This window comes from Pseudomonas petroselini, assembly GCF_045037875.1.
Taxonomy (GTDB): domain Bacteria; phylum Pseudomonadota; class Gammaproteobacteria; order Pseudomonadales; family Pseudomonadaceae; genus Aquipseudomonas; species Aquipseudomonas petroselini.
On record NZ_CP173614.1, the window covers coordinates 5,463,767 to 5,575,701 of the forward strand.

General features: G+C 59.8%; 109 protein-coding genes, 8 tRNA genes, 4 pseudogenes and 1 riboswitch (1 of these 122 cut by a window edge). Of the genes and pseudogenes, 51 read left to right on the top strand and 70 right to left on the bottom strand.

The features are described from left to right. From ACI512_RS25085 to ACI512_RS25105, 5 genes are all read left to right on the top strand, one after another. Positions 1–341 carry the final stretch of an alpha/beta fold hydrolase gene (locus tag ACI512_RS25085; protein ID WP_236380083.1) on the top strand. It extends 442 nt beyond the left edge of the window, so 341 of the gene's 783 nt are visible here — the last part of the coding sequence; its start codon lies beyond the left edge, outside the window; it ends in the stop codon at positions 339–341. A 114-nt stretch (positions 342–455) separates the two neighbouring features. Continuing rightward, entirely contained in the window at positions 456–701 is a 246-nt protein-coding gene (locus ACI512_RS25090; RefSeq protein WP_231809066.1) for a DUF2790 domain-containing protein, read from the top strand. Between the two features lie 42 nt (positions 702–743). Continuing rightward, entirely contained in the window at positions 744–1,415 is a 672-nt protein-coding gene (locus ACI512_RS25095; RefSeq protein ID WP_015884955.1) for a heavy metal response regulator transcription factor, read from the top strand. Next, positions 1,412–2,818: a heavy metal sensor histidine kinase gene (locus tag ACI512_RS25100; protein ID WP_015884956.1), complete on the top strand. Its 1,407-nt coding sequence runs from the start codon at positions 1,412–1,414 to the stop codon at positions 2,816–2,818. The genes ACI512_RS25095 and ACI512_RS25100 overlap by 4 nt, the downstream gene beginning before the upstream one ends. A 123-nt stretch (positions 2,819–2,941) precedes the next feature. Beyond that, positions 2,942–3,166: a hypothetical protein gene (locus ACI512_RS25105; RefSeq protein WP_064055135.1), complete on the top strand. Its 225-nt coding sequence runs from the start codon at positions 2,942–2,944 to the stop codon at positions 3,164–3,166. A 15-nt stretch (positions 3,167–3,181) separates the two neighbouring features. Here the strand turns inward: ACI512_RS25105 and pcp are convergent, their stop codons facing one another. From pcp to ACI512_RS25120, 3 genes are read right to left on the bottom strand one after another with little or no spacing between them, the layout of a single operon-like run. After that, on the bottom strand, positions 3,182–3,823 hold the full coding sequence (gene pcp / locus ACI512_RS25110; RefSeq protein ID WP_231809065.1) for a pyroglutamyl-peptidase I: 642 nt from the start codon (positions 3,821–3,823) through the stop codon (positions 3,182–3,184). Positions 3,824–3,830: 7 nt separating this feature from the next. Then, the gene (locus tag ACI512_RS25115) at positions 3,831–4,781 is read right to left on the bottom strand and encodes a DUF979 domain-containing protein (RefSeq protein ID WP_015884959.1); all 951 of its coding nucleotides are present in this window, start codon (positions 4,779–4,781) and stop codon (positions 3,831–3,833) included. Then, the gene (locus ACI512_RS25120; RefSeq protein WP_015884960.1) at positions 4,778–5,494 is read right to left on the bottom strand and encodes a DUF969 domain-containing protein; all 717 of its coding nucleotides are present in this window, start codon (positions 5,492–5,494) and stop codon (positions 4,778–4,780) included. Before ACI512_RS25120 ends, ACI512_RS25115 begins: the two co-directional genes overlap by 4 nt. A 340-nt stretch (positions 5,495–5,834) precedes the next feature. On the opposite strand from ACI512_RS25120, the gene ACI512_RS25125 reads away from it, so the two are divergent. Both ACI512_RS25125 and ACI512_RS25130 read left to right on the top strand, forming a co-directional pair. Beyond that, positions 5,835–6,380: a DUF4410 domain-containing protein gene (locus tag ACI512_RS25125; RefSeq protein ID WP_122810211.1), complete on the top strand. Its 546-nt coding sequence runs from the start codon at positions 5,835–5,837 to the stop codon at positions 6,378–6,380. Between the two features lie 184 nt (positions 6,381–6,564). Next, positions 6,565–7,995: an MFS transporter gene (locus tag ACI512_RS25130; protein ID WP_405121404.1), complete on the top strand. Its 1,431-nt coding sequence runs from the start codon at positions 6,565–6,567 to the stop codon at positions 7,993–7,995. A 30-nt stretch (positions 7,996–8,025) separates the two neighbouring features. Here ACI512_RS25130 and ACI512_RS25135 read toward each other — a convergent pair whose 3' ends face one another. Together ACI512_RS25135 and ACI512_RS25140 are read right to left on the bottom strand one after the other, a co-directional pair. After that, positions 8,026–8,220 (bottom strand): hypothetical protein, encoded by a 195-nt coding sequence (locus tag ACI512_RS25135; protein ID WP_236380081.1) that lies wholly within the window; start codon positions 8,218–8,220, stop codon positions 8,026–8,028. Positions 8,221–8,333: 113 nt separating this feature from the next. Continuing rightward, positions 8,334–8,410, bottom strand: a tRNA-Val gene (locus ACI512_RS25140). Positions 8,411–8,594: 184 nt separating this feature from the next. On the opposite strand from ACI512_RS25140, the gene ACI512_RS25145 reads away from it, so the two are divergent. After that, a complete protein-coding gene (locus ACI512_RS25145; RefSeq protein WP_064055137.1) occupies positions 8,595–9,878 on the top strand; it encodes an FAD-binding oxidoreductase in 1,284 nt (427 codons plus the stop codon). A 173-nt stretch (positions 9,879–10,051) separates the two neighbouring features. On the opposite strand, the gene ACI512_RS25150 is transcribed toward ACI512_RS25145, so the two are convergent. The 19 genes from ACI512_RS25150 to leuC all read right to left on the bottom strand — a co-directional run bounded on the left by ACI512_RS25150 (position 10,052) and on the right by leuC (position 29,159). After that, positions 10,052–10,128, bottom strand: a tRNA-Asp gene (locus ACI512_RS25150). Between the two features lie 105 nt (positions 10,129–10,233). Next, positions 10,234–10,310, bottom strand: a tRNA-Asp gene (locus ACI512_RS25155). A 55-nt stretch (positions 10,311–10,365) separates the two neighbouring features. Continuing rightward, positions 10,366–10,441 (bottom strand) — tRNA-Val (locus ACI512_RS25160). 107 nt (positions 10,442–10,548) lie between these two features. Continuing rightward, on the bottom strand, positions 10,549–11,313 hold the full coding sequence (locus ACI512_RS25165; protein ID WP_043205657.1) for an SDR family oxidoreductase: 765 nt from the start codon (positions 11,311–11,313) through the stop codon (positions 10,549–10,551). A gap of 11 nt (positions 11,314–11,324) precedes the next feature. Further along, positions 11,325–12,536, bottom strand: coding sequence for an O-succinylhomoserine sulfhydrylase (locus tag ACI512_RS25170; RefSeq protein ID WP_014719150.1), 1,212 nt, complete (start codon positions 12,534–12,536; stop codon positions 11,325–11,327). A 65-nt stretch (positions 12,537–12,601) separates the two neighbouring features. Beyond that, positions 12,602–14,107: an amidophosphoribosyltransferase gene (purF, locus tag ACI512_RS25175; RefSeq protein ID WP_015884965.1), complete on the bottom strand. Its 1,506-nt coding sequence runs from the start codon at positions 14,105–14,107 to the stop codon at positions 12,602–12,604. Between the two features lie 41 nt (positions 14,108–14,148). Next, positions 14,149–14,706 (bottom strand): CvpA family protein, encoded by a 558-nt coding sequence (locus tag ACI512_RS25180; RefSeq protein ID WP_015884966.1) that lies wholly within the window; start codon positions 14,704–14,706, stop codon positions 14,149–14,151. 257 nt (positions 14,707–14,963) lie between these two features. After that, the gene (locus ACI512_RS25185) at positions 14,964–15,626 is read right to left on the bottom strand and encodes an SPOR domain-containing protein (protein ID WP_025856445.1); all 663 of its coding nucleotides are present in this window, start codon (positions 15,624–15,626) and stop codon (positions 14,964–14,966) included. Continuing rightward, positions 15,610–16,917 carry a bifunctional tetrahydrofolate synthase/dihydrofolate synthase gene (gene folC / locus ACI512_RS25190; protein WP_236383396.1) on the bottom strand — a complete coding sequence of 436 codons (1,308 nt, stop codon included), beginning with the start codon at positions 16,915–16,917 and terminating at the stop codon, positions 15,610–15,612. Before folC ends, ACI512_RS25185 begins: the two co-directional genes overlap by 17 nt. Then, a complete protein-coding gene (gene accD / locus ACI512_RS25195; protein WP_015884968.1) occupies positions 16,914–17,834 on the bottom strand; it encodes an acetyl-CoA carboxylase, carboxyltransferase subunit beta in 921 nt (306 codons plus the stop codon). The genes folC and accD overlap by 4 nt, the downstream gene beginning before the upstream one ends. 244 nt (positions 17,835–18,078) lie before the next feature. Beyond that, a complete protein-coding gene (locus tag ACI512_RS25200) occupies positions 18,079–18,711 on the bottom strand; it encodes a phosphoribosylanthranilate isomerase (RefSeq protein WP_236383394.1) in 633 nt (210 codons plus the stop codon). 64 nt (positions 18,712–18,775) lie between these two features. Next, positions 18,776–19,600 carry a tRNA pseudouridine(38-40) synthase TruA gene (gene truA / locus ACI512_RS25205; RefSeq protein ID WP_028617116.1) on the bottom strand — a complete coding sequence of 275 codons (825 nt, stop codon included), beginning with the start codon at positions 19,598–19,600 and terminating at the stop codon, positions 18,776–18,778. A 301-nt stretch (positions 19,601–19,901) separates the two neighbouring features. Continuing rightward, entirely contained in the window at positions 19,902–22,463 is a 2,562-nt protein-coding gene (locus ACI512_RS25210; protein ID WP_405121405.1) for a FimV/HubP family polar landmark protein, read from the bottom strand. A gap of 160 nt (positions 22,464–22,623) precedes the next feature. Further along, on the bottom strand, positions 22,624–23,634 hold the full coding sequence (locus tag ACI512_RS25215; RefSeq protein ID WP_046035318.1) for an aspartate-semialdehyde dehydrogenase: 1,011 nt from the start codon (positions 23,632–23,634) through the stop codon (positions 22,624–22,626). 238 nt (positions 23,635–23,872) lie between these two features. Continuing rightward, the gene (asd, locus tag ACI512_RS25220) at positions 23,873–24,985 is read right to left on the bottom strand and encodes an aspartate-semialdehyde dehydrogenase (RefSeq protein ID WP_015884973.1); all 1,113 of its coding nucleotides are present in this window, start codon (positions 24,983–24,985) and stop codon (positions 23,873–23,875) included. A 64-nt stretch (positions 24,986–25,049) separates the two neighbouring features. After that, the gene (gene leuB, locus ACI512_RS25225; protein WP_049712330.1) at positions 25,050–26,132 is read right to left on the bottom strand and encodes a 3-isopropylmalate dehydrogenase; all 1,083 of its coding nucleotides are present in this window, start codon (positions 26,130–26,132) and stop codon (positions 25,050–25,052) included. A 53-nt stretch (positions 26,133–26,185) separates the two neighbouring features. After that, positions 26,186–26,950, bottom strand: coding sequence for a class I SAM-dependent methyltransferase (locus ACI512_RS25230; RefSeq protein WP_064055143.1), 765 nt, complete (start codon positions 26,948–26,950; stop codon positions 26,186–26,188). Between the two features lie 138 nt (positions 26,951–27,088). Then, positions 27,089–27,730 (bottom strand): 3-isopropylmalate dehydratase small subunit, encoded by a 642-nt coding sequence (leuD, locus tag ACI512_RS25235; protein ID WP_064055144.1) that lies wholly within the window; start codon positions 27,728–27,730, stop codon positions 27,089–27,091. A gap of 10 nt (positions 27,731–27,740) precedes the next feature. Continuing rightward, positions 27,741–29,159 carry a 3-isopropylmalate dehydratase large subunit gene (gene leuC, locus ACI512_RS25240; protein ID WP_015884977.1) on the bottom strand — a complete coding sequence of 473 codons (1,419 nt, stop codon included), beginning with the start codon at positions 29,157–29,159 and terminating at the stop codon, positions 27,741–27,743. Positions 29,160–29,299: 140 nt separating this feature from the next. Between leuC and ACI512_RS25245 the strand changes: the two genes are divergently transcribed. Both ACI512_RS25245 and ACI512_RS25250 read left to right on the top strand, forming a co-directional pair. Further along, positions 29,300–30,190, top strand: coding sequence for a LysR family transcriptional regulator (locus tag ACI512_RS25245; protein ID WP_236383663.1), 891 nt, complete (start codon positions 29,300–29,302; stop codon positions 30,188–30,190). Between the two features lie 65 nt (positions 30,191–30,255). Next, on the top strand, positions 30,256–33,552 hold the full coding sequence (locus tag ACI512_RS25250) for an EAL domain-containing protein (RefSeq protein ID WP_043205663.1): 3,297 nt from the start codon (positions 30,256–30,258) through the stop codon (positions 33,550–33,552). On the opposite strand, the gene ACI512_RS25255 is transcribed toward ACI512_RS25250, so the two are convergent. From ACI512_RS25255 to uvrB, 13 genes are all read right to left on the bottom strand, one after another. Continuing rightward, the gene (locus ACI512_RS25255) at positions 33,549–35,483 is read right to left on the bottom strand and encodes a hypothetical protein (protein WP_236382298.1); all 1,935 of its coding nucleotides are present in this window, start codon (positions 35,481–35,483) and stop codon (positions 33,549–33,551) included. The two genes, ACI512_RS25250 and ACI512_RS25255, sit on opposite strands and share 4 nt — an antisense overlap. 69 nt (positions 35,484–35,552) lie before the next feature. Beyond that, complete coding sequence (locus tag ACI512_RS25260) at positions 35,553–36,314, bottom strand: hypothetical protein (protein WP_329616646.1); 762 nt, start codon at positions 36,312–36,314, stop codon at positions 35,553–35,555. A 269-nt stretch (positions 36,315–36,583) separates the two neighbouring features. Next, positions 36,584–37,993 carry a hypothetical protein gene (locus tag ACI512_RS25265; RefSeq protein ID WP_405121406.1) on the bottom strand — a complete coding sequence of 470 codons (1,410 nt, stop codon included), beginning with the start codon at positions 37,991–37,993 and terminating at the stop codon, positions 36,584–36,586. A gap of 564 nt (positions 37,994–38,557) precedes the next feature. Further along, entirely contained in the window at positions 38,558–39,535 is a 978-nt protein-coding gene (locus ACI512_RS25270; RefSeq protein ID WP_236382309.1) for a tRNA-dihydrouridine synthase, read from the bottom strand. A gap of 55 nt (positions 39,536–39,590) precedes the next feature. Next, the gene (locus ACI512_RS25275; RefSeq protein WP_015884984.1) at positions 39,591–40,025 is read right to left on the bottom strand and encodes a thioesterase family protein; all 435 of its coding nucleotides are present in this window, start codon (positions 40,023–40,025) and stop codon (positions 39,591–39,593) included. 40 nt (positions 40,026–40,065) lie between these two features. Further along, positions 40,066–40,899 carry an alpha/beta hydrolase gene (locus tag ACI512_RS25280; protein WP_043206304.1) on the bottom strand — a complete coding sequence of 278 codons (834 nt, stop codon included), beginning with the start codon at positions 40,897–40,899 and terminating at the stop codon, positions 40,066–40,068. A 14-nt stretch (positions 40,900–40,913) separates the two neighbouring features. Next, complete coding sequence (locus ACI512_RS25285) at positions 40,914–41,453, bottom strand: TetR/AcrR family transcriptional regulator (protein ID WP_046035309.1); 540 nt, start codon at positions 41,451–41,453, stop codon at positions 40,914–40,916. A 182-nt stretch (positions 41,454–41,635) separates the two neighbouring features. Then, a tRNA-Glu gene (locus ACI512_RS25290) sits at positions 41,636–41,711 on the bottom strand. A gap of 77 nt (positions 41,712–41,788) precedes the next feature. Then, positions 41,789–41,864: transfer RNA gene (locus ACI512_RS25295), tRNA-Ala, on the bottom strand. Between the two features lie 50 nt (positions 41,865–41,914). After that, positions 41,915–41,990, bottom strand: a tRNA-Glu gene (locus ACI512_RS25300). A 78-nt stretch (positions 41,991–42,068) separates the two neighbouring features. After that, positions 42,069–42,144: transfer RNA gene (locus ACI512_RS25305), tRNA-Ala, on the bottom strand. Positions 42,145–42,291: 147 nt separating this feature from the next. After that, positions 42,292–43,773 (bottom strand): glutamate--tRNA ligase, encoded by a 1,482-nt coding sequence (gene gltX / locus ACI512_RS25310; protein WP_015884987.1) that lies wholly within the window; start codon positions 43,771–43,773, stop codon positions 42,292–42,294. 196 nt (positions 43,774–43,969) lie between these two features. Next, positions 43,970–45,985, bottom strand: a complete 2,016-nt coding sequence (uvrB, locus tag ACI512_RS25315; protein ID WP_010209048.1) for an excinuclease ABC subunit UvrB — start codon at positions 45,983–45,985, stop codon at positions 43,970–43,972. A gap of 343 nt (positions 45,986–46,328) precedes the next feature. Between uvrB and ACI512_RS25320 the strand changes: the two genes are divergently transcribed. Further along, entirely contained in the window at positions 46,329–47,525 is a 1,197-nt protein-coding gene (locus ACI512_RS25320) for an amino acid aminotransferase (protein ID WP_015884988.1), read from the top strand. A 306-nt stretch (positions 47,526–47,831) separates the two neighbouring features. Beyond that, positions 47,832–48,041, top strand: a complete 210-nt coding sequence (locus tag ACI512_RS25325; protein ID WP_017847720.1) for a hypothetical protein — start codon at positions 47,832–47,834, stop codon at positions 48,039–48,041. A 75-nt stretch (positions 48,042–48,116) separates the two neighbouring features. Here the strand turns inward: ACI512_RS25325 and ACI512_RS25330 are convergent, their stop codons facing one another. Continuing rightward, positions 48,117–49,004 (bottom strand): putrescine utilization regulator PtrR, encoded by an 888-nt coding sequence (locus tag ACI512_RS25330; protein ID WP_064055152.1) that lies wholly within the window; start codon positions 49,002–49,004, stop codon positions 48,117–48,119. Between the two features lie 103 nt (positions 49,005–49,107). On the opposite strand from ACI512_RS25330, the gene ACI512_RS25335 reads away from it, so the two are divergent. Beyond that, positions 49,108–50,499, top strand: a complete 1,392-nt coding sequence (locus ACI512_RS25335; RefSeq protein ID WP_236383685.1) for an aldehyde dehydrogenase family protein — start codon at positions 49,108–49,110, stop codon at positions 50,497–50,499. 57 nt (positions 50,500–50,556) lie between these two features. Here the strand turns inward: ACI512_RS25335 and ACI512_RS25340 are convergent, their stop codons facing one another. After that, positions 50,557–51,465 (bottom strand): LysR family transcriptional regulator, encoded by a 909-nt coding sequence (locus ACI512_RS25340; RefSeq protein WP_236383684.1) that lies wholly within the window; start codon positions 51,463–51,465, stop codon positions 50,557–50,559. 112 nt (positions 51,466–51,577) lie between these two features. On the opposite strand from ACI512_RS25340, the gene ACI512_RS25345 reads away from it, so the two are divergent. After that, on the top strand, positions 51,578–52,777 hold the full coding sequence (locus ACI512_RS25345) for an MFS transporter (RefSeq protein ID WP_236383683.1): 1,200 nt from the start codon (positions 51,578–51,580) through the stop codon (positions 52,775–52,777). A gap of 3 nt (positions 52,778–52,780) precedes the next feature. Here ACI512_RS25345 and ACI512_RS25350 read toward each other — a convergent pair whose 3' ends face one another. Together ACI512_RS25350 and ACI512_RS25355 are read right to left on the bottom strand one after the other, a co-directional pair. Continuing rightward, a complete protein-coding gene (locus ACI512_RS25350) occupies positions 52,781–53,086 on the bottom strand; it encodes a protealysin inhibitor emfourin (protein ID WP_236383682.1) in 306 nt (101 codons plus the stop codon). A 14-nt stretch (positions 53,087–53,100) separates the two neighbouring features. Beyond that, positions 53,101–54,162: a M4 family metallopeptidase gene (locus tag ACI512_RS25355; protein ID WP_236383681.1), complete on the bottom strand. Its 1,062-nt coding sequence runs from the start codon at positions 54,160–54,162 to the stop codon at positions 53,101–53,103. 128 nt (positions 54,163–54,290) lie between these two features. On the opposite strand from ACI512_RS25355, the gene ACI512_RS25360 reads away from it, so the two are divergent. Further along, positions 54,291–55,220 carry a DNA/RNA non-specific endonuclease gene (locus ACI512_RS25360; RefSeq protein ID WP_236383680.1) on the top strand — a complete coding sequence of 310 codons (930 nt, stop codon included), beginning with the start codon at positions 54,291–54,293 and terminating at the stop codon, positions 55,218–55,220. A 423-nt stretch (positions 55,221–55,643) separates the two neighbouring features. Further along, positions 55,644–56,945, top strand: a complete 1,302-nt coding sequence (locus ACI512_RS25365) for an IS4 family transposase (RefSeq protein ID WP_082893840.1) — start codon at positions 55,644–55,646, stop codon at positions 56,943–56,945. Positions 56,946–57,112: 167 nt separating this feature from the next. On the opposite strand, the gene ACI512_RS25370 is transcribed toward ACI512_RS25365, so the two are convergent. Next, entirely contained in the window at positions 57,113–57,556 is a 444-nt protein-coding gene (locus tag ACI512_RS25370; RefSeq protein ID WP_015884996.1) for a hypothetical protein, read from the bottom strand. A 103-nt stretch (positions 57,557–57,659) separates the two neighbouring features. Continuing rightward, positions 57,660–57,855: riboswitch (cobalamin riboswitch) on the top strand. A 115-nt stretch (positions 57,856–57,970) separates the two neighbouring features. Here ACI512_RS25370 and ACI512_RS25375 point away from each other — a divergent pair. The 3 genes from ACI512_RS25375 to ACI512_RS25385 are packed head-to-tail and all read left to right on the top strand — an operon-like array spanning position 57,971 to position 60,743. Next, positions 57,971–58,981: an ABC transporter substrate-binding protein gene (locus ACI512_RS25375; RefSeq protein WP_236383541.1), complete on the top strand. Its 1,011-nt coding sequence runs from the start codon at positions 57,971–57,973 to the stop codon at positions 58,979–58,981. Continuing rightward, entirely contained in the window at positions 58,978–59,982 is a 1,005-nt protein-coding gene (locus tag ACI512_RS25380) for an iron ABC transporter permease (protein WP_015884998.1), read from the top strand. Before ACI512_RS25375 ends, ACI512_RS25380 begins: the two co-directional genes overlap by 4 nt. Then, positions 59,979–60,743 carry an ABC transporter ATP-binding protein gene (locus ACI512_RS25385; RefSeq protein WP_236383540.1) on the top strand — a complete coding sequence of 255 codons (765 nt, stop codon included), beginning with the start codon at positions 59,979–59,981 and terminating at the stop codon, positions 60,741–60,743. Before ACI512_RS25380 ends, ACI512_RS25385 begins: the two co-directional genes overlap by 4 nt. 179 nt (positions 60,744–60,922) lie before the next feature. Here the strand turns inward: ACI512_RS25385 and ACI512_RS25390 are convergent, their stop codons facing one another. Further along, the gene (locus ACI512_RS25390; RefSeq protein WP_405121407.1) at positions 60,923–61,408 is read right to left on the bottom strand and encodes a GNAT family N-acetyltransferase; all 486 of its coding nucleotides are present in this window, start codon (positions 61,406–61,408) and stop codon (positions 60,923–60,925) included. Continuing rightward, on the bottom strand, positions 61,405–61,944 hold the full coding sequence (locus tag ACI512_RS25395) for a hypothetical protein (RefSeq protein WP_236383538.1): 540 nt from the start codon (positions 61,942–61,944) through the stop codon (positions 61,405–61,407). Before ACI512_RS25395 ends, ACI512_RS25390 begins: the two co-directional genes overlap by 4 nt. Positions 61,945–62,497: 553 nt before the next feature. Here ACI512_RS25395 and ACI512_RS25400 point away from each other — a divergent pair. From ACI512_RS25400 to ACI512_RS25410, 3 genes are read left to right on the top strand one after another with little or no spacing between them, the layout of a single operon-like run. Continuing rightward, positions 62,498–62,689, top strand: coding sequence for a hypothetical protein (locus ACI512_RS25400; protein ID WP_236383536.1), 192 nt, complete (start codon positions 62,498–62,500; stop codon positions 62,687–62,689). Continuing rightward, positions 62,686–62,907: a hypothetical protein gene (locus ACI512_RS25405; protein ID WP_236383534.1), complete on the top strand. Its 222-nt coding sequence runs from the start codon at positions 62,686–62,688 to the stop codon at positions 62,905–62,907. The genes ACI512_RS25400 and ACI512_RS25405 overlap by 4 nt, the downstream gene beginning before the upstream one ends. A gap of 17 nt (positions 62,908–62,924) precedes the next feature. Continuing rightward, entirely contained in the window at positions 62,925–63,344 is a 420-nt protein-coding gene (locus ACI512_RS25410; RefSeq protein ID WP_236383532.1) for a DUF6678 family protein, read from the top strand. Between the two features lie 188 nt (positions 63,345–63,532). Here the strand turns inward: ACI512_RS25410 and ACI512_RS25415 are convergent, their stop codons facing one another. From ACI512_RS25415 to ACI512_RS25435, 5 genes are all read right to left on the bottom strand, one after another. Beyond that, positions 63,533–64,459 (bottom strand): alpha/beta hydrolase fold domain-containing protein, encoded by a 927-nt coding sequence (locus ACI512_RS25415; RefSeq protein WP_236383530.1) that lies wholly within the window; start codon positions 64,457–64,459, stop codon positions 63,533–63,535. Next, a complete protein-coding gene (locus ACI512_RS25420) occupies positions 64,459–64,899 on the bottom strand; it encodes a TspO/MBR family protein (protein WP_405121408.1) in 441 nt (146 codons plus the stop codon). The genes ACI512_RS25415 and ACI512_RS25420 overlap by 1 nt, the downstream gene beginning before the upstream one ends. A gap of 65 nt (positions 64,900–64,964) precedes the next feature. Further along, positions 64,965–65,525, bottom strand: coding sequence for a nucleotidyltransferase family protein (locus ACI512_RS25425; RefSeq protein WP_093541156.1), 561 nt, complete (start codon positions 65,523–65,525; stop codon positions 64,965–64,967). Positions 65,526–65,709: 184 nt separating this feature from the next. Then, positions 65,710–65,943 (bottom strand): hypothetical protein, encoded by a 234-nt coding sequence (locus ACI512_RS25430; RefSeq protein WP_046036616.1) that lies wholly within the window; start codon positions 65,941–65,943, stop codon positions 65,710–65,712. A gap of 106 nt (positions 65,944–66,049) precedes the next feature. After that, the gene (locus ACI512_RS25435) at positions 66,050–66,991 is read right to left on the bottom strand and encodes a hypothetical protein (RefSeq protein WP_405121409.1); all 942 of its coding nucleotides are present in this window, start codon (positions 66,989–66,991) and stop codon (positions 66,050–66,052) included. A 128-nt stretch (positions 66,992–67,119) separates the two neighbouring features. Here ACI512_RS25435 and ACI512_RS25440 point away from each other — a divergent pair, with 128 nt between their 5' ends. The 5 genes from ACI512_RS25440 (at position 67,120) to ACI512_RS25460 (ending at position 71,528) form a co-directional block, all read left to right on the top strand. Continuing rightward, positions 67,120–67,551, top strand: coding sequence for a YeeE/YedE family protein (locus ACI512_RS25440; protein ID WP_236383604.1), 432 nt, complete (start codon positions 67,120–67,122; stop codon positions 67,549–67,551). 2 nt (positions 67,552–67,553) lie between these two features. Then, the gene (locus ACI512_RS25445; RefSeq protein WP_236383602.1) at positions 67,554–67,979 is read left to right on the top strand and encodes a DUF6691 family protein; all 426 of its coding nucleotides are present in this window, start codon (positions 67,554–67,556) and stop codon (positions 67,977–67,979) included. A gap of 85 nt (positions 67,980–68,064) precedes the next feature. Continuing rightward, positions 68,065–69,054 carry a zinc-dependent alcohol dehydrogenase family protein gene (locus ACI512_RS25450; protein WP_236383600.1) on the top strand — a complete coding sequence of 330 codons (990 nt, stop codon included), beginning with the start codon at positions 68,065–68,067 and terminating at the stop codon, positions 69,052–69,054. 340 nt (positions 69,055–69,394) lie between these two features. Further along, positions 69,395–69,640: a DUF6124 family protein gene (locus ACI512_RS25455; RefSeq protein WP_236383598.1), complete on the top strand. Its 246-nt coding sequence runs from the start codon at positions 69,395–69,397 to the stop codon at positions 69,638–69,640. A gap of 136 nt (positions 69,641–69,776) precedes the next feature. Next, entirely contained in the window at positions 69,777–71,528 is a 1,752-nt protein-coding gene (locus ACI512_RS25460; RefSeq protein ID WP_405121410.1) for a DUF6119 family protein, read from the top strand. A 301-nt stretch (positions 71,529–71,829) separates the two neighbouring features. On the opposite strand, the gene ACI512_RS25465 is transcribed toward ACI512_RS25460, so the two are convergent. Both ACI512_RS25465 and merR read right to left on the bottom strand, forming a co-directional pair. Continuing rightward, positions 71,830–72,069, bottom strand: coding sequence for a hypothetical protein (locus tag ACI512_RS25465; RefSeq protein WP_236383593.1), 240 nt, complete (start codon positions 72,067–72,069; stop codon positions 71,830–71,832). Positions 72,070–72,551: 482 nt separating this feature from the next. Then, positions 72,552–72,983 (bottom strand): Hg(II)-responsive transcriptional regulator, encoded by a 432-nt coding sequence (gene merR, locus ACI512_RS25470; protein ID WP_003425050.1) that lies wholly within the window; start codon positions 72,981–72,983, stop codon positions 72,552–72,554. Between the two features lie 71 nt (positions 72,984–73,054). Between merR and merT the strand changes: the two genes are divergently transcribed. Genes merT through merB form a run of 5 tightly spaced genes read left to right on the top strand, consistent with a single transcriptional unit; the run spans position 73,055 to position 76,514 of the window. Beyond that, complete coding sequence (gene merT / locus ACI512_RS25475) at positions 73,055–73,405, top strand: mercuric ion transporter MerT (protein ID WP_003425049.1); 351 nt, start codon at positions 73,055–73,057, stop codon at positions 73,403–73,405. 17 nt (positions 73,406–73,422) lie between these two features. After that, entirely contained in the window at positions 73,423–73,698 is a 276-nt protein-coding gene (gene merP / locus ACI512_RS25480) for a mercury resistance system periplasmic binding protein MerP (RefSeq protein WP_405121411.1), read from the top strand. 12 nt (positions 73,699–73,710) lie between these two features. Beyond that, positions 73,711–74,145, top strand: a complete 435-nt coding sequence (gene merC, locus ACI512_RS25485) for an organomercurial transporter MerC (protein WP_003425046.1) — start codon at positions 73,711–73,713, stop codon at positions 74,143–74,145. 35 nt (positions 74,146–74,180) lie between these two features. Beyond that, on the top strand, positions 74,181–75,863 hold the full coding sequence (gene merA / locus ACI512_RS25490; RefSeq protein ID WP_003425044.1) for a mercury(II) reductase: 1,683 nt from the start codon (positions 74,181–74,183) through the stop codon (positions 75,861–75,863). 12 nt (positions 75,864–75,875) lie between these two features. Then, entirely contained in the window at positions 75,876–76,514 is a 639-nt protein-coding gene (gene merB / locus ACI512_RS25495) for an organomercurial lyase MerB (RefSeq protein ID WP_003425042.1), read from the top strand. Positions 76,515–76,606: 92 nt separating this feature from the next. Here merB and ACI512_RS25500 read toward each other — a convergent pair whose 3' ends face one another. From ACI512_RS25500 to ACI512_RS25515, 4 genes and pseudogenes are all read right to left on the bottom strand, one after another. Beyond that, complete coding sequence (locus tag ACI512_RS25500) at positions 76,607–76,906, bottom strand: plasmid pRiA4b ORF-3 family protein (protein WP_003425039.1); 300 nt, start codon at positions 76,904–76,906, stop codon at positions 76,607–76,609. Between the two features lie 3 nt (positions 76,907–76,909). After that, entirely contained in the window at positions 76,910–78,415 is a 1,506-nt protein-coding gene (gene tnpC, locus ACI512_RS25505) for an IS66 family transposase (RefSeq protein ID WP_003425038.1), read from the bottom strand. A 37-nt stretch (positions 78,416–78,452) separates the two neighbouring features. Continuing rightward, positions 78,453–78,797, bottom strand: a complete 345-nt coding sequence (gene tnpB, locus ACI512_RS25510; protein ID WP_003425037.1) for an IS66 family insertion sequence element accessory protein TnpB — start codon at positions 78,795–78,797, stop codon at positions 78,453–78,455. Continuing rightward, a pseudogene (locus ACI512_RS25515) lies at positions 78,794–79,090 on the bottom strand (transposase); the annotation flags it as partial. The pseudogene ACI512_RS25515 and the gene tnpB, both read right to left, overlap by 4 nt. A gap of 220 nt (positions 79,091–79,310) precedes the next feature. Here ACI512_RS25515 and ACI512_RS25520 point away from each other — a divergent pair. The 5 genes from ACI512_RS25520 to ACI512_RS25540 all read left to right on the top strand — a co-directional run bounded on the left by ACI512_RS25520 (position 79,311) and on the right by ACI512_RS25540 (position 84,004). Then, positions 79,311–79,592: a hypothetical protein gene (locus tag ACI512_RS25520; protein ID WP_130910228.1), complete on the top strand. Its 282-nt coding sequence runs from the start codon at positions 79,311–79,313 to the stop codon at positions 79,590–79,592. 577 nt (positions 79,593–80,169) lie between these two features. Next, positions 80,170–80,763: a hypothetical protein gene (locus tag ACI512_RS25525; protein ID WP_405121412.1), complete on the top strand. Its 594-nt coding sequence runs from the start codon at positions 80,170–80,172 to the stop codon at positions 80,761–80,763. Between the two features lie 373 nt (positions 80,764–81,136). Then, positions 81,137–82,036 carry an alpha/beta fold hydrolase gene (locus ACI512_RS25530; RefSeq protein ID WP_236383846.1) on the top strand — a complete coding sequence of 300 codons (900 nt, stop codon included), beginning with the start codon at positions 81,137–81,139 and terminating at the stop codon, positions 82,034–82,036. A gap of 291 nt (positions 82,037–82,327) precedes the next feature. Further along, positions 82,328–82,717, top strand: coding sequence for a hypothetical protein (locus ACI512_RS25535; protein ID WP_064052831.1), 390 nt, complete (start codon positions 82,328–82,330; stop codon positions 82,715–82,717). Positions 82,718–83,644: 927 nt separating this feature from the next. Then, complete coding sequence (locus ACI512_RS25540) at positions 83,645–84,004, top strand: hypothetical protein (protein WP_405121413.1); 360 nt, start codon at positions 83,645–83,647, stop codon at positions 84,002–84,004. A 498-nt stretch (positions 84,005–84,502) separates the two neighbouring features. Here the strand turns inward: ACI512_RS25540 and ACI512_RS25545 are convergent, their stop codons facing one another. Next, positions 84,503–85,303, bottom strand: coding sequence for a GNAT family N-acetyltransferase (locus ACI512_RS25545; protein ID WP_236383821.1), 801 nt, complete (start codon positions 85,301–85,303; stop codon positions 84,503–84,505). Positions 85,304–85,538: 235 nt separating this feature from the next. Between ACI512_RS25545 and ACI512_RS25550 the strand changes: the two genes are divergently transcribed. The 5 genes and pseudogenes from ACI512_RS25550 (at position 85,539) to ACI512_RS25570 (ending at position 88,153) form a co-directional block, all read left to right on the top strand. After that, the gene (locus ACI512_RS25550; RefSeq protein ID WP_231810101.1) at positions 85,539–86,009 is read left to right on the top strand and encodes a hypothetical protein; all 471 of its coding nucleotides are present in this window, start codon (positions 85,539–85,541) and stop codon (positions 86,007–86,009) included. A 183-nt stretch (positions 86,010–86,192) separates the two neighbouring features. After that, a pseudogene (locus tag ACI512_RS25555) lies at positions 86,193–86,304 on the top strand (transposase domain-containing protein); the annotation flags it as partial. 30 nt (positions 86,305–86,334) lie between these two features. Continuing rightward, the gene (locus ACI512_RS25560; RefSeq protein ID WP_102062106.1) at positions 86,335–86,973 is read left to right on the top strand and encodes a DUF2625 domain-containing protein; all 639 of its coding nucleotides are present in this window, start codon (positions 86,335–86,337) and stop codon (positions 86,971–86,973) included. A gap of 362 nt (positions 86,974–87,335) precedes the next feature. After that, entirely contained in the window at positions 87,336–87,578 is a 243-nt protein-coding gene (locus ACI512_RS25565) for a hypothetical protein (protein ID WP_236383992.1), read from the top strand. Between the two features lie 38 nt (positions 87,579–87,616). Continuing rightward, on the top strand, positions 87,617–88,153 hold the full coding sequence (locus ACI512_RS25570) for a hypothetical protein (RefSeq protein ID WP_244159495.1): 537 nt from the start codon (positions 87,617–87,619) through the stop codon (positions 88,151–88,153). A 14-nt stretch (positions 88,154–88,167) separates the two neighbouring features. Here ACI512_RS25570 and ACI512_RS25575 read toward each other — a convergent pair whose 3' ends face one another. After that, complete coding sequence (locus ACI512_RS25575; protein ID WP_236383844.1) at positions 88,168–88,776, bottom strand: LysE family translocator; 609 nt, start codon at positions 88,774–88,776, stop codon at positions 88,168–88,170. Positions 88,777–88,888: 112 nt separating this feature from the next. Here ACI512_RS25575 and ACI512_RS25580 point away from each other — a divergent pair, with 112 nt between their 5' ends. The 3 genes from ACI512_RS25580 (at position 88,889) to ACI512_RS25590 (ending at position 90,964) form a co-directional block, all read left to right on the top strand. Continuing rightward, positions 88,889–89,752 (top strand): LysR family transcriptional regulator, encoded by an 864-nt coding sequence (locus ACI512_RS25580; protein ID WP_093541130.1) that lies wholly within the window; start codon positions 88,889–88,891, stop codon positions 89,750–89,752. Between the two features lie 41 nt (positions 89,753–89,793). Next, positions 89,794–90,489: a DUF1963 domain-containing protein gene (locus ACI512_RS25585; RefSeq protein WP_236383843.1), complete on the top strand. Its 696-nt coding sequence runs from the start codon at positions 89,794–89,796 to the stop codon at positions 90,487–90,489. Between the two features lie 94 nt (positions 90,490–90,583). Beyond that, the gene (locus ACI512_RS25590) at positions 90,584–90,964 is read left to right on the top strand and encodes a hypothetical protein (protein WP_231810087.1); all 381 of its coding nucleotides are present in this window, start codon (positions 90,584–90,586) and stop codon (positions 90,962–90,964) included. Here ACI512_RS25590 and ACI512_RS25595 read toward each other — a convergent pair. Beyond that, positions 90,948–91,667 carry a hypothetical protein gene (locus ACI512_RS25595; protein WP_405121414.1) on the bottom strand — a complete coding sequence of 240 codons (720 nt, stop codon included), beginning with the start codon at positions 91,665–91,667 and terminating at the stop codon, positions 90,948–90,950. The genes ACI512_RS25590 and ACI512_RS25595 overlap by 17 nt on opposite strands. 147 nt (positions 91,668–91,814) lie before the next feature. Here ACI512_RS25595 and ACI512_RS25600 point away from each other — a divergent pair, with 147 nt between their 5' ends. Further along, positions 91,815–93,062, top strand: coding sequence for a hypothetical protein (locus ACI512_RS25600; RefSeq protein ID WP_236383041.1), 1,248 nt, complete (start codon positions 91,815–91,817; stop codon positions 93,060–93,062). A gap of 278 nt (positions 93,063–93,340) precedes the next feature. Here the strand turns inward: ACI512_RS25600 and ACI512_RS25605 are convergent, their stop codons facing one another. The 4 genes from ACI512_RS25605 to ACI512_RS25620 form a co-directional block, all read right to left on the bottom strand. After that, a complete protein-coding gene (locus tag ACI512_RS25605) occupies positions 93,341–94,066 on the bottom strand; it encodes a BPL-N domain-containing protein (protein ID WP_236383042.1) in 726 nt (241 codons plus the stop codon). A 127-nt stretch (positions 94,067–94,193) separates the two neighbouring features. After that, positions 94,194–94,820 carry a glutathione S-transferase family protein gene (locus ACI512_RS25610; RefSeq protein ID WP_236383044.1) on the bottom strand — a complete coding sequence of 209 codons (627 nt, stop codon included), beginning with the start codon at positions 94,818–94,820 and terminating at the stop codon, positions 94,194–94,196. A gap of 135 nt (positions 94,821–94,955) precedes the next feature. Further along, positions 94,956–96,698, bottom strand: a complete 1,743-nt coding sequence (locus tag ACI512_RS25615) for an OPT family oligopeptide transporter (protein ID WP_236383046.1) — start codon at positions 96,696–96,698, stop codon at positions 94,956–94,958. Between the two features lie 628 nt (positions 96,699–97,326). Further along, positions 97,327–97,728, bottom strand: a complete 402-nt coding sequence (locus ACI512_RS25620) for an REP-associated tyrosine transposase (protein ID WP_236383047.1) — start codon at positions 97,726–97,728, stop codon at positions 97,327–97,329. 247 nt (positions 97,729–97,975) lie between these two features. Here ACI512_RS25620 and ACI512_RS25625 point away from each other — a divergent pair, with 247 nt between their 5' ends. Beyond that, positions 97,976–99,097 (top strand): lactonase family protein, encoded by a 1,122-nt coding sequence (locus tag ACI512_RS25625; protein ID WP_236383048.1) that lies wholly within the window; start codon positions 97,976–97,978, stop codon positions 99,095–99,097. A 3-nt stretch (positions 99,098–99,100) separates the two neighbouring features. Here the strand turns inward: ACI512_RS25625 and ACI512_RS25630 are convergent, their stop codons facing one another. From ACI512_RS25630 to ACI512_RS25640, 3 genes are all read right to left on the bottom strand, one after another. Beyond that, the gene (locus tag ACI512_RS25630; protein WP_236383049.1) at positions 99,101–101,158 is read right to left on the bottom strand and encodes a methyl-accepting chemotaxis protein; all 2,058 of its coding nucleotides are present in this window, start codon (positions 101,156–101,158) and stop codon (positions 99,101–99,103) included. 402 nt (positions 101,159–101,560) lie between these two features. Then, positions 101,561–102,256, bottom strand: coding sequence for a tRNA (adenine(22)-N(1))-methyltransferase TrmK (locus ACI512_RS25635; RefSeq protein WP_093541116.1), 696 nt, complete (start codon positions 102,254–102,256; stop codon positions 101,561–101,563). Further along, positions 102,253–102,972 carry a FadR/GntR family transcriptional regulator gene (locus ACI512_RS25640; RefSeq protein WP_405121415.1) on the bottom strand — a complete coding sequence of 240 codons (720 nt, stop codon included), beginning with the start codon at positions 102,970–102,972 and terminating at the stop codon, positions 102,253–102,255. The genes ACI512_RS25635 and ACI512_RS25640 overlap by 4 nt, the downstream gene beginning before the upstream one ends. A 325-nt stretch (positions 102,973–103,297) precedes the next feature. Here ACI512_RS25640 and ACI512_RS25645 point away from each other — a divergent pair, with 325 nt between their 5' ends. Both ACI512_RS25645 and gudD read left to right on the top strand, forming a co-directional pair. Continuing rightward, on the top strand, positions 103,298–104,656 hold the full coding sequence (locus ACI512_RS25645; protein ID WP_015885037.1) for an MFS transporter: 1,359 nt from the start codon (positions 103,298–103,300) through the stop codon (positions 104,654–104,656). Positions 104,657–104,675: 19 nt separating this feature from the next. After that, positions 104,676–106,001, top strand: a complete 1,326-nt coding sequence (gene gudD, locus ACI512_RS25650) for a glucarate dehydratase (protein WP_405121416.1) — start codon at positions 104,676–104,678, stop codon at positions 105,999–106,001. Between the two features lie 110 nt (positions 106,002–106,111). Here gudD and ACI512_RS25655 read toward each other — a convergent pair. The 3 genes and pseudogenes from ACI512_RS25655 to ACI512_RS25665 all read right to left on the bottom strand — a co-directional run. Beyond that, positions 106,112–106,333 (bottom strand): annotated as a pseudogene (locus tag ACI512_RS25655) (DNA-binding protein); the annotation flags it as partial. A 1-nt stretch (position 106,334) separates the two neighbouring features. Beyond that, positions 106,335–106,409 (bottom strand): annotated as a pseudogene (locus tag ACI512_RS25660) (type II toxin-antitoxin system RelE/ParE family toxin); the annotation flags it as partial. 134 nt (positions 106,410–106,543) lie between these two features. Next, positions 106,544–107,470 (bottom strand): ABC transporter substrate-binding protein, encoded by a 927-nt coding sequence (locus ACI512_RS25665; protein WP_236383658.1) that lies wholly within the window; start codon positions 107,468–107,470, stop codon positions 106,544–106,546. A 241-nt stretch (positions 107,471–107,711) separates the two neighbouring features. Between ACI512_RS25665 and ACI512_RS25670 the strand changes: the two genes are divergently transcribed. After that, positions 107,712–108,959 (top strand): acyl-CoA dehydrogenase family protein, encoded by a 1,248-nt coding sequence (locus ACI512_RS25670; RefSeq protein ID WP_236383659.1) that lies wholly within the window; start codon positions 107,712–107,714, stop codon positions 108,957–108,959. Positions 108,960–109,551: 592 nt separating this feature from the next. Further along, positions 109,552–109,878, top strand: coding sequence for a DUF6124 family protein (locus tag ACI512_RS25675; RefSeq protein WP_236383660.1), 327 nt, complete (start codon positions 109,552–109,554; stop codon positions 109,876–109,878). Between the two features lie 142 nt (positions 109,879–110,020). On the opposite strand, the gene ACI512_RS25680 is transcribed toward ACI512_RS25675, so the two are convergent. Beyond that, positions 110,021–110,629 (bottom strand): hypothetical protein, encoded by a 609-nt coding sequence (locus ACI512_RS25680; RefSeq protein WP_236383661.1) that lies wholly within the window; start codon positions 110,627–110,629, stop codon positions 110,021–110,023. 105 nt (positions 110,630–110,734) lie between these two features. After that, positions 110,735–111,733 (bottom strand): DUF2806 domain-containing protein, encoded by a 999-nt coding sequence (locus ACI512_RS25685; RefSeq protein WP_405121417.1) that lies wholly within the window; start codon positions 111,731–111,733, stop codon positions 110,735–110,737. Positions 111,734–111,935 lie beyond the last annotated feature (202 nt).

Consider the following 111,935-nt stretch of genomic DNA (forward strand, 5'->3'; position numbering starts at 1 on the left):
ACGGCTACCTCACCTTGAGCCAGGACGCCTTCCTCAAGTACTTCGCCGCCGATGTACCGCAGGCCAAGGCCCTGGCGTTGTACGCCGTGCAGCAACCCATCACCAAGACCCTGTTCAGCGGCCGTACCGTCAATGCCGCCTGGCACACCAAGCCGTCCTGGTATGCGGTGTCGGCGAATGACAAGACGATCAACCCGGACCTTGAGCGCTTCCTCGCCAAGCGCATGAACGCCACGACCATCGAGTTGCCGTCGAGCCACTTGTCGCTGGTGTCCCACGCCAAGGAAATCACCGACCTGATTCTCGAAGCCTCTGGCCGCCCGCCCGAAGCCCTGCATTAAAAAACACTGCATTACAAACTTGTCATCCTCCTGTTGGTTGGCTGTTCGGGGCGCCTGGTTACTGTGAATTCACCGCCACGAACCGGCGGCCACCCCTTTAAAAGAGAGACCACCATGAAACTGTTTATCCTCGGCTTTGCCGCGTTACTCGCTACCGGCTCCGTACTGGCTTCTGAACCGGTGATCCACGACAAAACCGGCTTCTTCGTACACCTGGACGTGACCAAAGTGCTGTCGAGCACCGACACCTACGGCCAATGCGGCATCGTCCCGGCGCGACTCGACTATCTGGACAGCCAGGGCCGCGAGCACGTGCTGGATTACCAGCTCCAAGGCATCGGTTGCGCCAGTGACAATTGATCGCGCTACACTTGCGCCACGCACTGAGACAGGGCACTTCCCATGAACATTCTCGTCGTCGAAGACGAACCCAAGGCCGGCAATTACCTGCTCAACGGCCTGCAGGAACTCGGCTACTCCGTCAGCCTCGCCCGCGACGGTGTGGACGGCTTGCACCAAGCCCTGGAAACGCCGTTCGACGTCATCGTGCTGGATGTGATGATGCCGAAAATGGACGGCTGGGAAGTGCTGCGCCGTCTGCGCAAGGAAGCCGACACGCCGGTACTTTTTCTGACGGCCCGCGACGACATCGCGGACCGTATCAAGGGCCTGGAACTGGGCGCCGATGACTACTTGATCAAGCCCTTTTCCTTCGCTGAACTGGTAGCACGCTTACGCACCCTGACCCGCCGCGGGCCAAGCCGCGAAGAGGAGCAGTTGCAGATCGCCGACCTGCAAATCGACGTGCTGAAGCGTCGCGTCACCCGCGCCGGCACGCGCATCACCTTGACCAACAAAGAGTTCGCCTTGCTGCACCTGTTCGCGACCCACCAGGACCAGGTGCTCTCCCGCTCACTGATCGCATCGCGGGTGTGGGACATGAATTTCGACAGCGACACCAACGTGGTAGACGTGGCCGTGCGGCGCCTGCGCTTGAAAATCGACGACCCTTTCCAGCTCAAGCTGATCCACAGCGTGCGTGGCATCGGCTACCGTTTCGATACCCAACCATGAATAAGCGCCGTCACTACTCCCTGACCCTGCGCTTGGCGTTAATCTTCGCCCTGCTCGCCTTCGCGCTGCTGGCGACCTTGGGCGTGGCGCTGTACCGCGAGCTGGAGCGGGAGTTGATCATGCGTGACGACGCGGCCTTGATCAACCGCATCGATCAATTGCGCAACCTGCTCAATGACAGCAATACCCTGGACCTGATCAAAACCAAGCCGGAACTGTTCCAGAACATGCTGGGCAACCGCGAGTCGGTACTGAGGATTGTCGCACCGGGGCAAAAGCCGCTGCTGACGGTCAACCCTGGCAATATCGAACTGCCATCCGTGCCTCCGGTCCCCAAGAACCACGCACTGACGTTCGCCGACGTGCACCATTTTCCCAGCATCAATGGCGTGCCCTTCGCCACCGTCGCGGCCTCCATCGACTCCGGCGACCTGGGCAGCCTGCAAGTCACTACGGGGCGCCTGATGACCGAGCGCACCGCCGTGCTCGCCAGCTATCGCTTGAGCGTTTATATCCTGGCGAGCATGGCCGCAATCATCCTGGCCGTGGTGGGTTACCTGCTGGTTCATCGCGGGCTTTTGCCATTGCGTCGTCTGGCCCGACACGCCCAAGGCATTGGCGTCGGTAATCTCGCCGAACGCCTCGACAGCCACGGCGCACCGAAAGAACTGCTGCCGATGATCGACTCGTTCAACACCATGCTCGAGCGCCTGGCCAAGGGGTTTGTTCAACTGGGCCAGGTGTCCACCGACATGGCCCACGAACTGCGCACGCCCATCAACAATCTGCTGGGAGAAACCCAGGTCGCGCTGCAACAGAGCCGTAGCATCGAGAGCTATCAGCAACTGCTGGCATCTAATGTCGAAGAACTTGAACGCCTGGCGCGGATGCTCGACAACATGCTGTTCCTGGCCAGGACCGACCCGGCCAGCGCGCTGCGCCAGCGTCAGGAGCTGAGTGCAGCGGATGAGGTAGAACGCATCGCCGACTACTTTGAAGGTTTGGCGGGTGATGTGCAGATCAGCATTCACGCCGAAGGTGAAGGGGTGATCTGGGCGGAGCCGATGCTGCTGCGCAGGGCCCTGGCAAACCTGTGCGCCAACGCCATTAAATATGGTGCGCCGTGTACTGAACTGGTGATCCAGGCGGTGCCCAATGCCGAAGGCATTCACCTGAGGGTCAGCAATCGAGGCGAAACCATTGCAGCCGAGCACCTGCCGCGACTGTTCGAACGGTTTTACCGAGTAGATGAGTCACGGGAACGCTCGGCTCAGTCCAACGGATTGGGCTTGTCGATTGTGGCGACCATCATGCAGCTGCATAACGGACGGTACAGTGTGAGCAGTGAAGCGGGGGTCACGTGCTTTGAGCTGTTCTTTCCACGGCGGGAGGACTCGCCGTAGAAGGCTGGTGTTATTTTGCAAAGGTTTGCCTCTTAACGTTGGACTCACGCCACACTACGCTCGCGTCTCAAGCACATTCTGGCTCAAGGCTGAGCCTGCAACAGCGAACATGGAGATTCAGGAATGGAAATACGATTGGGTGTACTGGAAAAGGGGCTGGCTGAGATGAAAGAGAAGCTGATCACCGTTTCGGGCCGGGCAGACTCCATGGATAAGCACTTCGCTTCCAAGGCAGACCTGGCAACCACTGAACTGAACCTTATCAAGTGGTACGTGGCAACCGCATTCGCAATGACAGGCCTGGCTTGCGCCATCACCTTCGGGCTCACCCGACTGTTTGCCGGTTGAGACGCGTCGGGCCGGTCAACTGACCTGCCCGCCCGCTTCTTTCGCATCCACCGGTGTTTGCCACGCTGTCAGTACGGCGGCGTGCAATCCGGCGACCATTGTCTCCAGCGCCATCGAGGGCCGCTGCGAACCCATCACCTGCTCCGGCAGATACGGTACATGGATAAACCCACTGCGTACGGCCGTCGCGGCCAAAGCATGCTGCAATAAATAAAACACCTGATTACACACAAACGTGCCGGCCGTCTGCGATACCGAGGCGGCAATCCCCGCCCCGCGCACGGCCCTGACCATCGCCTTGATCGGCAGGGTCGTGAAATAGGCCGCCGGGCCGTCAGGCGCCACCGCCGTATCAATCGGTTGCTCGCCCAGGTTATCGGGAATGCGTGCATCGTTGACATTGATCGCCACCCGTTCGATGGAAATATCGCTCCGCCCCGGCCCCAGGCCGGTAGCGATCACCATCTCCGGATGCAATTCGTCGATCAACTGGGCCAGGCGCGCGCCCGCCGTGGCAAATGCGCAGGGCAGTCGACGCGCAATAATTTGCACATCATCAGCCAGTTGCACCCCCTCCAATTGGCGCACCGCCTCCCAGGACGGATTCACCGGGTCTTGATCAAAGGGCTCGAAACCCGTCAGCAGTACAATTCGCATCTCGGCCTCACATCAACAGATAAAGCAGCACAATATTGACCACCAGCATCATCAGCGCGGTCGGCAGTTGGGCCTTGATCACCGCGTTCTTGTCGGGCAGTTCGAGCAACGCCGCCGGAACGATATTGAAGTTGGCAGCCATAGGGGTCATCAGGGTACCGCAGTAGCCGGAGAACATGCCGATGGCTGCCATCACTGCTGGATTGCCGCCGTAGATACCCACCAGCACCGGCACGCCGACACCGCCGGTCATCACCGGGAAAGCCGCGAAACCATTACCCATGATCACTGTAAACAACGCCATGCCCAGCACGTAGACCATCACCGCCACTAACTTGAAATCCAGGTTGATATAGGTCGTGGTCACATGCGCGACAGCCGTACCAACGCCGGCCTCGTTAAACAGCAAGCCAAGCATCGCTAACATTTGCGGAAGCACCATGGCCCAGCCCAGGGCTTCTGTCAGGCGCCGGGATTCGCGCAAGGCTTGCACCGGCGTATCGCGGGTCAGCCAGCAGGCCAGGCCAAGGGCGATCAGGCAGCCGATACCGAGGGAGACGAAGGTGGTGTTTTTCGGGTCCAACAGCGGTACGCCACCGATCTCGGTGTGCTTGAGCACTACCGAGCCGATCACCGTGGTCAGCGGAATGGCCAGCGCCGGGATAAACAGCTTGTGACCCAGCCGACCGGCACTGGCACGGGACGCCTTGTCATGCAGCTCGACATGCGTGCCACGGCCGACACCGCCTAAACCTGCGATCAACGCCATCACCACTACGCCAGCGCCAATTACCACCGACGGCAGGCGCTCCCCCACCAGGAATGGAATGGCGAACAACAGCCAGAACAAAGCAGTGGACCAGCGTTTAGGGTGGGTCCTGTCCAACAGGATCATACCCGCCGTGATCAGCAGCAGAACCCCGGCCAGCCAGTACAGGTATTGAATGGAAATGATCATTGCGCGGCCTCCACAGCCGTGGCGGCCGGCGTCATCTCACGGGTCAACCGTCGGTCGAACCGATGCAGGCGAATGGCATGGATGATGAAAGCGCAGATCGCCGTAGGAATACCCCACACCGCAATATGCAGCGGCTCCACATCAATTCCCGAACCGAGCAGGAAGGTGTGCATCAACGCGATCGCACCAAAGGCGACAAAAATATCTTCACCAAAAAACAGGCCGACGTTGTCCGTCGCGGCGCACATGGCCAACACCTTATGACGCAGTTTATCCGGCAGTTTGCCGTAGCGCTTTTCCGCCGCGCCCTCAGCCATCGGTGCCAGCAGCGGGCGCACCATCTGCGGGTGCCCGCCCAGGCTGGTCAAGCCCATGGCCGCCGTGGATTCACGCACAAACAGATAGATAATCAACAAGCGCCCCACGGTGGCGCGCTCGAACCGTGCAATCCAGTTCTGCGCATGCAGGCGCAACCCATGGCGCTCCAACAGGCCGATGACCGCCAGGGGCAATAACAGAATCAATTGCAGGGCACGGGTCTGAAGGAAGCCATCGCCCATGGTGGCGAGGATTTTTTCCAGCGGGAAATGGGCGGCAAGCCCGGTGGCGATAGCGGCGGCGGTGACCACCAACAGCGGGTTGAAGCGCAAAACGAAGCCAACCACGATCACAAGTACGCCGATCAACGGCCATAAGTTCACAACAGTTTGCATGGCGGTGAGGTCCTTAAGTGCGCGCTGCGGCGCCATTACAGCAGGATGTGAACAAAGGGTTCACAGCAGGAAGTGGCGTGCAGTCGGCTCGGTTTTTTATTGTTGACCCGAAAGGGTGAGCGTCAGTGGCGGCAACTTTGCTGCCTGAGAGCGGGAGGTGTCCAACAAGAAAAGTTGTTGCTGCGAACCAATAAATTTTGTGGGTGATTGAAGCGCGCGCATGTAACGAGATGTGGACAGACCAGCAGGGATTCGCGCATCTTAGCGCCGCCTGTTTTATGAGGCGTGCGCCTCAAATCAGCACACGCCTCCCCATTACTGTTGTGGATATGGAAATTCTATGAAAACCCAAAAGGTCCTGATCGCTCTCTCCTGCGCTGTGGCGTTGTCCATGCTGGGCGGATGTGCCGCCAAGGTCAAAAGCGGCGGCAGCGTCGCACTGGCCATCCCGGAAGCCGCCAAGCAAAACCTGGTGGTCAGCATCAAAGGCGACAGCCAGGTCGAGCAAAACCCGGACTGGAACCTGCTGACCCGTGACTGGAACAACGCACTCCAGGTGGAAGCCCGCCAGGCAGGTTTCAACGTCACGCCAAGTGCCTCGGTGACGCCGAGTGGCGAAGACGGTGTCGGCATCAGCATCAATGTGAGCAAGTTCCGTTACATCGAACCGGGCTCGCGGTACGTCGCAGGAGCGCTGGTCGGCAACGCCTGGGTGTTCTCCCGCGCCGACTACTCAGACCTGAAGACCGGCGCGCCCATTGGCTCGCGTACCTACGACACGTCATCGTCCGCCTGGGAAGGGATTGCCTCGGCCATGACACAGAAGCAAGTACAGGCCATTGCCAAACAGATGATCAGCGACATCAAGAACGCCAAGGCCAAGTAAACCGTCACCGAGCGCGCATGTCTCGAATGTATCGGGAAGCACATCGGTTTGGCGTACAGGCGGCTTGAAGGGGTGGTGGTCGTTGAACCGGTGTTGCTGCAGATTTTCCTCGGAGATAGCGGCTGAGACGGCCACCCGGTATTGTCAGGCCCAAGCGACCTTCACTGAACAAGGGCCTGCATCGGTGACTACACCCCCTTCAGATACCCGCGCCGACACCGGCCTCAGCGTACAAACCCGCCTGATTGCCTTGGTGGTCGCCGTGACCTTCTTCATGGAAAACCTCGATGCCACGGTGATAGCTACCGCCCTGCCGACCATGGCATCGGCCTTCGGCGTGACGCCGGTCGACATGAACATCGGCATCACCGCCTACCTACTCGCCGTGGCGATCTTCATACCGCTGTCCAGCTGGATCGCCGACCGATTTGGGGCGCGCCGGGTATTTGCCGGTGCGATCATCGTCTTCACCCTCGCGTCACTGCTTTGCGGCCTGAGCCAGAACCTTGAGATGTTCGTGTTTGCCCGCGTCCTGCAAGGCATCGGTGGCGCGCTGATGGTGCCTGTGGGGCGTTTGGCGGTGCTGCGCAATACCGACAAAAAAGACTTGGTAAAAATGATCGCGATCATCACCTGGCCAGGGCTGGTCGCACCGATTCTGGGTCCATTGGCAGGTGGGTTGATCGTCACCCATGCCTCGTGGCCGTGGATCTTCTACGTGAACCTGCCGTTAGGCGCATTGGCATTGATCGCCGCGCTGTGGTTGGTGCCTGAAGGCCGCGAGGCCAGCGTACGCAAGTTCGACGCCAAGGGCTTTGTGCTGCTGGCAGGCGCCTGCGTGGCGCTGCTCGGCGGGCTGGAATGGCTGGGCAGCCAAGCTGGCGAAATGCTCATCCTTGGTGCCGGGCTGGTGGCGGCAGGCCTGCTGCTGTCGGTGTGGGCAGTGCACCATTGCCAACATTACCCCGATTCGTTGTTGCCGCTGGAAACCCTCTCCATCAATACCTTCCGCGTCAGCATCTACGGCGGCTCACTGTTCCGCCTGGCCATCAGTGCCCTGCCCTTCCTGCTGCCGTTGCTGTTCCAGGTCGCCTTCGGCTTATCGCCAGTGGACGCGGGTCTATTGGTGCTGGCGGTATTCGCCGGTAACCTGGCGATGAAACCCTTTACCACGACCCTCATGCAGCGCTTCGGGTTTCGCAAGGTGCTGATGCTCAATGGGGTGATCGGGGTGGTGTCAATTGCTGCCTGCGCCTTGTTCACGGCGCAGACGCCATTGGCAGTGATTGCAGCGGTGTTGTTCGTCGGCGGCCTGTCACGCTCGATGCAGTTCACCTGCTACAACTCGATTGGCTTCGCCGACGTGCCGAAAGCGCGGATGAGCGAAGCGTCGGCGTTGTTCAGCATGTCGTTCCAACTGGCCATGGGCATGGGCGTAACGGTGGCGGCCTTGTTGTTGCGCGCATCCATGAGCGTGCAGGGGCATGACGTTCAAGCCCAGGTCACGGATTTTCGGGTAGCGTTTGTCGGGGTCGCCGTGTTGGGGATGTTGGCGCTGGTGGACGTGTATCGGTTACCGGCGCAGGCGGGGGAAAGCGTGTTGACGCGACGTTGAGTGAGCCAACTCGGTGGGTGGCGCTGTGCTTCAACGTTTATCCTGAACCTCAGGCGGCCAGGCGCTGAAGAAAAAAATCACCGCTGGAATCATCACGTAGAGCCAGCGGTTGCTTGGATACGCAACCAGTCCGATGATCCACATAATCAATAAAGCACCGCCTGCTCCTCGACGGCGATTCGGCGTAAACCACGCCCGGAACGATTCAAGTTTTTTACTCGCCATGACCATCTTCCTTTTTGATTGGCGCTTGCAAACGTTTTTCAAATCACAAGCAACAAAAAAGGGCCCACCTTTCGGTGAGCCCTTCTAGACCGCCCAGCAGAGCGGATTTTGTTTGGTAGGCGCGATTGGACTCGAACCAACGACCCCCACCATGTCAAGGTGGTGCTCTAACCAACTGAGCTACGTGCCTGCTGTGAGGCGGCATTCTACGGAATTTCGGAGGGGTGTCAACATCTTTTTTGCAGCTAACCCTATGAATATGCGAATTTTTTATTTGCGTGGAGCACACCTGCGGATTTCGGGTGGCTGGCAGGCAATTTTCAACTCAGGTAGGATCGGCGCACTCGTAAAAAATATAAAACAGAGGTTGCAGGATGGCGAACACCCCCTACCCCCAGTCGTATTACGCCGCTTCCGCGAATGCCGTTCCACCTCGCCCCGTGCTGCAAGGCGAAGTCGAAACAGATGTGTGCGTGATTGGCGCCGGTTACACCGGTCTTTCCAGTGCGTTGTTCCTGCTGGAGAACGGTTTTCGCGTAACGGTGCTGGAAGCCGCCAAGGTGGGTTTTGGCGCCTCGGGGCGCAACGGCGGGCAGATCGTCAACAGCTACAGCCGTGATATCGATGTGATCGAACGCAGCGTCGGGCCCAAACAGGCACAACTGCTGGGGGAGATGGCGTTTGAGGGCGGCAGGATCATCCGCGAGCGGGTGGCCAAGTATCAGATCCAATGCGACCTGAAGGACGGCGGTGTGTTCGCCGCGCTCAACAGCAAGCACATGGGCCACCTGGAGTCACAGAAGCGCCTGTGGGAGCGCTACGGCCACACGCAACTGGAGTTGCTGGACGAGCGCCGTATCCGCGAAGTAGTGGCGTGTGACAACTATGTGGGCGGTTTGCTGGACATGAGTGGCGGGCACATCCATCCCCTCAACCTGGCACTCGGCGAAGCGGCAGCCGTGGAGTCTCTGGGCGGTACGATCTACGAGCAATCGGCAGCGGTGCGAATCGAGCGCGGCGCCAACCCGGTGGTGCACACCGCCGAAGGCAAGGTCAGGGCCAAGTTCATCATCGTCGCAGGCAATGCCTACCTGGGCAATCTCGTGCCAGAGCTGGCGGCCAAGTCGATGCCGTGCGGCACACAAGTGATCACCACCGCCCCCCTGGGCGACGAACTGGCAAAAACGCTGCTGCCGCAGGACTACTGCGTCGAAGACTGCAACTACCTGCTCGACTACTACCGCCTCACCAACGATAAGCGCCTGATCTTCGGCGGTGGCGTGGTGTATGGCGCGCGCGACCCGGCGAACATCGAGGCGATCATCCGGCCGAAGATGCTCAAGGCGTTTCCGCAGCTCAAGGACGTAAAGATTGACTACGCCTGGACCGGCAACTTCCTGCTGACCCTGTCGCGCTTGCCGCAGGTGGGTCGCCTGGGCGACAACATCTACTATTCACAGGGCTGCAGTGGTCATGGCGTAACGTATACGCACCTGGCGGGCAAGGTACTGGCGGAGGCACTCAGAGGCCAGGCAGAGCGCTTTGATGCGTTTGCCGACCTGCCGCACTATCCGTTCCCGGGCGGGCAACTGCTGCGCACCCCGTTCGCGGCGCTGGGTGCCTGGTATTACGGGCTGCGAGATAAACTGGGGTTTTGAGCCAACTCAATCGTGGGAGCGCACTTGCTCCCACCGTTTGATGGAGGCGCACCCCGAGCCAAATCGCAGACACAAAAAACCCCGGTCTTTCGACCAGGGTCTTTGCTATCGGATCAAAGTAGCCAACGGCTTTCTTTGTGCTTCAAGGCGTTCAGTGGGCCTTGAGGCAGATATGGCGCAGCGGACGGGACTCGAACCCGCGACCCCCGGCGTGACAGGCCGGTATTCTAACCGACTGAACTACCGCTGCGTATCGCTTGACCAGTTGAGCTCAAAGCCTCAACCGTCTTTAAACATCTGACCGATCAGCCTTGGCTGTTCAATCTCAAGCCCGATGAATCGAACCTGGAAAATATGGCGCAGCGGACGGGACTCGAACCCGCGACCCCCGGCGTGACAGGCCGGTATTCTAACCGACTGAACTACCGCTGCGCGTCGGTGCAACCTTTAACGTTGCGTCTTGCCCTGGGGCAAAACTCTCAAGAAGTGGTGGGTGATGACGGGATCGAACCGCCGACCCTCTGCTTGTAAGGCAGATGCTCTCCCAGCTGAGCTAATCACCCTTTGCTTCGTTGAGGCCGCGAAATTTACGCAGGTAGCGGACCTAAGTCAATAGCCCGCTTGAAGTTTTTCTGAAAAAGCCAAAATGGCTTCAAGACGGCCATCCGCTCTACTCGCTGTAAATCATCTTCTTGCTCATGCCACCGTCCACCACGAACTCTTGCCCGGTGACAAACCCTGCCTGACGCGACAGCAGCCACGCCACCATCGCCGCCACGTCCTCTACGGTACCCACCCTGCCCGCCGGATGCTGGGCATGATCGGCATCACTCAACGGCTCGGCACGACGCGCTGCAGGATCACGCGCATCGATCCAGCCAGGGCTGACCGCATTGACCCGCACTTCCGGCCCCAGGCTCATCGCCAAGGCATGCGTGAGGGCCAACAGGCCACCCTTGCTCGCCGCGTAGGCCTCGGTGTCCGGCTCAGACTGGCGAGCCCGGGTCGACGCCAAGTTGACGATGGCGCCACCATGGGCCCGCAGATACGGCGCACAGTGCTTGGCCAATAGCATCGGCCCACTGAGGTTCACGGCCAGCACACGATTCCAGTAGGCCAGGTCCAGGCTTTCCAGGGTCATATTGCGCGGGTCCGCCACCGCTGCGTTGCAGACCAAGGCGTCCAGGCGCCCAAACTGCCCCAATACCTCGGCGACACCTTGGGCGACTTGCTTCTCGTCAGCCACGTCCATGCTGATAAACCAAGCGTTCTCACCCAGCACCTTGGACACCTTGGAACCGCGCTCGCGGTCCAGGTCGGTCAACACCACTTGCCAGCCTTCGCTGATCAGCCACGCGGCAATCCCGAGGCCTATGCCCCGCGCCGCGCCCGTGACCAGCGCAACACGCCCGTTACTGGCGGCCGCAGCTTCCATGGACCACTCGATCACAAGGCAGCCAGCCCGCGAGCCAGGTCAGCTTGCAAGTCAGCCACGTCTTCGAGGCCGACCGCGATGCGAATCAGACTGTCACGGATACCCGCCGCCTCACGCTCCTGTGGCGCCAGGCGACCGTGGGACGTGGTGCTCGGGTGGGTAATGGTGGTCTTGCTATCCCCCAGATTGGCGGTGATAGAGATCAGGCGGGTCGCATCGATAAAGCGCCAGGCCCCGTCTTTGCCACCCTTCACTTCGAAGCTCACCACGGCGCCGAAACCTCGTTGCTGGCGCTGGGCCAACGCGTGTTGCGGGTGGCTCTTGAGGCCGGCGTAGTGCACCTTCTCGATACCGTCCTGCTGCTCCAGCCACTCGGCCAGCGCCTGGGCGTTGGCGCAATGGGCCTTCATGCGCAGGCTGAGGGTTTCCAGGCCTTTGAGGAAGATCCAGGCGTTGAACGGGCTCAAGGTCGGACCGGCCGTGCGCAGGAAGCCGACGACTTCTTTCATCTGCTCGCTGCGACCCGCAACCACACCGCCCATGCAACGACCCTGGCCGTCGATGAACTTGGTGGCCGAGTGCACGACGATGTCCGCGCCCAGCTTCAACGGCTGTTGCAGCGCCGGCGTGCAGAAGCAGTTGTCGACCACCAGCATGGCGCCCTTGGCGTGCGCCACTTCGGACAACGCCGCGATATCCACCAGCTCCGCCAATGGGTTGGAGGGCGACTCGACGAACAGCAGCTTGGTGTTGGCCTTGATTGCCGCCTCCCAGCCGGACAGGTCCGCCAGGGGCACGTAGTCCACTTCGATGCCGAAGCGCTTGAAATACTTCTCGAACAGGCTGATGGTCGAGCCGAACACGCTGCGCGACACCAGCACGTGGTCGCCGGCACTGCACAGGCTCATCACCACCGCCAGGATCGCCGCCATGCCAGTGGCCGTGGCCACTGCCTGCTCAGCACCTTCCAACGCCGCGATACGCTCTTCGAACGCGCGCACAGTCGGGTTGGTATAACGCGAATACACGTTGCCCGGTACTTCGCCAGCAAAGCGCGCAGCCGCATCGGCCGCCGTACGGAACACATAGCTGGAGGTGAAGAACATCGGGTCACCGTGCTCACCTTCCGGTGTGCGGTGCTGGCCGGCGCGCACAGCCAGGGTATCGAAAGCTACGCCATCGAGGTCGCTGTCCAACCGACCGGCATCCCATTCCTGACTCATGCTGCGACTCCTTACTCAATTCTTTATTTAAGATACAAAACCGGCCCCTCAGGGCCGGTGGTCACTCAGTTGTTGTACAGATCGATGATCGCACTGACCGCCTGGGTCTTGATCTTCGACGAGTCGTTACGCGCCTGCTCGATCTTGTTCAGGTAGGCCTCGTCGACGTCACCGGTCACGTACTTGCCGTCGAACACGGCGCAGTCGAACTGGTCGATCTTGATCTTGCCACCGCCGACCGCTTCGATCAGGTCCGGCAGGTCCTGGTAGATCAGCCAATCCGCGCCGATCAGGTCGGCAACGTCCTGGGTCGAACGGTTGTGAGCGATCAGTTCGTGGGCGCTCGGCATGTCGATACCGTACACGTTCGGGTAACGCACGGCAGGCGCAGCGGAACAGAAGTACACGTTCTTCGCACCGGCTTCGCGGGCCATCTGGATGATCTGCTTGCAGGTGGTGCCACGCACGATGGAGTCATCCACCAGCATCACGTTCTTACCGCGAAACTCCAGCTCGATGGCGTTGAGCTTCTGGCGCACCGACTTCTTGCGCGCAGCCTGGCCCGGCATGATGAATGTCCGGCCGATATAGCGGTTCTTAACGAAGCCTTCGCGGAACTTGACGCCCAGGTGGTTGGCCAGCTCCAGCGCAGCGGTGCGGCTGGTGTCCGGGATTGGGATCACCACGTCGATGTCGTGCTCTGGACGCTCGCGCAGGATCTTCTCGGCCAGCTTCTCGCCCATGCGCAGACGTGCCTTGTACACCGAAACACCGTCGATGATCGAATCCGGACGCGCCAGGTAGACGTGTTCGAAGATGCACGGGGTGAGTTTCGGCGCCACGGCGCACTGGCGGGTGTGCAGCTTGCCATCTTCGGTGATGTACACCGCTTCACCCGGCGCGAGGTCGCGGATCAGGGTGAAGCCCAGCACGTCCAGGGACACGCTTTCGGAAGCGATCATGTACTCGACGCCTTCGTCGGTGTGACGCTGGCCGAACACGATCGGACGAATGCCGTGCGGGTCACGGAAGCCGACGATGCCATAACCGGTGACCATGGCCACTACGGCGTAGCCACCGACGCAACGGTTGTGCACGTCGGTGACGGCGGCGAACACGTCTTCTTCGGTCGGCTGCAGCTTGCCGCGCTGGGCCAGCTCGTGGGCGAACACGTTGAGCAGCACTTCCGAGTCTGAACTGGTGTTGACGTGGCGCAGGTCAGATTCGTAAATCTCCTTGGCCAGTTGTTCAACGTTGGTCAGGTTACCGTTGTGCGCCAAGGTGATGCCGTACGGCGAGTTGACGTAAAACGGTTGAGCTTCGGCCGATGTCGAGCTACCGGCAGTCGGGTAACGCACATGACCAATGCCCATGTGCCCGACCAGGCGCTGCATGTGACGCTGGTGGAACACGTCACGTACCAGACCATTATCCTTGCGCAGGAATAACCGGCCGTCGTGGCTGGTCACAATACCGGCAGCGTCCTGGCCGCGGTGCTGGAGGACGGTTAGCGCGTCATACAGCGCCTGATTGACGTTCGACTTACCGACGATACCGACGATGCCACACATGCGACGCAACCCCTACTTAATGAATCTTGACTGAACACAGCTTACTGAGGCGTTTTGGCCGGCAAGAGGTGTTCCTTGAACGGAAGATCAGCGGGTACGCTGATTCCGCTGGCCAGCCACTGACTGCTCCACCCCAGAATGAGGTTCTTGGACCAGTCTGCAACCAATAGAAATTTTGGCACGAGTACCGACTCCTGCCACCACGAATCCTGCTGTACCGGCCCCAGGCTCAACAGCCCGACCGCCACAACCACCAGCAACGCGCCACGCGCAGCGCCGAAGGCCATGCCGAGAAATCGATCGGTCCCGGAGAGGCCGGTGACACGTATCAACTCGCCAATAAGATAATTGACCATTGCTCCCACCAGCAGCGTGGCGATGAACATGATGGCGCAGCCCGCGATGACGCGAGCCGAAGGTGTCTCGATGTATCCGGCCAGGTAGACCGACAATGAACCGCCGAACATCCAGGCTACGACTCCTGCGATGATCCAGGTCAGCAACGACAATGCTTCTTTTACGAAGCCGCGGCTTAGACTGATCAAAGCGGAGATGGCGACGACTGCAACAATCGCCCAATCAACCCAGGTAAATGGCACGTTTGAGCCTACGGACGGATGAGGCGGCGCATTTTAGCAGAGCGCTGGGCTGTCGGTAAGCTGTGATTGCGGCTGCTTTGCAAATCAATAGTTTGTGGCGAGTGAATCCAATTTCAAGCACACCCTAAAACAACTGTGGGAGGAGACTTACCCCCGATAGCGGACTGCCAGCCAATACACACATGACTGATCCATCGCCATCGGGGGCAAGCCCCCTCCCACACTTGACTGCATTCCAAGCTCAAACCGCTGCGAAATCAGCCGCGCTCAGGCTGGAAACGGGTCACAAAACCCTTCAGGTTCTGCTGGCGATCCAGCAAGTCCCGCAGGCGATCCGCTTCGGCACGCTCGATCAGCGGCCCGATAAACACGCGGTTCTTGCCATCGGCGCTGCGGATATAGGCGTTATAGCCCTGGCTACGCAGCTTCTTCTGCAACGCGTCGGCGCCTTCGCGATTGCCCAGGCTGGCCACCTGAATCGACCAACTGATCGGCAAACCATTCGGATCGATACGGCTCTGCCCCACATCCGGCTTGCCCGGTGCGGCAGGTTGCGGCGCTACCGGCTTAGGTGCAGGCGCGGGCGCAGCGGGCTTGGCGGCGGCAACCGGCGCGGCGGGCGCCGGCTTGACCACTGGCACGCTGGGTTGCACCGGCATCGACGGCGCCTGCTGCGCGGCCACTTCATCATCGGTCGGCACGGGTTCTTCTTCCGGCAACGCCTGAGGCTCAGGCACCACCACCGGCTCAACCTGAACCTGCGGCACCGCCGGGGCTTGTGGCGCGGCCGGAGCCTCAACCACCACCTGACGCTCTTCGTCCTGGCGAGAAAACAGCATCGGCAGGAAAATCACCGCCAGCGCCACCAGAACCAAGGCTCCGACCATTCGCTGCTTGTATGCGCTATCCAGTAATGCCATGTGCAGCTTCCTCCGTGGAGCGCCGGGCCAACCACTCAAGCGCCTCGGCAACACAATAAAATGACCCGAACAACAGAATCTCATCATCGGGCGTGGCAATGGCGCACTGTGCTTCAAGGGCATCGGTCACGCTTGCATACGACGCCACCGCTGCACCAAGGTTCTGCAAGGCCACTTCCAGTTCAGCGGCCGGACGGCTGCGAGGGGTATCCAGCGGCGCCACGGCCCAGGCCTGGACATTGCCCAGCAAGGGCGCAACCACACCTTCCAGATCCTTATCAGCCAGCAGACCAAAGACCGCAAGGCGACGACCGACCGGCGGCGTGCGGGACAGCCGCTGCGCCAGGTACTCGGCCGCATGGGGGTTATGCCCCACATCCAGCAGCAGGTTCAGGCGCTTGCCTTGCCATTCGAACTCACGGCGATCCAACCGCCCGACCACGCGCGTGGCCAACAAGGTAGCGGCAATCTGCTCGGCGTTCCACGGCAGGTCCAGCAACAGATAGGCCTGCAGCGCGAGTGCGGCGTTTTCCATCGGCAGGTTCAGCAACGGCAGATCGTGCAACGCTACAGCCTGGCCACGGGCATCGCGCCCACACCATTGCCAGTGCTGCTCACCGATCTCGAGGTTGAATTCGCGGCCGCGCAGGAAAAACGGGCAATCCAGCTCACGCACCTTATCCAGCAGGGTATGCGGCGGCTCCACGTCACCGCACAGCGCAGGCTTGCCCTGGCGGAAGATCCCGGCTTTTTCATAGGCCACGGATTCACGGGTATTGCCCAAGTAGTCGGCGTGGTCCACACCAATGCTGGTGACCAACGCCAGATCGGCATCCACCACGTTGACCGTGTCCAGACGCCCACCCAGGCCGACCTCCAGCACCACCACATCCAGTTGCGCACGCTCAAACAGCCAGAACGCCGCCAGGGTGCCCATCTCGAAGTAAGTCAGGGAAATCTCGCCCCGGCCCGCATCGAGTGCGGCGAAGGCTTCGCAGAGTTGCTCATCCGTGGCTTCGACGCCATTGAGCTGCACTCGCTCGTTGTAACGCAGCAGGTGCGGGGAATTGTAGACGCCGACTTTCAGCCCTTGGGCCTGCAGCAGCGCCGCGACAAAGGCACAGGTAGAGCCTTTGCCGTTGGTACCGGTCACCGTGATCACGCGCGGTGCCGGGCGGCCTAACCCGAGGCGGGCCGCTACCTGTTGCGAGCGCTCCAGGCCCATGTCGATGGCGGACGGATGCAACTGCTCAAGGTAGGCGAGCCACTCGCCCAGGGTACGCTGGGTCATAGGTTCGCAGGCACCGGCGGCACAACGATCGGCTCAACTTTAGGCGCGACGTAGACGGGCGTCGGCAGGCCCATCATCTGTGCCAGCAGGTTGCCCAGGCGTGGACGCAGTTCACCGCGCGGGATGATCAGGTCGATCGCGCCGTGCTCCAGCAGGAACTCGCTGCGCTGGAAACCTTCCGGCAGTTTTTCACGTACGGTCTGCTCGATCACACGCGGGCCGGCAAAGCCGATCAGCGCCTTCGGCTCGCCGACGATCACGTCACCCAGCATCGCCAGGCTGGCGGAAACGCCGCCGTAGACCGGGTCGGTCAGCACGGAGATAAACGGGATGCCTTCTTCACGCAGACGCGCCAGTACCGCGGAGGTCTTGGCCATTTGCATCAGCGAGATCAGGGCTTCCTGCATACGCGCGCCACCGGAGGCGGCGAAGCAGATCATCGGGCAACGGTTTTCCAGGGCGTAGTTGGCGGCGCGCACAAAGCGCTCACCGACGATGGCACCCATGGAACCGCCCATGAACGAGAACTCAAACGCCGACACCACGACAGGCATGCCCAGCAGCTTGCCGCTGACGGAAATCAGCGCGTCTTTCTCACCGGTCTGCTTCTGCGCAGCGGTCAGGCGGTCCTTGTACTTCTTGCCGTCGCGGAACTTGAGACGGTCAACCGGCTCCAGGTCCGCGCCCAGCTCGCTACGGCCTTCGGCATCGAGGAAAATGTCGATGCGGGCGCGGGCGCCGATACGCATGTGGTGGTTGCACTTGGGGCAAACGTCCAGGGTCTTTTCCAGCTCCGGGCGGTACAGCACCGCGTCGCAGGATGGGCACTTGTGCCACAGACCTTCAGGAACCGAGCTTTTCTTCACCTCGGAACGCATGATCGAAGGGATCAGTTTGTCTACTAACCAGTTGCTCATGCTTTCTTTCTCCAGTACCGGTGACTTGAACACAGCCCCGCGTATGCCCTTGAGCTAAATTCATATGTGGCGATGACACATGCTGGACGGGGTCAGACGTTCGACCGGCCTGTTCCCGCATGTATCCTCAGCCTTCCAGACAACCTGCCAGCGCAGGGTTGCCACTTCATTTCCGGGCCACCCACAGGCGGCGCCGGGCTGTTTTACACAGTGGTAGTTATGGACGGCGGCAGACTGCCAGCCGTCACATCGCACCGCTGCTGTTGCGCACGGCCTCTATGAACGCGCGAATCTTGCTGTGATCCTTGATGCCCTTGCCCTGCTCTACTCCACCGCTGACATCCACGGCATACGGTTGTACCTGCTCGATCGCCGCCCCGACATTCGTGGGGTTGAGCCCACCGGCCAGGATGATCGGCTTGCTCAACCCCGGGGGAATCAGCGACCAATCGAACGCCTCGCCGGTACCGCCGGGCACGCCTTCGACGTAGGTGTCCAGCAGGATCCCGCGAGCGCCACCGTAGGCGGTACACGCTGCCGCGATATCGTCCCCGGACTTGACGCGCAGTGCCTTGATATACGGGCGCTGATAGCTTTCACATTCGTCGGGTGTTTCGTCACCGTGGAACTGCAGCATATCCAGGGGCACGGCATCCAGGGTTTCGTTGAGTTCGCAGCGGCTAGCGTTGACGAACAAACCCACAGTGGTCACGAACGGCGGCAATGCGGCGATGATCGCCCGCGCCTGCAACACATTCACCGACCGCGGGCTCTTGGCGTAAAACACCAAACCAATGGCGTCCGCCCCCGCCTCGACTGCCGCCAGCGCGTCTTCTATGCGGGTAATCCCGCAAATCTTGCTGCGAACGGCTGACATGTCGTGGAAACCTCAGGGGTTGGGCCGAGAAAGTCCCGGATGGTAACAAAAGCTTTTCCGGGCGTCAGCCGCCAAGTTCGCTGAAACCTGTGAGGAAGTGTGGCCCGATGAAACGCTCCGGCAATTCGAACTCGTCGCGGTACTCCACATCCACCAGGTACAGGCCGAACGGATGCGCCGTGACCCCGCCGGTACGGCGAACCCGGCTTTCCAGCACTTCCTTGGCCCACTCCACCGGGCGCTCGCCGGTGCCGATGGTCATCAGCACCCCGGCAATGTTGCGCACCATGTGATGCAAGAAGGCCCCGGCGCGGATATCCAGCACGATCATCTTGCCGTGGCGGGTCACGCGCAGGTGGTGGACTTCCTTGATCGGCGACTTCGCCTGGCACTGGCCGGCACGGAAGGCACTGAAATCATGCACGCCCACCAGGTGCTGCGCGGCTTCGGCCATGCGCTCGGCGTCCAGTGGGCGGTGGTTCCAGGTGATTTCTTCGTTGAGGTGCGCCGGGCGGATCTGGTCGTTGTAGATCACATAGCGATAACGCCGGGCAATGGCCTTGAAGCGCGCATGAAAATGCGCAGGCATGACCTTGGCCCAGCTGACGCTGACATCATGGGGCAAATTGATATTAGCCCCCATCACCCAGGCTTTCATTGAGCGCTCAGCCTGGGTGTCGAAGTGCACCACCTGGCCGCAGGCATGCACGCCAGCATCGGTACGCCCGGCGCACATCAGCGACACTGGCGAGTCGGCAACTTTGGACAGGGCCTTCTCCAGGGTTTCCTGCACTGTCAACACGCCGGATGCCTGACGCTGCCAGCCGCGATAACGCGAGCCCTTGTATTCCACGCCCAGCGCGATGCGGTAAAAGCCTGCGGCCGCCATTTCGGCGGCCGGATTATCTATATTTGCCAAGAACTGAGAGCCTGATGAGTTGCGCGAAGGCGGCCATTATAAAGGCGACTACACAGTGGCGGGCGCTTTTGTAATGGATTGGCTTGAGCCAATGAGGGAGGGGGGCTTGCGGTGGTGGGTGGGGTTATTCCTCCAGATCTAGTGGGGCTGCTTCGCAGCCCAGCGCGGGGCAAGCCCGCTCACCACAGGAAGCCCGATTACCACAGGAAGCCTGATTACCACAGCGAGCCCGATCACCATGGCAAGCCCCACACTGGATTTGCATCGCCCGTTAAATACGGCCGAGCATTTCCTTGGCCTCGCCACGCTGCGCCTCGTCACCCTCGGTCAGCACTTCGGAGAGGATGTCCCGTGCGCCGTCCGCATCACCCATGTCGATATAGGCCTGGGCCAGGTCGAGCTTGGTTGCCACTTCGTCTGTGCCGGAAAGGAAGTCGAACTCCGGCTCGTCATCGCCCATTGCCGCGTCTTCCGCGGTGAACGATGGTTCGATGGACGGGTGCTCCAAGCTCTGGGACAGACGGTCCAGCTCGGCGTTGACATCATCCAGCTCCGACGCGAACGCATCAGGCTTGGCGCCCGCTTCCGGCTCATCGGCCAGGGACAGGTCGAAATCTTCCGGCAGGTCGAAGTCGTCCAGTGCCGCAGGCGTCAAGGTCGGCGGCTCGACGGCCGGCACGTCCTTCATCTGGTCTTCCAGGCCTGAGAGGAAGTCGTCATCGGATTGCGCCGAAGCCGGCGCATCCAGTTGCAGGTCCAGGTCGAAGTCCGACAAGTCATCAGGGCTGGCGTTAGCTTCGGTCTGCTGCTTCAGAAGCGACTCGAAGGTCTGCTGATCGTCCTTGACCTCCGCTGGGGAGGCTTCTTCCAGGTCGTCCAGGCTCAGATCGAAATCGGTGTCGAAAGCCTCCGGTTGCGCAGGCGCCGGCTTGTCTTCGAGCAAATCCTTAACATATTGAGCATCCAGGGCAGCGGCGGCCACCGCCGCGCTGACACCCGCCGCCAACACGGCCATGGCCGGGAAGCGACTCTTGAGCTGCTCGACCTGGGCATGGTTTTCACCATTGGCCACCAGTTGACGCTCCTGGCTCACGAAGCCGTCCTTGTCGTTTTGCAAACCGTAGACTTCCATCAGCTTCAAACGCAGATCGCTGCGCTTGGGCTCATGCTTGATCGCCTGCTGCAACACATCGGCGGCCTGGTTCAGGTGGCCACGATCGATATGGGATTGAGCTTGGGCCAACGCATCGTTGGCGTTTACCGGGGCGACAGCAACGGCCAGCGGCGCCAGCACGGAAGCAACGGTCGGCACAACGACAGCCGGCTCGGCCACCGGGGCCGGTGCTGGCGCAGCGGCCAGCTTGACGTTTGGCGGCGGCACTTCCAGGCCTTCGAAGCTGTCCGGCGGCAGGTCGTGGTCAATGTTCGAGGTGAACACCGGCTCTTCAGCCAGGGCCCGCGCCATGCGCAGGTGCTTTTCCTCTTCGAGGCGTGCGTTGCGATGACGCGCCCACAACAGCAGGAGCAACAGCACCAGCAGGCCTGCCGCACCGCCGACCACGCCGAGTACGATCGGGTTGGTCAGCACGTCATTGAATTTACCTTCGGTGCTGTCAGGCGCTGCATCCGCCTTGACGGGCTCAGGCGCGGGCGCGGCGGGCGCAGGGGTCGCGGTGGCGGCATCCGGCGCGGCAGGGGCAGACGGGGCAGCCGCCGGCTCGCCGGCCAACTGCGCGGGCATCGCCGCCGTGGCCGAAGCGGCCGGGACACCCTTTTCAGCCTGTAGACGCGCGAGTTGATCGTTTTTCAGTTGAATCAGCTTTTGCAGCTTGTCCAACTGGCTTTGCAGGTCGGCAGCGCGGCTTTTCAGCTCTTCGTTGTCGCGACGGGTGGTGTCCAGTTGCTCCTGGGTCATCGCCAGTTTGTCGCTCAGCGCCGCGCTATCGCCCGCCTTGCCCTTGGTGCCCTTCTTGGCCGCCTCGGCCGACACCAGGCTCAAGTTGTCCTTGGCGTTGGTGCTCGCAGGCGCATTGCCAGCCTGGGTGCGCTTGGTAGCGTCCAGCTGCTGCTTGCCCGCCGCAGGATTGGTTGCGGCACGTCGCCCCTGGCGCCAGGCGGCGTTCTGCGCGCTCACTTCGGCAATCGCCTCGGGTTGCGGCAGTGCGGTGCTTTGTACGGTATCCGGCAGGCGCAGGACGTGACCGGTTTTAAGGCGGTTGATATTGCCGTCGATAAACGCGTCCGGGTTCAGCGCCTGGATCGCCAGCATGGTCTGCTGAACCGAGCCGCCGTTACGGTTCTTCGCGGCAATTTCCCACAAGGTGTCGCGCGGCGTGGTGGTGTGCTGTGCGGGTTTGCTCACGGCCGGCGCTGTGCTGGACGGCGCTGCCAGGCGCGGTGCCGGCGCGGCGGTCGTCGGTGCGGGCTGATCGAACTTGGCCGGGTCGAGCAAAACGCTGTAGTCGCGCATCAAACGGCCATTAGGCCATTGCACCTGCAGCAGGAAACGTACGTAGGCGTCCGGCAACGGCTTGCTGGAGGTGACACGCACCACGCTGCGGCCGTTGGGATTGACCACCGGAGTGAACGTCAAGTCATTGAGAAATGCCTGGCGATCAACACCGGCATCCACAAACGCCTGGGACGAGGCCAGGCTCGGCGTTATCTCGGAAGCCGTGAGGCCACCGACATCGAGCAATTCGATTTCCACCGCCAACGGCTGGTTCAACTTCGACTTGAGGGTCATCTCCCCCAGCTGCAGCGCCTGCGCCATACCGGAGGACAGCGCCGAGGCGGCCGCTATTGCTAACACCAGTTTGCGAACTTGAACCATAGCCTCATCCTTTTTGAACACTCCCCGGCCTGCGAGAAGGTTGGTAACCGCTGCCATAAGGCATGGCGAGCCGATAGGTCACCGACGCGCAACTTTTCCTACCTGGGGCCAAGCATAGCGCCTGGCTAGAATCAATCTACAAATTGCCGCCAAGTATCTTTTACGCAAGGCCTTTTATCAACAACTGCGCCAGCTGTACGGCATTCAGCGCGGCGGCTTTGCGTACGTTATCTGACGTCAGCCACAGATTTAGTTCCGCCGGGTCATCCACGCCCGCACGAACCCGCCCTACATAGATCACATCCTGGCCCACGGCGTCACCCACCGCCGTAGGGTAGTCGCCCTCGTCCACCAGCTCTATACCTGGGGCTGCGTCGAGTAGGCGGTTCACGGCAGCGAGGTCCACTGGTGCACCCAGTTGCAGAGACACAGTCAGGCTATCGCCAAAAAACACCGGGGCTTGAACGCAAGTTGCGGAAATCTTTAGCAAAGGTAATTCCAGCACTGCGCGCAGTTCGTGTACCAGGCGCTTTTCCAAGGCGGTATGACCTTGGGCGTCCGGCGTGCCGACTTGTGCCAACACATTGAAGGCGACCTGGCGATCAAAGAATTTCGGCTCCAGCGGGCGCATATTCAGCAGCTCGGCGGTTTGCCGGGCCAGCTCGCTGACGGCCTCACGGCCCTGGGACGACATCGCCAGGCTGGCGGTGACGCTCACGCGCTGGATATCCAGCACGCCACGCAAGGGGGCGAGGACGACTGCCAAGTTGGTCGCCGACGGGCTTGGGCTGCCGAGCTGGAACGGCTTACTCAGGCCGTCCAGCACATGGGCATTGGCTTCCGGCACCACTTGCGGCGCCTGCTCGGCCGGCAATGCGCCAGACAGATCAATCAAGGAGCAGCCCGCCGCCGTGGCGCGCGGCGCAAAACTCGAGGTGACCGCCGGCCCCGCCGCAAAGAACGCCAGCTGGACTTTACTGAAGTCGAACTCGTCAACCTCCCTCACCCGCACGTTCTTGCCGCGAAACGGCACCGATGCACCGGCGGAGTTGCTGCCCGCCAGCAGATGCAGGGTGCCGACCGGGAAGTCCAGCTCTTCGAGGATCTGCACCAGGGTTTCACCTACGGTGCCGGTGGCGCCGATCACGGCGATATCAAAGGTCGGGTTCATGGGGACTGCCTCGGGCATTGCGGGGGGAGCGGCACTTTACCGGGTGGTGGGGGGCGAGGCAATTAAGCTGGGATTTGTGGCGTGGCTGATGGCCATATCGGGGGCAAGCCCCCTCCCACATTTGGGCGCGTTCGCCAATCAAGGGTGGGAGGGGGCTTGCCCCCGATGAGGCCCGACCAAACAACAAAAAACCCGCGCCTGTCACCAGAACGCGGGTTTCTGTTACGGCCTCAAGCGATCAACGCTCCAGCAGAATCCGCAGCATGCGGCGCAGCGGTTCGGCCGCGCCCCACAGCAGCTGGTCGCCTACGGTGAACGCGCCCAGGAACTGGCTGCCCATGTTCAGCTTGCGCAGACGGCCTACCGGCACGTTCAGGGTGCCTGTGACCTTGGTCGGGCTCAGCTCCTGCATGCTGATGTCGCGGTTGTTCGGCACCAGCTTGACCCAGGGGTTGTGCTGGCTGATCAACGCCTCGATATCGGCGATCGGCACGTCTTTGTTCAGCTTGATGGTCAGCGCCTGGCTGTGGCAGCGCATCGCGCCGATACGCACGCAGATGCCGTCCACCGGGATCGGGCTCTTGAAGCGGCCGAGGATCTTGTTGGTCTCGGCCTGGGCCTTCCACTCTTCGCGGCTCTGGCCGTTCGGCAGCTCTTTGTCGATCCAGGGGATCAGGCTGCCGGCCAATGGCACGCCGAAGTTCTCGGTCGGGTACGCCTCGCTGCGCATGGCTTCAGCCACACGGCGGTCGATGTCGAGGATCGCGCTGGCCGGGTCGGCCAGTTGATCGGCGACGGCAGCGTGGGTCGCGCCCATTTGCTTGATCAGTTCGCGCATGTTCTGCGCGCCGGCCCCGGAGGCCGCCTGATAAGTCATGGCGCTCATCCACTCGACCAGGCCAGCTTCGAACAGGCCACCCAGGCCCATCAGCATCAGGCTGACGGTGCAGTTGCCGCCGACGTAGTTCTTGGTGCCGGCGTCCAGTTGCTGGTCGATGACCTTGCGGTTCACCGGGTCAAGGATGATCACCGCATCGTCCTGCATGCGCAGGCTGGAGGCGGCGTCGATCCAGTAACCCTGCCAGCCGGCTTCGCGCAGCTTGGGGAAGACTTCGCTGGTGTAGTCGCCACCCTGACAGGTCAGAATCACGTCGAGGGTTTTCAGCTCTTCAATGTTGTAGGCGTCCTTGAGCGGAGCAATATCCTTGCCCACGGACGGCCCTTGGCCACCCACGTTCGAAGTGGTGAAAAACACCGGCTCAATAAGATCGAAATCCTGCTCTTCCAGCATCCGCTGCATGAGCACGGAACCGACCATACCGCGCCAACCGATCAGACCTACACGTTTCATCGCAACTACACCTTGTTAAAAAGTGGGCCGCCTTGCAGCAACAACTGCAAGCGGGCCCGAGAGATTACAGATTCCGCAGCGCGGCGACTACTGCGTCGCCCATTTCTTGCGTACCGACCTTGGTGCAACCCTGCGACCAGATGTCGCCGGTGCGCAGGCCCTGATCGAGCACCAGGCTCACGGCCTTCTCGATGGCATCCGCCGCGTCGCTCAGGTTGAAGCTGTAACGCAGCATCATGGAGACCGACAAAATGGTCGCCAACGGGTTGGCAATGCCCTGGCCTGCGATGTCCGGCGCCGAACCGTGGCAAGGCTCGTACATGCCCTTGTTGTGGGTATCCAGGGACGCCGACGGCAGCATGCCGATGGAACCGGTGAGCATCGACGCCTGGTCGGACAAGATGTCGCCGAACAGGTTGTCGGTGACGATCACGTCGAACTGTTTGGGTGCACGCACCAGTTGCATGGCGGCGTTGTCGACGTACATGTGGCTCAGTTCGACGTCCGGGTAATCCTTGGCCACTTCTTCGACGATTTCGCGCCACAGTTGGCTGGAGGCCAGCACGTTGGCCTTGTCCACCGAGCAGACCTTCTTGCCACGCACGCGGGCCATGTCGAAACCGACACGGGCGATACGGCGGATTTCGCTCTCGCTGTACGGCAGGGTGTCGTAGGCCTGGCGCTCACCATTTTCCAATTCACGCACACCGCGTGGCGAGCCAAAGTAGATACCACCGGTCAGCTCGCGCACGATCAGGATATCCAGGCCCGCGACCACTTCCGGCTTGAGGCTCGAGGCGTCCGCCAGTTGCGGATAGAGGATGGCCGGGCGCAGGTTGCCGAACAGGCCCAGTTGCGCGCGGATTTTCAGCAGGCCGCGCTCAGGGCGGATGTCACGTTCGATCTTGTCCCATTTCGGGCCGCCCACGGCGCCGAGCAGCACGGCGTCGGCCGCGCGGGCACGGTCCAGGGTCTCGTCGGCCAGCGGTACGCCGTGCTTGTCGATGGCAGCGCCGCCGATCACGTCGTGGCTCAGCTCGAAGCCCAGGCTGTACTTGCTGTTGGCGAGCTCCAGGACCTTGACCGCTTCGGCCATGATTTCCGGACCAATGCCGTCGCCAGGGAGAATCAGAATCTGCTTGCTCATGCGTTCCTCATTTCATCAAGCGACCCGCCCGTGGGCAGGTCGGGAAAAATCAATCAGCGTTCGGCAAAGACCACCAGCACGTCGGTGCTGAAGGTGCCGTCGGCTTGAATTTCGTAGTAATCGCGCACTTCCTGGCCCATCGCCTGTTGCAGCTCAAGGATCGCGGCACGCAACACCTCTGGCGTGCGCATGCGCTCGACCCAGGAGGTGTATTCCAGGCGCAAACGCTGGCGGCTACTGTTGCGCACGTGCAGACCGGTTTCGCTGAGCTGCTGCATCCACTCGGCGGCGGAGTAATCGCGCACGTGGCTGGTGTCGCGCAGCACTTCGGCGGTTTGCAGGTAAGTGTCCAACAGCGGGCTGCCCGGTGACAAGACGTCGACGAACGCCACCACGCCGCCCGGCTTGAGCACGCGGCGCACTTCGCGCAGGGCCAGGCGGAGGTCGCTCCAGTGGTGGGCCGAATAACGGCTGAACACGAAGTCGAACTCACCGTCGGCGAACGGCAGGCGTTCGGCGGCGCCCTGTACGGTGCGGATGTTCTCAAAGCCGCGGTCTACCGCAGCGGTGGCGACGACGTCGAGCATCTGCTGGGAGAGGTCATAGGCCACGACCTCTTTAACCAGCGGCGCCATATTGAAACTCACATGACCGGCACCGCAACCCAGGTCCAGCAGTCGCGCAGCGCCCTGCCCGGCCAGTTCGGCCTGCAGCAGCGCGAATTCGGTGCCTTGGGCGTGTACGGCACTGCTCAGGTAGGCCGAGGCTTGCTCTCCGAATTGTTTTTGCACGACTTGGGTGTGGGCGGTGGCGGTCATGGTGTTTCCCCTGAGATTGGTGTTGTTAACACTGGCCTCATCGGGGGCAAGCCCCCTCCCACAGGGGAACGCATTCCAAATGTGGGAGGGGCGGTGCGACGATTCGACTTGCCCCCGATAGCGGCGGTCCTGCTTACCTCAATCACGAAACAACCAAGGCTGGCTCGCCCGGTGCTTGGCTTCAAACGCGGCAATCGCATCGCCGTCCTGCAAGGTCAGGCCGATATCGTCCAGGCCGTTGATCAGGCAGTGCTTACGGAACGCATCCACTTCAAAGTGATACACCTTGCCGTCCGGACGCGTCACGGTTTGCGCGGCCAGGTCGACGGTCAACTGGTAGCCCTCTTCGGCTTCCACCTGCTTGAACAGCTCGTCGACTTCGGCATCGCTCAAGATGATCGGCAACAGGCCGTTCTTGAAGCTGTTGTTGAAGAAGATGTCCGCGTAGCTCGGCGCGATGATGCTGCGAAAACCATATTCTTCCAGCGCCCACGGCGCGTGCTCACGGCTGGAGCCGCAGCCGAAGTTTTCCCGCGCCAGCAGCACGCTGGCGCCCTGGTAACGCTCGGCGTTGAGCACGAAGTCCTTGTTCAACGGGCGCTTGGAGTTGTCCTGATAGGCGTAGCCCACGTCCAGGTAGCGCCACTCGTCGAACAGGTTCGGGCCGAAACCGGTGCGCTTGATCGACTTCAAGAACTGCTTGGGGATGATCTGGTCGGTGTCGACGTTGGCACGGTCCAAAGGGGCGACAAGGCCAGTGTGTTGAGTAAAAGCACGCATCGGGTATTCCTCAGATCAATTCGCGAACGTCGATGAAACGACCGTTGACGGCAGCGGCAGCAGCCATGGCCGGGCTGACCAGGTGGGTACGCCCGCCGGCGCCCTGACGCCCTTCGAAGTTACGGTTGGAGGTGGACGCGCAATGCTCGCCCGACTCCAGGCGGTCGGGGTTCATCGCCAGGCACATCGAGCAGCCCGGCTCACGCCATTCAAAACCGGCTTCAAGGAAGATCTTATCGAGGCCTTCAGCTTCTGCCTGGGCTTTCACCAGGCCTGAACCCGGCACCACGATCGCCTGCTTGATGGTCGAGGCGACTTTGCGGCCCTTGGCGATCACCGCCGCGGCGCGCAGGTCTTCGATCCGCGAGTTGGTGCAGGAACCGATGAATACGCGATCCAACTGAATGTCAGTAATCGCCTGGTTGGCTTTCAACCCCATGTACTTCAGCGCGCGCTCGATGGAACCCCGCTTGACCAGGTCAGCCTCTTTAGCCGGATCCGGCACGTTCTGGTCAACCGCCAGAACCATTTCCGGCGAAGTGCCCCAGCTGACTTGCGGCTTGATCTGGGCCGCGTCCAGCTCGACCACCGTGTCGAACACCGCATCGGCGTCGGACACCAAGTCTTTCCAGGCTTCGACCGCTGCATCCCAATCCGCGCCTGCAGGTGCGAATGGACGCCCCTTGACGTAGTCGACGGTCTTTTCATCCGCCGCCACCATGCCCACACGGGCACCGGCTTCGATGGACATGTTGCAGATGGTCATGCGGCCTTCGATCGACAAGTCGCGAATCGCACTGCCGGCAAACTCGATGGCATGGCCGTTACCGCCGGCGGTACCGATCTTGCCGATCACCGCGAGCACGATGTCCTTGGCGGTCACGCCGAACGGCAACGTGCCTTCGACCTTCACCAACATATTCTTCATCTTTTTGGCGACCAGGCACTGGGTGGCGAACACATGTTCCACCTCGGAAGTGCCGATGCCGTGGGCCAAGGCGCCGAACGCACCGTGGGTGGAGGTGTGGGAATCGCCGCAGACCACGGTCATGCCCGGCAAGGTGGCGCCCTGCTCCGGGCCGATCACGTGCACGATGCCTTGACGCACGTCATTCATCTTGAATTCGGTGATGCCATATTCGTCGCAGTAGTCGTCGAGGGTCTGCACCTGCAAACGCGACACTTGGTCGGCAATGGCTTCGATACCGCCCTTGCGCTCAGGGGTCGTGGGTACGTTGTGGTCCGGGGTGGCGATGATGGAATCGACGCGCCAAGGCTTGCGCCCGGCCAGCCGCAGGCCTTCGAACGCTTGGGGCGAGGTCACTTCATGGATGATGTGACGGTCGATATAGATCAGCGACGAACCATCGTCGCGCCGTTTCACTTCATGGGAATCCCAAAGCTTGTCGTAAAGCGTTTTGCCGGCCATCAGTCGGTCCTCATCAGCGGTGTTTCTCTATGCCGGGCTTTTCAATAACCCTTTGGCTTGTGAGGCTGATGGTATGGCGCTACATTAAATAACTCAAATTCATATTTTTTATGCTTTGGATTACCAACTGGAATACCACCATGGACTTGGCCAACCTCAATGCCTTTATTGCCATCGCCGAGACCGGCAGTTTCTCCGGCGCCGGTGAACGCCTGCACCTGACCCAGCCGGCCATCAGCAAACGCATTGCCGGCCTGGAGCAACAATTAAAGGTGCGTTTGTTCGACCGCCTGGGCCGTGAAGTCGGCTTGACCGAAGCCGGACGGGCCCTGCTGCCACGCGCCTATCAGATCCTAAATGTGCTGGACGACACACGTCGCGCCCTGACCAACCTCACCGGTGAAGTCAGCGGGCGCCTCACGCTGGCCACCAGTCACCACATTGGCCTGCACCGCTTGCCGCCGGTGCTGCGGACCTTTACCCGGGAATACCCGAATGTGGCGCTGGATATTCAGTTCCTCGATTCAGAAGTCGCCTACGAAGAAATCCTCCATGGCCGCGCCGAATTGGCGGTGATCACCCTGGCGCCCGAGCCCCACCACCTCGTGCGTGCCACACCCGTGTGGGACGACCCACTGGATTTCGTGGTGGCGCCGGAGCACAGCCTGATCAGCAATGGCCGTGTCAGCCTGGCCGATATTGCCGGCCACCCGGCGGTTTTCCCCGGTGGCAACACCTTTACCCACCATATTGTCAGCCGGCTGTTCGAGGCCCAGGGCCTCACGCCGAACATCGCGATGAGCACTAACTACCTGGAAACTATCAAGATGATGGTGTCCATCGGCCTGGCCTGGAGCGTATTGCCGCGCACCATGCTCGATGATCAGGTAGCAAGTATCGCTTTGCCGGGCATACAACTCAGTCGCCAGCTAGGCTATATCGTGCACACCGAAAGGACGCTGTCGAACGCTGCGCGGGCTTTCATGAGCCTATTGGATGCACAGGTCGATCTGCCAGGGATACCGGCATGAAACCGTGCGGCCTCAGGGCCTGAATAAACCGCGCTATACGCCCATCGAGCCAAGGCCCTTTGATAATGCGCAACCCCGTCGATTCCGTGCCACCCCTGCCCCGCATTTACGCCCTTGACCCTCAAGAGGCGGAACAAAGCTGGGACAGCGCCCCGCAACTGCTGGCAGCCCTTAATGCTGCCCGGCTGGGTGCGTGGTGCTGGGAAATCGACACCGGGCGCATCAGTTGGTCACGGGGCACCCAGGCGCTGTTCGGCTTCGACCCCCGCCAGCCGCTGCCCAAGGACCTGGATTACCTGGACCTGCTGGCCCCGCAGGATCGCGGCCGGGTGATACGGGCTTTTCACGCGGTGCTGGCTGGGGAGCCGTTCGAACAGGCCATGCACCACCATATTCAATGGCCGGATGGCACCCATCACTGGCTGGAAATCAACGGCAGCCTGGCGCCGGACAAGGCCGGGCGGCGCCGCATGATCGGGGTGATCCGCGAGACTACGCGCCAGCGCGAACGCGAGCATGCCCTCAGCCACTCCGAAAAACGCTTCGCCACGCTGTTCCACCTGTGCCCCAACATGGTCCTGCTGACCCGCCAGGCCGACGGTCTGATCAGCGAAGCCAACCAGTATTTCGAAATGCTCTTCGGCTGGCCGGTGGCCGACGCTATCGGGCGCACCACCCTGGACCTGGGTCTATGGCGCCACCCCGAGCAACGCGCGCAGTTGGTCAAGGCCACACAGCGCAAGGGCGAGCCCATCACCATGGAGGTGCAGTTTTGCGCCAGTAATGGCCAGATCCACGATGGCACCCTCAGCGCGCAAAAGGTCGAACTGGAAGGCGAGGCCTATTTGCTCAGCACTTTCCTCGACACCACCGAGCGCAAAAACGCCGAACAGGCGCTCAAGGACAGCCAGGAGCGCCTTGACCTGGCCCTGGACTCGGCGCAACTGGGCACCTGGGACTGGCACATCCCTACCGGCATGCTCTACGGCTCGGCGCGCGCCGCTCAATTACACGGCCTGCCGCCGGAACCGTTCCACGAATCCTTCGATGCTTTTTTCGAGGGCATGCCCGGTGAAGAGCGCGAAAACATGCGCAACGCTTACCGAACTCTGCGCGAGGGCCCGGCCGGCAATTATCAACTGACCTACCGGGTGCCCATGGAAGACGGCAGTTCACGTTACCTGGAAAGTCGCGCCCGCCTCTACCGCGACGCCCAAGGCGCGCCACTGCGCATGGCCGGGACCTTGCTGGACATCACCGACCAAGTGGAACGTGAACAACGCTTGACCGCCTCCGAAGAAAAATTCGCCAGCCTGTTCCAGGCCAGCCCTGACCCGATCTGCGTCACCTGCCTGGACGGCGGCGCGTTTATCGAGATCAACCCCGCCTTTACCCAGACCTTCGGCTGGACAGCGGCCGAGGTGATCGACAAAAGCGCCGAGCAGATTGGCCTGTGGGACGAGTCGAGCAAGCGCCTGGAGCGTATCGAACGGGTGATCCGCGAGCAGACGCTGAACAATGTGGCGATCATGGTGCATCACAAAAACGGCCAAAGTCTGACCTGCGTGATTTCCAGTCGTCTGATCAAGGTCGGCGACCAGCCGTGCATTGTCACCACGCTGCGCGATATCACCCAGCAACAACGCTCGGAAGCGGCCCTCAAGGCCAGCGAAGAGAAGTTCGCCAAGGCCTTCCATTCCAGTCCCGACGCCATTTCCATCACCGAGCGCGATACCGGGCGTTATGTGGAGGTCAACGATGGTTTCTGTCGCCTGACCGGCTACCGTGCCGAGGAGGCCATCGGCCTGACCCTCTACCAGATCGGTATCTGGGCCGATGAAAACCAGCGCTCAGCGCTATTGGCCGAGTTGCAGATCAAAGGTCGCATCCACCATCTGGAAATGCTCTGGCACAACAAACGCGGCGACTTGCTGGCAGTGGAAGTGTCGGTGGAGCCCATCACCCTGAATGAAACCCCGTGCCTGCTGCTGACCGCCCGCGACGTGAGCCTGCTGAAAAACGCCCAGGCGCAGATCCGCCACCTGGCCTACCACGACCCGCTGACCAACTTGCCCAACCGCGCCCTGTTGATGGACCGCCTCAGCCAGCAGATCGCCCTGCTCAAGCGCCATAACCTGCGCGGCGCGCTGCTGTTCCTCGACCTCGACCACTTCAAGCACATCAACGATTCCCTCGGCCATCCGGTGGGGGACACCGTGCTGAAGATCGTCACCGCACGCCTGGAAGCCAGCGTGCGCATGGAAGACACCGTGGCGCGCCTGGGGGGCGATGAATTTGTGGTGCTGCTCAGCGGCCTGGACGGTTCGCGCATGGAAGTCAGCGCCCAGGTACAGGAACTGGCCGACACCCTGCGCGAATTGCTCTCGGAACCCATGTTCCTCGATGGCCACCGCCTGCAGGTCACGCCGAGTATTGGGGTGGCGCTGATTCCCGATCATGGCTCCACCCCCGCCGACTTGCTCAAGCGCGCCGACATCGCCCTGTACCGCGCCAAGGACTCAGGGCGCAACACCACGCAGATGTTCCACAACAGCATGCAAAAAACCGCCAGCGAACGCCTGCGCATGGAGACCGACCTGCGCCTGGCCCTATCGCGCGGCGAGTTCAGCGTGCACTACCAGCCGCAAGTGGACGCGCGCGGCAACAAGATCGTCGGCGCAGAAGCCCTGGTGCGCTGGCAGCATCCGCAACTGGGCGCGCAGTCGCCCGCCGAATTCATCAAGGTGCTGGAGGACAGCGGCCTGATCCTTGAAGTCGGCACCTGGATCCTTGATGAAGCCTGCGCGGCCTTTCAACAGCTGATCGCGGAGGGCTTGGTGGACCCGCTGAATTTCAGCCTGTGCGTGAATATCAGCCCACGGCAGTTTCGCCAGAACGATTTTGTCGAGCGGGTGGAGCGCAGTCTCAAGCAACACCAACTGCCGTTCAGCCTATTAAAGCTGGAAATTACCGAGGGCATCGTGATCCAGAACCTGGACGACACCATCAGCAAAATGCGCCGCCTGAAAAAGCTCGGCGTGAGCTTCGCGATGGATGACTTCGGCACCGGCTACTCGTCGCTCACCTACCTCAAACGCTTGCCGGTGGACGCGCTGAAGATCGACCAATCCTTCGTGCGTGACGCCACCCATGACCCTAACGACGCCGAAATCATCCGTGCCATCGTGGCCATGGCCCGCAGCTTGAACCTGGAGGTGATTGCCGAAGGTGTGGAAACCCAGGAGCAATTGGCATTTCTGCAAGGCCTGGGTTGCCATCTGTACCAAGGGTATTTGCACAGCCGGCCACTGCCTATGCTCGGATTCAGGGAGCGCTTGATCGCAGGCGACGGCCGGGCCTAAATCAGTTTGAGTGCAACGCCGCCCTTTTGCATCCATTCCGAGCCTTGCAAGTCGCGCTTGGCGCCATATTCATCCAGGGCGCCCTCGACCACCACCACGGAGTGCCAGAAGTTCGCCAGGGTGCCTGGCACGCCTGACGCGAGTTCCTGCACACTGCTTGGCCGAGTAAAGGCGTACAAGCCAAGGCGGCGCAATGCATCGCCGGGCATCTCACCGTCGTTCAGCGTTTGCAGCGCAGCGTCAAAGCTGCCCCCGGCCTTGAACTCATGATTCTCCCGTTGGGCGCGCTTGGCGCTCACCGCATAAAGGAACACAGCGTCGTCAACCAGGCCCTTATCCTCCCCCTTGAAGTTGGCGGCTGCTCGTGCCATTTCCAGCTCGGCATAGGTGAGCGTCACCGTGCAGGCGTCGCGCATGGTGATGGTGAAACCTTCCGATGTTTCAGTCACTCGCTTGTAGATGCCCAGCGGGTTTTGCCCGTACTTCATCATCGCCGCCTTGATCGCCGACACCGTGACACAGTTGCCCTCCACGCCTTGATAGAACCCGGCCCAGATATCGGCAGGCGGAACGCCTACAGGCGCCGCCGAGAACTGCGCAGGCCTACCCTTGTGGGGTTCGCCGGGTAAATCCGCAGCAAGTTGATAGCCGTAGTCCTTCACGACAGCCGCTTTCCCACCCTGACCATGCTTGATGCCCTCGACGACCAACGCGCCTGAAAAGTTGAACGTATTGGTGACGCCGACGCTGTGTGGTTCAAGCAACTTGCCGGGTGGTGCAACCCGCAAAAAACCGATCAGGCCCATGCCCCTCAAGACGTTGTAAGGCGTTTCTCCACGCAAAGTGCCCGATAACGCCGAATCAAACTGAACATTGCGTTCAATTTGCCTGCGCTTGGCAAACGCGGCCAGCATGAAATGGGCGTCCGTGATCATGTGCACGTCCGGGCCGGTAAACCGTGAAGCTTCGCTGGCACGCTGCAGCTCTTGCCGGGATAACGTCAGTTCAAACCCATCCTTCATGGTGACGCTGTACCCGCTCTGCGTACCCTCGACTTTTTCAAACATGTCGGAGGGCGACCGACCGAACCTGAGCATCATCAGTTTGATGACGGCGGCATGGCTACTCAGGTCGAATACTTCACCAAAGTTTCGCGAGGACGTGGTGAAACCCTGCAACACCTCGGCGACCTGGGGGCGGACATTCTTCGTGGGCGGGTCGGCTTCAGGCACGACGACCGGCGTGACAGGGGACGGGATGATGCGGGGCTTCGGCGCGCTATCGTTCACCAACGTGTACAGATAACTACGATCAGGTGAGCTCTCCCTGCCGAAGCGGTGCGCCTTGCCAGCGTGAATCAGGGACGAACCCGCATCATAGCTATCTGCCACACCGTTACCCCCTTCGCCGACAACCGTCGCGGTGGGTACATATTGGAGATGACCGGACAACCCCATGCCTTTGAGCATGTTAAACGTCGTCTCCCCCTGCAAAGACTCGGTCAATACCGCCTCAAAACCTGCCAGGCCAGCGGCGTTGCCACTGCCGAGTTGTTTGCGTTTGATGAATACAGCCAGCGCGAAATAGGCACTGCTCAAGATATCGCTATCATTGCCGGCAAAACGCGACGCGGCGGCCGCCTGCTGCAACTCCTGCCGGGAAAGATGCAGTTGGATACCATCTTTCATGGTCACGTCATAACCATCACCGGTGCTGCGTACATCATTGAACATATCGGTTGGACGCGCGCCAAAGGTGAGCATCATCAGCTTGATGACTGCACTGTGTGAACTCGCGTTGAAATGCTCGCCAAAGCGACGCTCCGGCGCATCAAATGCAGTGAGGGGCGTAACTTGTTTTTCCAAGTGACTCGACAACAGCGGCGCCATTGACATTGAGCGAGCAGAAGAACCCGTTGCGAACGTACTCATATCATTCACTCTTAAATGAAATAGTCGGGCGAATCCGTGACCGATAATTCGGGCCGTCGAACGGCGTTATCAGATCAACGCAATGGCTTGCCCCTCTGTGGGTCGGCCGCCTTTACGTCCGTAGAGCTCCTCACTCCCGTTCACCACCGCAACCGAGTGCCGGCGCCTGTTGACCATCCCGATCAACGCTTGGTCAGCGAACTCACGCACCGACACGCGCTTCATATGATCTTTTAACCCCAGGCGTTTGAAACCTTCCCCCGGCCCGTATTCATCCTCACCATTATTGAGCGTGGCGATGGCCGCATTAAAACTTCTATTCGCCCAGCCGTCGTTGTTCTCCATTTGCGCTCGCTTGGCAGAACACGCAAACAGGAAGTGCGCATCCTTTAGCATTCCAGGATCATTAAGTTGCACAAATTTGGAACCACGAATAGCGCTATTCAACTCTGACTTCGTCAGTTTCAACTCAAACCCATCGCGCATAACGACTTTAAAACCCTCTGCGACCGGCTCAACAGACGTGTAGATAGCCTTTGGGCTTTGACCAAACTTCGCCATCGCCGCCTTGATGGCGGAAACGGTTACGCAATTACCATCCTTTCCTTGCCGAAAGCCATTCCAGATATTGTCGGGTTTTTCACCTTTACGCTTAGTGGAAAGTTCGGGGATCGGCTCGCGTCGCTTATCGGTGGGTGTTGTATCAGGAGCCGGTAGCACACGGGGTTGTGGTAGAGGTACGTCATTGTGGGTCGAATCAGGTAGGGGTACATTTTTACGCAAAAGCCTCTGCAACTGGTTGAAGAACTGTGCGAACAGATCTACCAGCATCCCCATCAAGGCCGTAGGGTCTGCGTTGTTACCAAAGCCTTGGGGCGTCACGTTTGTACGGGGCGCCGGTGTCGCCTCATTTGCGCTGGCCCGGTTAACGGAAGCCGGTGCGCCGCGAGTACCAGGGTCAGGGACTCGGAAGGGCTCGATGGAAAGTCGTGCAGCAGGGTTATGGCTTATCGATGACATGCTTCAAATCTCTCTGAGTGCTCCCTGACCGCATGGGCCAGGGAGCGGACATTGATGTTCAACGCCTCAAGACAGCAGGCTCAGAAGCGCGGACGGAGGCTGGGCCTTGCAGCTCGATGGTGGTCGAAACGGTTGTGCGAAGCCTTGTTGAAACCGTCCACGTCATCCGGTGCGGGGCAGGTAATGTCCGGAGTGGGCGGAGTGTTGGGCTTCGGGTCCACGGTGGGCGGGGTAACCGGAGACTGTGGCGCCGGTTGCTTATCGACATTCGTCGTCACCGGCGGCTGTGGCGCCGGTTGCTTATCGACATTCGTCGACACCGGCGGTTGTGGCGTCGGTTGCTTATCGACATTCGTCGTCACCGGCGGTTGTGGCGTCGGTTGCTTATCGACATTCGTCGTCACCGGCGGTTGTGGCGTCGGTTGCTTATCGACATTCGTCGACACCGGCGGTTGTGGCGATGGTTGCTTATCGACATTCGTCGACACCGGCGGTTGTGGCGATGGTTGCTTATCGACATTCGTCGACACCGGCGGCTGTGGCGCCGGTTGCTTATCGACATGCGTCGTCACCAGCGGCTGTGGCGCAACTTTTTCACCGGTATGCGGGCAGTGACAGCCCTGGACCTGCACGGTCAGGTTGATCTCCGAAGACTGTTTATTATTCTGTTCAACATGGGTGAGAGGCGTTAATTGCGGTTTGCTACTAGGCAAGAGCGTGAGTGGCACGCTCGTAGTGATCGCCGCTTTGGAATCCTGCTCCGGCTTCGTGCTGGCCTTGGTATCCCCTTCAGTGACAAGCTTGGGTGGCACGCTCGTCTGCGTAGTCGCTTTGGAATCCTGCTCCGGCTTCGTGTTGGCCTTGGTATCCCCTTCAGTAACAAGCTTGGGTGGCACGCTCGTCTGCGTAGTCGCTTTGGAATCCTGCTCCGGCTTCGTTTTGGCCTTGGTATCCCCTTCAGTAACAAGCTTGGGTGGCACGCTCGTCTGCGTAGTCACTTTGGAATCCTGCTCCGGCTTGGTTTTGGCCTTGGTATCCCCTTCAGTAACAAGCTTGGATGGCACGCTCGTATTCGTATTCGTAGTCACTTTGGCGTCAGGGCCCGGCTTGGTTTTGGTCTTGGCATCCGTTTCGGGAGTCCCTTTGTCGGATACGCCCGTGTCCGCAACAACCTTGGAATCGGCGCCAGGTTTCAGTTGGGGCTGGGCATCCAGTTCACCGGGCAACTTGGGCAGCACCCCCATGCCGGCGAGCATGCTACGCATCGCCTTCACCGCGAACTCAAACATGGCAAACAACTTTTCCAGGGACTCCTTATTCACGCTCACATTGTTTTCTTTTGGCGCAGGATGACTGTCTTTCAGAAACTTATTCGCGCTGTCCGTGGACGAGGTCAGTTCAAGCGGCTTATTCATGGGCACTGATGATTGATTAAGTTGTGCGTAATCCGTGTTCATCGGCACGAACTGTTTGGTCGATACATTAGACATATTTTTTTATTCCTTAAGCTGTGCCATCCCCCGCACTGGCAGAGAAGGCACACTGAGTGATTTAGAGTATGAAACAACAGTGAGCACTACAAACTCGCAAGATTCGTGGGGCGTAACGGAGATGAGTTCCGAAAAATCGCAACTCATATAACGAAACCAAATGACCGATGGAAACTTTTACCTATGGACATCCAGCGAGAAATCAAGGCTGAGCGTGGATCATTCGCCTCTTTAGCACACACATCGGGTAACACCCCGGCAAAAAAGCAACTTAAAGAAAACATTCAACTTAATTAGCTCATCCAACGTATGTTAATTGACGCGCACGCAATGACTTGGGCAGCCGAGCGACAAAATCACGCATTAAAACTTAGTGGCAGTCGAGCCAGCCACTCATGGTTACTTTCATATATCCCGCAACACCCCAACAACTGCCCAATGACTATGAATATTGAAAATCGCCCCAGACATCATGCCGTTACGCCCCACGTAAATTTTCAGGCAAAAAAAAGGCGCCTTTCGGCGCCCGTTACAGCAAAGGATGAAACACTTATATATGTAAACTTAATCTTTCAACACCGCTGACTGCTCTCGTTCACCGGGCATACCCAGCAAACGTCCGACCTGCTCCAGGTCTGTCTCTCTGCGCATCAGGGTAAATAACTCCACAGCCTCAGGGTAGTTGCGCGTGAGCATCGCCAGCCATTGCTTCAAGCGGCCCGGTGCTTGACGCTCGGTCAGTTGCGCCACCGACTGGGTCCAGAAATCCTGAAGCATGGGCTGCATCTCTGCCCAGGTCATCTCGACCACTTCCTCGCCCGCCCGCGCCGCTGCGATCTGCCGCGCCAGGTCCGGGCGCGCTACAAGGCCACGACCCAGCATGATGTCTTCGACGCCGCTGATTTCCCGGCAACGGCGCCAATCTTCGACACTCCAGATATCACCGTTGGCGAACACCGGCACCTTGACCACGTCCTGGACCCGCGGGATCCATTCCCAGTGGGCCGGCGGCTTGTAGCCATCGGTCTTGGTGCGCGCATGCACGACAATATGTGCCGCGCCGCCTTCGGCCAGGGCGGTGGCGCAGACCAGGGCGCCGTCCGGGCTGTCGAAACCCAGGCGCATCTTGGCAGTGACCGGTATGTGAGCCGGTACCGCGCGGCGCACGTGCTCAACGATTTGATTAAGCAGCTCCGGCTCCTTGAGCAGCACCGCGCCGCCCCGGGATTTGTTGACGGTCTTGGCCGGGCAGCCGAAGTTGAGGTCGATGACTTGCGAACCCAGCTCACACGCCAGGGCGGCGTTTTCCGCCAGGCACACCGGGTCAGAGCCGAGCAATTGCACACGCAGCGGCACGCCGGCAGCGGTGTGGGCACCGTGCAGCAGTTCCGGGGCGAGCTTGTGGAAATACGCAGGGGTGAGCAGGCGGTCATTGACGCGGATAAACTCGGTCACGCACCAATCGATACCGCCGACGCGGGTCAGCACGTCCCGCAGGATGTTGTCGACCAACCCCTCCATGGGCGCCAAAGCAATTTGCATGGAAAACACTCAACAAAAATCGTGGCGCAGTTTACTGGGTTTCCCACAGCAACCGTTAACCCCCTGTCAGGGCGGGGCCGTAACCGTCGAGAAACTCGGCGGGCATGCGCTTAGGCTTGCCGCTGGACAGTTCGATGCAGACAAAGGTGGTGTGCGCGCGCAACAGCGTTACGCCGTCACGCGGCCGGACCAGCTGAAAACGCCGGGTCATCTTCAGGCGCTGGTCCCAGTCGACGATCCAAGTGGCCAGTTGCAATTCGTCGCCTTCATAACCTGCAGCCAGGTAGTCGATCTCGTGCCGCACCACGGCCATGGCACGGTCCAGGCGGCGATATTCGGTGAGGTCCAGCCCCAGGCGCTGGGAGTGGCGCCAGGCGCAGCGCTCCAGCCAGGACACGTACACCGCGTTATTGGCGTGACCCAGGCCGTCGATGTCTTCAGGCGCAACCTGCAGATCGATGATAAACGGCGTTGCCAAATCCCAACCCATGCCTTGCTCCCAGTCGATTAATGTCGGCGGGGAGAGTGTATCAGGCGCTTTGCAGCGCCTGTAAACGACGGCCGGCCAACAGCGCCAGCACAGCGTCGATCACACGCGGATCAGCCAGCACTTTCTGATGACCGCCCTGCTCCAGGCGCAGCAAGCGGCTGTCGAACCAGGCTTCGTGGATGGCCTGAGACGCCTTGACCGGGACGAAGGTATCGTCTTCGGCATGCACGATCAGGCCGGGAATATTCATTTGGTAATGGGCCACGTCCAAGTGTTTGAGCGGCATCCCGAACGTCAACTCGACTTCCTGGATAAACGCCGAACGCGCCCGCGCCGGCAAACCGACCATCTGGGTAAACCCGCGCAGCACGTCCAAAAAGCGCGACGGCGAGGCAATACTCACCAACGCCTCGGTGCGCAACCCCAACTGCACCGCGAGCATCGCACTGGCGCCCCCCATGGAATGGCCGATCACGGCGTGCAGCGGCGGCAACTCGGCGGCGGCTTCTAGCATGGCGCGGGCAAACAGCAGCACATGGGCTTCACGCCCTGGCGAACGGCCATGGGCAGGGCCGTCCAGGGCAATCACCGAGTAACCATTGTCGACCAGCGCAGTGATCAGGCTGGCAAACTGGGTGGGCCGGCCTTCCCAACCGTGCATCAACAACACCGCGGGGCCTTGGCCCCAGCGCAGGGCGGACAACCCGAAACGCAAGGTGATGCGCTCCGATTGCGCCAGCAGCGGCAGTTCCCAGTCGCGCGGTGGCAGGTCGCGTGGCGTCATGAAGGCGCGACGCATCCGATTGGCCACCGTTTGGGGTGCCAGGCGCCCCAGCGTGCCGTTGAAGCGACGAATCCAGGTCAACGTGCCCATCATGCAGCCCTCTTCTAGCGCACGGCCGACTTGGCGGCGCGCAGCACACGGTCAGACAGTTCCCCCGGCCCCAAGGCGCGGGCCAAGGCCAGGCCACCGATCATCAGCGCCATGTCAGCCAGGGCTTTGTCGGTGTCTTCAGGGCCCGCGGCGAGTTGCGCCGCCATCAGCTCGCAGTGTTCGTTCAGCGCCTGGCGGAACTCATCCGGCAGGCGGCTCATCTCGCCGACGGTCGCGGGGATCGGGCAGGCCTGGGCGGTTGAGTCACGGTGCTTGCGCGACAGGTAAAATGCCGCCACCAGGCCTCTGCGCTCCTCGCCGGTGAGCTGTGAATCCATGTCGTCAATCGATGCGCGACGCTTGGCCAGCAACTGGGTGAAGGCCTCCAGCATCAGCGCGTCCTTGCTTTCAAAATGCGCGTAGAAACCACCGACGGTCAGCCCCGCCGCGCCCATGACTTCACCCACACTCGGTTCGGCCGGGCCACGCTGGATCAACGCGGCGCTGGCGGCCTGCAAAATACGTTCGCGGGTTTGCGCTTTTTTATCGCTCATCATTGCCTCCGACGTTCATGGGTTGAATATTATTACCATAATAATATTTGGCAAGCGACAGGCATGACCGTCGGTCAGAAGAGAAAGCAAGAAGGGAAGAAAGAATTGGCCAAACGCCAGACAAACAAAAGGGTCATTCAATAATTGAATGACCCTTAAAAATCCCGCAGAGCGGGTAATCGTGGCGTCCCCTAGGGGACTCGAACCCCTGTTACCGCCGTGAAAGGGCGGTGTCCTAGGCCACTAGACGAAGGGGACACAAACCTTCTATACATTGATCAGGCTGAGACTGATCTATTCAAGGACGGTGTGGCCGGAACCTTGAACCTGTAAATTGGTGGAGCTAAACGGGATCGAACCGTTGACCTCTTGCATGCCATGCAAGCGCTCTCCCAGCTGAGCTATAGCCCCGGATTTTTCGTCTCGCGACGCAGCAGACCTTTCGAGCTGCTTGTTGAAACTGGCGTCCCCTAGGGGACTCGAACCCCTGTTACCGCCGTGAAAGGGCGGTGTCCTAGGCCACTAGACGAAGGGGACAAAACCTTCTGTACAGCTGATCAGCGCTGAGAACTGATCAATTCAAGGACGGTGTGGCCAGACCTTGAACCTACAAATTGGTGGAGCTAAACGGGATCGAACCGTTGACCTCTTGCATGCCATGCAAGCGCTCTCCCAGCTGAGCTATAGCCCCTCATCGGTGAGGACGGGGCGAATCTTAATGGCGGTTTGGAAGTGTGTCAAATTTATTTTCAACAATTTCCAAAATTTTTTGCCGGGATAACAATCACTTACCGGCGAAACCCCGGAAAACCGGGGTTTCGTCGTTTCAACCGCTTGCTCAGGCGATAGCGCCCAGCAGTTTTTCCCACTCTTTGTTTTCTTTCTTCGATACACCACCAAGCAAATCAAGGGCTTGGCGCAGACGGAAACGTGTCAGGTCCGGGCCGAGGATTTCCATTGCATCCAGCACCGACACCGAACTGGCCTGCCCGGTGATCGCGGCGAACATCAGCGGCATGGCGTCGCGCAGCTTCAATTCCAGGGATTCCACCACCGCCTGGATCGTCGCGGTGATCGCATCCTTCTCCCACTGGCGCAGGCTTTCCAGCTTCCACAGGATCAACTGCATCAACTGGCGAACCTGGTCGCCCGAGAGCTTCTTGGACTCGAACAGCTTGGGATCCGGATTAACGCCACCGGCAAAGAAGAAACTGGCCAAAGGCGCGACCTGGCTGAACGTCTCCACCCTGCCCTGCACCAGCGGCGCGATTTTCATCATGTACTCAGGGTTCAACGCCCACTGCTGCACGCGGCTGGCGAACTCTTCGACCGGCAAGTCACGCAGCCACTGGCCGTTGAGCCACGACAGTTTCTCGATGTCGAAGATCGGCCCACCCAGCGACACGCGGGACAGGTCGAAGTTGTCGACCATTTCCTGCAGCGAGAACTTCTCGCGCTCGTCCGGCATCGACCAGCCCATGCGCCCCAGGTAGTTGAGCATCGCCTCAGGCATGAAGCCCATGCGCTCGTAGAAGGTCACCGAGGTCGGGTTCTTGCGCTTGGACAGCTTGCTCTTGTCCGGGTTACGCAGCAGCGGCATGTAGCACAGCTGCGGTTGTTCCCAGCCGAAGTATTCGTAGAGCAGGATCAGTTTCGGTGCCGATGGCAACCATTCTTCGCCGCGCAGTACGTGGGTGATGCCCATCAAGTGGTCGTCGACCACGTTGGCCAGGAAGTACGTCGGCAGGCCGTCGGTCTTCATCAGCACCTGCATGTCCATGCGGTCCCACGGGATCTCAACGTCACCGCGCAGCATGTCCGGCACCACGCACACGCCTTCGCTCGGCACTTTCATGCGGATCACGTGAGGTTCGCCAGCCGCCAGGCGCTGGGCCACTTCTTCCTTCGACAGCAGCAGCGCGCGGCCGTCGTAGCGCGGGGTTTCGCCACGGGCCTGTTGCTCGGCGCGCATCTGGTCCAGTTCTTCGGCGGTGCAGAAGCACGGGAACGCGTGGCCCATGTCGACCAGTTGCTGGGTGTACTGCTTGTAGATGTCGCTGCGCTCGCTTTGGCGATACGGGCCGTGCGGGCCGCCAACGTCCGGGCCTTCCGCCCAGGTAATGCCCAGCCAGCGCAAGGCATCGAAAATCTGCTGTTCCGACTCACGGGTGGAGCGCAGTTGATCGGTGTCTTCGATCCGCAGGATGAATTCACCGCCGTGCTGCTTGGCAAAGCAGTAGTTGAACAAGGCGATGTAAGCAGTGCCGACGTGGGGATCCCCAGTAGGCGATGGCGCAATGCGCGTGCGGACGGTGGTCATGGCTGGTCTCGAATGGGCGATAAAACTGAAAATTGAAACAAGGGGCGGATGGTAACAGCCTGGGTGATTTCTGGAAAACCGAGGCGCGGCCATCGGGGGCAAGCCCCCTCCCACATTTGACCGAGGTCCAACATGGAAATGCGGTCCAGTGTGGGAGGGGGCTTGCCCCCGATGAGGCCGGTAAAACCACCGTAAATCAGACGGCAAGCAAGCGCTCACGCAACTTGCCAATCTCATCCCGCGTCTGCGCCGCCGCCTCAAACTCCAGATCCCGCGCCAACTGGTACATCTTCTCTTCCAGCTGTCGAATCCGCTTGGTGATCTCACTCGGCGAGCGCAGTTCGTTTTCGTACTTGGCGCTTTCCTCGGCAGCCTTGGCCATGCCCTTACGCTTCTTGCTGCGCGAACCCGGCACGGTGGCGCCTTCCATGATGTCGGCGACGTCCTTGAATACGCCTTTCGGGGTGATGCCATTTTCCAAGTTGAAGGCAATCTGCTTGTCACGACGGCGTTGGGTCTCGCCAATCGCGCGCTCCATAGACCCGGTGATGCGGTCCGCGTAAAGAATCGCCCGCCCGTTGAGGTTCCGCGCGGCGCGGCCGATGGTCTGGATCAACGAGCGCTCGGAGCGCAGGAAGCCTTCTTTGTCGGCATCAAGGATCGCCACCAGCGACACTTCCGGCATGTCCAGGCCTTCGCGCAGCAGGTTGATCCCCACCAGTACATCGAAGGTGCCCAGGCGCAGGTCGCGGATGATTTCCACCCGTTCCACAGTGTCGATGTCCGAGTGCAGGTAGCGTACGCGCACGCCGTGGTCGGCCAGGTAGTCGGTCAAGTCTTCGGACATGCGCTTGGTCAGCGTGGTGACCAGCACCCGCTCTTCGAGGGCCACGCGCTTGGTGATTTCCGAGAGCAAGTCATCCACCTGGGTCAACGCCGGGCGGATTTCGATTTCCGGGTCGACCAGCCCGGTCGGACGCACCAGTTGCTCGATCACGCGGCCCGCATGCTCGGCCTCGTAGTTGCCCGGCGTGGCCGACACAAAAATGGTTTGCGGGCTGATGGCTTCCCACTCATCAAAGCGCATCGGCCGGTTATCCAGCGCCGACGGCAGGCGGAAACCGTATTCCACCAGGGTTTCTTTACGCGAGCGGTCGCCCTTATACATCGCGCCGACCTGCGGCACGCTGACGTGGGACTCGTCGATCACCAGCAGCGCGTCGGGCGGCAGGTAATCGTAGAGGGTCGGCGGCGGCGCGCCGGATTCACGGCCCGACAGGTAGCGCGAGTAGTTTTCGATACCGTTGCAGTACCCCAGCTCCAGGATCATCTCCAGGTCAAAGCGGGTGCGCTGCTCCAGGCGCTGGGCTTCCACCAGCTTGTTGTTGGAGCGCAGGTACTCCAGGCGCTCGGCCAACTCGACCTTGATGCCCTCGATGGCGCCCATAAGGGTTTCACGCGGGGTCACGTAGTGGCTTTTCGGATAGAAGGTGAAGCGCGGCAGCTTGCGGATCACTTCGCCGGTCAACGGGTCGAAGGCCGACAGGCTCTCGACTTCATCGTCAAACAGTTCGATGCGGATCGCTTCCAGGTCGGATTCGGCCGGGTAGATGTCGATCACGTCACCACGCACCCGGAAGGTGGCGCGGGCAAAGTCCATGTCGTTGCGGGTGTATTGCAAGCTGGTCAGCCGACGCAGCAGCTCGCGCTGGTCGAGCTTGTCGCCGCGATCAACGTGCAGCACCATCTTCAAATAGGTTTCCGGGCTGCCCAGGCCGTAGATGCACGACACCGTGGTGACGATGATCGCGTCCTTGCGCTCCAGCAGCGCCTTGGTCGCCGACAGCCGCATCTGCTCGATGTGGTCGTTGATCGACGCATCCTTCTCGATAAAGGTATCGGAAGACGGCACGTAGGCTTCGGGCTGGTAGTAGTCGTAATAGGAAACGAAATACTCCACCGCGTTGTTCGGGAAGAACGCCTTGAACTCGCCGTAGAGCTGCGCGGCCAAAGTTTTGTTCGGCGCCAGCACCAGGGTGGGGCGGTTGATCTGCGCGATCACGTTGGCGATGCTGAAGGTCTTGCCCGAACCGGTCACCCCGAGCAGCGTCTGGTGGGCCAGGCCGGCCTCGATGCCTTCCACCATCTGGCGAATGGCTTCCGGCTGATCGCCAGCGGGTTCAAAGCGGGTGACGAGTTGGAAATCCGACATAACGTACCTCGTGTAGTCACCCCAGACTGTAAACCCGTCGAGGACGAAATAGACCACCACCCGCGAAGATTCAGCGCGGATCGTAGGAAAAAACCATGATAGCCATAGAAGTGGTGGCGAATGTGGCGGGTTTCAAGGCAATCGTCCTGACTGCCGTCTACGATCAATGTTGCAATAAGACTAACGGTCAGCAAATAAACCGAAAAACTTGGCCGAAAAGCCGTTTCGGTGGTCGCCCTCGGCAGTGAGGGCCTCTATACTAGCTCCCCGTTTGTGCACCGCTCTAGTGCATTCGGCTGGAGCGCGACACGTCCCTCCATTCCCCCATAGAGCTGCCGCAAAAATGAGCCTGTTCTCCGCTGTCGAAATGGCACCACGCGATCCTATCCTGGGCCTCAACGAAGCATTCAACGCCGACACACGAACCACCAAGGTCAACCTTGGCGTGGGCGTTTATTGCGACGAGGAGGGGAAGATTCCACTCTTGCGTGCCGTTGCCGAAGCGGAAGCCATTCGCGTGGCGCAACACGCCGCCCGTGGCTACTTGCCGATCGACGGCATCGCGGCCTACGACAAGGCCGTGCAAACCCTGCTGTTCGGCGCTGAGTCGCCCCTGCTCGAAGCCAACCGAGTCGTCACCGTACAAGCGGTCGGCGGCACCGGCGCGCTGAAAATCGGCGCCGACTTCCTCAAGCAGCTGCTGCCCAACGCCGTCGTTGCCATCAGCGACCCGAGCTGGGAAAACCACCGCGCGCTGTTCGAAACAGCCGGTTTCCCGGTGCAGAACTACCGCTACTACGACGCCGCCACCCACGACGTGAACCGTGCCGGCCTGCTCGACGACCTCAATGCCCTGCCGCCACAGTCCATCGTGGTGCTGCACGCCTGCTGCCACAACCCGACCGGCGTCGACCTGAGCCCGGCCGACTGGCAGAACGTGCTGGACGTGGTCAAGGCCAAGAACCTGGTGCCGTTCCTCGACATGGCCTACCAGGGCTTTGGCGATGGCATCCACGAAGACGCCGCCGCGGTGCGCCTGTTCGCGGAATCGGGCCTGACCTTCTTTGTGTCCAGCTCGTTCTCCAAGTCGTTCTCCCTGTACGGCGAGCGCGTTGGCGCACTGTCGATCGTCAGTGAATCCAAGGAAGAAAGCGCGCGCATCCTGTCCCAGGTCAAGCGTGTGATCCGCACCAACTACTCCAACCCGCCGACCCACGGCGCGGCCATCGTGGCAGCGGTACTGAACAACCCTGAGCTGCGCGCCCAGTGGGAAGCCGAGCTGGCTGAAATGCGCCTGCGCATCCGTGGCATGCGCGAGCAGATGGTCGCCGAACTGGCCAAGGCTGCTCCGGGCCACGACTTCAGCTTCGTCGGCCGTCAACGTGGGATGTTCTCCTACTCCGGCCTGACCGTTGAGCAAGTCACCCGCTTGCGCAGCGAGTTTGGCATCTACGCACTGGATACCGGGCGTATCTGTGTGGCGGCGTTGAACCAGTCGAACATTGGTGCGGTGACCAAGGCGATTGTTCAGGTGTTGTAAGCCTGAAACAGGTGTGATGAAAGGGAAGCCATTCACGGCTTCCCTTTTTTATGGGCGAATGCCGAACCTGTGGTGAGCGAGCTTGCTCGCGCGGGGCTGCGCAGCAGCCCCATCCCCTGCCACCTGGAACTTCCTGAGAGAACGCGGTGCCTGAACAAGGGGCCGCTGCGCGCCCCAGCGCGAGCAAGCTCGCTCACCACAGGTTCAGCGCTCGCCACGGGAATTGCATCGTTTGCAAAAAATTCACTGGGCGCAGCACTCAGCCCCTAAACTGACCGTCGATTGCCCCTTTGCTGTGAGATCCCTATGAGAAACGACGACCTGGACCTGCGTGCCGACCGCGACGAGCTGGACCACTTCACCCCACGCGCGCCGCAAGCCAAGCGCCAGAAGAGCCTGGTGCTGCAAGTGGCACTGGGTGTGTTCCTCGGTGGACTGGCGCTGTGGCTGGTGCAATTGGGCGCGACGGCGATCATGGCGAAATTGGCCATGGGCACCCTGCAATTCGGCGGCTGATACCTATCAAAATGTGGGAGGGGGCTTGCTCCCGATAGCGGTGGCTCAGACACAGATGTAGTGACTGGCACACTGCTATCGGGAGCAAGCCCCCTCCCACATTTGATTGCGTTCCTCCAGCAACTTCACGAAGCTGTTCAAACTCTGCGATACCGTGCCCCGGCGCCAGATCAGCCAGGTATGCAGCGTGCGAAAACTGTCCGTCAGCGGCCACAGGCTCACCGTGGTAAACCCCGGCATGCTTTCCAGCATGCTGCGCGGCATCAGCGCCAATCCGGCGCCGGCGCTGACGCAGGCGAGCATGCCGTGATAGGACTCAATCTCGAAAATCTTGCCTGGCACCGCGCCGTCCTGTGAGAACCAGCGCTCGAAGTGGTGCCGATAGGAACAGTTGGAGCGAAAGGTGTAGATGTTCTCACCATTCACATCCTGGCCCCGGGTGATGGGCGCGTGATGCAGCGGCGCGATCACCACCATCTCCTCCTCAAACACTGCCACGCCTTCCAAGGTGGAATGCAGCACCGGCCCGTCGACAAATGCCGCCGTCAGCCGCCCCGACAGTACGCCCTCGATCATCGTGCCCGAGGGCCCGGTGCTCAGGTCCAACTCAACCTTGGTGTGCTTCTGGTTATACGCCGCCAGCAACGCCGGGATACGCACGGCCGCGGTGCTCTCCAGCGAACCCAGGGCAAACGCGCCCTGGGGCTCCTCCCCCGCCACAGTCGCGCGGGCTTCCTGCACCAGGTCGAGGATGCGCCGCGTATAGCCGAGGAAATTCCACCCGGCCGGTGACAGGCGCAGGCGACTTTTCTCGCGGATAAACAATTCCACACCCAGGTCCTGCTCCAGTTGCTTGATGCGCGTGGTCAGGTTCGATGGCACGCGATGAATCAACTGCGCGGCGGCGCTGATGCTGCCTTGCTCGGCAACGGCCTTGAAGATTTCCAGCTGCACCAGATCCAAGTCATTCTCCAATCGTGAAAGTATTGCTTAATATTATTCAGTTTCCAGAAAACATGCATCCCCGTAGGCTTACCCCATTCCACTCATTCAGCCGGACGGTGCCATGAACGCTATTTCTCATCAGACTCACGCCCTGTCGATCAACCCCGCCACTGGCGAAACAGTCGGCAGCTACCCCTACGAAAGCGCGTTGCAACTGGACGCCGCCCTCGACCGCGCCACCGAAGCCTTCCGCACCTGGCGCCGCCAGCCGGTGAGCCAGCGCGCCGAATGGCTGCTGGCCCTGGCCGGCGCCCTGCGCGAGCAAGCCGAAGACATGGCGCAGATGATCACCCTGGAGATGGGCAAACCCATCGCCCAGGCCCGTGCCGAAATCGAGAAATGCGCGCTGCTCAGCGAATGGTACGCCGCCCATGGCCCGGCCATGCTCGCTCCAGAACCGACCCTGGTGGACAACGGCAGCGCCCAGATCGAGTACCGCCCGCTGGGCCCTATCCTCGCCGTGATGCCGTGGAACTTCCCGGTGTGGCAAGTGCTGCGTGGCGCCGTGCCGACCATGCTCGCCGGCAACACCTACGTGCTCAAACACGCCCCGAACGTGATGGGCAGCGCCTACCTGATCAAGCAGGCGTTCCAAAAAGCGGGCTTTGCGGAAGGCCTGTTCGAAGTGATCAACGTGGCCAACGACGGCGTGTCCGCAGCCATCGCCGACCCACGTATCGCCGCCGTCACCCTCACCGGCAGCGTGCGTGCCGGGATCGCCATCGGTTCACAAGCCGGTGCTGCGCTGAAAAAATGCGTGCTGGAGCTGGGCGGCTCCGACCCCTTCATCGTGCTCAACGACGCCGACCTCGACGCCGCTGTGCAAGCCGCACTGATCGGCCGCTTCCAGAACAGCGGCCAGGTCTGCGCCGCCGCCAAGCGCCTGATCATCGAGGAGGGTGTGGTAGAAGCCTTCACCGCCAAATTCCTCGACGCCAGCCGTGCCTTGGTCATGGGCGACCCGACATCAGCGGCCACCTACATCGGCCCGATGGCCCGTTTCGATTTGCGTGACGAGCTGCACGGCCAAGTCCAGGCCACGCTGGAAGAAGGGGCGACCTTGCTGCTGGGCGGCCACAAAGTGCCCGGCGCCGGCAATTACTACGCGCCGACCGTACTGGCCAACGTCACCGACCAGATGACCTCGTTCAAACAGGAACTGTTCGGTCCCGTCGCCTCGATCATCACCGCCCGCGACGCCGACCACGCCGTGGCCCTGGCGAATGACAGCGAGTTCGGCCTCACCGCCAGCATCTTCACCACCGACGCGGCGAAGGCACGGGACATCGCCAACCAACTGGAAACCGGCGGTGTTTTCGTCAACGCCTTCAGCGTCTCCGACCCTCGGGTAGCGTTTGGTGGGATCAAGAAGAGCGGCTTCGGGCGTGAGTTGTCGCACTTCGGCGTGCGGGAATTTTGCAACGCGCAGACGGTGTGGCTGGATCGCAAGTAAGCGAAGCCTCATCGCCTGTAGCAACGGCACCCCTCCCCCCAGTTAAATCACCTGAAGCTATTGCTTCCCAAGCCCGGCCACCAATGCCTCCAGTACCACGCGTACCTTGGGCAACGCCTGGCGGCTTTTGACCCAGCCCAACGTGATTGCCGCCCCTTGGGTGGCCAGGTGCGGCAACACCTCGACCAGCGTTCCTTCCTGCAGCGGTTGCTGGACCATCCACGAGGGCAATTGCACGATGCCGCAACCGGCCAAAGCGGCCACCAACAGCCCGTCTCCATTGCCCACCACCAGTTGCGGGGTGATCTGCCTGCGTCGGGGAGCGCCCTGTTCATCCGCGAAATTCCATGGGCTGATGCGCCCGTCCACCCAGCCGTAGGCGATGCACTGATGGTGCTCAAGGTCGTCTTCCGACAGCGGGGTGCCGTGCCGCGACAAGTAGACCGGCGAGGCATACAAGCTATGCCATTCATGGGCGAGCACACGCTGCCCTACGGTTTCCGGCCAGGCATTCGTGCCGCCGATACGCACCACAATATCCACGCCTTCCTCGAACGGCTCGATGAACCCGTCGCCAAACGTGAAGTGCGCCAAAAGCAGCGGATGCGCCTGCAAAAAAGGCAGTAACACCGGCAGTACCTGCGCGCGCCCCAATGCGCTGGGCAGGTCGATGCGCACACGACCGCGGGCCTCGGTATTTTCCACGTTCAGTAAAAGCTCGGCTTCTTCCAAGTCGGCCAGTACGCCCGTGCACGTCCGGTAAAACGCCACACCCGCATCGGTGAAGGACAAGCGCCGCGTGGTGCGCTGGAACAGCCGAACACCCAAGCGTTTTTCCAGCCGCGCGATGCTTTTACTGATGGCCGAGGCGGTCAGGTTCATTTTCTCGGCGGCGGCGGTAAAGCTGCCGTGGTCCGAGACACACACAAACACATCGATACCTTTCAAGCGTTCGGAAGAAAACATGCACATCCTGTATTGGTGAATTCAGTTCAGGCAACTTGGTAAAAAGCATCCTAAATCAGAAATCAGCTCAACGGTAAGCTATGACCGGATAAACCCTGGCACTGAGGCTCGGATGCTGACCACGCTGAAAAACTACCCCCTGGCCGTCAACCTGCTACTGGGCGCGTCCCTGGTGTTGACGCTCGCCAGGGCCATCACCCTGCCCTATCTGGTGATCTACCTGTCGAGCCAGTTCCAGTTGGGCGTCGCCGACATCGGCCTGGTGATCGGCAGCTCGCTGATCATCGGCTCTTTGTTAAGCCTGTATGGCGGCTTTCTGGTGGACAGCCTGCCCAGTCACCGCTTGATCCTCGGCTGTTGCGCGGTGTTCACCAGCGGGTTTCTGGGGGCGTTTATCGCTCAGGACCTTTGGGTGTTCTACGTCTGCCTGGTCGCGATCAACCTGGCCTATGCCGTCATCGATATCGCGGTCAAATCCGGGTTTGGCCGGCTGCTTCCCGCCGAGGCGCGCAGCGAAGCGTTTTCGATCAAATACACCCTGACCAATATCGGCTATGCCGTCGGCCCGTTCCTCGGTGCTGGGCTAGCCGCACTGGCCATCAGCCTGCCCTTTGTGGCCTCGGCGGGGCTTGGGTCCGGGTTCTTCTTGGTTTATTGCGTGTGGGGCGACAGCCACTGGGCGCCACCCCACGCCAGCCAGCCCGCCGTGCCCTTCCTGGCGGTGGGCAAATTACTGCTGAGGGACTACCGCCTGGTGTGCTTTACCTTGGGCGGCATCCTCAGCGCCGTGGTGTTTGGCCAGTTCACGGCTTACCTCTCGCAATACCTGGTCGTCACCACCACGCCCGAGGCGGCCTACCGGATTATCAGCAGCGTGGTGGCCACCAACGCGCTGATGGTGATCAGCCTGCAATACATGATTGGCAAGCGGATCACCCATCAACACCTGCACCTGTGGCTCGCCGGAGGGCTGGGGATGTTCATCGTCGGGTTGGCGGGGTTTGGCTTGTCCACCTCGCTGACGTTCTGGGTGGTGTCCATGGCGATCTTCACGCTGGGCGAAATCATCGTGTTCCCCGCCGAATACATGTTCATCGACATCATCGCGCCCGATCATCTGCGCGGCATGTACTACGGCGCGCAAAACCTCGGCAACGTCGGCGCGGCACTGGGGCCGGTACTGTGCGGGATGGTGCTGGTGTCACAGCCGGCCCACTGCATGTTCTACCTGTTGGCGCTGTTTGTGATCGCGGGCGGGTTGCTCTACTGCCTGGGCGCGTCCCTCGCGGACAAGGTGCACGCCCCGACCTGAACCTCAATCACGGATATGCCGCCGCACGCACTGCACCAGGCCGTCCAGCGCCTGCGACTTCACCGGCGCGAGCACGCAGACGGTGTGCTCGCGCCGGCCTTCTGTCACGGTCAGCGTGTAATGCACCTGGCCCGGATTACCGGGGGTCGGTGCGTTGCTTTGCGGCAGCTGGAAGAAGTCGGCGGCCTCGATAAGCTGCCGCAACTCCTGCTGGTCCTGCTCGGGCAGTGTGGCCAGTTCCACCGTACGCGGCTTGGCCAGGCCCGGAAAATACCCGGCCCCGCCGTTTTCCTTGATCGAAATTTGCATGGTTGTTCCTCACGTCAGACAGAAATGCCGACCGCCTTCCAACCGTCCTTGACCGCCTTCTGTTCATCCTTGTTCGCGCCGTAGAGTCGACCGGCAACATCGTAGGTAATGCGCGCAAAACGCAGGAACCCCGAATTGGGCCGCAACCGCGCATCGCGCAGCGCGTCATACCAGATGCGCCCAGCGCGTTCCCAGGCAAACCCGCCGAGTTTTGTCGCGACCTGGTAGAACGCATGGTTGGGAATGCCGGAATTGATATGCACCCCGCCATTGTCCTCGTAGGTCTGCACAAAATCATCCATGTGCCCCGGCTGAGGGTCCTTGCCCAGCAGTTTGTCGTCAAACGCCGTGCCGGGGGCTTTCATCGAGCGCAGGGCGGTGCCTTTGATCTTTTTGGTGAACAGCCCTTTGCCGATCAGCCAATCGGCGTCCTCTGCGGTTTGCTTCAGCGCGTATTGCTTGATCAACGAACCGAACACGTCCGACAGCGACTCGTTCAACGCGCCGGATTGGTTGAAATACATCAGTTTGGCCTCGTCCTCGGTCACGCCATGGGCCAACTCATGGCCAATCACATCGAGCGCCACCGTGAAGCGGTTGAACAGTTGCTCATCGCCATCACCAAACACCATCTGGGTCGAGTTCCAGAACGCATTGTTGTAGTTCTGGCCAAAGTGAACGGTAGCGTCCAAGGCCATGCCGGCATCGTCGATGGAGTTACGGTCGAACACCTGATCGAAAAAATCGAAGGTGGCGCCCAGGCCATCATAGGCCTCGTCCACCGCGGCATCACCACTGGCGGGCTGGCCTTCGCCACGCACCAGCTTGCCGGGCAGGCTATCGGTGCCTTCGGCGCTGTAGATCGAACGCCGTTTGTCGGCGCCCATGACCAAGGCCATGCGGGCCGGGCCCTTGGCGGGCAACGCGACCATGCGCAGCGAGCGGAACGTGCTGTCCTTGGCGCGGGTGCGCAATGCGACATCCCGTTGCGCCTTATCGCCATTACGTGCGATCTGGTCGAGCATGTACGGCGGAATCAGGCAGAAAATCGGGTGACGGGGGTTGCGAACACACATGGTCAGGCTCCATTGAGTATGTGACAACGTCCAGGTAACCGATTCAGGATAGCCCCGAGACGTTAACGCGTGTCATCAATTGTCATTAACCTATGTTGCAGTCGTGTTTATCCAAGGAGGACTTACCGATGCCTGCCCGTAAAGCCAAAATCGATCTTTCCCACCGTCCACGGCTCGCCGACCTGCGCCCGTTGATTGCGCCCAGCCCCACCCTCTTGGAGGCCAGGGCGGCGACACCCCACGTCACACCGGCCAAAGACTTGAAGGACCGGCGCGGCTACACGGAGGACTTCCTCGGCAATTTCGTGGTGCCCTGGCCCACGGTTGAAGAAGCCTTGGCGGGGGATGCACAGAAGGAGCGCCTGGACTACACGCACTTCTCGATAACGATGTCCCGCTCAAGACGGCTCGCGCTGTATGTAGGCGTCAACATCGACGGCGGGCAGCATATGGATATCGTGCGCAGCAACGACACCTGGGCCTATGACGGCCGCCTGCCCATCGACGCGCAGGTGGGCGAAGCGCTCTACGCCAGCAATGGTCTGGATCGCGGCCACCTGGTACGCCGCCAAGACCCCAACTGGGGCGAAGACGCTAAAACCGCCAACCTCGACACCTTCCATTTCACCAACTGCTCGCCGCAGATGAGCGGGTTCAACCAAAAGACTTGGCTGGAACTCGAAGACTACATCCTCGACAACACCCAGCGCTGGAAAGCCCGCGCCACGGTGTTTACCGGCCCGGTATTCGCCGATGACGACCGCGTCTACCGGGGCGTGAAAATCCCCAACGCGTTCTGGAAAGTGGTCGCCTACCTCAGCGACGACGGCAAGCCTTCCGCCAGCGCCTACATGATCGACCAGAGCCGCGAACTGGGCCAACTCGATCTGGTGTTCGGCCAACTCCGGACCTACCAGCGCAGCGTCATCCAGATCGAACGCCTGACCGGCATCCGCTTCGCCAACCTGGCCGACTACGACGGTTTCAGCAACGAAGAACGCGCCACCGGCACACGGATTGAAGCACTGATACAAGGTCCAGAAGACATTCGCCTCTAAGCTTCACATATTGATCTGCGTTAACAAACCAACGCCAACCACGATGCGAAGCGAGCCGCTCTTGATCTTGATCTTGATCTTGCTTTTGATCTTAGGCGCCCCGTCAAACACGCTGGCCGAACGCAGGCTTGAATCCGTGGGTAACCCGGCAGGACGCCGGGTTAGCCGCCCCGCGCCATGGATGGCGCGTGGCGGCGGCCCACGGATTCAAGCCGGAGTGAGGGCACACCGAGCCTAAGCGAGGTGCCGAGTGTTGGGGCGAAGCGTTTTGGGTTACTTTTGGCGCTCTTCCAAAAGTGACCCGCCGTAAGGGCCATCCCTTTCAAGGTCTTTAGTAAAATCCCCTGAAATTTCATTCAGGGGTACCGAAAGATGTGGGCCGATGTTCTAGCGCGTTTCGAGAAAAAAGCACCTGCGAGCGTCATGGCCAAGTTGGCGCTCGAACAGGCTATTGCCCCTGAGTGGGTCGATCAGGTTTTCGAGGAGCATCGGCAACGGCAGTATTCTCGTGAGCTACTGTTCTCGACCATCATCAAGCTGATGTCCCTTGTTTCATTGGGCTTGAAGCCATCCCTGCACGCCGCCGCGCGGCAACTGGAAGATCTTCCTGTCAGCTTGGCGGCCCTTTACGACAAGATCAGTCGTACCGAGCCTGCTCTGTTGCGTGCCCTGGTTACCGGCTGTGCACAGCGCCTGACTCCAACCATCAGAGAGCTGGGCTGCACGGCGATGCTGCCGGGTTGGCAAGTTCGGGTAGTGGACGGTAATCACTTGGCATCCACTGAGAAACGCTTGGGGGCTTTACGTCAGGAGCGCGGCGCTGCTCGTCCCGGTTTTTCGGTGGTGGCCTACGACCCCGACCTGGATCAGGTCATCGACCTTCAGGCGTGTGAGGATGCCTATGCAAGCGAGCGCGTTTGTGTGCTGCCTCTATTGGCCAATGCCGAGCCAGGCCAAGTGTGGCTGGCTGATCGACTCTATTGCACGCTCCCGGTTATGGAGGCTTGTGAGCAGGTCCAAACCTCCTTTGTCATTCGTCAGCAAGCCAAGCATCCACGCTTGATTCAAGAGGGTGAGTGGCAAGAGCCAGTGCCTGTGGAAACAGGCACTGTGCGTGAGCAGATAATTCAGGTCAGAGGCGGTTACCAATGCCGGCGTGTCGAACTGACCCTTCATTCCCCAACGGACTCGGGTGACAGCAGCTTGATGTTCTGGAGCAATCTCCCCCAGAGCGTCAGTGCACAGCAGATCGCCGAACTCTATCGCCGCCGCTGGAGCATTGAAGGTATGTTCCAGCGACTGGAAGCAATCCTGGAAAGTGAAATCGAAACCCTTGGCAGCCCAAAGGCCGCCTTACTCGGGTTCGCTACTGCGGTATTGGCCTACAACGTCCTGGCCGTCCTCAAACGAAGCGTCGAGCAAGCTCATCGGGGTACCCAGCCTGAAGGATGGGAGGCCTCGATCTATCACTTGGCGATTCAGGTTAGAAGTGGTTATGAGGGAATGCAGATTGCGCTGCCCTCGGAACATCTTCCCGTCATTGCTCTGGAAAAACTGGCCCGGCGCTTACTGGAGCTGGCTAGAAACATCCAACCAAAACAAGTGGCGAAAAGCCCCCGCGGCCCCAAGGTGCCTAAGCCCAAAACATGGGTCCAAGGCACTGCGGTACATGCACATGTTTCAACCGACCGGGTAATCAAGGCTGCCAAAACGAAAAGACCTTGAAAGGGATGGCCGTAAGGGCGGAACCCACAGCGGCCGTTACCGCAGCAACGGATATGTACCCGGTCTGATCCAACATCCAGGCCATCTGTCAGGCCGCCAGCGGGAGCAAGCTCCCTCGCCACAGGTCCAGCACCGTACCCAGAGTTATCAGGCCAACGGGCGAACCCTCATTGCGCATTGATGTAATGAAACTGCGCCTGCGTTTTCTCAACCGCCGCACGCACCGTGTCCTTCTGCGCCTCAGTGCCCGAGTAGTAAATCTGCATCCCCTTCAAATCCTGCCCTTCGACTGCTTTGCCGATCACCGCAACATCAACCGGCGTGCCGGCACCGATAATCAAAAAGAACACATCGCCCAAGCGTTTGGCATCAAGCAGCTCTCCCCTGAGGCGAGCAGCGTTTTGCTCACCCGCCATGGAAATCGCCAGGGTATCGCCGAACATCCCGCTTTTGGGGATGCTCATCGTGTGCAAACGGAGTTTGTCCGACCCGGCCGGCATCGACGCGACATACGCAGTGGCGGCTTCGTCAAGAATCTGCTTTTCAGATTTACCCTGGGTGGCACAACCGGCGAGCGTGGCGACGAGGGCGAACGCGAGAAATAATTTCACGGTGTATTCCTTGTGATAAAGCGATCCATTGGCTGCGCATCATAGGAGCCCCACCGCCAAAGAGCCACCGTTGGCGTCACGGCCTCCCGTTCAACCTCGCGATCGACTACCATACCGCGCCGGTTCCCAAACGGGACTAATAGGGAATCCGAAGCGCGGTACCCCCGCGTCAATCGGAACTGCCCCCGCAACTGTAGGTGCTGAGCCTGCTCCTCGATGCCACTGGACCTTGTCCGGGAAGGCCGGAGCGTGGCGACGACGCATCAGTCAGGAGACCTGCCGGCTCAAGCTCAATCACTAACCGGCGGGGTGTCCGGGAAGGACATTCTTGCCTGTCTCTACCACAGCGCTCGAGGGTGTATTTCCGAACCGTACCTCCCCAGTTGCACGTACGGTTCACTCGGAGATCGTCCCATGCTGCCACGCGTTACCGCCCTGCTCACCGGCATTGGCTTCTGTGCCCAGGCCCACGCCGCGCCCACCCACTACCCGCTCACCGTGGAAAACTGCGGCAGTAGCCTCACCTTCCAGCAGGCGCCGGCGCGCAGCGTGACCATCGGCCAAGCCGCTACCGAGATGCTCTACGCCTTGGGCGTGGGCGATAAAGTGGTCGGCACTTCGCTGTGGTTCAACCGCGTGTTACCGCAGTACAAGGCACAGAACGACCGCATCGAGCGCCTGGCCAACAACGAGCCGAGCTTCGAAGCCGTGATCGCCAAACGCCCGCAACTGGTGGCCGCCGAGCTGGAATGGGTGGTCGGGCCGCAGGGTGTGGTCGGCACCCGCGAGCAATTCCATGAACTGAAGATCCCCACCTACCTGCTGCCCTCCGACTGCGAAGGCAAGGACAACCTGGTGGGCGCCGACGGCACGCGGCTGGAGCCGTTCCGTATCGAGAGCATTTATAAAAGCATCAGCCAATTGGCGCAGATCTTCGACGTACAGGATCGCGGCCAGCAGTTGAACGACGAACTCAAGGCGCGCCTGGCCAAATCCGTCGCCACCGTGCAGAGCAAAGGCCTCAAGCAGGCCAGCGCGTTGGTGTGGTTCTCCAGCTCGGAGATGGCCAGCGACCCATACGTGGCCGGCCACAAAGGCATTCCCGAGTTCATGCTGCAAACCCTCGGCCTGTCCAACGTGGTGCAGTCCGATGAAGAGTGGCCCGCCGTCGGCTGGGAAACGATTGCCAAGGCCAACCCGACCTTCCTGGTGATCGCCCGCATGGACCGTCGCCGCTACCCCGCCGACGACCATGAAAAGAAACTCGCTTTCCTGCGCAGCGACCCGGTGACCCGCAACATGGACGCGGTGAAAAACAACCGCATTATCATCCTCGACGCCCTGGCGTTGCAGGCCAGCATCCGCATGTTCGACGGCCTGGAACAACTGGCCACGGCCATCGACGGCTACGACCTGCCAAAATGATGCGCACCCTATTCGCCCTGGCATTGCTGCTGATCGCCGTACTCGCCGGCGTGGCCATCGGCGAAACCGCCATTTCGCCGCAGGTCGTGCTCCAGGTGCTCGCCAACAAACTGTGGGCGGCCGGCTACGTGCTCGACCCCATCGATGAAGGCGTGGTGTGGAACTACCGCCTCACTCGCGCACTGGTCGCCGCCGCCTGCGGTGCGGGGTTGGCGACGTGCGGGGTGATCCTGCAATCACTGTTGCGCAACCCGCTGGCCGATCCGTACCTGCTGGGCATCAGCGCCGGCGCATCGACCGGCGCGGTATTGGTGGCGTTGATGGGCGTGGGCGGCGGGTTGATTTCGTTGTCGGCCGGCGCGTTTGTCGGTGCGATGGCGGCGTTTGCGCTGGTGATCCTGCTGGCCCGTGCCAGCGGATCGGCCAGCGGCACCGGCCAGATCATCCTCGCGGGCATTGCCGGTTCGCAGTTGTTCAATGCGCTCACCGCGTTCCTGATCACCAAATCGGCCAGTTCCGAACAGGCACGCGGCATCCTGTTTTGGCTGCTGGGCAACCTCAGCGGTGTGCGCTGGCCATCGGTGTGGCTGGCGGTGCCGGTGGCGGTCGTGGGTTTGGCCGTGTGCCTATGGCACCGTCGAGCGCTGGATGCGTTTACCTTTGGCAGCGACTCGGCAGCGTCCCTCGGCATTCCGGTGCGCCGGGTGCAGTTTGTGCTGGTGGGCTGCGCGGCCCTGGTGACGGCAGTGATGGTGTCGATTGTCGGCTCCATCGGCTTCGTCGGGCTGGTGATTCCGCATGCTGTGCGCCTGCTGCTCGGCACCGGGCATTCGCGCCTGCTGCCGGCAAGCGCCTTGGGTGGCGCATTGTTCTTGATTGCGGCGGACGTGCTGTCACGCACGCTGATCAAGGGCCAGGTGATTCCCGTTGGCGTGGTCACGGCGCTGGTGGGCGCGCCGGTGTTTGCGCTGATCCTGATCGGCCGGAGGAACGCGCGATGACGGTTCTGAGCTGCTCCGGCCTGGGTTTCAAGGTGCGCGAGGCCGAGCTGCTGCGCGACATTCATCTGGACGTACACCTGGGCGAAACCCTCGGCATCGTCGGCCCGAACGGCTCGGGCAAATCGACCTTGCTCAAACTGCTGGCCGGCCTGCGTACACCCGCGTCCGGCGAAGTATTACTGGGCGGCCGGCGCCTGGGCAGCCTGTCCCGCCGCGCCATCGCGCAGCAACTGGCGGTGGTGGAACAACAGGCCGACACCGACGACGCCATCCGCGTGTTCGACGCCGTGGCGCTGGGCCGTACGCCGTGGTTGTCGGCGTTGAGCCCGTGGTCCTTGGATGACGACGCCATCGTGAACCAGGCCTTGCACGACGTCGACGCCACCCACCTGAGCCAGCGCGCCTGGCGCAGCCTCTCGGGCGGTGAACGCCAACGCGTGCACATCGCCCGTGCATTGGCGCAACGGCCGCAGATCCTATTGTTGGATGAGCCGACCAATCACCTGGATATCCAGCATCAACTGGGGATTTTGGAGGGCGTGCAACGGTTGCCTGTCACCACCTTGATTGCCCTGCATGACCTGAACCAGGCGCTGACCTGTGACCGCTTGGCGGTGCTGGACCACGGGCGGTTGGTGGCGCTGGGCAAACCACTGGACGTGCTGACACCACAGCGGTTGCAGGAGACGTTTGGGGTGCAGGCGCACTACCTGACAGACCCGTTTGATGGGGCGAAAATCCTGCGGCTACGCCCAGTCTAAAGCCGGGGTAAAGCGTTACTGTAGTGAGCGGGCTTGCCCCGCGCTGGGCTGCGCAGCAGCCACAATAAGGCCGCTGCATTCCTCCAGGTCGAACCGGGGCGTATGGCTTCAGGGGGCTGCTTCGCAGCCCAGCGCGGGGCAAGCCCGCTCACTACAACAAGCCCCCCCGGAGCATTGGTCTATAAAGCCCTGTGCATATGCGTCGTCCGCCACACCGGGTCTGCTTCCACATCCACGACCTCAAACCCCTGCCGAACCCAAAATTCAATTGCGCCCGGCAAAAACGGATGGGTATGCAAGTACATCACCTCCACCCGATCGGCTTTCGCCATCGCTTCCAGCGCACGGTACAACTGCCCCGCCAAGCCAAAACGGCGAAACGCTGGTGCTACAAACAAGCGCACCACTTCCACCGTCTTGCGGCCTTGGTAGTTCAACTGCGGAAAACGCCCGTCATAGGGCAGATAACCGATGGCCGCAACAATTTGGCCATCGTTGCGGGCGATCAAAAATCGGCCTTCGCCCTGAAGATAAATCGAAGCAAAGTACGCGAGGTCATCCGGCATGCCGGCATCGCGCAACTTGGGGAACATCTCGGCACGCGCCTGCTGCACAAACGCCAGCACCTCAGGCACATCCCCCATTGCAACCGGCCGGATGATCACTGGCGCAACTCACACACCGCACTGCCCTTCATCCCCGACGCATGCACGCTCACATGGCGCACCGTAAAACCGGGTTTCACCACCCGCTTCTTTTCTTCCCAGGTGCCGCCATTTTCAACCTGGTAACCAATGGCACCATCGGCTTGCCAGGTCAGGCGCAGGGTGTACACACCGTTCTGATCGAGTGTTTGATGAATCGGCGTATCGATGATCGGCTTGGCCTTATTGAACGTGCGCAGGTTGAAAATCCGCTGGTCCGTACCGGCTGGCGAATAGCTGGAGAGAAACAGCGTATCGTCTTCGGCAGCATCCTCGGCGGCCGCCAGGATCACCGACGGCACCCACTTTTCGCCACGGTCCTGGGTGTCGGTGACGACCTTGCAGGTCAACTGGCCCTTGCCGGTGACGTTCTGGCGCCAGCCTGTTTCGTAGAAACCATAGGGCACGTCGAAGCGCAGGGTCTTCTCGGTGACTTGCTCACAGCCTGCCAGCAGGTAGAGCGCTGATAAACCGACGCATCCTTGTAGAAACTTCACGTGCTGTCCTTGGCTTGAATAGGTGGGGCCGAGAGATTACCTGGGCAGTAGGAAAAAGTGGATAGGTTTAGCGGACGGGTGTGTCGTGATATATCTGCGCCCGCCACCTTCCAACAGGAACGACCTATGCCCTCCCCCATTCCCATCCTCGGCTGCCGGTCTGTCATCGACGTACTGCACCACATCACCCAAGGCGGGCCGGAATGGGCGTACCGACACGTCACCCTGTGGTTCCCTGGCCCAACAAACGCCTGGGTCGTGGTGTATCCGCTGCAAGGCACTTCTGAGCCGTATTTTGACTTCATGTACACAGGTACGGAGTCGCCGAAGGCGGCCCTACCCTGGTTATTGGTGAAGTATCCTCAGTGCGACGTCGTGGATTGGTCGCCCGGACGCTTGGCATGCATCAGCGCCTCTACTATGGACATCGAGACACTGGCGCAAATGATACAAGACCTTGCGCGAGAGGCTTGGGGTGAGTGCGGCTCACTGATAAAAGCGTCGTATGAGCAGATGGTCAGAGCCTGACGCCTGGTTGAAATGGAGCATCTTGATGGCTGAAAACTCTCTAGTGACCGCTGTGCTGACTTCACTACTCACGCTGACAGGAACCTACGCTCTGCAATCACGCCAAGAGGCGCGGGATGAGGCTAACGATTTTCTGGATGCCGCACAAAACAAACAGCCAGGCGATACAACTTCCAGAAGCTCGCCGCCGATATCGAATACACCGTACGAAGCATGACCGTGACCCAGGACATCATTGACGAGCAGATCGAAGCCAAAAAAACGGATGGGCTGATGGAAATGATTGTCACCGTAAGCAACAACAAAGACACAGCGGGCCGTCAGCTGAAAAACTACGATACGGGCACGATCAGACTGCTCAAGTCACTCGACGAAAGGCTGACCCAGTTGGGAGCCAGGAAGGTCACCGTCGTGAATGCGAACCAAAAGGGCTGAAGATGACACAACTCCCAATGGCCGACGCGCGCCAGGATGATAAAAACCGCAAGACCATCCAGACCACCGTCGCGGCAAGAAGCCTGGCAGGCGCGGCAAACAACACCAAGTGGAACGAACTGATTACGCACATGCGCCAGCGCTCGGAGTGGGTACCTTCGTATCGCTCAAAATGCATCACAGGCCATATCTCGGGATGGGATGTGGAATGGTTTTACCACCTGCCGTTCCCTTTTGCGTATGTCGAATGGCTCGACATCGGCGTGTGGCAAGAGGCGCCTTCGTTGGGCGTATTACTGCCACCAACGTATATTGACCATACCGAGGAAATCTCTCAGATTGTCTCGCAGATAGGCTTCGAATTTGAAGTGAAGGCCGATGTGCTGAGAATATGGGGCTACCTTCCAAAATCCTACGATGACTTTCCGCCGGTATAACGTACAGCGGCGGATTCTGCGGCGACGCCGCTTCAGCCACCCTCACTGTAGTGAGCGGGCTTGCCCCGCGCTGGGTGGCGAAGCCGCCCCAAACCCAGGCGCCCCGGTGTGTCTGGGATACCGTTGCGACCCTGGCGCGGGGCAAGCCCGCTCACCACAAGTTAGAGTCGGCATGGCCGCTTGAATGATCATCCCGTCGTCATCCCCAGTCGGGCACTGATCCACTGGCGGCTATAAGCAAGCACGCTCCTCCCCATCGCCACCGGAAAATGAATAAACCCATGCGCCGCCTCCGGCAACAGGTGCGCCTCAGCGCCCGGCCACCGCTCAGCGATCAACAGCGTGTCATCCTTCAACGGGTCCAATTCCCCCACAAACATCAGCGCTGGAGGCAGGCCTTCGAAATCGCCATACAACGGTGACAACGGCGGCTGGCGACGTTCCTCATCGCTCAACCCCGGCGTCAGCCTGCGCAGTGCGTCGACCATGCCCGGCCCGTCCAGCAACAACGTGTGCGGCCCCGCCGTGCGCACGCTCGGGGTACCGGTCAGGTCGTAGACGCCGTAATACAGCACCGCTGCGCTCACCCGCTTGAGCACGTCCGGCCATTGCTTCAACGCCAGCAACGTCGCCGCCGCCAAATGCCCACCGGCCGATTCGCCGACGACGATCACCGGCAGGTCGGCAAATTCATCGGTGGTCAGCAACCAGCGGGCGGCCGCCAGGCAGTCGTCCATCAGGCCCTCCACCGGCGTGTCGACCGCCAGCCGATAGTCCACCGACACCACCGTCACGTCGCAGGCGTTGACCATGCCGAGGTTGAGGTCGTCGTTCATTTGCGCATTGCCAATCACCCAGCCGCCGCCATGGATGTCCAGCACCACGCCCTTGGGCTTGCCGCTCGGCCGCAGGATGCGCACCGGGACTGAACCCACGAGTCGGGTCTCAGCCACCGGCGCCCGCTTGATCTTTTGACTGGCGCGCAACAACGCCTGGATCAGGCGCGGCGTAACGCGATTGCGGATTTTAAAACGTGGCATCCACGCGAGTTTCTGGTTGAAACGGCGCATCTCGGCCCGTTCAGGCTCACTGGCGGGCCAGGGTGTGTAGGCCATCAACGGTTATTCCGCAGGATCGAGAAATTCAGCGCTGCCGCCACACACAGCCACGCCAGGTAAGGGAACAGGATCAAGCCGGTGATCAGGTCCAGGCGCACCGCCAGCACCACCATCGCCGCCACGGTCACCCACAGCACCGCGATAATCACCATCCCCGCCATTAAGCGATGGGCGCCGAAGAACACCGGCGTCCACAGCGTATTCAACGCGATCTGCGCCGCCCACAGGGCCAACACCATTTGACTGCCTGGGATAAGGCTCAGGCGATAACCGGCCCAGGCCAGCAATAGGTAGATGATCGTCCATGCCACCGGGAACAACCAATTGGGCGGGGTGAAGCTGGGTTTGACCAGGGATTCGTACCAGGCGCCGGGTTTGAAGATGATGCCGGTACTGGCAGCGGCGGCGCAGGCGAGCAGGAAGATGAAGAAGGTCATGGTCGGTCCTTGGCTGGGCATTTCAAGCTTGGACGCGTAGGACACGGGTAAAAGTTCACTGCAATTCAGGGCATCACGATGTTCAGCCAAGGCCACCGCGCCTGATAACTGCGGGCCTTCTGCACGAACAACTCCCGCTCCGGATGCAGCGGGTTGATGCGCAGCACACCCTGCTCCACATCCTCCAAACCATACGGCGCATACACCTCACCCGTCGCAATCTCCAAGCCGATGCACGTACCCGCCACCAGGTAACGATCAATCCCCTGCTTGGCCGTGTGCAACTGCGGATACGGCCGACCAAACCGCTGGCCATACCACAGATGAACCCGCGCCTGGTTTTTCACTTCAACATTCACGCCCAGGTCCTGGAACAGCACCTCGGCCGCACGGATCACCGCATCCTCAGCCTCGTAGGACAGGTCCGTATCGAAGTAGAAAACGTCGTAGTCCTTGACGCCCTGGTCAGCAGGCAGGTTCGACTGATGATTCCACACCGCCTGGAACAGGCAGCCCGCCGTGAGAAAGCACTGGTCCACGCCAAGGTCGGGCAGGCGCGCGGTAATCTCGGCATTGATGGGGTTGGCCATGGCCAGGTTGAGCAAAGCGTCGACGGTCAATGTCATGCGCATTCCTTCTTGAACTTACCCGCAGCGCCCCTTGTGGCGAGGGCGCTTGCTCCCGTTGGGGCGCGAAGCGGCCCTCATCGGCGTCCGTGTTTTGCCTGATAACCCGCGTCAGCCGGTTTTGAGACTGCTGCGCAGCCCACCGGGAGCAAGCGCCCTCGCCACCAGGAGGACCGACCGATGATCAAGCCTTCAACTCACCCGCACGGTGAGTCGCCGCGTCATCGTAAACCACATACAACGACTCGGCGACCTGGCTTTTGATGGCCTTGGTCGACTCAAGGCCCAGCACAAAACCTTCGGCTTTACCGCCGGCGCGGTTGAGTTCTTCAGGGGTGGCGGCGCCGGTGATGGCGTCGAAAAGCTTGGTAGCGTGGGGGCCTACGCCTTTGGGCAGGCTGATCTGGTCGATGGACATGGGCGATACCTTAAAAGAGAGAGATCGGTAGCGCGTGGAACCACTGCCGGGGGTGGCATGGTAGACCGGCTGGAACAGAAAGGGGCGGCTTTTGATTAACCTGCGCTCAGGGCGCCGACTTGAACCGGCCTTGAAACGCGATGCGCAGGCATGCCCAGGCGATATAGCCCACGATCACCACCTCGACCACGCCGATGAGCAGGTTGAATGAAAAGGTGACGGGTTGCTCCGCCCAATAAAAGGTCGTTGCACGGGATCGAAAACCACTGACCCGCAGTCGCCCCGTGAACAGCGCGGGCACCAGTGCGAAGAGCTGCGACAGCTCCAACACCGCCAAAAACGCACCCAGCAGCCCCAGCAGACCGCGTGCGGGCAGGCCGACAGCCTCGGTCGATTCCGCTGAAGGCGCAGGCTCTTTTGCTTTTTGCGCGCGAGCGACCTTGGCCGGGGATGGCGCAGGCCTATAAGGCGGCTCGCGCGGCGCCGACGCATCGATCACGTCGGTTGGCACCGCCAGGTTCAGGTAGCCGGCCAATTCCGCCAGCCACCGCTCGGTGCGCGGGCTGCCCGGTACCACCGGAACATTGTCGGGGGTCAAGCGGTGCTCGGTGCCATCGCGCATCACCAACCACAGCTGGGTGTAGATCGGCTTCGCCTGTGGGCGGCGGCGCAGTTCGAGGGCGTGTGGGTGATCGAGTCGAAACGCCTGACGCACACGCTCGCGGCGCCCAAACGCGTTGCGGGTCAGGCGTTGCGCCTCCCCGTCGTGTCGCGACAAGCGCAAGGTCTCGCGAATGCCGGTGTACACCATCAGGAACAGCCCCATGGCCGGCATCAACAGCAACGCGAGCACGATCAGCAGCGAGGACAGCGAGTGCAGGCCCACCAGCGGCAAATAGCCCTCGATGATCCCGCACACCACGAACACCACCGGCACGCTCAAGGCCAGCCCGCCTACCCACCACACGACAGCACTCTGCACAGGGTTGTGCGAGTGGATGAGCAAATCATCCTGCACCGTTCGCTCGAACCGATGGCCAATCCACATGCCGCTCTCCTGATGTGCGTGCGTGGCCCCGGATGATACGTGAGCGCGCCCATTTGTTTCATGACCCTCCCCACAAAACCGTGATATCGATAAGCTTGATCCCCCACCCGCCGCGCAGGCCCCGCACCATGACCCTCTCTCCCGACTTCACCCCCTGGGCCTCCCTGCTCGGCGGCGCACTGATCGGCCTCAGCGCCGGCCTGTTCATCCTGCTCAACGGCCGCATCGCCGGCATCAGCGGCCTGCTCGGCAGCCTGCTGGCCAAACATGGCGAAGGGCGCGCTGAAAAAGGCCTGTTCCTGCTCGGCCTGCTCGCCTCGCCCTGGCTCTGGTCACTGTTCGGCACCTTGCCCAGCGTTTCGGTCCAGGCCGGTGGCGCTGCGTTGGTGCTGGCGGGGCTGCTGGTCGGCATCGGCACACGCTACGGCGCCGGGTGCACCAGTGGGCATGGGATCTGCGGGCTGTCGCGCTTGTCGTTGCGCTCGCTGGTGGCGGTGGGTTGCTTCATGGGCAGCGGGTTTGCCGCTGTCTACGTGACTCGCCACCTGCTAGGAGCTTGAGCATGCGCAAACTGACCGCATTAATCGCCGGCCTGATCTTCGGCCTGGGGCTGTACCTCAGCGGCATGACCAACCCGGCAAAGGTGCTGGGGTTTCTCGACCTGGCCGGTGAATGGGACCCTTCCCTGGCGCTCGTCATGCTCGGTGCGCTCGTGGTCAGCAGCGTGTTCTTCTACTGCGCCAGGCACCGACGCACCTCGTTACTGGGCGCGCCGATGCAGATGCCGACCCACCGCACAATCGACCGGCGGCTGGTGCTCGGCAGCGTGGTGTTCGGGGTTGGCTGGGGGATCGCCGGGTTGTGTCCGGGGCCTGCGGTGGCATTGTTGCTGACGGGGCAATGGCAGGTGGGGGTGTTCGTGCTGGCGATGGGGGTGGGAATGTGGGTGTTTGAAGGAATGGAGTCGCGCAGGTCGGCCAAGGCTTGATACACGGGCAAGACGTTCTGCTTTATCTCACACCGTCGCCGGCCTACATTGAACGCCTCAAGGATCAATACCGAGGTCAACATTCATGGCACGCATAGTCAGGATTCACGCCTACGGCGACGCCAGCGTCTTGAAACTGGAAGACGTGGACGTCCCCGCCCCTGCCGCCGATGAAGTGCAAATCGACGTCAAAGCCTTCGGCCTCAACCGCGCCGAAGTGATGTTCCGCAACCACGCCTACCTGCAGGAAGCCGAATTCCCCAGCCGCCTGGGCTACGAAGCCGCCGGCGTGGTGGTCGCGGTCGGCGCCGATGTCACCGACATTCAAGTGGGCGACGCCGTCAGCGTCATCCCACCGCTCGACATCGCCCGCTGGGGCACCTACGGCGAAGTGGCCAACGTGCCCGCCCACCTCACCGTCAAACACCCGCAAACCCTCAGCTTCGTGCAAGCCGCCGCGTCTTGGATGCAATACGTCACCGCCTGGGGCGCGCTGGTGGAACAGGCCAAACTGACCCAGGGCGACGTGGTGTTGGTGACCGCCGCCTCCAGCAGCGTCGGCCTGGCCGCCTTCCAGATCGCCCGCAGCGTCGGCGCCACCGCCATCGCCGTGACCCGCACCCGTGCGAAAAAACAGGCGCTGCTGGATGCCGGCGCGGCCCATGTCATCGTCAGCGATGAAGAGGACCTGGTCGAACGCGTGATGCAATTGACCGACGGCCAAGGCGCCCGCGTGGTGTTCGACCCCATCGGCGGGCCGGGCTTTGAAGCGCTCACCCAGAGCATGGCCAGGGGCGGGATATTGCTGGAGTACGGCGCGCTGAGCTCGGAGCCGACACCGTTTCCGTTGTTTACCGTGTTGGGCAAATGCTTGACGCTCAAGGGGTATCTCTACGCCGAGATCGTGGCTGACCCGGTGGTGTTGGCGCGGGCCAAGGCGTTTATTTTGGAAGGGCTGGCGTCGGGGGCGTTGTCGCCGGTGATTGCGAAGACGTTTGGGTTGGATGAGGTGCAGGAAGCACATCGGTTTTTGGAGGCGAACCAGCAGGTTGGGAAGGTGGTGGTGAGGGTGTGAGGGCGGCGTCCTAGGACAATTCCCAAAGCTGGGGAGTGGGTTGCCCGATTGCCTACGCGTGCGTCAGAATCCGCCGGCTTGTGCGCTGGGGTGGTCGAATCTAAGGTGGCGCGGTCGCTGAATTTCTCGGTGATCGGGTTTAGTAGCCTGATGGTTCAATTACGTTGAGTGCATGAGCTTCATCCATCGGACATTTCTGTCTGTGCTTGATGGTGGCTGTGCGTAGGGCGCCTTCGGGCGCGCCGGCTTTGCGTAATTCCCCGGTCTACTAACCTGCGTACAGCTGCCACCCTATCGTTTAGTAGCGATGAGGTGTCGGCCTGACTTAGGAATTACGAATATGATCAAAGTTCCATCTGACCCAACCATCCTCTTCGCCGTCACTCACGACGCCAGCACTGAAAGCCTCATCACTAATAGCTTCGAGACTTTTAGCTCAGTCAGTACGCTGCTGCTTGATCTGTCTGAAGACTTGAATGGCAAACACCGAGATATTGCGCTGGCGATTCACCAATTGAGTGAGTTGGGCGTACTACTGACGGCCGAACTTCTCGACCGCGAAGCCTCTGCCCCTACTAAGTATTAACTCTAAGACTCACACATTTTACGCCGAATCGCTGCATGCCTGATACAACGATTCGGCTATAGACACCAAGTGATTACATTCTGCTACCATACCTCAGAGAAAGGGATTTTTCCGTCCAAAATGCAGGGGAGGGGGTATGGCAAGGACAACGGGCAACGTAGGCTCTATTAGTGTTCGCTTGGTGAAAAAGGGACTCAAGCCTGAAAATACTTTTCGAGAACATTATGCACCGGGGCAGGCGAGAGAGTTATCATCGTCTCAATGGCTAGGAACAGGAGAAGGAGTTCTCTACTCAGGCCAGATTTATAACAAAACTCCCGAGTGGCTCAATCTGCTTGAGACATACACTAGCGATCTACCCGTAAACTTGAGTGCTAGTGGTGCTGGAGCGGTGCTTTTTATAAAAGTAAAATCTCGATGGTTCGCGTTGACTTTCGGATATGCACACATCGTACTTGAAGATGAAGCTTTTGTTCATCAGTTTGGCTTAAAAGTTGCTCTCAACGCCGTACCTCGAGGCTCATTACTTACTTTGGATACAGCCACTCCAGATGCTGTAACTTTTCAGAAAAGAGTCCAAGCAAGCGATTTTTCTGATATTAGCGAATTTGGGATAGATACAGTTCGTGATTTAGCACGTGTCGCAGGTGGTAAACCTTCGGATCGCACATTCGGAAAATTTGTTGCAGGTAAAGATATGCTTCACCTTGTCGACAGCCTCGGACCAAACGAGTTTTACGACAAGTGCGAAGCCATTTTATTGATGTATAATTCCAAAGCATACCAAAAAGATTACGAATGGTTTGACAACGTAAAAATCGTTGACTCAACAATTACACTCAAAGAGTTAGATGACTCGTTATTCAATGAGATTCAAAGAATTCGCGGCGCTGCAACGGATAGCACCTTGCATATGTCTCCACCTGAGATTCTCGACTACGTGGAGGGTAACGCCCTTCACTTCAATGGATTTGGTAGCAGAAGAACTGAATTCACGAAGCTTTCAATCGTTGAATATGCTCAAGAGCTTGAGAGGCTAAATTGCACTCACAGCATCGAAGAAATAAAACAACTTCATCGAATTACATCAACAACTCAGAACAACACAACTTTTGATACTTCCTGGAAAACCTATGACTGTTTTAATTGGGAAACAAGTTTAACCTCCGACGGTAAAAAACAAACCCATTATGTGATTTTTTCTGGAAAATGGTACACCATTTCAAAACTCTTCAAAGATAAAGTTGAAAGCCATTTCGCACGTATCACACCTCATTCAATAATTGGCTCAACGACCTGTCGCAATGAGGAACAACTGATAGCACACATAGAAAAAACTCGCCCCGACCTCATAAAACTGGACCGATCCAAGCTCAATCCTAAGGGCGTAAATAATGCCAGCCTTGAACCTTGTGATTTCTATTCAAGACATAAATATTTTATTCACTTAAAAGATGGAGGATCTTCTGGCCCCATTAGTCATTTATGGTCACAAGGCGTAGTCAGCGCAGAATCATTTGTTTCCGACCTTGAATTCCGAAAAAAACTTCGAGCCGAACTTAAAAAGAAACCTGGCGGTGCAGGATTCATTTCAACACTGCCAGACAATCGTACAAAGAATATCGTCCGATCTGACTATACAGTAGTCTACGGAATAATGAGAACAAGATATGCCAACGGCTCAATTAGCATCCCATTTTTTAGCAAAGTTAGTTTAATAGCAGCATGCGATAGACTAAGAGCGCTCGGTGTAAACATTGGTCTTGAACTAATCGAAAAGCTTCCCCCCATCACTCCCTCGTTAACACCTCAAGCCAATAACTCGCTGCACACCTTATCTCCAGCAGCGATAACTATCTCCTTAACGCCACCGCTACCGCCCCCGTGAACACTTCGAATAAAGTCGGCCTCCTCCCCCGACTTTTCTGATGTCCCAAAAGGGGATAGATGTATTTCTAGAAAAAAGCAGACAAAATAAATCCCTCCTCTTGTTCGCGTTTTCGTGCCGACATGTGAGGAAAATTGGGGTAAGACCACATTTAAAACAATGGTGGTCTGCCCCCGACTTTACAACGCAGCCAGTGACAATTGGCAGTGACCGACCAGAATCGCTCGATCGTGAGGTGGAGCCGAGCCCGTTCCGCTACCTGGTAGACACAACGCTTAAAGCGAATAAACACTTCACGTGTTTACTCGTAGATTTTTCCGCAGTACAAAAAATTAGCGAATTGCCGCCAAGGATTGGAGGGTTGAAGGCCTTGATCGACGCCAAAATTACTGGCCTCGGCCCATTCAATAGCTCCGTCCAGGAAGGCTTCTATCGTCCCGTTTTCCCAGTCACCATTCGATTTGTCTTCCGCCAGGGCGTGGGCAAAAGCCAGAAAGGTATTGGCGTCCTTGACCTGATCCAATTGCTCATGAAGCTCCATGGGTTTCTCCGCTCAAAGTCATAAGTACCTCGTCGGATTATCCATCGAGCAACTAACGTCCGCTACGGGACCAGGCTGTGTGAAAACGTCAGCGTCGATAGGGACGGGGCGTCTCTACGTGAAGTCCGTAGATATACGGAATCATCTTCACTGCTCTGGAAGTCAGTTATTAGGACATTGGTTAAAGGATTTCTGTAAGCGTCCGAACTACACCGCCTTGCATCTCAGACCTTAATCCCCTTTAACCGCTGATTGACGCGCTCACACTCAAAAACTGCGAAATTGCACCCCACTTGACCACCCATTTGCGTTGCAACTGACCAATCATTTGCATTCGAAGTGATCAGGACTCTCGGCTCTGTAGGGTAAGAGCGTGGCTAAAAGCAGACCGTAGGTTTGGCCAGTCAACGGGGCTCATTGAGCGCCGCTCTTTTCCTGTTCAAGCCGACAAACAGGGGGGCAATGAAACGGGAAATCGTAGGCTAAGGCGCGAAGTTTTCGTGGCTATCTATTCCATGCAGCGAATCGATCAGCGGGCAGCTAACCGTCCCGTGGCTCGCGCAACAGTCATCAACCAACTGCGCCAGGACCAACTCGATCCGCCGCAGATCCGCAAGTTTCCCCCGCACGTCTTCGAGCTTCTGCTCGGCGTGCACACGCGCATCATTGCAGTGCGTACCGTCATCGAGCCGCAACAGTCCGGCCACTTCATCGAGGCTGAAGCCCAGCCGTTGTGCGGACTTCACGAATTTCACCCGTGCAATATCCGCCTCGCCGTAGCGACGAATGCTGCCGTAGGGCTTGTCCGGTTCGGGCAACAGCCCTTTGCGTTGATAGAACCGAATGGTTTCCACGTTAACCCCGGCTGCCTTGGCAAAGACGCCAATGGTCAGGCTTTCCGCAGTGTTTTTCATACCGCTTGACTCCGTACCTGACTACGGAAATAACCTTAACCCATCGATCAAACATTCGAAAGGTTGAACCCATGTCTGAATCACAAAAGGGCCGTGGTGCACTCCTCGCTGGAGGTCTGGCGGCGATCCTTGCGTCCACCTGCTGCCTGGGCCCGCTGGTGCTAATTGCCCTGGGCTTCAGCGGCGCCTGGATCGGTAATCTCACCGTTCTGGAGCCCTACCGCCCGTTTTTCATCGGCGCGGCATTGTTGGCGCTGTTCTTCGCTTACCGGCGCATTTTCCGCCCGGCTCAAGCCTGCAAACCCGGTGAGACCTGCGCAATTCCGCAGGTACGAACTACCTACAAGTTCATTTTCTGGCTCGTGATGGCACTCGTGCTGGTCGCGCTCGGTTTCCCCTACATCCTCCCGTTGTTTTACTGATCAGGCAGGAGTCTCCCATGAAAAAGCTGTTTGCCGCTCTCGCGCTCATTGCCGTGGTTTCCCCGGTGTGGGCCGTCATCCAAACCGTCACCCTGTCGGTACCGGGCATGACCTGCGCCGCCTGTCCGATCACGGTCAAGAAAGCGCTGACCCAGGTCGAGGGCGTGACCAAGACCGAGGTGAGTTTCGAGAAACGCGAAGCCATCGTGACCTTCGACGATGCCAAGACCAACTCCGAGGCCCTGACCAAGGCGACCGAGGATGCCGGCTATCCATCTACCATCAAGCAATAGGAGGAAATACCAATGAGAAATCCTCTCAATCTGTTCACGCGGATCGGTGACAAAGCCAGTTCCGTCGGTGTGCTGGTTTCAGCCCTAGGCTGCGCCGCGTGTTTTCCTGCTCTGGCTAGCTTAGGCGCTGCAATCGGTCTGGGCTTTTTGAGCCAGTGGGAAGGCCTGTTCATCACCACGCTACTGCCCTTGTTTGCGGCCCTGGCGCTGCTCGTCAATTCCCTTGGCTGGCTCAAACATCGGCAGTGGCAGCGAACTGCACTCGGCCTGATAGGCCCTGTCCTGGTCTTGGCTGCGGTGTTTTTGATGCGGGCTTATGGCTGGCGGAGCGGTTGGCTGCTCTATATCGGTCTGGCCCTCATGCTTGGGGGCTCGATCTGGGATCTCGTGTCGCCCGCCCACCCCCGTTGCGCCCCGGGTGCCTGCCCACCACAGCCAAAACAGTAATGCCGCAAAGAGACCCATTTGAGGAAGTAAACGCTATGACCACACTGCGAATCCACGGTATGACCTGCGCCTCCTGTGCCGACCGCGTCAGAGATGCTCTGGAGGGAATCTCCGGCGTGCACCGGGCGGACGTCTCCTACGCCGGTGGGAAGGCCGAAATGACGGCCGACGCGGCTGTCAGCCGTGAACAAATGCAAGCCGCCGTCGAGGCCCTTGGGTATCAAGCGTCGTTCGAAGTCGCCTCGCTACAACCGCGCCCCGGCCAGCTCGATAAGGCGCTGGGCTGGTTGCGCAGCGACACCGAGGTCGGCAAAAACGGCGACGCGCTACACATTGCAGTCATAGGCAGCGGCGGTGCGGCAATGGCGGCCGCCTTGAAGGCGGTGGAAGCCGGCGCCCGCGTCACTCTGATCGAGCGCGGCACCATCGGCGGCACTTGCGTCAACGTCGGCTGCGTGCCGTCGAAAATCATGATTCGCGCCGCGCATGTGGCTCATTTGCGCCGCGAGAGTCCGTTCGATGACGGAATGCCCGCCACGCCGCCGACCGTCCTGCGCGAGCGGCTGCTCGCGCAACAGCAAGGCCTTGTCGACGAACTGCGTCACGCCAAGTACGAAGGCATTCTGGAGAGCACACCAGCCATCACCGTGCTGCGTGGCACCGCTCGCTTCCAGGACGGCCACACGCTCAGCGTCGAACTGGTCGAGGGGGGCGGGCGCGAAGTCGCGTTCGACCGCTGCCTGATCGCTACCGGCGCCGGTGCGGCCGTGCCGCCGATTCGCGGGCTGCAAGACACCCCCTATTGGACCTCGGAGGAGGCACTGGCCAGCGCCAGTATTCCGCAACGGCTCGCCGTGATCGGCTCATCCGTGGTGGCCTTGGAGCTGGCGCAAGCCTTTGCCCGGCTGGGTAGCCGCGTCACCATCCTGGCGCGCAACTCGCTGTTCTTCCGCGAAGATCCGGCCATCGGCGAGGCGCTGACCGCAGCCTTCCGCATGGAGGGCATCGACGTGCTTGAGCAGACACAAGCCAGTCAGGTGACCCACGCCAACGGCGAATTCGTACTGACCACCAACCACGGTGAACTGCGCGCCGACCAACTGTTCGTCGCCACCGGCCGCACGCCCAACACCCAAAGCCTGAACCTGGAAGCGGCGGGTGTACTGTTGGATGAACGCGGCGCCATTCAGATCGATCAGGGCATGCGCAGTAGCGCAGTGGATATCTATGCAGCCGGCGACTGCACCAACCAGCCGCAGTTCGTCTACGTCGCGGCGGCGGCTGGCACCCGTGCGGCGATCAACATGACCGGCGGCGAAGCTACGCTTAATCTCGATGCCATGCCGGCGGTGGTGTTCACCGATCCGCAGGTGGCCACCGTCGGTTACAGCGAAGCGGAAGCACAGCGCGCAGGCCTCGAAACCGACAGTCGCACGCTGAGCCTGGACAACGTGCCGCGTGCGCTGGCCAACTTCGACACGCGAGGGTTCATCAAGCTGGTCGCCGAAGCGGGTTCTGGTCGGTTGCTCGGCGTGCAGGCGGTGGCCCCGGAAGCGGGCGAGCTGATTCAGACGGCGGTGCTGGCTATTCGCAACCGCATGACCGTGCAGGAGCTGGCCGACCAGTTGTTCCCCTACCTAACCATGGTCGAGGGCCTGAAGCTCGCGGCGCAGACTTTCACCAAGGACGTAAAGCAATTGTCCTGCTGCGCTGGATGAATGGAGAGCACCATGAAATTTGCCCGCTACATTACCGAGATCGCCGAACGTCTCACCCCGACCAACCGGCCCAAAGGTTTTGCGGAGTTCTTGGTCGCGCTACTGGGTGAACTTGCCAAGGGACGCCCGATTTCGCGAACTACGCTTGCCAGGACTCTTGGCTGGCCCGCTGAGCAAGTGGCGGCTGTGCTCGAACAAGCCACCAGTACCGAATACGACAACGATGGGAACATCATCGGCTATGTCCTCACCTTGCGCGAGACGTCGCATGTCTTGGAAATTGACAACCGCCGGCTGTATGCCTGGTGCGCGCTGGACACCCTGATGCTCCCGGCGTTAATCGGCCGTACAGCTCGCGTCTCGTCGCATTGCGCTGCAACTGGAGCACCCGTTTCGCTTACGGTTTCACCCAGCGAGATACAGGCTGTTGAACCTGCCGACGTGGCAGTGTCACTGGTATTGCCGCAGGAGGCGGCCGACGTTCGTCAGTCCTTCTGTTGCCATGTGCATTTCTTCGCATCTATCCCAGCGGCAGAAGATTGGGCCTCCAAGCATCAAGGATTGACTATCGTAAGCGTCCAAGAGGCGTTCGGCGTGGGCCAGGAGCTTAATCGACATCTGTTGCAGACCCTTCCAATGAGAACATCGTGATTGGATTTCGACTCAATGTCCTACGGAGTGGGCATCGGATTTCTCTTTCCGACTTTGATCCGGTGATCCCAGCCATCGCCAAAGTCATAGACCTAGCGGAATGTCCTTTTCCCGTTCAACGCTTTGATCAGAGTCTTGCGGGTCTCCGAGTTCACGGGAGGCCCCCATCCATCGGAGTCGGGAATACCGTAACTCTCACCAGCTATTTCAAACTCATGCAGATGGTCATCGTGCCAGCCCATTGCGATCTGGATCACCGCGTGCAATTTGCCTAAGGTGATGTTCTCGGGCACCGCCACACGGCGCCAGATGGCAGGTTCGATCCACTTCAATTCAATGTGCAGTAGCAACAAATCAGGTTCGGGTTTTGGCAAGCGAACAGTTTTGACCATGGATCAGGCGGCCTCGCAGAGTTCCGTGGAGGCGAGAGAAACGTTCCAGGGCAGCAGTTCGTCGACCCGATTGATCGGGTGGTCGGCGATGCGCTCCAGCACGTGTGTCAAATAGGCTTGCGGGTTCAGGTCGTTGAGTTTGGCTGAACCCACCAGGCTGTAAATCGCAGCCGCTCGTTCGCCGCCGGCGTTGGAACCGACGAACAGATAATTTTTTCTGCCTAGCGCGACAGCACGTAGCGCGCGTTCGGCAGCGTTGTTGTCGATCTCAATTCGCCCGTCATCGCAATAGCGCACCAAGGCCTGCCACCGATTGAGGGCATAGAGAATCGCACCGCCCAATGCCGATTTTTTCGACAGTTGAGTCAGCGTCTGGTTGAGCCACGCGTGGAGTTGTTCCAGCAGCGGACTGGCTCGGCTTTGCCGAACCACTTTTCGCAGGTTGGGCGGTTGCCCTCGAATCTCGCTTTCGATGGCATACAGGGCCGCAATCCGTTGCAGCGCCTCGGCGGCAAGTGGTGAAGCCAGGTCTTTGTAGACCTCGTAAAACTTGCGCCGGGCGTGAGCCCAACACGCCGCTTCCTCAATGGTGCCCGTGGCATATAGTTGAGCAAAACCGGCATAGCCGTCCGCCTGCAAGATCCCGCTGAAGCGCTTGAGATGCGCGCGGGGATGTTGCCCCTTGCGATCCGGCGAGTAGGCAAACCAGACCGCCGCCGGTGTCGCGTCCCCCGTAGGTCGGTCGTCCCGCACGTACGTCCACAGGCGCGCCGATTTGGTCTTGCCGTTGCCCGGCGCGAGCACGCCAATCGGCGTGTCGTCGGCATGGACTTTGTGTCCGCTCATGACGTGGTGCTCAAGGGCGTTGATCAGTGGTCGCAGCAACTGACTGCTCTGGCCAACCCAGTCGGCCAGGGTTGAGCGCTCCAGCTCCACGCCCTCACGGGCGTAGATCTCGGACTGCCGATACAACGGCAAATGATCGACAAACTTCGAGACCAGCACATGGGCCAACAACCCTGGGCCGGCAAGACCTCGGGCGATCGGGCGACTCGGTGCCGGCACCTGGGCGAAGTGCTCGCAGCAGCGGCAAACCCACTTCGGACGGACATGGCGAATGACTTTGAAACGTGCCGGAACGTACTCCAGCACTTCGGACACATCCTCACCTAAATGGCGAAGCGTCCCACCGCAGCCAGTGCATTGCGACTCGGGCTGATGAACGTGGGTTTCGCGAGGTAGGTGTTCAGGCAATGGTTTACGGCGCGAAACTGCGCGAGGTGCCGGCTCGACTGGAGGTGTCATTTCGGCTTGGCTGATTTGCAGCTCATCAAGGCTCAACTGGAGCTGGTCGATCATCGCTTCCAGTTGCTCGGAGCTGCGACCGAACTGCGTACGACGCAGCTTGGCGATCATCATCTTCAAGCGCTCAATCTCTGCGTGCTGGGCAGCGATCAGCGCCTTCAAGGCTTGAAGATCATTCGGCAGGGAGTCGGTCACGAGGGTCATGCCCGAATATTACTGGGGATTTTTTCAGCGCGGCAAGTCAGACCGCGAGGACGGGTGCTGTACGAATTGGCCGGCGCCAATCAATGCCCTCCAACAGCATCGACAACTGCGCGGTCGTCAGCGACACGCTGCCGCTGGTTGCTTGCGGCCAGACAAAGCGTCCTTGCTCCAACCGTTTGCAAAACAGGCACAAGCCGTCGCCATCCCACCACAACAGTTTGATCCGGTCACCACGCCGTCCGCGAAAGGCGAAGATCTGACCGGAGAAGGGATCGGCTTCCAGTTGAGTCTGCACCATGGCCGCCAAACCGTCGAAGCCACGACGCATGTCCGTGACGCCAGCGGCGATCCAGATACGGGTTCCAGCGGGAGGGGCAATCATCGCACTAACTGCTGCAAGACGAGTTGCAGCGTCTGCGGGTCTGGTGCTCCGGTGATACGCAACTTGGCTTTTCCTACCTCAACTGCGATCTCGGAATGACACTCTGCCTGTGGCTGGAAGACTGGCGGCAGATCCATTGGCGCCTCGATCACCTGGACTGGCAAAAACGAAGCACTCTGGCTGACCGGGCCGAATAGCCCTTCTTGGTATTGCTGCCGCCAGCGAAAGACCAGATTGGCATTGACGTCATGTTCGCGAGCGATCAATGACACGGAGGCGCCAGGCTGGAAGGTGGCCTCGACGACTTGGCGTTTAAAGTCCAGCGGAAAGTTGGGGCGGCGACCGGCTCGACGGGCTGGGGCAACTGTATCCAAGATAGTGTCCACTAAAAAATGGTGTCCACTATCTTGGCCAATTTGGAGGGCTGTCAGGAGAGGGTGCTGGCCGGACGGTTACGGATTTCTTGAGTTCATCGGTATCATTACTCTCGCCCCTCTCAAATCAGGTCATGCCATGAACCAAAACCCTATGGAATCCTGCCCCCGCTGTGGATCCGTCCAACACGTCAGACCAAAGGGAATTCTGATAGGAGCAGCAAGCCCAAAAAAACGCTTCAATGGGGAAGAAAAAGCAGGCTATCAACGCTTGGATCAGCTAGCAGTTGATGAATGCAAGCCTGCCCTTCTGAAAGCAGCGCCGCTGGAGCAGCTGGTTGATGGGTTTTATTGCGATCATTGCGGGGTGGGTTTTGTAACAAGCGAGATTGTACAAGGTGTCGACCGAACATCGCTCTAGAGACGATGACGGAGAGAATTGGGGTCAGACCACGTTTTCAATAATGGTGGTCTGACCCCTATTTCGCTGAGAGCAATCGCGTTTTTCTGGCTACCACACCAAGATGGGAAATACATCGCGCCGCGTACTTACGACATAAGACTCCAATCCATTTTTCTCAGGAAAGATTTTCAAGATCATTTTCGCACTGAAGGTGATGGTTAATACCCCAAAACTATCAATTGAAAAAGCTTCCACATCGAGGTTTAAAAATTCGAAAAACAAAGGGCTTGTGGTAGCGTCTTCACCATGCCCCCACTTGCATACCCTATTGATATCACTGACGAATGGGCATTGAATTAACACGCTAGCCATATCACCAAAAAGCAGGATCTGCGAACCGATCCCGACAGTTACTCCCGTTAGGAGAATTGGAGAATTGGGGTCAGACCACGCTTTCAATAAAGGTGGTCTGCCCCCTTTTTCGCTGACCGCGCGCTATGGGCAGACGTTCGGTGGTGAAGGTTTCTTTGATCGGCTGGGGGAATGTGTCCTCTTTGGTGTGGTCTGTAGCACAACGCTGCAAAGGACCCGCGCCATGTCGATACGCCCCACGCTCTGCCTGTTGATCCTGCCGCTGTTTACCGGCTGCCAGTTTTTCCCACAGACCCATTACTTCACCGCCCCCGACAATGAGCCGAACCCCGCCTGGGTACGCATCGTCAATTTCACGCAGCACGCCGATATCTACCAATACGAAAACGGTGTGCGCTCGGGCGGTGTCATCCGCAGCGGGCCGCTGCCCTTCATCCATACGCAGGATCAGGGCATGCCCAAAGCCGGGCAGCATTTGACGTCCGACTACTATGAAACCCGCGTGCGGCCCGGCCTCGAAACCCATGTGGGGCTGTTCTGGGAGGGGCCGCGTACTCAATCCTGTTTTGTCACGGTGCAGTTCACGCCGCAGGCCGGGCGTTACTATCAGTTCAGCCTGACGTCGGGCTCCAGCGGCACCTGCACGGCCAGGCATTTGTTGATCGAGCGCGACAAAGAGGGCGCGGGATGGCATCTCACGCCTAATCCGGAGGTGACTTACTCGCCTGTCGGCCCCACCGCCAAAACCCACTACAACAACAGTCGCTTCAAGGACCCGGATTACCAGCCGCCTCCCGGTCTCTATCCGGGGATTTAGGGATCAGCGACCAGCGCCAGCAACTCATTCACCAGTTCAAGGGCTTCCTGCTGATAGCCCTCGCGCCAGCTGGCTGAGAAGTCCTCCGGCCTGCCCTGCTCTTCCCACTAGGCCAACGCCAGGCCATTGATAATTTCCAGCTCGAACCATTGGCGCCAGGAGAATTGGGGTCAGACCACGCTTTCAATAATGGTGGTCTGACCCCTATTTCGCAAAGCGGACGCCAAAAATTGCAGGCCGGGATAGTTTTCTGGTGCCGATGGGCTCCGTATAGTGGCAATACTTTTTCGGTCAAAGGAGTGGCTATGAACCCGTTAAGCGGCCTACCTGTCGATGTAAATGTCACTACGCATTGCGCGAAAAGGGGAGCTCAATGCGTACAGGAATGATCCTTGCTGGGATCGGCACCATGCTGGCGCTGTTGTCTGCATCGCCAGCCCAGCCTGCACCCCTGCCGTCAGGAACTGTGAACCAGGGTGGTATCTCCGTGCTGGTACAAGGCTCGGGTACAGATATCATCTTAATTCCAGGATTTGCGTCGTCCTACGAAGTATGGACAGATTTGGCCTCCAGATTACGCCTCAGCCACCGTCTCCATCTTATACAGGTAGCTGGGTTTGCTGGCTCGCCTGCTGTATCCGACCCGGACGGGAGAGTAGTCGCGTCCACGGTCGAGGCGATCGTTGAATACATCCGCAGCCAGCGCATCGAGTCGCCGGTCATCATCGGTCATTCGTTGGGTGGTGAGGTGGCACTGATGCTAGGTGCTCGTCATCCCGATCAAGTGGGACGCCTGATGATTGTCGATGCGATGCCCTTTTATACTTTGCTGTTTGATCCCTCCGCGACCAGTGAAACGGCGGCCCCGTATGCTGCTGCGATGCGTGATGCAATGCTGGCGGCAACGCCTGAGCAGGCGGAAGCCATGCAACATGCCTCCATCGCCCGTCTCGCTAAAACTGAAGCGGTCAGACCAGGCCTAATCGCGGCGGGGATAAACTCGGACCGAAAGACTATGGCCAATGCCATGTATGAATTGATGGTCTCAGACCTCCGGCCTGAGCTTGGACGCATCAAGGTGCCCGTTGAAGTCGTCTATGCCTACGATCTGCTTTTCGGCGTAGAAGCGGCCCACGTCGATGCAATGTTCCGTAACGCCTATGCCTCTACCCCAAACATCAGCTTCAGGCGCATTGACGGCAGTTTTCACTTCATCATGCTTGATCAGCCAGAACTGTTCGCTAGTGCTGTCATCAGGTTCTTGAACCAGTGAACGGCGACGGAGTTGCTCGAGTGATGAGTCGCCGTAAAAGAGGAGAATTGGGAGAATTGGGGTCAGACCACGTTTTCAATAATGGTGGTCTGACCCCTATTTCACAGCGGGAGCATGCTCCCTCGCCACAGGGGAACATTAAAGTCATAAGACTTGTATTGGCCGCTGGGTAATTGGCATAGTGCTACCACTCCCCAACTGACCCGGCGCCAAGGACTAAGTCAGCCAGAAGCTGACGGAAGTTCAGGGCTTTGCCAGGTTGCTTGTTCCAAGGATCTGGACATTTAACCCATGAAAACATACGCAGCGCTGGCCCTTGCGCTCACCACCCTGTGCAGCCCCGTCCACGCGGCGAGCTGGCAGATTTGCCGGCTGGACGTACAGATCGTCAGCGTCTTGAAACAACCGTATCCACAGCTGCAGGGGCGAATCCTCAAGGTCGCCCCGACCTCCCCCACCACGCAATGTCCCCAGCAAGGCTCGACGGTCACCTTCACCCCGGAAACCACCGATTACCAGAACACCCTCCCGCGTCGGCAATGGCCTCGAAAAGGCCAGTCGGTGCAGATTGACTACCGGTATCTGGATGGGATTTGCAAGGGCGACGGCCACCCGCATCCGTGTCGCATCGAGCACTACCCACTCATTGAGAGAATTGGGGTCAGACCACGTTTTCAATAATGGTGGTCTGACCCCTATTTCAATCCTTTAAGCGGGCCACTCGGCCGGTTGTAAAAAGAAATAGCGTTATTCAACTTCACCATTCGGCTCGTGATGTCCTGTCGCAGAGTCAGTCAACAGCTGGTTCTGGCCAACAGCCGCTGATCGCGATGGGCTGCAATTGGTCGAAAGCTGTCAGCCGTGGAGTCAGCGCTGCGACTCTTCGGCAAATGGTGGTACAAACTGAGCATATGACGACATGGATAGAGGCGAAATGAATCAGCTAAGTCCCGATCTGCGTGAAGACCTCCTCGAAGTGCTGGATGAGGTCTCTACACTGATGTCCGCTGAATATGCGCAGCTTGGCCCCTTGCCTGATGGTCATCCACTGGCACAGTCAGGTCTTGAGAATGGGGCAGAGATCGTTCTGGATCTACATAGCGCACGGCGAGGCAGGTGTCGCACTCGATCATCTGTTCTACATGATCAAAGAGCCTCCTCTCGCTATCTCTGCCAGATCTGCCGAGAAGCTGGCTCGGCTTGCCAAAGTGTTCGAAATGCACTTGAGCTAAAGGGCGTGAGGTTTGATCGGAAAGTAGAACAGGACGCGCCATTGCCGGAGTGGAAGACGGTTATCGGGCCAGAGTGTGTAAAAACGCTTAGCCAAAATTGAAGTGCGCGCATCTACGTTAAATCTGAAATTTATCAGCACATGCGAATTTCGCATAGAAGCATGATTTTCAGTCCAGTTTTGAGTGCCTATCGCGCAAAAAAACGTTTTTACACAGCCTCGGCCAGAAGCGGACGCTCGCCCGAGCCTTCTCTGCAAGGACCTGGTGGTCAGAATGAGTGGAAGCTATAACAAGTAGATATATGATCTTCCTACAAAATGAGAGTCGATTCAGACCTATGATTCTTCAATATCCACCGGTGTGACCAGAGTACGGAATGATGATAAGTGATTCAGATTTGGCCGAAATGGTTCCTTCAGCGCTAACGGGTGTAACTGTCGGGATCGGTTCGCAGATCCTGCTTTTTGGTGATATGGCTAGCGTGTTAATTCAGTGCCCATTCGTCAGTGATATCAATAAGGTGTGCAACTGGGGGCATGGTGAAGACGCTACTACAAGCCCTTTGTTTTTTGAATTTTTAAACCTCGATGTGGAAGCTTTTTCAATTGATAGTTTTGGGGTATTAACCATCACCTTCAGTGCGAAAATGATCTTGAAAATCTGTCCTGAGAAAAATGGATTGGAGTCTTATGTCGTAAGTACGCGGCGCGATGTATTTCCCATCTTGGTGTGGTAACCGGCGAATCGCTCTCCCCAGTACCTTCAATGCAGGCTACCTAGCTTATGATTTGGAGTCACTTAATCACCGCTCATTTAATCGCTGAAACAAGAGAGCTTTCAGCGTCACCGCGTTGGCAATATCCAGACGCCCCTGGGTCCGCGCAAGTAGTAGAGTTGAGCACGCGCCTTAGTTCTCCAAAGGAGTACAGTGCCTTCCGAGATACCTCTGAAGGCGACTATTTGCTGTATGTAATCGAGGCATACGAGGATGCCATGAATGATGATTGGCTTCCTTATGAAATCATCGGCCTTCCACTTGAGCGGGCGCGGGAATTTATCACGCAAGTCGCAAGTGAGTTGGCGTCGGGCCCGACACCTCACTTCATTCCAAACCTTAGGGCAGTTTATTCAATACTCTCTGCTCTCTAAATCGACGCGACATGTCTGGTCTAGAGAGCTGCTTCTGGCCGATTTATGCCGTTCGTGACGGGCAGCAACCGGCCAAGAGCAGACTTCAGCTATCTACCAGGCGATATAGCGCTTGAGCGTGGGATGTCGCTAGCCCTGTACGCTGCAAATTTCGGCGACTTTGCGAGCTGGGAAGCGCGGTTGCGGCGATCACAAGACTGCCGTGTTTTTTTGCTTGCTCTATCCGATGAGATATCAGGGCACCATGGTAGCCTTGGCCTCGTGCATTTTTTCGGGTGGCAGCCGTCCCAAGGTAGGCAACTCCATTGCAGGCCAGGTACATCAACGCTCCTGCCACGACCTTTCCATCAGCTTTAAGGACGTAGATTTTCAGACGTTCATTTGACATCAGTCCTGCGAACGAAGCCTGGCTCAACTGAAGATGCTCTAGCTTGGTATGAAATCCACTCGCATGCACGGCTGCGAACTCAGGAAGCGTTTGTGAGGTGGCTTCTTCGATTTCGAATGAGTGGTGATTCAAGACCACATTTTCGATAGTGGACGCGAGTTGCAGATGCGTCCACCCCCTCAGACGCTCCAGCCGCTTCTCACCCACCAAAGCGTACTGTTCCAAAGTCGAGGCCTTTCCGATAAGAGGCGTTACTGTCGAATACTCTGCTGATTCCTTGAGCAAGCTCAATAGTGACTTGGGTCTGTCGGTACTATCGCCGTAGATGCGATTGAGCATCGGGCTAGGTGATGCCTTCACCTGAAAACATGGAAAAGCTTCGTTGAAAAACACACGAGCACCAAAAGGGTTTCCACTTATCCGAGACAAACTCTCGACGCGGGCACACAAATACTCGCTTTCTGCGGCCTCAATCGCATGAGCCATTCCGACACTCATGTGCATAGTCCTTATTGCTTGATGTCCCAGAAGGGTAACGGCAAATTCAACAATACACACCTCCAAACACACAGCTAGTAGATAACCTGCTCCGGTGTCCCTTTAGGTTCGATAACTGCCTGTCGCGAAGGGCTGCAATCGGCCAGAAGCAGCCCATCGCGATCAGAAACGTTTGACGACAACGCGTCGCTCTCGCACTCTGTTTTGCCCCCCTATTCCCTCACTAGGCTTCCCTATGTCATTCGCAACCGTAGTGCTGCTTGACTCCTGGCCACAGCCAAGTACGTCACCCGACCCCATCGTGTTTGCCACGGACACGCAGCTATGTTTACGGTATTGCACCGCTGGGGAAGAAATAGCTGTAATCCATTTTCCCCTAGTTAAAAAAATTCAGTTCGGCTCACCAAACGACGAGGCTTTGGGCGGTCATCCGCTTATTGGACTTGGCCTCAAGCATTACCAAATTCATCGAATAGATAATTCGCCTTGGCTAGCAGAGCTTGAGCAGAGAAACGCCATTCATCCGCGACACGATAAACAGCGGTTTCTAAAAGATGCCATCCATTATGTCTTTACGTTTCAGGACTCTACCCTGGAATGCATCGTAATTGAGGGGCAGTTCTGGCATCCAAAAGTACAAATCTTTACCTCGGAGCAGAAGGCAAGGGATGTCTGGCGCGAACTGATAAATGACGTGGGCGCATGACCCCAAGAGCAGTCGTTCAGGACAGTGCACGGCTGACCTTTGCCTCCGCTAAGAGGAATGATTGAGGTATCTTGTCAAGCTTGCGATCCGCTTAAGACTCCAAGGAAGCCAACAGGAGAATTGGGGAGAATTGGGGTCAGACCACGCTTTCAATAATGGTGGTCTGACCCCTATTTCATGCTCGTGAATAGGCATGATCCGTCTGCCTATCTCAGAGAAGTGCTGATACGGCTGCCGACGCAACGGGCTAGCGAGAATCGAACAGTTGTTGCCGCATCAGTGGGTCCCCGTCTAACTTAGAGTTCTTGCTATCAAGGATTGGCTAATGAAATGCATAGAAGATTTGGTTGAAATTAATGATCCAGCCATGATCTACGTACGGGAGATGCTGGAGCAGGCCGACCGCCCCTACGACTTGCTTCCCCCCTCCCCTCAAAACACCAGCGTCCTCCTACAGCTACAGGTAACGACCAAGTCGACTTTGGGCGCTATAGCATTTGAGACTGGCGGGATACTGATTGATCATGGCTGGCTTCGTATCCTTGGTTCAGGTCATCAAAAACTCACAAGAACCCTGCCGGGATGGAGCGAGGGACGTGCGCAAGGGCATCTGCTGGTGGCAGATGACGCCGCAGGTGGATGCTTTTCCATCAACGGCGGCGGCTTGGGTGATGATGTGGGAGCGGTGTATTACTGGGCGCCCGACAACCTGCTTTGGGAGCCATTGGGCATCGGTTATACCGCCTTCTTGGAATGGGCTGTGAGCAATCGTACGGCGGCCTTCTATGAGGGCCTGCGTTGGGAATCCTGGCACGACGACATCCAGCGTGTGAGCGGTGATCAATGCGTGTCTTTCTATCCATTCCTATGGACACAAGAGGGCTCAGTGGCGATAAGCGCGCGCAGGGTTGTAAGTATGGCTGAACAGTATGATTTGAACTGCACATTAGCCAGCAAGTTGTAGGCCCGGGCGATCATTCTTAATGAAAGTAATGTAGAACGGCAGCGAGTCAACGTGCGCTGGTAACGCACAGACATTTCAAAGTTGATATGTGTAATTACCGGACGCTTACGCTTAGAAGGGTTTCGTACCCCATCAGGGAGGATTGACCGCAAATAGAGATTCATCAGGTCACGCACCTGCCGCCACAAATTTCCGCCCTTGAGAAAGAAGCAGTGGCAGAAGGCTTTAGGTTCATCACCCGGCTGACTTCGGAAGGGAGAATTGGGGTCAGAGAATTGGACAAACGGGAGATTGAGGCGACGGATTTGGTTTCCCACGTTTACACTGGCACCTTTTGCGCCGCTCACTCAGGGAACAACTCGATGTCCACCGATCCGCTATGCCTGGTTTTTGTCCCCGCCCTTGTGGCTGTGCTCACCGCCGCCGAGGCGAAAAAGGGCGCGCCGTTGACCGAAACTGAAGCGTGTGAAATCCGCGATGCAGCCACCTGTATTGCGCTGCCGTTCAGCACCGCGCTGGCGATGGAAACCGAGCGGGGTTATCCGGATATCGTCGCCGAGGACTGCTGGAATGAGTGGCAACGGGTGCGTGTTTCGGTTGCCTAACCACGCTTATCGACCCCCTTACGAATGGAATCGACACCATGAACAACTCCCCGCGCCTGCTCAAACCCCTCATCTGCCTTACCCTCCTCGCCGCCCTCACCGGCTGCGGCGCATTGACGGATGTGCGCTCCTTCTCCACGCCCTACGCCACGCCCACCAGCGCTGAAACCGTGCGCCTGCGTGTGATGAGCGATGGCATGGTGCGCGCCGTGCCCAATTCCAACTGCATCAACTTCCGCCTGCCCGGCGCGGGGGTGATGGTGGTCAACCGAGATGGCTACGCAGACCGCAATGGCGAAAGCTTGGGCATGGCGCCCGTCGAGCGGGGTTCGGATGCCACGGTGATGAGTGAACTGCGGGTGCCGGCCGGGCAGCCCATCGCGTTTCACTACATCGGCAATCGTTGCTACAACATGTTCACTTTCGTGCCGGAGGCGGGGATGGATTACGAACTGGATGCAGCGGGTCGCTATAAGTGCGGGGTGACGCTCAAGCGCATGTTGGTCGGCAAGACTGAGGGCACCCGGGTGCCGTTGGGTGAGAGCAAGTTGTGCAACTGGGGCGATAACTTCTGAGCCACGTCTCGCCCTCAGCTATGCAACGGCAACGCCACCCCAAACAACACGAAGAACCCACCGCAGACTTTATTGAACCGCCGCCCCGTGCGAGCCAACCAGGGCCGTACCCGGTGCGCGGCGCTGGCCACCAGGTATTCGACCACAAACTCCACCACGGCGTAGGTCAGCGCGATGATGGCGGTCTGCGTGATGATGTTTCTGTGGGGGTCCAGGAAGGGTGGGATAAACGCGGTGAACAGCAGCAGCGCCTTGGGGTTTGAGAGGGCCGAGACCAACCCTTGGCGGAACAGCGACCAGCGTCGCAGGCCGGTGGTAGCCGCCGTTTCCAGGGTGACGGGGCCGGCGCGCCACAGTCCGTAGCCCAGCCAGATCAGGTAGAGCCCGCCGGCGATCTTCAAGGCCGCGAACCCACTGGCCGAGGCCTGGATCAGTGCGCCCAGGCCCAGCGCGCACAGCGCAAGCACCAGGGCAAAACCGAGCACGCCGCCGCTGATGGTGAACAGGGTTCTGCGACTGCCGTGCAGCGCGCCATGGGTCAGCACCAGTAACGCATTCGGGCCTGGCACCACGGATATCCCGCAGCAGGTGAACAGGTAGAGCAACCAGGTCTCGAAGGGCATGATCAGGTCCTTAATGGGTAGGTTCTGGCCGCTATCTTGCGAATGAACAACTACCGTGAAAAGCGCATAATTCACGGCGTAGCCATTCGATTAGCGAATAAAGGTAAACACCATGTCCTCCAGCGATTTGCAGATCGATTGGCTCAAGTGCTTTGTGGCCGTGGTGGACGCTGGCTCGCTGTCGGGTGCGGCCCATGAGGTCAATCGGTCGCAGTCCGCCGTCAGCATGCAGATGAAAAAACTTGAGGCTGCGCTGGGCCGGCCGTTACTGAACCGTGGCCCCCGGCACCTTCAACTGACCGACGACGGCCAGACGTTGCTGGGCTATGCCCGCCGCATGCTCGCCTTGCACGCCGAAACCCAGGCGGCGTTTCACGGTGAAGCGTTGACCGGGCGCATCCGCCTTGGCGTTGCCGAGGACTACGCGGCCAAGTACCTCACGCCAGTGCTGAAACGGTTTGCGCCACGGTATGCGGGGGTGGACATCGAGCTGACCTGTGAACAGTCGACCGCCCTGATCCCCCGTGTGCGCAGTGGCGACCTCGATCTTGCGTTGGTGTCCAGGGACTCGGCGCACACGGGGACTTTTCTGTTCAAGGAGCCGATGGTCTGGGTAGGTTCCCCGCAGTTCGAACTGTGGCGCCGAGACCCGGTGCCTATCGCCGTCTACGAAAGCGAAAGCCTGGCGCGCCGGTACGCGGTGAACTCACTGGCGCAACAGGGCCGTCAATTCAAGGTGGTGTACAACAGCTCCAGCCTGGCCGGCCAGGTCGCCGCCGTGGAAGGTGGGCTGGCGATTGCTGCGATTACCCAATGCACCGTGCAGCCATCCTTACAGGTCTTGAGCGGCGAACACGGCTTGGGCGCTATCGAACCCATGGAGGTGTCGATTCTACGTAGTAGGGCCTCGCGCGGGTCCAAGGCCGTCAACAGCCTGCATGGGTTTATCATCAGTGCACTTAGAGCTCAGGCATAGCCCTGTCGCGTACCGCTATCAAAAGGAAGGTTCACACCCTTATGGATATCCAAGACGTCAAACAACGCCTGGCCCGCCCGGCGCTCAAACTCATCGCCGGCGGTTTTCGCCCTGCGGGCACTGATGAAGAAAGCTGGCTGGGTAACGTCTTTCTGTTCCGCGCCGATGAAGGCATCCCCACCAACAAGGCCGGGGAACCGTTGCTGCCCTACGCGCAGTTCTACTTGCCCGCCCTGCCCTTCAACAGCCCGGCGCTGAAGGGCGTTCGGGTGTTGACGCTGTTTGTGTCGAACCCGTTCCCCGAGCATTTTGAACCCATGGGGGATAACTGGCTGATACGCGAATACGGACCGGACGATGTGCTGGTGCGTAAAACCCTGCCGGTGCCGGGCGCGTTTCTCAAGCCGTTCCCCTTGAAGGCGGAACCCGTGCCAGAGGATTACCCGTTGTGGGATGGCGGCGGTGTGCCTGCTGAGCTTGAGCAGGAAATACTCAAGCTGGAACGCGCCGGGGAGATACAGAGTTACTACGACCTGGTGACCCACACCTATGAGCATAAGCTCGGCGGCTATCCGTCGTTCTGCCAATCAGGTGTCGATCCCGGTGAGGGGTTCGAGTTTGTGTTCCAGATTTCGTCGGACGCAAAAATCCAGCTGAATGTGGTGGATAGCGGGAGCTTGATGTTCTGGAAGCACCGCGTCACGGGGGAGTGGGCGCTTTATTATGATTTTTATTGAGCGGGATGCGACACACAGGCTGCGGAAGATGACCCCATCGCGGCCTCGCGCAAGCTCGACAACGCCCACAATTGATCTGCATTCGGAGCATTACATGGCCCTGTCCAAACGTGAAATCGCCGGTATTGAACGCCAACTGGTCGCCGCGCTGACTGAGGCCTGCGAAACGGCCAAGGCTGAAATCCCGGGGTTCGAATGGCTGACGCATACGGTCAACTACGCCGCGTTCCCCCAAAGCCTGCGTATCACCTGGGTATTCGACACGCGCGCCAGCAAGGACCACGCCCTGGCCAGCGGCGTCGACCAGCGCATGCGCGCGTTGACCGCCACTGCGTTGCAGGACGCTGACGTCTCCGCCGTGCCGTTGGACCGCTGCGTGCACTTCGACTCCGAAGAGGAATGCCACGTGCAGCACGGCGGCGATTGGGGTGTGCGGCTGGCTCGCGCGGCCAGCGTTGTCAGGCCTGTGCGGTAAACCGCTGCGCGCCACGCCGCTCAAGCATCGCCGCTTCCGTCTCGCGTGTGGCGACTGTGCCTTTGTAGGCCAGTTGGTTTATAAACAACCCGGCTGAATATTCCTTGGGCGGCAAAGAGCCGGGGCGATTGAACAGTGCGGCCAGGTCAAGCGTGGCGGCGAAGTTTTCCTGGGTCAGGCTGTAGTAGCCCATCAGGTTTCCCGACCAGGGCGAGTCGGCGTCCAGCATATCGATCGTCGCCTCGCGGTATTGGATCGACGCAGGCTTCAGGTCGCGGGACTGATTAAGCAGGTCGCTGAGCCGTTGAGTGTCCGAAGGGCTGAGCTGGCCCGCCGTGTCGAGCACCTTCAGCGTGTCATTGGCCTCGACGGTGAAGCCGAACTTTTTGTTGGCCAGGTCTGCCGGCAGTGTGGCCCGAAAGGTCTCAACTGCGGCTTTCAGCGTGCTTGTTGCGCCCTGGTAACGTTCTACGAATCGAGGCAAGTCCGGCGATGCCGAGCGGCCGACCCACGTGTCGATGACTTCCAGGGGTTGCGCGGTGATCGAGGTGTTTTCGCTGGGGTGGTAGATGGCCGCCGGGGCCGCATTGGCCAATGCGGCCTTAGCGGCGTCCGTCATCGGCTCGGGCGTGAGCTTTTGGCCGGAAGGCTTTAGGGCGGTATTGGCGGGTGGGATAGAGGCAGAGCTGAGGATAAGGGCCATTTAATCAATCCATGATTGGCGGGGTCTTTCAGGTTATCGGCAGCGACGGGGCAAGCCTTAAGTCAGTCGTCACGATAAGCGCTAGAGCCCACTCGACAATCTCTGGATAATGCCCCTCCTCCCGCCTCGATACGGAAATCCCACGCTATGAAGTTGCCCGCGTCCGCCGTCGCCCTCGCCTCAGCCTTGCTGTTGCCTTCCCTCGCCCACGCCGACGACGCCGCACTGGTCGACACCCTCAAGGCTTTCACCCGCTGCGACGCGAGTTTTTTCAGCAGCCTGAACACCCACCGCGACGCCTGGCGGGCCTACGCGCCCCTCAAGCAGGAGAAGGACTTCAGCTGGATCGCGGTGCGCGATCGCACCGACCCCAAGGCCACTGCGGTGCCGGTGAGCGCGCCGGCCATCGCCGGTTTGAAGTTGCTGTCCTACAACGATGAGGTCAGCGATCTTGGCCCGTTGGGTCTGTATTACTTCTGGGGTTTTACGGTGGACGGCAACATTGATGAAGTCGCCCAGCGCTTCGCGGCACTGCTGGACCCACCCGGTGCGCTGCAAAAAGGCGAGGGGCAATACACGCGCAGCGAACTCAAGGTGGGCAACAGTTGGCAGGCGATCAAGCCGATGCCAGGCAAGGCGCCGGGGCTGCGCCATGTGGAGCGGGTGCTGATCGTGGAGCCGGAGGGTAATCATTCTCGCGTGAGCTGTTCGGTGCAGGGCGGTGTGACGCCCGGCTTGGTGGCGCTGCTGCGGCCGGACATTGCGCCGGTCGATTACCCGCGCACGGTGGCCGACACGAATCTCGCCGATGTGCCGGTGCCGCCCACTGTGCTCCAGGGCCTCGATGCACCGTTGTTGCAGCCCAAGTTCAAGTCGCTGAATTACACTTATCTGTCAAAAAATGACGCGGGCAAGGAGGCGCCGATCACCATCCGGTTCAAGGCCGAAGGCGGTTTGCTGGTCAAGAATGAGGCCTATGGCAACGCCTTTAATGTGGACCGGTTAATGGTGGCGGACCTGATCCAGCTGAAATCGAAAATGAACGGTGTGGGTGAAGGCCAGGTGCTGCAGACCCGCGAGGCCGAGGTCAAACTACCGACCCATTGGGCGCCGGGCCAGACCTTGAGTGCCCACCTGAAGATGGCCAATGTGCCGGTCAAGCCCACTGACAAACCGACCGAGACCACCTTGACCTGTAAGGTCGGCGAGCGCTTCCCGGCGCGCGAGGTGTTCGCGTCGTTGACAGGTGACGCCATCCGGCTGGCCTGTGAGCAGGACGGCTACACGTCCTCACGCGCGTTTATCGAGGACCTGGGCGTCGCCCTGACGCTGGAGTCGACGTCGAGCCAGACCCACTATGTGAATGAAATCCAAGCGCTGGATGTGGTGCGCTGACTAAAGCTCCACGCCGCGCAAGAACACATCGACACGGCGGTTGATCGCCCATTGTGTTTTAGCCGCGGCGCACTTGTGGTGAACGGGCTTACTGTGGTGAGCGGGCTTAATGTGGTGAGCGGGCTTGCCCCGCGCTGGGTGGCGCAGCCGCCCCAAACCCAGGCACCGCATTCTGTCGGAAAGAATGCGGTGTTTTTATTGGGGCGGCTGCGCCACCCAGCGCGGGGCAAGCCCGCTCACCACAGCAAGCCCGCTCACTACAGGAAATGGAGGAGCGGTTAGAAGTGGCGTATGAGCGAGCCAAACAGGTCGCCTTGCGGCATTTTGCTCAACGCAATGTCGGCGTTCTCGAACCACTGCGCGCTGGCTTCGGGATGCGGGCCGCTCAGTATCACCACGCCCTTCTCGAAGGTGTACCGCGCGGCCGCGACGTCGCCGTTGCCGTAGGTGGCGATGGCCGTGAAGGGCGCGACCTTGGGGAAGTAAGGGCCGTCCTGGAAGAACACCTGGTCAGGCTTGCCGTCCCACGTGACCTGCACGGCGGCGTCGGCGATGTCGGGCACTTCGAAGCCGGGGCGGCCGGCTTCGCCGTCGAGATCCACCGGGATCAAACCGAGGTTGCTGTCATCCGCCAGGTAGGCGCCCATGCACAAGCCCAGGTAGCGCCCGCCGTTGGCCACGTAATCGCGGATCGCCTCGCTGCGCGCATCGCCCAGGCTGCGCAGGGCTCCGGGAATGTCCTGGCCGCCGCCGGGTTGCACGTAGAGGTCGTAGCGCGCCAGGGTTTTCGGTGTGATGTCGATGGCCTCATCCGCGCCCACGTAATCGATCTGGTAGTCGGGGTTGAGGCGATGCAGGGCCTTCGCCACGTTCTCGGAACAGTCATCGCAGCCCGCCGGGCCCCGGTAGATGGCGACGTGGGAAATGGGCGTCGCAGCCTCGGCAGGCGAAGGCAGCAACAGCGCGGATGCAAACAACGTGGCGGCGACAGCGCGTAGGCTCATGACCGAAGACTCCTGTAGGGACAGGGCAAAGCCTATAACGACTGCGCCAATCAATCCGTTAACAGTTGTAAACACCGGTCACAATAGGCGCGCTGTTTATGGGCCTGGCGTGGCATTGCCAAACCCTTCATTTGGCAAACGCATACTCCCCACCCTGCTCCACCGCCTTGCGATAAGCAGGCCGCGCCTGAAATTTTTCCACCCAGGCCGCCAGGTTTGGATAGGCCTGCAACTTGCCCTGCGCACCGGCCACTTCGCCGATGAAGCTCATCTGGATATCCGCGCCGCTCAACTCATCCCCCAGCAGATAGGACTTACCCGCCAGCTCGTCATTCAGGTAACCCAGATGGTTAGCCACTTCCGACTCGATACGCGGGTGCAGCGGCGCACCGGCGTCGCCCAAACGGCCGACGTAGAGGTTGAGCATCAGCGGCAGCATCGCCGAGCCTTCGGCAAAGTGCAGCCATTGCACGTAGGTGTCGTAGGCGGCGCTGGCAGGGTCCGGTTGCAGACGGCCCTGGCCGTGGTGGCGGATCAGGTAGTCGATGATGGCGGCGGATTCGATCAGCACCCGGCCGCCGTCTTCGATCACTGGGGATTTGCCCAACGGGTGGATGGCCTTGAGTTCAGGCGGCGCGAGGTTGGTTTTCAGGTCGCGTTGGTAACGCTTGATCTCATAAGGCAGGCCGAGTTCTTCAAGCAGCCACAGGATGCGTTGCGAGCGTGAGTTGTTGAGGTGATGGACGATGATCATGGAGGCTCCGCTGGGCAAGAGTGGGTTGTGGATAAACAGACTACGCCACCGTCGCGCAGTGCCATCAAATAATTTTCCAGGTGACGAGCGCCATCGTTACCAGGGGCGTCAGTTGGAAAGGAGGCATTTGGCTGATCAGCCGTTCCCCACCATCGCCCACAACGAAGCCCCTACGCCCGTAATGCTCTCCCCAGCAATCAACCCCGCAGCAGCAGTGATCGCAAAGCGTTCGGTGATGCTCGGCCAGCGGCAGCTCACCAGCCAGGTGAGCACGGCGCCCAGGGCCATCATCAGCGAGACCGAGGCCGGCAATACAAAGGCCAGGCCCAAGGCGGCGGCGCTGGGCAGGTAGCGGGCGCGATGCGCCGCCAAGGTGCTGTCCAGCACGCCCAGCAACACGCCGAATAAGCCGCCGATCACGATTGCCCAGCGGATGCTCGTCGACAACGAATCCAGCCCGAGGGTCAGGGTTTGCGCCACAGCTTTCCAGGTGGCGACCGCCGGTGCCGGCCACTCTTCAGTGAGCAGCATGGATTGGGGGTCGGGAATCAGCGCCAGGTAGGCGAACACGCCCACAATGCTGCCGACGAAAATCCCCAGGATCTGCGCGATCACTTGCTTGTGCGGCGTGGCGCCAATGGCCTTGCCGACCTTGAAGTCATTCATCAGGTCCGTGCATTGCCCGGCCGAACCACCGGCAGTGTTGGCGCTCATCAGGTTGATCGGCACCTGCCCCGGCGCGACGATGCCGAAGCTCAACTGCGACAGTTGCCCGATGGCGCCGATGGGCGGAATACCCGTAGCACCGACGACACGCGCGGCCACGGCGGCCAGGCAGATGGCCAACGGGATGGTCAGCAAAGCCATCCACAGGTTGATCCCGAATAACAGCGCCTGCAGGCCCACCACCAGCACAATCGACAGGGCGAAACCGGCGGCAGGTCCGGGCTTGGGGATACGCCAAGGGGTACCGCCATCGGCTTGGGTCGACCGGTGCAGGGCGCATAAACGGATGGCCAGCGAGGCCAAGGTGGAACACACCATCAGGCTCACCCCCGGCCACAGCAACCACTCCACCAGGGCGGCGAACTGGGGGCCGCTGCTGTCGGCCGGCAATGTCACCAAGCCTTGCGCCAACAGCCACGGCGCCAGGCCACCCCAGGCGAGCAAAGCACCGAGCAGCAGGGTCAGGCCCACACGAATACCGATGATCCCGCCGAAGCCCACCAGCAACAGCGATGGGTCGGCGGTGAAGGTCAGGCGCTCCCACGAGGCGCTCGGCGACCAGCGCGGGAAGGCCCAGACAAAGGTATCCACCCACTTGACCGAGCCGGACAGTAACGCCGCACTGAGCAACACCTTCAAGCGCGTCGCGGCTTCGCGGCCGTGGTTGTAGATGTGCAGCAGGGTTTCCAGGGTGGCCATGCCCTCGGGGAATTTCAGTGCGTTGTCATTGAGCAGTGATGGGCGCAGGTACCAGGCGATCCAGATCCCCAGGAAGCTCACCGAGAACACCCAGGCGATCATCGGGAGAGCGTCCAGCTGGTTGCCCGTGAGCAAGGTGTAAGCCGGGATCGGCGCCACCAGCCCACCGGAAATGATCGATGCCGCTGCCGAGGCGACGGTCTGGTTGATGTTGCTTTCATGCAGCGTCCACGGCAGTTGCCCGGAGGAGCGCTTGGACAGGCCCTGCCAGATCGCGTAGCCGACCAGCAACGCGATGATCGACATGTTGAACGACCAGCCGATCTTCAACCCGGCGTACACGTTGGAAGGCGTGAGCAGAATGCCAAGGACAGTGCCGGTGATCACGGCGCGCAGGCTGAGCTCACGTTCGACAGGGGCGTGCATGGGGAGCGTTGGCAAGGTCGAGGGCATGCGGATTCCTTTCGGCAGGGAACGGGGCTACCAGACAAGTGAGCCCTGCGGGGGGCTGAAGGTTCCTGATGGAGTGCTGAGGGGCGGGCCTTTTGTAGTGAGCGGGCTTGTCGAATCGTCGCACCGCCCGCGCTGGGCTGCGAAGCGGCCCCAATGCGACCAGTGCGTTGAATCAGGCAGAACGCGTAGCCAGGTTTTGGGGCTGCTGCGCAGCCCAGCGCGGGGCAAGCCCGCTCACCACAAAAGCTCGATCACTACAGAGGCTCGATCACCAGAGGAGCCCAGCAAGTGCGCACGGGGGCTGAGGGGCGGGGCCTTTTGTAGTGAGCGGGCTTGCCCCGCGCTGGGCTGCGAAGCGGCCCTAATGGGACCAGTGCGTTGAATCAGGCAGAACGCGTGGTCAGGTTTTGGGGCTGCTGCGCAGCCCAGCGCGGGGCAAGCCCGCTCACCACAAAAGCCCGCTCACCACGAAAGCTCGACCATCACAAAAGCTTGCTTCCCAGAGAAGTCCGCTCATCAAAAACAGGGTGAGCCGAACGAGCGGTCTTGCTGGAAAAACCTCCGTTTCAGCTTAAAGCCACGCCGCATCCCATAATGAATAATCCCCTACCCGCTCCACCAAGCCGGCTCACAATGGGTTGGCAATGATGTAGCGGGCCATCTTGCGAATATCGTCCTCTTCCCGCACCGCCCTGTCGTGATAGCCCGGTTGCCAGACACGTTCTTTGCTTTGACGGTGTCGGTTGATGGTCAATGTGCTACGCGACTTCATGCGTCGCACCACGTCGGCCAAGGTCATCTGCTTCAACTCAAACAACCAGTGAATGTGGTCAGGCATGATGACCCAGGCCAGAGAGTCGACCAGTCCCCGCTCATGAGCCTGCCGGAATTCGGCAACCAGCAGACGCCCCAGGGAAAGGTCTGTGAATAGACGCTGACGGTGATGAACGACGACGGTAATCCGGTAGCTGCGTCCGTGTTCCGAATAGCGACCGTGACGCAGACGATGGGATTGGGGTATGGGGCGCATTCCGCTGCTCTTGGTGAAAGTCCTGAAGAGCAATAACGCTAGCGTGCGGTGTGCGGGGGGCCAGTATCACTTGATGACTGAATGTATCTGGGCCTATTGCGGCGCTTAAAATCGTTGGGGTAAGCAAGGTTAGGCGGTTAGCAAGGGAGCGAGGCCATCGCCCACCGCGTTAAAAAAACAACCATTGCCGAGATCCACTTACAGTCATACGATGACTGACCACAATCATAAAAATAAGGGTTCCGCAGTGAATAAACCTCTCCTCCTGGCCGCCGCCGTTGTCTGCGGCTTCAGTGCACACGCCAACGCCGCCACCTTTGCGTATATCTCCAGCCCCGGTGACGGGATGATTACCCAGTACCGTCTCGACGAAAACAACGGTGCGCTGAAGCTGATCAATCAAGTCAACGCCGGCGACCAGGTCAACCCCATGGCCCTCAGCCCTGACGGCAAAACGCTGTTCGCCGCCTTGCGGGTCAAGCCGTTTCAGGTCCAGGGTTTCAGCATTGACCCCACCAGCGGGCATTTGACGCCGCAGTCCAAGGCGCCGCTGGCCGAGAGCATGGCGTACCTGGCCACTGACCGCGCCGGGCGTTACTTGCTCGCCGCGTCTTACGGTGCAGACACCCTCAGCGTGCAGCCCGTCGACAAGGCCGACAAGATCCTCACCTACAAGACCGGCCCCCACGCGCATTCGCTGCGCACCGACCCGAGTAATCGCTTTGCCTACGCAGGCAATCTGGGCGCGGACCATGTGCTGCAATACCGCTTCGACGCCAACACCGGCGCACTCACGCCCATCGGTACAGGCTACGTGAGTGTCCCGGCCAACACCGGGCCTCGGCACCTGGCGTTTTCGGCCAACGGTAAATACCTGTACGTGGTCGGGGAAATGAGCGGCACCGTCACCGCGTTTTCCATCGATGACCGCAGCGGCGCGTTGACCCCGATTGGCGTGGCCAACGGCATTCCTGATCGCTTGAAACTGGCCCACGGCGAGGTGCGGGATGCGCGCAACAACGACTTGAAAGACGACCCGACGCCGCGCATCTGGGCGGCCGACCTGCGCCTCTCGCCGGATGGCAAGCTGCTGCTGATGAGCGAGCGCACCAGCAGTTCGGTATCGGCCTTTGCGGTGGATGCCGCTACCGGCGGCCTGCGTTTTCTCGACAACTACCCGGTAGAAGAGAAACAGCCGCGCAATATCGCCTTCTCACCCAATGGGCAGTGGCTACTGGTGACGGGTGAGAAAAGCGACACCGTCGGCACCTATGCCGTCAGCGACACAGGTGCCTTGAAGCGAGTGAGCGAAGCACCGTCGGGCAAAGGCGCGCTGTGGATTGAAGTGCTGCACACCACAGCGAAATAACCCTCAGCTCAACCGGAACCGCGCGGTGTTGTCACTCAACGCCTGGCTGCCCTTGCTCAGGGTGTCCGCCGCGCGGTTGACCGCTCGCGCACCTTCCAGCAAGCGCCCCGCCGCCTGGTCCACTTGCTGGATGTTGCCGCTCACCTCATCCGCCGTCGCGGCCTGCTCCTCGACCGCCGTGGCGATCTGCGCCAGGGTGTCGGTGACGTTCTGCACCGCGCCGGCGATTTCGCCTAAGCGCGCGCCCAACCCGGTGACGGACTCGGCGTCGGTCAGCGCCTGATCGCACGCGGCGCCCATCAGGGTGACCGCCTGGCTGACGGTGGCGCGCAGGCTGTCCACGGTGCCGGCGATCTGCGCGGTGGAGGCCTGGGTGCGTTGCGACAGGCTGCGCACTTCATCGGCAACCACGGCAAACCCCCGGCCCTGCTCGCCGGCACGCGCCGCTTCAATGGCGGCGTTCAGTGCCAGCAGGTTGGTCTGCTCGGCAATGCCGCGAATGGTGTCGACCACCGACTGAATCTGCTGGCCCTGCTGGCTCACTTGTTCCAACGCGTTGGCGGTGTCGGTCAGGCGTTGGTTGAGCTGCTGGATGCTGGCGGTGGTGCGCTGGCTGTCGCGACTGCTGTCTTCGGCGATGCGCCGGGTTTGCTGGGCACTGCCCGAGGCTTGTTCACAGCTTTGGGCGACGCCCAGGGAGGTGGCGGCCAACTGCGTGGCGGCGGCGGCAATCTGGCTGATCTGGTGCTGCTGGTCTTCGACTTCGGTGAGGGTGCTGCCCGATTGCGAATTGAGGGTGAGCACCGCCGAGCCGAGCTGCTGGGTTTCGTGATTGACCCCGAGCAGGCTGGTGCGCAATTGCACCACCGCGACGTTCAGCGCGGTGCTGATGGCGGCGAGTTCGTCGCGCCCCTCCACCGCCACTTCCACGCACAGGTTGCCATCGCGCAAAGACTCGGCGAGCGTGGTGATGCCGCTGGCGCTGCGGCGGATGGAAGTTTGCAGGCACATGAACAGGTACAGCGCCGCCAAGGCCAGCAGGCCGAACGTCAGCGCCAGAGGGATGAACTGTTGGCTCGCGCGGTCGTGGTAGTAGCTCAGGCGCGCATCCATGGACTTCAGCGACTGAATGCGCAGCGCGCCGAGCGAGTCGAGCATCGCGTCGATACTGCGTTCGAAACCGGCCGTGTCGAGCTTGATGCTGCCGCCGAATACGCCGTCGTCGAGCACTTTGAGTTCGTTATCCAGCAACTGCAGGCTGGCGTCGTACTGCGCGGTCCACGGTTCCATCCCGGCGTATTGCTTGGCCTTGAGCGAGGCGGCGGCCTTGGCCAACTGGTCCCGCGCATCGCCGATGCGGCTGCGCAGGTCGCGCAGTTGCAACCGGCTTTGCAAAGTGAACTGTCCCGAAGAAATAGACGATTGCCCGACGCTGGCCATCCGGCCGACCCGTTCAATCAGGTCAGGGGTGTGCTGGGTGCCCATCTGCATGAGCATGTAGGTTTCCAGCCAAGGGTCGAGGATCAGCCCGGCGTCCAGGGTGATCTGCTCGCGCAGGGTTTGCATCGCCGTCAGGGCCGCGGTGAAACGATCATAACCGTCCGGCCACCAGCCTACGGTGCGCAGGGATTGGGAGTCCATGCCCTTGACCGTGGCCTGCAACGCCTCGAAGCGCGCCAGGATGTCAGCGCTGGCGTTCTGAGTTTTCAGCGAATCGCCCAAGGCTTGCAGGCTTTGCTGGATCACGGGGAAATTCGCATCGACCTTGTCCATCGCGGCCTTCGCCGCCGGCGTCGGGGCGTGCAGGATGTCTGCCGCTTTCCAGCGCGCGGCCAGGTTGCGCTGAGCCGTCAACTGGCCATCCAACGCGTCCAGGGCTAACAGCTGCCGAAGGCCGGACTGCTCGCTGGAAATCACGCTTAATTTGTCGCGATAGTCGGACCCCATCATCCACAGGCTACCCGCCAGGGGCAGCATGAACAGGAAAAACAGGACCTGGAACTTACGCGCAAAGCCGAAACGCCCGAGCAGGCGGATACCGGGTGACAAAAGGCTGTGCATGTACGACAACTCCCCAAAACAACCCACACGGTGCGACGGTGGGCGAATGCTTGAAATGACTAACGGCAAAATGCCATGTCATTGATTGAGAAGGCCCAAGCAAGATACGGGCCGCTGCTGCACAGCCCTGAAACAGGGCGGGCGGTGCACCAGCAGCCTCCTCTGCGTGCTCGAAAATGGGGCGAAAACACTCAGCATCGACAACGGCGCTGTCACCGTCGGAGACGACTGCCCGAGACGCGTTCCAAAACACCCTTAATCACAGGCATCCTATCGGCCGCTCCCCAACCGAACTTGAGGGCCCGCAAACGTACTTGTGGTGAGCGGGCTTGCCCCGCGCTGGGCTGCACAGCAGCCCCGAAAAGAACGTTGGCCACCTGACGCTTTTAACCCTTCACCCGCTCACGCCAGCAATTGAGCAATCCACCCCGCCTGCCGGGCAATCTCTTGCACCTTGTCCTCCGGCACCGCCTGCCGCGCGTGCTCCAGGCTCGCCAAGGTCTTCTGCTTCTGATGCAACATGCGCTGCCACTTGGCGATGAACGCTGGGCTACGCGCCTGCATCTGCAAGGGGCCGAAGTACAGCTGTTCAGCGCTATACACCACCGGCCCGGCGCGCTCGGCAACGATGATCTCGTAATAGAAACGGTTCTCCCGCAGCAGCTCTTCACTGCGGATCGAATAACCGTTGTCCATCAGCCACTGACGCAACGGCTGCTCACCGCCGTTGGGTTGCAGGACCAGCCGCTCCTGGCCGCTCAGATGCGCCTTGCCGCTTTCCAGGATGTCCCGGATCGTCTCGCCGCCCATGCCGCAGACGCTGATCGCGGTGATCCCGTCCGCCGCCTCGATGGCCGCCAGACCATCGGCCAGGCGCACGGTGATGCGCTGCTCCAGGCCGTTGTCACGCACGGTGCGTTGCGCCGCATGAAAAGGCGTCGTTGCCACCTCCCCCGCCACAGCCGCAGCGATCACACCCCGGCGCATCAACGCGACCGGCAGGTAAGCGTGGTCGGAACCGATATCGGCCAGGCGCGCGCCATGGGGCACGTTCGCCGCCACGCGCTCCAGGCGCAGGGATAAAGTGTGTTCGTTCACCGGTCTTGCTCCCCCGAAAAACGATCCCGGCTGTTGGTCAGGTGCAGCACCATCGCGGCGCGGGCGGCGTCCGGGTCCTGGCGTTTGACCGCATTGAAGATCGCCTCGTGTTCCAGGTTCGCCAACTGACCCAGTTTGGCAAAGTCGGCACCGCCCCGTTCATCGCCCTTCACTTGGGTGCGGGGGATCATCGCATTGCCCAGGTGCAGCATGATTTCAGTGAAGAAGGTATTGCCGGTGGCCTCGGCAATCAGTTGGTGAAAGCGTTTGTCTTCCTCCACGCAGCTGTCGTTGTTGGCCAGGGAGGCTTGGTAGTCATCCAGCGCTTGGCGCATGTGCGCGAGTTGTTCCCCGGTTCGGCGCAAGGCCGCCAGCGCCACGGCTTGAACCTCCAGGCCCAGGCGCAGTTCGAGCATGTTGCGCACGCTGGCCACCGTGTCCACGTGCAGGCGCAGCCCTTGTTGAGCCTGTTGCGCCAGCACAAAGGTGCCGATGCCATGACGCGTCTCGACCAACCCGGACGCCTGCAACTTCGAAAGCGCTTCGCGGACCACGGTACGGCTCACCCCATGCTCAAGCACGATGGTGGATTCCGACGGCAGTTTTTCACCGGGTTTCAACTGGCCGAGCAGGATGCGCTGGGTCAGGGCGTCGACCACGCCTTGGGCCAGGTTGGTGGAGCGTCTACGGGGAGGGGTTGCGCTATCAATCGGCATTACGGCGGGTCCACGGGGTTGGGCTGGGGGGAGCTTAACACCGCCTGGACGGGCAAGGTCCTGCAAATCAAAAATACGCCCAACTTGTATGACAACCAACCTGAACCGCCGATTTAGTAATAATTTCAGAAATGCGCCTCCCCTTTCGCCAAACGAGCAAAAAACCCGTAAACACTGGAAAATAACCAGAACACACAATCAGGCAGGCCCCTTATAAGAACAAAAATACCCCCCATGCATTGCGATAAAAAGAAAACCACTTGTATGATGTCTATCAACAAAACACGCAAACCCGCATAAAAATAATCAGGGGGAGTTTTGAATTGTGAACAATTCAAGCCATGCATCTGCCGCACCAGAAAGTGATTCGGTCCTCGCGCGCGCCGTGAGCAAAGTGAAGGGCCATGTGCTCCCACTGTTCGTGATCATGTTCATCCTCAACTACATCGACCGGGTCAATATCGGTTTTGTGCGCACGCACATGGAACATGACCTGGGCATCGGCGCCGCCGCCTATGGGTTCGGCGCCGGGTTGTTCTTCATCGGCTACGCCCTCTTCGAAGTGCCCTCCAACATGCTGCTGCAAAAGGTCGGGGCACGTATCTGGCTGACCCGCATCATGTTCACCTGGGGCATCGTCGCGACGATGATGGCGTTCATCCAGAACGAAACCCACTTCTACATCCTGCGTTTTCTGTTGGGCGTGGCCGAAGCCGGTTTCTTCCCTGGGGTGATCTACTATTTCACCCGCTGGCTGCCGGGCGTGGAGCGCGGTAAAGCCATCGCGATTTTCCTCAGTGGTTCTGCGGTGGCCTCGCTGATTTCCGGCCCGCTGTCGGGGGTGCTGCTGCAGATCGAAGGGTTCGGCTTTCACGGCTGGCAGTGGATGTTTGCCATTGAAGGCCTGGCCTCGGTGGTGATCGGTTTTTTTGTGTGGTTCTGGCTGGACTCCAAGCCCCACGACGCCAAATGGATGACCCGCGAAGAACAGGACGCACTGGTCAACGCTATCGACCAGGAACAACGCGAACGTGAAGCCCTCACCACCGTCAAACCGACGATTGGCAAGCTGCTCAAGGACCGTCAGATCCTGCTGTTTTGCGCCCTGTACTTTTGCATCCAACTGACGATTTACGCGGCGACCTTCTGGCTGCCGAGCATCATCAAGAAAATGGGTGACTTGAGTGATGTGCAGGTCGGCTTTTTCAACTCGATTCCCTGGCTGATCTCGATCATCGCCATGTACGCCTTCGCTTCGCTGTCGGGCAAGTTCAAGTTCCAGCAGGCCTGGGTGGCGGCAGCGCTGTTGATTGCAGCGGCCGGCATGTTCATGTCCACCACCGGTGGGCCGGTGTTTGCCTTTGTGGCGATCTGTTTTGCGGCCATTGGCTTCAAGTCGGCATCATCGCTGTTCTGGCCAATCCCCCAGGGCTACCTGGATGTGCGCATCGCCGCAGCGGTGATCGCGTTGATCAACTCCATCGGCAACCTGGGCGGCTTCGTCGCGCCGACCACCTTCGGCTTTCTCGAACAGACCACCGGTTCGATCCAGGGCGGCCTCTACGGCCTGGCCGGCACCTCGGTGCTCGCCGCGATCCTGGTGTTCTTCGCCAAGACGTCGCCGTCTGCCGTGTTGACGTCGCCCAGCGCGCCAACAGGCGCTGCCATCAGCAAACCTCTCTGAGCCCCTTTAGGAACCTGCCATGAATACTCCCGTCGTCACTCACTTCCAGGTCATCCCCGTCGCCGGCCACGACAGCATGCTGCTCAACCTCAGCGGCGCCCATGGTCCCTACTTCACGCGCAATATCGTCATCCTCAAGGACAGCAGCGGCAATACCGGCGTGGGTGAAGTCCCCGGCGGCGAGCGTATCCGCGAAACGCTCGAAGACGCCCGCAGCCTGGTGGTGGGCCAGCCGATCGGCCAGTACCAGCGTGTCCTCAACCAGATGCGCAGCACCTTTGCCTCACGGGATGCGGCCGGCCGCGGTCTGCAAACCTTCGACCTGCGCATCACCATCCACGCCGTCACCGCCGTGGAAGCCGCGCTGCTCGACCTGCTGGGTCAGTTCCTCGAAGTCCCCGTAGCCGCCTTGCTCGGTGAAGGGCAGCAGCGCGATGCGGTGAAAATGCTCGGCTACCTGTTCTATGTCGGCGACCGCAACGCGACCGACCTGGCCTACCGCAACGAAGCCGAGAGCGACGATGAATGGTTCCGCCTGCGCCACGAAAAGGCCCTGACCAGCGACGCCGTGGTACGCCTGGCCGAAGCCGCCCAAGCCAAGTACGGCTTCAATGACTTCAAGCTCAAGGGCGGCGTGCTCAGTGGCGATGCCGAAATCGAAGCCGTCACCGCCCTGGCCGAACGTTTCCCCGACGCACGCATCACCCTCGACCCGAATGGCGCCTGGTCATTGAAAGAAGCCATCCGCCTGTGCCGCGACCAGCACCACGTACTCGCCTACGCCGAAGACCCCTGCGGTGCCGAAAACGGCTACTCGGGCCGCGAGGTCATGGCCGAATTCCGCCGCGCCACCGGCCTCAAGACCGCCACCAATATGATTGCCACCGACTGGCGCGAAATGGGCTATGCGATCCAGTTGCAATCGGTGGACATCCCCCTCGCCGACCCACACTTCTGGACCCTGCAGGGTTCCGTACGCGTGGCGCAGATGTGCAACGACTGGGGCCTCACCTGGGGCTCGCACTCCAACAACCACTTTGATATTTCCCTGGCGATGTTCACCCAGGTCGCCGCCGCCGCCCCCGGCGACATCACCGCCATCGACACCCATTGGATCTGGCAGGACGGCCAACGCCTGACCAAGGCACCGCTGAAAATCGAAGGCGGCTACGTGAAAGTGCCGAGCAAGCCAGGCCTGGGTGTGGAGATCGACATGGACGCGGTGGCCAAGGCCCACGAGGTATACAAAGGCATGGGCCTCGGCGCGCGGGATGACAGCGTGGCAATGCAGTTCCTGATTCCGGGATGGCGCTTCAACAACAAGCAGCCGTGCCTGGTGCGGTAATTCCCTAAGGCAACTTAGGTCAATGTGGGAGCTGTCGAGCGCCCACAGTTGACCTTGGTTATTTTGCCGATGGTGGTCGTTTGATGGGCTGCACGGTCAGCTCAACCCCTAACGCCTGCCGCCTCGGCAACGTTGTTCACGCCTTGCGCTTTGGCGACCTCGGCAAGCGCCTTCATGAGTACCTGCGGATCTTGGGCCATCATGCTTTGCGCAATATACGCACTGATGGTTTCCGGGCTATCGAGGAAGCGCGACGCTTCATAAACGCTGGTACCGGACGTATCAAGATCGAGGATCGGCATGTCCTCGGGTTTGAATTTCGACTCGTTCATGTCATCTACCTCTCAGGGCATCAAGAATCTCTTTTGCGCGCTTGATTCCTCGCTTCTGGTCGGTTTTATCCCTCCCTCAAACCGTCGAGCCCTGTATCAAACTCGGGCGTCCTGCCAATCAGATCAGTCACAGAATCACTTGTAGCCTGATGGCTACTCCCTGTCGATGCCAGTGATTTTTTGTTTCCGATGAGCCCCGGAAGAAAAATCCTAGTTCAGCACCCGATCAAACAACGGCGCCACGTCATACCGCTGCTTCAGCATCTGGGCATCTACCAGGAAATCCGCCGTGGCCTGGGCCTCGCTGACAATCGTCGGCGAGATCGGGAGCACCTTGATCGCATCGCGCTTGAACCACACCTTGGCGATTTCCGGCGCCGACTGGTTGGCCTTGGACCAGGCTTCGGCGTACTCATCGATGTGCGTATTGCTCCACTCCCGAGCGCGGGTAAGGCGGGCAATAAAGTCTTTGATGATCGCGCCTTTCTGCGCCAGGGCCGGCTCGTACGCCACGATGTAGGTGGGCGCGCTCATCAAGCCTTTGGCGTTGCGGATCAGGCTGCTGCCTTCTTTTTCCTGCAACGACACGTAGGGTTCCCAGGTGCCGAAGGCGTCGATGTCGCCTTGGGTCAGCGCCAGGCTCGCCTCCGCCGGCAGCAGGTACTTGAAGTGGACGCTGCTGCGCGGCACACCGGCCTCATCCAACGCCTTGTACGCCAACTGTTGGCTCCACGAACCGTTCCAGATGGCGACGGTCTTGCCCTTGAGGTCGGCCACTGAATGAATGCCCTTGCGTGCCACAATGCCGACGCCGTCGAGGCTGGTCTGGGTACTGGCGACCACCTTCACCGGCGCGCCATTCGCGGCCAGGCTGATCACCGGGGTATCGCCGACGATGCCCACGTCCAGCGCGCCGCTGGCCACCGCCGAGGCCACGGGGGAGCCGGTGTTGAAACGCTTGAAATCGATGGTGTACGGCAGGTCTTTCAGCTCGCCGGACAGCTCCAGCACGATGCGGTTGGAGAAGAATTGGTCGCCCACCGTCAGGGTCAGCGGCTCCGCTGCCCAGGCGGAAGGGCCCTGCAGGGCCAGGGAAGCAAGGCCCAGCAAAGAAAGCAGTGTTCGGCGGTTGATCATAAAAATTCCCACACGGTTAGATGGCTGTTTCAACCATCTGTGGGCATGCAGTCTGGTCGTTCAGCGTAGAAGCTATCGCAATAAGAGGGCGAGGTTTAATACTGTTGCGCACTATCGATAGAACCGTCGTACAGGTCGCTAGCTGCTTTTCGTATTAAAAACTTGGCCGCCCCTGAGTTAGGGTGACGTCACCAGACCACTGGACCCCAGCACCTGAACCACTTTCTGCAAGGTCCATTGCATGCCGACTCCCGCTTTGAATATCTGGGGCACGCCGCCCACTGCCCGCTACGAACACCTGGCCGCGCCATTTCGGCCGCTGTTTGCGCACATCCTCGCGCAGGCCGCCGAGGCGGATCAGACGCGCGCCAGCCTCGCCACGGTGATCCAGCAACTGAACGCCCTGGGCTTGCCGCGCTGGCGTCTGCCGGCCAGCTATGGCGGCCAGGACGCCACGCTGGTCGAGCTGCTCACGTTGCTCACCGAGTTATCCGCCGCTGATTCCAACATCACCCAGGCCCTGCGTGGCCACTTTGGTTTTTGCGAAGACGTGCTCAGCGCCAAGGACCGTGACTGGCGCGCTAAATGGCTGGACCGGCTCGGCCAGGGCGCCCTGCTGTCGCCGGGCAGCACCGAAGTCGGCAGCCAGGCCCGTGGCGATTTCGACACCCGCCTGCACCGTGACGACGCCGGTGCGCTGCGTATGAGCGGCAAAAAGTTCTACACCACCGGCGCGCTCTACAGCGATCTGATCAACACCATCGCCACTGGCGATGACGGCACGGTCTACAGCGTGGTCGTCGACCTCAAGGCCCCCGGCGTGCAGATCATCGATGACTGGAACGGCTTCGGCCAACGCCTCACCGCCAGCGGTACCTGCATCTTCGACAACGCACCGGTGGTGGACGACGATGTGCGCCTCACCCACCAGCGCTTTGGCCATGGGCAATCATTCTTCCAGCTCTACCACCTCAGCACCCTCGCCGGCATCGCTCGGCGTGCCGCGCTCAGTGGTGCCGAAGAACTCAGCAAACGCGCCCGCACCTTCACCACCGGCAACGCCGACACCGCAGGCCACGACGTGCAGCTGCTGCAAGTGATCGGCGAAGTCGCCAGCCAAGCCTATGCCGCGCAAGCCATCACCCAACAAGCGGCGCAACGCCTGGAACACACCGCGCAGTATGTGATTGCCCACGACCAACCGCTGCAGGATGACGACCAACAGGTGGCCTTGGCGGAGCTGGAAGTGTGCCTGGCGGTCAACCCGGTGGTCGACGCAACGCTTGCGGCAACCACGGCGCTGTTCGATGCACTGGGTGCCAGTGCCACCGCCAGCGACAAAGCGCTGGACCGGCTGTGGCGCAATGCGCGCACCCTGGCGAACCACAACCCGCGCGTGTACAAGTCGCGGATTGTGGGGAATTACCTGGTGAACGGGATTTTGCCGCCGGCGCAGTGGCGGGTGGGTGTGGCAAAGGCCCAGGCCTGATGAACAGCTCATACCTGTAAATCGTCGCACCGCCCGCGCTGGCTGCGAAGCGGCCCTGAAACCCGCCACCGTATTTTTTCAGGAATACTGCAGTGGGCCCGCTTCGCAGCCCGACGGGAGCAAGCTCCCTCGCCACAAGTAGCGGTCGTCGCACTGGATAGGTTGTACCTACCATTTACCCCAACTTGGAGAGCCTGGCGTCGTCGTTTATCCATGGGGTCTGGCCCAGCGCGAAAACCGGGCAGCTCACATCGCTCTGTAGAACGAGTACAAGTCCTACAAGAAGCCTTAGCGCCTTGCTCCGTTGCCTACAGTTGCGTCAGAATCCGCTGGCTTGTGCGCTTGAGTGAGCTTCTCTAAGGTGGCTCGGTCGCTGACAACTCAGTGATCGGGTTTAGTAGCCCGAGTGACAACATAAAGTGCATGAGCCTGATCGATCAGATGTTCTTGTCTGTGCTTGATGGTGGCTGTGCGTAGGGCGCCCACGGGCGCGCCGGCTTTGTGTGTTTCCCCGGTCTACTAACCTGCGCACAGCCGCCACCCTTTCGTTTAGTAGCGAGAAGGTGTTGGCCTCAAAACAGGTACAACACACATGTTTAAAGTCACGCCTAATCCTCCGAACGGTCCAGAGCTGAAGTTTAATCAGGCGGCGCATCGTGCGATTGATCACCACCTAAAGGCTGGCGGGGTGCCACCCTCGACGACGCTGTTCAGTGTTGCTGACGATTCCAGCAGTGAAATGCTGATTGCCAATAGCTATGAAACCTTTTCCTCGGTTACCGCGTTGTTACTTGACCTCTCGGATGAACTGACGGGGAAACAGCGTGATGTGGCGTTAGCGATTTACCAGTTGAGTGAGCTGGGGGTTTTGTTGGTGGATAAGTTGATGGAGCGGGAAGATGCTGTAGCCAGCGACTAAGTGCTCGCTATTACCAAAAGATAGGTCATCGAGTCGTTGTAAGCCTCTCACATCGACTCGACGCTTTCTTTTTACCCGTGGTCTAACCATGGTGTGTCGAGGGTGATCTCGGACGTCAAAAAAACATCCAGTATTCAAATACTCACTCAAAAAGAAATGGAAACTCTGCCTGGCAACCTTTTCTCAACTTATGCATAAGAGCGTTAGCTTCATCTCCTACGCCTTCTTCGTGAGCGGCTAAATCCAGGTAGTAATTTCTGTTTTCATATTTAGCATATATGAGCCAATCTCCAGTAAGACCTCTTGCAGAGCGCTGTTCGAATCCGCCAATGACCAATTGGTTCACGAGATAGCTCGGCCAGGCATTTGGATCTTCGCCGTTCTGTTTGGCAACGTTATCAAACAGCTTATCCAAATCTCGATTACCGCCGCTGACCATTCCCCATCGAATTCTAAGATTTCTTATTAAGTGTCGCGTGGAGAAAACATGTTTATGCCAAAAAGGAAAAAGTGGCGTTTTTTTGAATTGCTCCTCGCGCTTAGTTTTCGAGATCGGCCTTACGCCCTCTAAATAGTCAATTTCATCAAGGATATGAAATAGACTAAAACTTTGACTTGATAAATTTAAAAGCCGACAGGCTAAAGCGAAACTAATTCGCTCAGAACACCCCCTACCCCGAACAGCCTGAGTTTTTATTTCGCTTAACTGATGTTTATCAAAGCTGACTTTGATGAAATGTTTTTCAGTCATATGACAAAACCCATACATTGGAAAATCTGGCTTATACCAACCCTAATCCAAATCACGTATCGCCGTTCACTTTACTACTCAACACCTGCTATGACGCAACCAAAATCATGCACTTATTTGACGTTGATTACGGTATGTGATGTAACCGTCTTTCTCTCCAGTAAAATCTGCCAGCATTACTTCATAACCTTGCCGCGCAACGTGAGCGCCAATTTTCTCAAGATACGGAACACAGTTTGACTCAGGAGTTAAACCCAATAACTCCTCTCCAGTTCTGGTATATTTCCAAGTATCAAATCGAAGCATAGATACGTTTGACCCAGCAGTCATCAACAACAACTTATCACCACAGAGAAAATAATAACTACCCTCCTTTTCGTGTTCAAACAGAGTAAACGAAAGCTTGTCAGGATAGAGAATCCCCAATTCAACCAACGTGATTATCGCAGTATAATTTATACCTTGCTCATTCAGCACATCTTCCACCCCACTTACAATAATAGTTCGGCGTGGTCCTGACGCAATTCTGAAACGAGCAAGATTTTCAATTAAGCCAGCATCTTGTTTATTAAGATTCCTAATGAAATCTAAAGTCTTAAGAGAATATGAGCCCGGACTTTTTACTTCACCCGCCAATATCTTCCCCCATAGCAACTGCATTTCTTCCGAAGAAACCGTCTCTGCCGCTTCAAAGAATCTAGTTATCCAGTCTTCTGACGGCGATTCTTCAGAGACATCTTCTTCAGAATTCAAATCACCTGCCGCATATGAAGTAATCTGTTCAATATTGAATTGCCCTTTACGCTCTTGGTAGTCAATACGCCGGCGAGCACGCTCCACATCGGTGACAGGTTCAAGACTTAGAGTGTTATCTTCTGGTCGCTGCCAAACCTCGACTTTTCCGTCTTTGAAAGTAACTGGAAGCTGGTAACTCTCCGCGACAACACTTAAAGCTCCAGCTATGGTTTTGATCTGATATGCCTGAGCCTCGGCTGCTTTCTTAAGCAGATACGGAGCAGAAACAGCCCCAACTCCAGCGGATAAAACCTCTATTAGCCGTGTTAGTGGCTTACTCAGGCCAGCCACATCCTTAATCTCTATCATCAAAATGCCCCTATTAACTTTGCGCTTGGTGAAAATCGACGAACGGGCGGACACGTTTTATTTGTCGAACTCTTAGCCGTCACACTCTCGCTCACATCTTAAAAATTAAATCAATCAAGTTTATTTTCAAATATTAGATTCCGAATAAGGACCACACTGCAAACGCCCTCGGGACCAAGCATGAGTCCCTGCAACTTACCAA

What these genes read in the sequence shown, in the direction of transcription:
- ACI512_RS25620 (WP_236383047.1), bottom strand. Translation starts at nt 97,728, where the DNA reads ATGCGCCCCATACCCCAATCCCATCGTCTGCGTCACGGTCGCTATTCG.
- ACI512_RS25560 (WP_102062106.1), top strand. Translation starts at nt 86,335, where the DNA reads ATGAAATGCATAGAAGATTTGGTTGAAATTAATGATCCAGCCATGATC.
- truA (WP_028617116.1), bottom strand. Translation starts at nt 19,600, where the DNA reads ATGGCGGCCGCAGGCTTTTACCGCATCGCGCTGGGCGTGGAATACAAG.
- ACI512_RS25385 (WP_236383540.1), top strand. Translation starts at nt 59,979, where the DNA reads ATGACGGTTCTGAGCTGCTCCGGCCTGGGTTTCAAGGTGCGCGAGGCC.
- ACI512_RS25425 (WP_093541156.1), bottom strand. Translation starts at nt 65,525, where the DNA reads ATGACATTGACCGTCGACGCTTTGCTCAACCTGGCCATGGCCAACCCC.
- ACI512_RS25350 (WP_236383682.1), bottom strand. Translation starts at nt 53,086, where the DNA reads ATGCAAATTTCGATCAAGGAAAACGGCGGGGCCGGGTATTTTCCGGGC.
- leuB (WP_049712330.1), bottom strand. Translation starts at nt 26,132, where the DNA reads ATGAGCAAGCAGATTCTGATTCTCCCTGGCGACGGCATTGGTCCGGAA.
- ACI512_RS25525 (WP_405121412.1), top strand. Translation starts at nt 80,170, where the DNA reads ATGTCGATACGCCCCACGCTCTGCCTGTTGATCCTGCCGCTGTTTACC.
- asd (WP_015884973.1), bottom strand. Translation starts at nt 24,985, where the DNA reads ATGAAACGTGTAGGTCTGATCGGTTGGCGCGGTATGGTCGGTTCCGTG.
- ACI512_RS25120 (WP_015884960.1), bottom strand. Translation starts at nt 5,494, where the DNA reads ATGCAAACTGTTGTGAACTTATGGCCGTTGATCGGCGTACTTGTGATC.
- ACI512_RS25500 (WP_003425039.1), bottom strand. Translation starts at nt 76,906, where the DNA reads ATGGTCAAAACTGTTCGCTTGCCAAAACCCGAACCTGATTTGTTGCTA.
- ACI512_RS25200 (WP_236383394.1), bottom strand. Translation starts at nt 18,711, where the DNA reads ATGTCAGCCGTTCGCAGCAAGATTTGCGGGATTACCCGCATAGAAGAC.
- ACI512_RS25460 (WP_405121410.1), top strand. Translation starts at nt 69,777, where the DNA reads ATGGCAAGGACAACGGGCAACGTAGGCTCTATTAGTGTTCGCTTGGTG.
- ACI512_RS25435 (WP_405121409.1), bottom strand. Translation starts at nt 66,991, where the DNA reads ATGTGGATTGGCCATCGGTTCGAGCGAACGGTGCAGGATGATTTGCTC.
- ACI512_RS25610 (WP_236383044.1), bottom strand. Translation starts at nt 94,820, where the DNA reads ATGATCATCGTCCATCACCTCAACAACTCACGCTCGCAACGCATCCTG.
- ACI512_RS25630 (WP_236383049.1), bottom strand. Translation starts at nt 101,158, where the DNA reads ATGCACAGCCTTTTGTCACCCGGTATCCGCCTGCTCGGGCGTTTCGGC.
- ACI512_RS25230 (WP_064055143.1), bottom strand. Translation starts at nt 26,950, where the DNA reads ATGACCGCCACCGCCCACACCCAAGTCGTGCAAAAACAATTCGGAGAG.
- folC (WP_236383396.1), bottom strand. Translation starts at nt 16,917, where the DNA reads ATGACCCAGCGTACCCTGGGCGAGTGGCTCGCCTACCTTGAGCAGTTG.
- ACI512_RS25280 (WP_043206304.1), bottom strand. Translation starts at nt 40,899, where the DNA reads ATGGGCACGTTGACCTGGATTCGTCGCTTCAACGGCACGCTGGGGCGC.
- ACI512_RS25440 (WP_236383604.1), top strand. Translation starts at nt 67,120, where the DNA reads ATGACCCTCTCTCCCGACTTCACCCCCTGGGCCTCCCTGCTCGGCGGC.
- ACI512_RS25185 (WP_025856445.1), bottom strand. Translation starts at nt 15,626, where the DNA reads ATGGCATTACTGGATAGCGCATACAAGCAGCGAATGGTCGGAGCCTTG.
- ACI512_RS25260 (WP_329616646.1), bottom strand. Translation starts at nt 36,314, where the DNA reads ATGCTGGTAGATCTGTTCGCACAGTTCTTCAACCAGTTGCAGAGGCTT.
- ACI512_RS25255 (WP_236382298.1), bottom strand. Translation starts at nt 35,483, where the DNA reads ATGAGTACGTTCGCAACGGGTTCTTCTGCTCGCTCAATGTCAATGGCG.
- ACI512_RS25115 (WP_015884959.1), bottom strand. Translation starts at nt 4,781, where the DNA reads ATGATCATTTCCATTCAATACCTGTACTGGCTGGCCGGGGTTCTGCTG.
- gudD (WP_405121416.1), top strand. Translation starts at nt 104,676, where the DNA reads ATGAATACTCCCGTCGTCACTCACTTCCAGGTCATCCCCGTCGCCGGC.
- ACI512_RS25535 (WP_064052831.1), top strand. Translation starts at nt 82,328, where the DNA reads ATGAAAACATACGCAGCGCTGGCCCTTGCGCTCACCACCCTGTGCAGC.
- ACI512_RS25210 (WP_405121405.1), bottom strand. Translation starts at nt 22,463, where the DNA reads ATGGTTCAAGTTCGCAAACTGGTGTTAGCAATAGCGGCCGCCTCGGCG.
- ACI512_RS25595 (WP_405121414.1), bottom strand. Translation starts at nt 91,667, where the DNA reads ATGGCCCTTATCCTCAGCTCTGCCTCTATCCCACCCGCCAATACCGCC.
- ACI512_RS25570 (WP_244159495.1), top strand. Translation starts at nt 87,617, where the DNA reads ATGAACAACTCCCCGCGCCTGCTCAAACCCCTCATCTGCCTTACCCTC.
- ACI512_RS25340 (WP_236383684.1), bottom strand. Translation starts at nt 51,465, where the DNA reads ATGTTTTCTTCCGAACGCTTGAAAGGTATCGATGTGTTTGTGTGTGTC.
- leuC (WP_015884977.1), bottom strand. Translation starts at nt 29,159, where the DNA reads ATGGCCGGCAAAACGCTTTACGACAAGCTTTGGGATTCCCATGAAGTG.
- ACI512_RS25450 (WP_236383600.1), top strand. Translation starts at nt 68,065, where the DNA reads ATGGCACGCATAGTCAGGATTCACGCCTACGGCGACGCCAGCGTCTTG.
- ACI512_RS25090 (WP_231809066.1), top strand. Translation starts at nt 456, where the DNA reads ATGAAACTGTTTATCCTCGGCTTTGCCGCGTTACTCGCTACCGGCTCC.
- ACI512_RS25540 (WP_405121413.1), top strand. Translation starts at nt 83,645, where the DNA reads ATGATGATAAGTGATTCAGATTTGGCCGAAATGGTTCCTTCAGCGCTA.
- merB (WP_003425042.1), top strand. Translation starts at nt 75,876, where the DNA reads ATGAAATTTGCCCGCTACATTACCGAGATCGCCGAACGTCTCACCCCG.
- ACI512_RS25680 (WP_236383661.1), bottom strand. Translation starts at nt 110,629, where the DNA reads ATGACTGAAAAACATTTCATCAAAGTCAGCTTTGATAAACATCAGTTA.
- ACI512_RS25430 (WP_046036616.1), bottom strand. Translation starts at nt 65,943, where the DNA reads ATGTCCATCGACCAGATCAGCCTGCCCAAAGGCGTAGGCCCCCACGCT.
- tnpB (WP_003425037.1), bottom strand. Translation starts at nt 78,797, where the DNA reads ATGATTGCCCCTCCCGCTGGAACCCGTATCTGGATCGCCGCTGGCGTC.
- ACI512_RS25410 (WP_236383532.1), top strand. Translation starts at nt 62,925, where the DNA reads ATGGCCGACGCGCGCCAGGATGATAAAAACCGCAAGACCATCCAGACC.
- ACI512_RS25285 (WP_046035309.1), bottom strand. Translation starts at nt 41,453, where the DNA reads ATGAGCGATAAAAAAGCGCAAACCCGCGAACGTATTTTGCAGGCCGCC.
- ACI512_RS25520 (WP_130910228.1), top strand. Translation starts at nt 79,311, where the DNA reads ATGAACCAAAACCCTATGGAATCCTGCCCCCGCTGTGGATCCGTCCAA.
- ACI512_RS25355 (WP_236383681.1), bottom strand. Translation starts at nt 54,162, where the DNA reads ATGTGTGTTCGCAACCCCCGTCACCCGATTTTCTGCCTGATTCCGCCG.
- merA (WP_003425044.1), top strand. Translation starts at nt 74,181, where the DNA reads ATGACCACACTGCGAATCCACGGTATGACCTGCGCCTCCTGTGCCGAC.
- ACI512_RS25670 (WP_236383659.1), top strand. Translation starts at nt 107,712, where the DNA reads ATGCCGACTCCCGCTTTGAATATCTGGGGCACGCCGCCCACTGCCCGC.
- merC (WP_003425046.1), top strand. Translation starts at nt 73,711, where the DNA reads ATGAGAAATCCTCTCAATCTGTTCACGCGGATCGGTGACAAAGCCAGT.
- ACI512_RS25095 (WP_015884955.1), top strand. Translation starts at nt 744, where the DNA reads ATGAACATTCTCGTCGTCGAAGACGAACCCAAGGCCGGCAATTACCTG.
- ACI512_RS25270 (WP_236382309.1), bottom strand. Translation starts at nt 39,535, where the DNA reads ATGCAAATTGCTTTGGCGCCCATGGAGGGGTTGGTCGACAACATCCTG.
- ACI512_RS25215 (WP_046035318.1), bottom strand. Translation starts at nt 23,634, where the DNA reads ATGAACCCGACCTTTGATATCGCCGTGATCGGCGCCACCGGCACCGTA.
- pcp (WP_231809065.1), bottom strand. Translation starts at nt 3,823, where the DNA reads ATGCGAATTGTACTGCTGACGGGTTTCGAGCCCTTTGATCAAGACCCG.
- merT (WP_003425049.1), top strand. Translation starts at nt 73,055, where the DNA reads ATGTCTGAATCACAAAAGGGCCGTGGTGCACTCCTCGCTGGAGGTCTG.
- ACI512_RS25455 (WP_236383598.1), top strand. Translation starts at nt 69,395, where the DNA reads ATGATCAAAGTTCCATCTGACCCAACCATCCTCTTCGCCGTCACTCAC.
- ACI512_RS25250 (WP_043205663.1), top strand. Translation starts at nt 30,256, where the DNA reads ATGCGCAACCCCGTCGATTCCGTGCCACCCCTGCCCCGCATTTACGCC.
- ACI512_RS25275 (WP_015884984.1), bottom strand. Translation starts at nt 40,025, where the DNA reads ATGGGTTGGGATTTGGCAACGCCGTTTATCATCGATCTGCAGGTTGCG.
- ACI512_RS25345 (WP_236383683.1), top strand. Translation starts at nt 51,578, where the DNA reads ATGCTGACCACGCTGAAAAACTACCCCCTGGCCGTCAACCTGCTACTG.
- ACI512_RS25400 (WP_236383536.1), top strand. Translation starts at nt 62,498, where the DNA reads ATGGCTGAAAACTCTCTAGTGACCGCTGTGCTGACTTCACTACTCACG.
- ACI512_RS25530 (WP_236383846.1), top strand. Translation starts at nt 81,137, where the DNA reads ATGCGTACAGGAATGATCCTTGCTGGGATCGGCACCATGCTGGCGCTG.
- tnpC (WP_003425038.1), bottom strand. Translation starts at nt 78,415, where the DNA reads ATGACCCTCGTGACCGACTCCCTGCCGAATGATCTTCAAGCCTTGAAG.
- ACI512_RS25100 (WP_015884956.1), top strand. Translation starts at nt 1,412, where the DNA reads ATGAATAAGCGCCGTCACTACTCCCTGACCCTGCGCTTGGCGTTAATC.
- ACI512_RS25550 (WP_231810101.1), top strand. Translation starts at nt 85,539, where the DNA reads ATGTCATTCGCAACCGTAGTGCTGCTTGACTCCTGGCCACAGCCAAGT.
- ACI512_RS25580 (WP_093541130.1), top strand. Translation starts at nt 88,889, where the DNA reads ATGTCCTCCAGCGATTTGCAGATCGATTGGCTCAAGTGCTTTGTGGCC.
- ACI512_RS25365 (WP_082893840.1), top strand. Translation starts at nt 55,644, where the DNA reads ATGGCCAAGTTGGCGCTCGAACAGGCTATTGCCCCTGAGTGGGTCGAT.
- ACI512_RS25465 (WP_236383593.1), bottom strand. Translation starts at nt 72,069, where the DNA reads ATGGAGCTTCATGAGCAATTGGATCAGGTCAAGGACGCCAATACCTTT.
- ACI512_RS25545 (WP_236383821.1), bottom strand. Translation starts at nt 85,303, where the DNA reads ATGAGTGTCGGAATGGCTCATGCGATTGAGGCCGCAGAAAGCGAGTAT.
- ACI512_RS25585 (WP_236383843.1), top strand. Translation starts at nt 89,794, where the DNA reads ATGGATATCCAAGACGTCAAACAACGCCTGGCCCGCCCGGCGCTCAAA.
- accD (WP_015884968.1), bottom strand. Translation starts at nt 17,834, where the DNA reads ATGAGCAACTGGTTAGTAGACAAACTGATCCCTTCGATCATGCGTTCC.
- ACI512_RS25335 (WP_236383685.1), top strand. Translation starts at nt 49,108, where the DNA reads ATGAACGCTATTTCTCATCAGACTCACGCCCTGTCGATCAACCCCGCC.
- ACI512_RS25575 (WP_236383844.1), bottom strand. Translation starts at nt 88,776, where the DNA reads ATGCCCTTCGAGACCTGGTTGCTCTACCTGTTCACCTGCTGCGGGATA.
- purF (WP_015884965.1), bottom strand. Translation starts at nt 14,107, where the DNA reads ATGTGTGGCATCGTCGGTATCGTCGGTAAGTCGAACGTCAATCAGGCG.
- ACI512_RS25320 (WP_015884988.1), top strand. Translation starts at nt 46,329, where the DNA reads ATGAGCCTGTTCTCCGCTGTCGAAATGGCACCACGCGATCCTATCCTG.
- ACI512_RS25605 (WP_236383042.1), bottom strand. Translation starts at nt 94,066, where the DNA reads ATGAGCCTACGCGCTGTCGCCGCCACGTTGTTTGCATCCGCGCTGTTG.
- ACI512_RS25415 (WP_236383530.1), bottom strand. Translation starts at nt 64,459, where the DNA reads ATGGCCTACACACCCTGGCCCGCCAGTGAGCCTGAACGGGCCGAGATG.
- ACI512_RS25405 (WP_236383534.1), top strand. Translation starts at nt 62,686, where the DNA reads ATGACCGTGACCCAGGACATCATTGACGAGCAGATCGAAGCCAAAAAA.
- ACI512_RS25590 (WP_231810087.1), top strand. Translation starts at nt 90,584, where the DNA reads ATGGCCCTGTCCAAACGTGAAATCGCCGGTATTGAACGCCAACTGGTC.
- gltX (WP_015884987.1), bottom strand. Translation starts at nt 43,773, where the DNA reads ATGACCACCGTCCGCACGCGCATTGCGCCATCGCCTACTGGGGATCCC.
- ACI512_RS25135 (WP_236380081.1), bottom strand. Translation starts at nt 8,220, where the DNA reads ATGGCGAGTAAAAAACTTGAATCGTTCCGGGCGTGGTTTACGCCGAAT.
- ACI512_RS25265 (WP_405121406.1), bottom strand. Translation starts at nt 37,993, where the DNA reads ATGTCTAATGTATCGACCAAACAGTTCGTGCCGATGAACACGGATTAC.
- ACI512_RS25665 (WP_236383658.1), bottom strand. Translation starts at nt 107,470, where the DNA reads ATGATCAACCGCCGAACACTGCTTTCTTTGCTGGGCCTTGCTTCCCTG.
- ACI512_RS25170 (WP_014719150.1), bottom strand. Translation starts at nt 12,536, where the DNA reads ATGAGTCAGGAATGGGATGCCGGTCGGTTGGACAGCGACCTCGATGGC.
- ACI512_RS25165 (WP_043205657.1), bottom strand. Translation starts at nt 11,313, where the DNA reads ATGGAAGCTGCGGCCGCCAGTAACGGGCGTGTTGCGCTGGTCACGGGC.
- leuD (WP_064055144.1), bottom strand. Translation starts at nt 27,730, where the DNA reads ATGCGTGCTTTTACTCAACACACTGGCCTTGTCGCCCCTTTGGACCGT.
- ACI512_RS25380 (WP_015884998.1), top strand. Translation starts at nt 58,978, where the DNA reads ATGATGCGCACCCTATTCGCCCTGGCATTGCTGCTGATCGCCGTACTC.
- ACI512_RS25615 (WP_236383046.1), bottom strand. Translation starts at nt 96,698, where the DNA reads ATGCCCTCGACCTTGCCAACGCTCCCCATGCACGCCCCTGTCGAACGT.
- merP (WP_405121411.1), top strand. Translation starts at nt 73,423, where the DNA reads ATGAAAAAGCTGTTTGCCGCTCTCGCGCTCATTGCCGTGGTTTCCCCG.
- ACI512_RS25685 (WP_405121417.1), bottom strand. Translation starts at nt 111,733, where the DNA reads ATGATAGAGATTAAGGATGTGGCTGGCCTGAGTAAGCCACTAACACGG.
- ACI512_RS25360 (WP_236383680.1), top strand. Translation starts at nt 54,291, where the DNA reads ATGCCTGCCCGTAAAGCCAAAATCGATCTTTCCCACCGTCCACGGCTC.
- ACI512_RS25445 (WP_236383602.1), top strand. Translation starts at nt 67,554, where the DNA reads ATGCGCAAACTGACCGCATTAATCGCCGGCCTGATCTTCGGCCTGGGG.
- ACI512_RS25640 (WP_405121415.1), bottom strand. Translation starts at nt 102,972, where the DNA reads ATGCCGATTGATAGCGCAACCCCTCCCCGTAGACGCTCCACCAACCTG.
- ACI512_RS25375 (WP_236383541.1), top strand. Translation starts at nt 57,971, where the DNA reads ATGCTGCCACGCGTTACCGCCCTGCTCACCGGCATTGGCTTCTGTGCC.
- ACI512_RS25245 (WP_236383663.1), top strand. Translation starts at nt 29,300, where the DNA reads ATGGACTTGGCCAACCTCAATGCCTTTATTGCCATCGCCGAGACCGGC.
- ACI512_RS25600 (WP_236383041.1), top strand. Translation starts at nt 91,815, where the DNA reads ATGAAGTTGCCCGCGTCCGCCGTCGCCCTCGCCTCAGCCTTGCTGTTG.
- ACI512_RS25125 (WP_122810211.1), top strand. Translation starts at nt 5,835, where the DNA reads ATGAAAACCCAAAAGGTCCTGATCGCTCTCTCCTGCGCTGTGGCGTTG.
- ACI512_RS25325 (WP_017847720.1), top strand. Translation starts at nt 47,832, where the DNA reads ATGAGAAACGACGACCTGGACCTGCGTGCCGACCGCGACGAGCTGGAC.
- ACI512_RS25565 (WP_236383992.1), top strand. Translation starts at nt 87,336, where the DNA reads ATGTCCACCGATCCGCTATGCCTGGTTTTTGTCCCCGCCCTTGTGGCT.
- uvrB (WP_010209048.1), bottom strand. Translation starts at nt 45,985, where the DNA reads ATGTCGGATTTCCAACTCGTCACCCGCTTTGAACCCGCTGGCGATCAG.
- ACI512_RS25420 (WP_405121408.1), bottom strand. Translation starts at nt 64,899, where the DNA reads ATGACCTTCTTCATCTTCCTGCTCGCCTGCGCCGCCGCTGCCAGTACC.
- ACI512_RS25145 (WP_064055137.1), top strand. Translation starts at nt 8,595, where the DNA reads ATGGCGAACACCCCCTACCCCCAGTCGTATTACGCCGCTTCCGCGAAT.
- merR (WP_003425050.1), bottom strand. Translation starts at nt 72,983, where the DNA reads ATGAAAAACACTGCGGAAAGCCTGACCATTGGCGTCTTTGCCAAGGCA.
- ACI512_RS25675 (WP_236383660.1), top strand. Translation starts at nt 109,552, where the DNA reads ATGTTTAAAGTCACGCCTAATCCTCCGAACGGTCCAGAGCTGAAGTTT.
- ACI512_RS25105 (WP_064055135.1), top strand. Translation starts at nt 2,942, where the DNA reads ATGGAAATACGATTGGGTGTACTGGAAAAGGGGCTGGCTGAGATGAAA.